The sequence below is a fragment of the Acidiphilium sp. PA genome (genome assembly GCF_026191915.1).
Classification (GTDB): domain Bacteria; phylum Pseudomonadota; class Alphaproteobacteria; order Acetobacterales; family Acetobacteraceae; genus Acidiphilium.
The window spans coordinates 282,475-395,732 of the sequence record NZ_JAIMBY010000001.1 but is presented as its reverse complement, the minus strand read 5'-3'; the positions used below and the strand labels follow the sequence as shown (position 1 = coordinate 395,732).

At 65.9% G+C, this 113,258-nt stretch carries 108 protein-coding genes and 2 tRNA genes (2 of these 110 only partly in view); 53 read left to right on the top strand and 57 right to left on the bottom strand.

Annotated elements, in window-relative coordinates:
- Positions 1 to 551 carry the start of an isocitrate lyase gene (aceA, locus tag AruPA_RS01865; protein WP_265634568.1) on the bottom strand. Its footprint begins 835 nt before the window's first position, so the window shows 551 of its 1,386 coding nt (coding positions 1–551); the start codon lies at positions 549 to 551; the stop codon falls past the left edge of the window.
- 246 nt (positions 552 to 797) lie between these two features.
- Here aceA and AruPA_RS01860 point away from each other — a divergent pair, with 246 nt between their 5' ends.
- Entirely contained in the window at positions 798 to 2,195 is a 1,398-nt protein-coding gene (locus tag AruPA_RS01860; protein ID WP_265634566.1) for a short-chain fatty acyl-CoA regulator family protein, read from the top strand.
- A gap of 141 nt (positions 2,196 to 2,336) precedes the next feature.
- On the opposite strand, the gene AruPA_RS01855 is transcribed toward AruPA_RS01860, so the two are convergent.
- The 5 genes from AruPA_RS01855 to AruPA_RS01835 are packed head-to-tail and all read right to left on the bottom strand — an operon-like array spanning position 2,337 to position 5,009.
- Positions 2,337 to 2,912, bottom strand: coding sequence for a hypothetical protein (locus tag AruPA_RS01855; protein WP_265634564.1), 576 nt, complete (start codon positions 2,910 to 2,912; stop codon positions 2,337 to 2,339).
- A 46-nt stretch (positions 2,913 to 2,958) separates the two neighbouring features.
- The gene (locus tag AruPA_RS01850) at positions 2,959 to 3,492 is read right to left on the bottom strand and encodes a gamma carbonic anhydrase family protein (protein WP_265634562.1); all 534 of its coding nucleotides are present in this window, start codon (positions 3,490 to 3,492) and stop codon (positions 2,959 to 2,961) included.
- Between the two features lies 1 nt (position 3,493).
- Positions 3,494 to 3,973: a DUF1178 family protein gene (locus AruPA_RS01845; protein ID WP_265634561.1), complete on the bottom strand. Its 480-nt coding sequence runs from the start codon at positions 3,971 to 3,973 to the stop codon at positions 3,494 to 3,496.
- 4 nt (positions 3,974 to 3,977) lie between these two features.
- The gene (gene grxC / locus AruPA_RS01840; RefSeq protein ID WP_265634560.1) at positions 3,978 to 4,241 is read right to left on the bottom strand and encodes a glutaredoxin 3; all 264 of its coding nucleotides are present in this window, start codon (positions 4,239 to 4,241) and stop codon (positions 3,978 to 3,980) included.
- 42 nt (positions 4,242 to 4,283) lie between these two features.
- Positions 4,284 to 5,009: a ComF family protein gene (locus AruPA_RS01835; RefSeq protein ID WP_265634558.1), complete on the bottom strand. Its 726-nt coding sequence runs from the start codon at positions 5,007 to 5,009 to the stop codon at positions 4,284 to 4,286.
- A gap of 45 nt (positions 5,010 to 5,054) precedes the next feature.
- Here AruPA_RS01835 and AruPA_RS01830 point away from each other — a divergent pair, with 45 nt between their 5' ends.
- Positions 5,055 to 5,828 (top strand): methyltransferase domain-containing protein, encoded by a 774-nt coding sequence (locus tag AruPA_RS01830; RefSeq protein ID WP_265634556.1) that lies wholly within the window; start codon positions 5,055 to 5,057, stop codon positions 5,826 to 5,828.
- Here AruPA_RS01830 and radC read toward each other — a convergent pair.
- The 4 genes from radC to AruPA_RS01810 all read right to left on the bottom strand — a co-directional run bounded on the left by radC (position 5,823) and on the right by AruPA_RS01810 (position 9,443).
- On the bottom strand, positions 5,823 to 6,536 hold the full coding sequence (radC, locus tag AruPA_RS01825) for a DNA repair protein RadC (protein WP_265635118.1): 714 nt from the start codon (positions 6,534 to 6,536) through the stop codon (positions 5,823 to 5,825). The genes AruPA_RS01830 and radC overlap by 6 nt on opposite strands.
- 82 nt (positions 6,537 to 6,618) lie before the next feature.
- Positions 6,619 to 7,413, bottom strand: a complete 795-nt coding sequence (map, locus tag AruPA_RS01820; RefSeq protein WP_265634555.1) for a type I methionyl aminopeptidase — start codon at positions 7,411 to 7,413, stop codon at positions 6,619 to 6,621.
- 37 nt (positions 7,414 to 7,450) lie between these two features.
- On the bottom strand, positions 7,451 to 8,662 hold the full coding sequence (locus AruPA_RS01815; RefSeq protein WP_265634554.1) for an MFS transporter: 1,212 nt from the start codon (positions 8,660 to 8,662) through the stop codon (positions 7,451 to 7,453).
- A 370-nt stretch (positions 8,663 to 9,032) separates the two neighbouring features.
- Positions 9,033 to 9,443, bottom strand: a complete 411-nt coding sequence (locus AruPA_RS01810) for a rhodanese-like domain-containing protein (protein ID WP_265634552.1) — start codon at positions 9,441 to 9,443, stop codon at positions 9,033 to 9,035.
- A gap of 90 nt (positions 9,444 to 9,533) precedes the next feature.
- On the opposite strand from AruPA_RS01810, the gene AruPA_RS01805 reads away from it, so the two are divergent.
- Positions 9,534 to 10,535, top strand: a complete 1,002-nt coding sequence (locus tag AruPA_RS01805) for a cysteine synthase A (RefSeq protein WP_265634551.1) — start codon at positions 9,534 to 9,536, stop codon at positions 10,533 to 10,535.
- A 344-nt stretch (positions 10,536 to 10,879) separates the two neighbouring features.
- Here the strand turns inward: AruPA_RS01805 and AruPA_RS01800 are convergent, their stop codons facing one another.
- Entirely contained in the window at positions 10,880 to 11,605 is a 726-nt protein-coding gene (locus AruPA_RS01800) for a 2OG-Fe dioxygenase family protein (protein ID WP_265634549.1), read from the bottom strand.
- 53 nt (positions 11,606 to 11,658) lie between these two features.
- Positions 11,659 to 14,049, bottom strand: a complete 2,391-nt coding sequence (locus AruPA_RS01795; RefSeq protein WP_265634548.1) for a mechanosensitive ion channel family protein — start codon at positions 14,047 to 14,049, stop codon at positions 11,659 to 11,661.
- 81 nt (positions 14,050 to 14,130) lie between these two features.
- Between AruPA_RS01795 and AruPA_RS01790 the strand changes: the two genes are divergently transcribed.
- Entirely contained in the window at positions 14,131 to 14,319 is a 189-nt protein-coding gene (locus AruPA_RS01790) for a twin transmembrane helix small protein (RefSeq protein ID WP_265634546.1), read from the top strand.
- Entirely contained in the window at positions 14,316 to 15,029 is a 714-nt protein-coding gene (locus tag AruPA_RS01785) for a haloacid dehalogenase type II (protein WP_265634544.1), read from the top strand. The genes AruPA_RS01790 and AruPA_RS01785 overlap by 4 nt, the downstream gene beginning before the upstream one ends.
- A 5-nt stretch (positions 15,030 to 15,034) precedes the next feature.
- Here AruPA_RS01785 and AruPA_RS01780 read toward each other — a convergent pair whose 3' ends face one another.
- Both AruPA_RS01780 and AruPA_RS01775 read right to left on the bottom strand, forming a co-directional pair.
- Positions 15,035 to 16,000, bottom strand: coding sequence for an NAD(P)H-dependent glycerol-3-phosphate dehydrogenase (locus AruPA_RS01780; RefSeq protein ID WP_265634543.1), 966 nt, complete (start codon positions 15,998 to 16,000; stop codon positions 15,035 to 15,037).
- Entirely contained in the window at positions 15,993 to 16,805 is an 813-nt protein-coding gene (locus tag AruPA_RS01775; protein WP_265634542.1) for a 23S rRNA (adenine(2030)-N(6))-methyltransferase RlmJ, read from the bottom strand. Before AruPA_RS01775 ends, AruPA_RS01780 begins: the two co-directional genes overlap by 8 nt.
- A 110-nt stretch (positions 16,806 to 16,915) precedes the next feature.
- On the opposite strand from AruPA_RS01775, the gene AruPA_RS01770 reads away from it, so the two are divergent.
- Genes AruPA_RS01770 through AruPA_RS01760 form a run of 3 tightly spaced genes read left to right on the top strand, consistent with a single transcriptional unit; the run spans position 16,916 to position 20,825 of the window.
- Positions 16,916 to 18,760, top strand: a complete 1,845-nt coding sequence (locus AruPA_RS01770; protein ID WP_265634540.1) for a M3 family oligoendopeptidase — start codon at positions 16,916 to 16,918, stop codon at positions 18,758 to 18,760.
- A gap of 6 nt (positions 18,761 to 18,766) precedes the next feature.
- Entirely contained in the window at positions 18,767 to 20,125 is a 1,359-nt protein-coding gene (locus AruPA_RS01765; protein WP_265634538.1) for an AarF/ABC1/UbiB kinase family protein, read from the top strand.
- Between the two features lies 1 nt (position 20,126).
- A complete protein-coding gene (locus AruPA_RS01760) occupies positions 20,127 to 20,825 on the top strand; it encodes a class I SAM-dependent methyltransferase (RefSeq protein WP_265634537.1) in 699 nt (232 codons plus the stop codon).
- An 86-nt stretch (positions 20,826 to 20,911) separates the two neighbouring features.
- Here the strand turns inward: AruPA_RS01760 and prfB are convergent.
- Both prfB and AruPA_RS01750 read right to left on the bottom strand, forming a co-directional pair.
- Positions 20,912 to 22,043, bottom strand: a protein-coding gene (gene prfB, locus AruPA_RS01755) for a peptide chain release factor 2 (RefSeq protein ID WP_265634536.1) whose coding sequence is annotated in 2 segments (ribosomal slippage) — positions 20,912 to 21,973 and positions 21,975 to 22,043 — 1,131 coding nt in all. Because the reading frame shifts where the segments join, the coding sequence is not laid out codon by codon here.
- A gap of 33 nt (positions 22,044 to 22,076) precedes the next feature.
- On the bottom strand, positions 22,077 to 24,719 hold the full coding sequence (locus AruPA_RS01750; RefSeq protein ID WP_265634535.1) for a penicillin-binding protein 1A: 2,643 nt from the start codon (positions 24,717 to 24,719) through the stop codon (positions 22,077 to 22,079).
- A gap of 183 nt (positions 24,720 to 24,902) precedes the next feature.
- Between AruPA_RS01750 and AruPA_RS01745 the strand changes: the two genes are divergently transcribed.
- Positions 24,903 to 24,979: transfer RNA gene (locus AruPA_RS01745), tRNA-Pro, on the top strand.
- A gap of 35 nt (positions 24,980 to 25,014) precedes the next feature.
- Here the strand turns inward: AruPA_RS01745 and AruPA_RS01740 are convergent.
- Positions 25,015 to 26,325: an MFS transporter gene (locus AruPA_RS01740; RefSeq protein WP_265634534.1), complete on the bottom strand. Its 1,311-nt coding sequence runs from the start codon at positions 26,323 to 26,325 to the stop codon at positions 25,015 to 25,017.
- A 185-nt stretch (positions 26,326 to 26,510) separates the two neighbouring features.
- Here AruPA_RS01740 and AruPA_RS01735 point away from each other — a divergent pair, with 185 nt between their 5' ends.
- The 23 genes from AruPA_RS01735 (at position 26,511) to rsgA (ending at position 54,267) form a co-directional block, all read left to right on the top strand.
- On the top strand, positions 26,511 to 27,737 hold the full coding sequence (locus tag AruPA_RS01735) for an MFS transporter (protein ID WP_265634533.1): 1,227 nt from the start codon (positions 26,511 to 26,513) through the stop codon (positions 27,735 to 27,737).
- A 208-nt stretch (positions 27,738 to 27,945) separates the two neighbouring features.
- Positions 27,946 to 29,244, top strand: coding sequence for an MFS transporter (locus AruPA_RS01730; protein WP_265634531.1), 1,299 nt, complete (start codon positions 27,946 to 27,948; stop codon positions 29,242 to 29,244).
- Complete coding sequence (locus AruPA_RS01725) at positions 29,241 to 30,314, top strand: tartrate dehydrogenase (RefSeq protein WP_265634529.1); 1,074 nt, start codon at positions 29,241 to 29,243, stop codon at positions 30,312 to 30,314. The genes AruPA_RS01730 and AruPA_RS01725 overlap by 4 nt, the downstream gene beginning before the upstream one ends.
- A 78-nt stretch (positions 30,315 to 30,392) precedes the next feature.
- On the top strand, positions 30,393 to 30,974 hold the full coding sequence (locus AruPA_RS01720; protein ID WP_265634528.1) for a lipocalin family protein: 582 nt from the start codon (positions 30,393 to 30,395) through the stop codon (positions 30,972 to 30,974).
- Positions 30,975 to 31,040: 66 nt separating this feature from the next.
- Positions 31,041 to 32,795, top strand: a complete 1,755-nt coding sequence (locus AruPA_RS01715; RefSeq protein WP_265634527.1) for a S49 family peptidase — start codon at positions 31,041 to 31,043, stop codon at positions 32,793 to 32,795.
- A gap of 311 nt (positions 32,796 to 33,106) precedes the next feature.
- The gene (mraZ, locus tag AruPA_RS01710; RefSeq protein ID WP_265634526.1) at positions 33,107 to 33,565 is read left to right on the top strand and encodes a division/cell wall cluster transcriptional repressor MraZ; all 459 of its coding nucleotides are present in this window, start codon (positions 33,107 to 33,109) and stop codon (positions 33,563 to 33,565) included.
- Between the two features lie 38 nt (positions 33,566 to 33,603).
- On the top strand, positions 33,604 to 34,491 hold the full coding sequence (gene rsmH / locus AruPA_RS01705) for a 16S rRNA (cytosine(1402)-N(4))-methyltransferase RsmH (protein WP_408858566.1): 888 nt from the start codon (positions 33,604 to 33,606) through the stop codon (positions 34,489 to 34,491).
- Positions 34,488 to 35,306: a hypothetical protein gene (locus AruPA_RS01700; protein ID WP_265634524.1), complete on the top strand. Its 819-nt coding sequence runs from the start codon at positions 34,488 to 34,490 to the stop codon at positions 35,304 to 35,306. The genes rsmH and AruPA_RS01700 overlap by 4 nt, the downstream gene beginning before the upstream one ends.
- The gene (locus AruPA_RS01695) at positions 35,303 to 37,393 is read left to right on the top strand and encodes a penicillin-binding protein 2 (protein WP_265634522.1); all 2,091 of its coding nucleotides are present in this window, start codon (positions 35,303 to 35,305) and stop codon (positions 37,391 to 37,393) included. The genes AruPA_RS01700 and AruPA_RS01695 overlap by 4 nt, the downstream gene beginning before the upstream one ends.
- Positions 37,394 to 37,397: 4 nt before the next feature.
- Complete coding sequence (locus tag AruPA_RS01690) at positions 37,398 to 38,834, top strand: UDP-N-acetylmuramoyl-L-alanyl-D-glutamate--2,6-diaminopimelate ligase (RefSeq protein WP_265634520.1); 1,437 nt, start codon at positions 37,398 to 37,400, stop codon at positions 38,832 to 38,834.
- Positions 38,831 to 40,186, top strand: coding sequence for a UDP-N-acetylmuramoyl-tripeptide--D-alanyl-D-alanine ligase (gene murF, locus AruPA_RS01685; RefSeq protein ID WP_265634519.1), 1,356 nt, complete (start codon positions 38,831 to 38,833; stop codon positions 40,184 to 40,186). The genes AruPA_RS01690 and murF overlap by 4 nt, the downstream gene beginning before the upstream one ends.
- Positions 40,186 to 41,274: a phospho-N-acetylmuramoyl-pentapeptide-transferase gene (mraY, locus tag AruPA_RS01680; protein ID WP_265634518.1), complete on the top strand. Its 1,089-nt coding sequence runs from the start codon at positions 40,186 to 40,188 to the stop codon at positions 41,272 to 41,274. Before murF ends, mraY begins: the two co-directional genes overlap by 1 nt.
- Positions 41,271 to 42,659: a UDP-N-acetylmuramoyl-L-alanine--D-glutamate ligase gene (gene murD, locus AruPA_RS01675; RefSeq protein ID WP_265634517.1), complete on the top strand. Its 1,389-nt coding sequence runs from the start codon at positions 41,271 to 41,273 to the stop codon at positions 42,657 to 42,659. Before mraY ends, murD begins: the two co-directional genes overlap by 4 nt.
- Positions 42,659 to 43,822 carry an FtsW/RodA/SpoVE family cell cycle protein gene (locus tag AruPA_RS01670; protein WP_265634515.1) on the top strand — a complete coding sequence of 388 codons (1,164 nt, stop codon included), beginning with the start codon at positions 42,659 to 42,661 and terminating at the stop codon, positions 43,820 to 43,822. The genes murD and AruPA_RS01670 overlap by 1 nt, the downstream gene beginning before the upstream one ends.
- Positions 43,819 to 44,925, top strand: a complete 1,107-nt coding sequence (locus AruPA_RS01665; protein ID WP_265634513.1) for a UDP-N-acetylglucosamine--N-acetylmuramyl-(pentapeptide) pyrophosphoryl-undecaprenol N-acetylglucosamine transferase — start codon at positions 43,819 to 43,821, stop codon at positions 44,923 to 44,925. The genes AruPA_RS01670 and AruPA_RS01665 overlap by 4 nt, the downstream gene beginning before the upstream one ends.
- Complete coding sequence (gene murC, locus AruPA_RS01660) at positions 44,922 to 46,361, top strand: UDP-N-acetylmuramate--L-alanine ligase (RefSeq protein ID WP_265634511.1); 1,440 nt, start codon at positions 44,922 to 44,924, stop codon at positions 46,359 to 46,361. Before AruPA_RS01665 ends, murC begins: the two co-directional genes overlap by 4 nt.
- Positions 46,358 to 47,287, top strand: a complete 930-nt coding sequence (gene murB / locus AruPA_RS01655) for a UDP-N-acetylmuramate dehydrogenase (protein ID WP_265634509.1) — start codon at positions 46,358 to 46,360, stop codon at positions 47,285 to 47,287. Before murC ends, murB begins: the two co-directional genes overlap by 4 nt.
- Positions 47,284 to 48,210, top strand: a complete 927-nt coding sequence (locus tag AruPA_RS01650) for a D-alanine--D-alanine ligase (protein ID WP_265634507.1) — start codon at positions 47,284 to 47,286, stop codon at positions 48,208 to 48,210. The genes murB and AruPA_RS01650 overlap by 4 nt, the downstream gene beginning before the upstream one ends.
- A complete protein-coding gene (locus AruPA_RS01645) occupies positions 48,198 to 49,067 on the top strand; it encodes a cell division protein FtsQ/DivIB (protein WP_265634505.1) in 870 nt (289 codons plus the stop codon). Before AruPA_RS01650 ends, AruPA_RS01645 begins: the two co-directional genes overlap by 13 nt.
- 13 nt (positions 49,068 to 49,080) lie before the next feature.
- Positions 49,081 to 50,388, top strand: coding sequence for a cell division protein FtsA (ftsA, locus tag AruPA_RS01640; protein ID WP_265634503.1), 1,308 nt, complete (start codon positions 49,081 to 49,083; stop codon positions 50,386 to 50,388).
- A gap of 93 nt (positions 50,389 to 50,481) precedes the next feature.
- Positions 50,482 to 52,086, top strand: coding sequence for a cell division protein FtsZ (gene ftsZ / locus AruPA_RS01635; protein WP_265634501.1), 1,605 nt, complete (start codon positions 50,482 to 50,484; stop codon positions 52,084 to 52,086).
- 56 nt (positions 52,087 to 52,142) lie between these two features.
- Positions 52,143 to 52,970 (top strand): ion channel, encoded by an 828-nt coding sequence (locus AruPA_RS01630; protein WP_265634499.1) that lies wholly within the window; start codon positions 52,143 to 52,145, stop codon positions 52,968 to 52,970.
- Between the two features lie 232 nt (positions 52,971 to 53,202).
- Positions 53,203 to 54,267, top strand: coding sequence for a ribosome small subunit-dependent GTPase A (gene rsgA / locus AruPA_RS01625; RefSeq protein WP_265634497.1), 1,065 nt, complete (start codon positions 53,203 to 53,205; stop codon positions 54,265 to 54,267).
- Positions 54,268 to 54,373: 106 nt separating this feature from the next.
- Here rsgA and gltA read toward each other — a convergent pair whose 3' ends face one another.
- Both gltA and AruPA_RS01615 read right to left on the bottom strand, forming a co-directional pair.
- Positions 54,374 to 55,684 carry a citrate synthase gene (gltA, locus tag AruPA_RS01620; RefSeq protein WP_265634494.1) on the bottom strand — a complete coding sequence of 437 codons (1,311 nt, stop codon included), beginning with the start codon at positions 55,682 to 55,684 and terminating at the stop codon, positions 54,374 to 54,376.
- 135 nt (positions 55,685 to 55,819) lie between these two features.
- Positions 55,820 to 56,347, bottom strand: a complete 528-nt coding sequence (locus AruPA_RS01615) for a histidine phosphatase family protein (protein WP_265634492.1) — start codon at positions 56,345 to 56,347, stop codon at positions 55,820 to 55,822.
- A gap of 96 nt (positions 56,348 to 56,443) precedes the next feature.
- Between AruPA_RS01615 and AruPA_RS01610 the strand changes: the two genes are divergently transcribed.
- The 4 genes from AruPA_RS01610 to AruPA_RS01595 are packed head-to-tail and all read left to right on the top strand — an operon-like array spanning position 56,444 to position 60,141.
- On the top strand, positions 56,444 to 57,163 hold the full coding sequence (locus tag AruPA_RS01610; protein ID WP_265634490.1) for an SDR family NAD(P)-dependent oxidoreductase: 720 nt from the start codon (positions 56,444 to 56,446) through the stop codon (positions 57,161 to 57,163).
- A gap of 17 nt (positions 57,164 to 57,180) precedes the next feature.
- A complete protein-coding gene (locus tag AruPA_RS01605) occupies positions 57,181 to 57,816 on the top strand; it encodes a DUF6134 family protein (RefSeq protein WP_265634489.1) in 636 nt (211 codons plus the stop codon).
- A 7-nt stretch (positions 57,817 to 57,823) separates the two neighbouring features.
- Positions 57,824 to 59,377, top strand: a complete 1,554-nt coding sequence (locus AruPA_RS01600; protein WP_408858565.1) for a cryptochrome/photolyase family protein — start codon at positions 57,824 to 57,826, stop codon at positions 59,375 to 59,377.
- Positions 59,374 to 60,141 (top strand): SDR family NAD(P)-dependent oxidoreductase, encoded by a 768-nt coding sequence (locus AruPA_RS01595; protein WP_265634487.1) that lies wholly within the window; start codon positions 59,374 to 59,376, stop codon positions 60,139 to 60,141. The genes AruPA_RS01600 and AruPA_RS01595 overlap by 4 nt, the downstream gene beginning before the upstream one ends.
- A 1-nt stretch (position 60,142) precedes the next feature.
- Here the strand turns inward: AruPA_RS01595 and AruPA_RS01590 are convergent, their stop codons facing one another.
- Genes AruPA_RS01590 through AruPA_RS01575 form a run of 4 tightly spaced genes read right to left on the bottom strand, consistent with a single transcriptional unit; the run spans position 60,143 to position 62,785 of the window.
- The gene (locus AruPA_RS01590) at positions 60,143 to 60,367 is read right to left on the bottom strand and encodes a hypothetical protein (protein WP_265634485.1); all 225 of its coding nucleotides are present in this window, start codon (positions 60,365 to 60,367) and stop codon (positions 60,143 to 60,145) included.
- A gap of 2 nt (positions 60,368 to 60,369) precedes the next feature.
- On the bottom strand, positions 60,370 to 60,834 hold the full coding sequence (dut, locus tag AruPA_RS01585; RefSeq protein ID WP_265634483.1) for a dUTP diphosphatase: 465 nt from the start codon (positions 60,832 to 60,834) through the stop codon (positions 60,370 to 60,372).
- Positions 60,831 to 62,045 carry a bifunctional phosphopantothenoylcysteine decarboxylase/phosphopantothenate--cysteine ligase CoaBC gene (gene coaBC / locus AruPA_RS01580; RefSeq protein WP_265634482.1) on the bottom strand — a complete coding sequence of 405 codons (1,215 nt, stop codon included), beginning with the start codon at positions 62,043 to 62,045 and terminating at the stop codon, positions 60,831 to 60,833. Before coaBC ends, dut begins: the two co-directional genes overlap by 4 nt.
- A complete protein-coding gene (locus AruPA_RS01575) occupies positions 62,033 to 62,785 on the bottom strand; it encodes a class I SAM-dependent methyltransferase (protein WP_265634480.1) in 753 nt (250 codons plus the stop codon). The genes coaBC and AruPA_RS01575 overlap by 13 nt, the downstream gene beginning before the upstream one ends.
- Before the next feature lie 28 nt (positions 62,786 to 62,813).
- Here AruPA_RS01575 and mutM point away from each other — a divergent pair, with 28 nt between their 5' ends.
- Positions 62,814 to 63,641 (top strand): bifunctional DNA-formamidopyrimidine glycosylase/DNA-(apurinic or apyrimidinic site) lyase, encoded by an 828-nt coding sequence (gene mutM, locus AruPA_RS01570; RefSeq protein ID WP_265635116.1) that lies wholly within the window; start codon positions 62,814 to 62,816, stop codon positions 63,639 to 63,641.
- 41 nt (positions 63,642 to 63,682) lie between these two features.
- Here the strand turns inward: mutM and AruPA_RS01565 are convergent, their stop codons facing one another.
- The 12 genes from AruPA_RS01565 to AruPA_RS01510 all read right to left on the bottom strand — a co-directional run bounded on the left by AruPA_RS01565 (position 63,683) and on the right by AruPA_RS01510 (position 70,753).
- The gene (locus AruPA_RS01565; RefSeq protein ID WP_265634478.1) at positions 63,683 to 64,300 is read right to left on the bottom strand and encodes a phosphoribosylanthranilate isomerase; all 618 of its coding nucleotides are present in this window, start codon (positions 64,298 to 64,300) and stop codon (positions 63,683 to 63,685) included.
- Positions 64,300 to 64,989 carry an orotidine-5'-phosphate decarboxylase gene (gene pyrF / locus AruPA_RS01560; protein ID WP_265634476.1) on the bottom strand — a complete coding sequence of 230 codons (690 nt, stop codon included), beginning with the start codon at positions 64,987 to 64,989 and terminating at the stop codon, positions 64,300 to 64,302. Before pyrF ends, AruPA_RS01565 begins: the two co-directional genes overlap by 1 nt.
- A gap of 29 nt (positions 64,990 to 65,018) precedes the next feature.
- Positions 65,019 to 65,303, bottom strand: coding sequence for a lipopolysaccharide assembly protein LapA domain-containing protein (locus AruPA_RS01555; protein WP_265634474.1), 285 nt, complete (start codon positions 65,301 to 65,303; stop codon positions 65,019 to 65,021).
- A 29-nt stretch (positions 65,304 to 65,332) separates the two neighbouring features.
- On the bottom strand, positions 65,333 to 65,671 hold the full coding sequence (locus AruPA_RS01550; protein WP_265634472.1) for an integration host factor subunit beta: 339 nt from the start codon (positions 65,669 to 65,671) through the stop codon (positions 65,333 to 65,335).
- A 109-nt stretch (positions 65,672 to 65,780) separates the two neighbouring features.
- Positions 65,781 to 66,419 (bottom strand): MarC family protein, encoded by a 639-nt coding sequence (locus tag AruPA_RS01545; RefSeq protein WP_265634470.1) that lies wholly within the window; start codon positions 66,417 to 66,419, stop codon positions 65,781 to 65,783.
- On the bottom strand, positions 66,413 to 66,988 hold the full coding sequence (gene mobA, locus AruPA_RS01540; protein WP_265634468.1) for a molybdenum cofactor guanylyltransferase MobA: 576 nt from the start codon (positions 66,986 to 66,988) through the stop codon (positions 66,413 to 66,415). The genes AruPA_RS01545 and mobA overlap by 7 nt, the downstream gene beginning before the upstream one ends.
- A gap of 265 nt (positions 66,989 to 67,253) precedes the next feature.
- Positions 67,254 to 67,329: transfer RNA gene (locus AruPA_RS01535), tRNA-His, on the bottom strand.
- 58 nt (positions 67,330 to 67,387) lie between these two features.
- The gene (locus AruPA_RS01530; protein ID WP_265634466.1) at positions 67,388 to 68,431 is read right to left on the bottom strand and encodes an aspartate-semialdehyde dehydrogenase; all 1,044 of its coding nucleotides are present in this window, start codon (positions 68,429 to 68,431) and stop codon (positions 67,388 to 67,390) included.
- Positions 68,432 to 68,519: 88 nt separating this feature from the next.
- Positions 68,520 to 69,005 carry a metal-dependent hydrolase gene (locus AruPA_RS01525; RefSeq protein WP_265634464.1) on the bottom strand — a complete coding sequence of 162 codons (486 nt, stop codon included), beginning with the start codon at positions 69,003 to 69,005 and terminating at the stop codon, positions 68,520 to 68,522.
- A gap of 85 nt (positions 69,006 to 69,090) precedes the next feature.
- Entirely contained in the window at positions 69,091 to 69,489 is a 399-nt protein-coding gene (locus AruPA_RS01520; protein WP_265634463.1) for a type II toxin-antitoxin system VapC family toxin, read from the bottom strand.
- Positions 69,486 to 69,737 (bottom strand): AbrB/MazE/SpoVT family DNA-binding domain-containing protein, encoded by a 252-nt coding sequence (locus AruPA_RS01515; RefSeq protein ID WP_265634461.1) that lies wholly within the window; start codon positions 69,735 to 69,737, stop codon positions 69,486 to 69,488. Before AruPA_RS01515 ends, AruPA_RS01520 begins: the two co-directional genes overlap by 4 nt.
- Positions 69,738 to 69,814: 77 nt before the next feature.
- Positions 69,815 to 70,753, bottom strand: a complete 939-nt coding sequence (locus AruPA_RS01510) for an isoaspartyl peptidase/L-asparaginase family protein (RefSeq protein WP_265634459.1) — start codon at positions 70,751 to 70,753, stop codon at positions 69,815 to 69,817.
- A 99-nt stretch (positions 70,754 to 70,852) separates the two neighbouring features.
- Between AruPA_RS01510 and AruPA_RS01505 the strand changes: the two genes are divergently transcribed.
- Positions 70,853 to 71,644 carry an enoyl-CoA hydratase-related protein gene (locus AruPA_RS01505; protein ID WP_265634457.1) on the top strand — a complete coding sequence of 264 codons (792 nt, stop codon included), beginning with the start codon at positions 70,853 to 70,855 and terminating at the stop codon, positions 71,642 to 71,644.
- Here AruPA_RS01505 and AruPA_RS01500 read toward each other — a convergent pair.
- The gene (locus AruPA_RS01500) at positions 71,619 to 72,800 is read right to left on the bottom strand and encodes an MFS transporter (RefSeq protein ID WP_265634455.1); all 1,182 of its coding nucleotides are present in this window, start codon (positions 72,798 to 72,800) and stop codon (positions 71,619 to 71,621) included. The genes AruPA_RS01505 and AruPA_RS01500 overlap by 26 nt on opposite strands.
- Positions 72,801 to 73,024: 224 nt before the next feature.
- A complete protein-coding gene (locus AruPA_RS01495) occupies positions 73,025 to 73,315 on the bottom strand; it encodes a BolA family transcriptional regulator (protein WP_265634454.1) in 291 nt (96 codons plus the stop codon).
- A gap of 63 nt (positions 73,316 to 73,378) precedes the next feature.
- On the opposite strand from AruPA_RS01495, the gene AruPA_RS01490 reads away from it, so the two are divergent.
- The 5 genes from AruPA_RS01490 (at position 73,379) to AruPA_RS01470 (ending at position 77,851) form a co-directional block, all read left to right on the top strand.
- Positions 73,379 to 73,960: a DnaJ domain-containing protein gene (locus AruPA_RS01490; protein ID WP_265634452.1), complete on the top strand. Its 582-nt coding sequence runs from the start codon at positions 73,379 to 73,381 to the stop codon at positions 73,958 to 73,960.
- Between the two features lie 327 nt (positions 73,961 to 74,287).
- Positions 74,288 to 75,301: a cobaltochelatase subunit CobS gene (cobS, locus tag AruPA_RS01485; RefSeq protein WP_265634451.1), complete on the top strand. Its 1,014-nt coding sequence runs from the start codon at positions 74,288 to 74,290 to the stop codon at positions 75,299 to 75,301.
- Positions 75,301 to 77,169, top strand: a complete 1,869-nt coding sequence (cobT, locus tag AruPA_RS01480; protein ID WP_265634449.1) for a cobaltochelatase subunit CobT — start codon at positions 75,301 to 75,303, stop codon at positions 77,167 to 77,169. The genes cobS and cobT overlap by 1 nt, the downstream gene beginning before the upstream one ends.
- A 66-nt stretch (positions 77,170 to 77,235) precedes the next feature.
- Positions 77,236 to 77,466 carry an AbrB/MazE/SpoVT family DNA-binding domain-containing protein gene (locus AruPA_RS01475; protein ID WP_265634447.1) on the top strand — a complete coding sequence of 77 codons (231 nt, stop codon included), beginning with the start codon at positions 77,236 to 77,238 and terminating at the stop codon, positions 77,464 to 77,466.
- Positions 77,456 to 77,851, top strand: coding sequence for a PIN domain-containing protein (locus tag AruPA_RS01470; RefSeq protein WP_265634445.1), 396 nt, complete (start codon positions 77,456 to 77,458; stop codon positions 77,849 to 77,851). Before AruPA_RS01475 ends, AruPA_RS01470 begins: the two co-directional genes overlap by 11 nt.
- A gap of 165 nt (positions 77,852 to 78,016) precedes the next feature.
- Here AruPA_RS01470 and AruPA_RS01465 read toward each other — a convergent pair whose 3' ends face one another.
- From AruPA_RS01465 to AruPA_RS01420, 10 genes are all read right to left on the bottom strand, one after another.
- The gene (locus AruPA_RS01465) at positions 78,017 to 78,973 is read right to left on the bottom strand and encodes a peptidoglycan-binding protein (RefSeq protein ID WP_265634444.1); all 957 of its coding nucleotides are present in this window, start codon (positions 78,971 to 78,973) and stop codon (positions 78,017 to 78,019) included.
- Positions 78,974 to 78,976: 3 nt separating this feature from the next.
- A complete protein-coding gene (locus tag AruPA_RS01460; RefSeq protein ID WP_265634443.1) occupies positions 78,977 to 80,107 on the bottom strand; it encodes a flagellar motor protein MotA in 1,131 nt (376 codons plus the stop codon).
- 15 nt (positions 80,108 to 80,122) lie between these two features.
- The gene (locus AruPA_RS01455) at positions 80,123 to 80,707 is read right to left on the bottom strand and encodes a hypothetical protein (protein WP_265634441.1); all 585 of its coding nucleotides are present in this window, start codon (positions 80,705 to 80,707) and stop codon (positions 80,123 to 80,125) included.
- Between the two features lie 201 nt (positions 80,708 to 80,908).
- A complete protein-coding gene (locus tag AruPA_RS01450) occupies positions 80,909 to 81,736 on the bottom strand; it encodes an inositol monophosphatase family protein (RefSeq protein WP_265634439.1) in 828 nt (275 codons plus the stop codon).
- Between the two features lie 216 nt (positions 81,737 to 81,952).
- Positions 81,953 to 82,519 (bottom strand): elongation factor P, encoded by a 567-nt coding sequence (gene efp / locus AruPA_RS01445; protein ID WP_265634437.1) that lies wholly within the window; start codon positions 82,517 to 82,519, stop codon positions 81,953 to 81,955.
- Positions 82,520 to 82,604: 85 nt separating this feature from the next.
- A complete protein-coding gene (locus tag AruPA_RS01440) occupies positions 82,605 to 82,784 on the bottom strand; it encodes a hypothetical protein (protein WP_265634435.1) in 180 nt (59 codons plus the stop codon).
- Positions 82,774 to 83,013: a hypothetical protein gene (locus AruPA_RS01435; protein WP_265634434.1), complete on the bottom strand. Its 240-nt coding sequence runs from the start codon at positions 83,011 to 83,013 to the stop codon at positions 82,774 to 82,776. Before AruPA_RS01435 ends, AruPA_RS01440 begins: the two co-directional genes overlap by 11 nt.
- Positions 83,014 to 83,059: 46 nt before the next feature.
- A complete protein-coding gene (locus AruPA_RS01430; RefSeq protein WP_265634432.1) occupies positions 83,060 to 83,593 on the bottom strand; it encodes a DUF6362 family protein in 534 nt (177 codons plus the stop codon).
- The gene (locus AruPA_RS01425; RefSeq protein ID WP_265634431.1) at positions 83,590 to 83,907 is read right to left on the bottom strand and encodes an AsnC family protein; all 318 of its coding nucleotides are present in this window, start codon (positions 83,905 to 83,907) and stop codon (positions 83,590 to 83,592) included. Before AruPA_RS01425 ends, AruPA_RS01430 begins: the two co-directional genes overlap by 4 nt.
- Before the next feature lie 67 nt (positions 83,908 to 83,974).
- A complete protein-coding gene (locus tag AruPA_RS01420) occupies positions 83,975 to 84,307 on the bottom strand; it encodes a hypothetical protein (protein WP_265634429.1) in 333 nt (110 codons plus the stop codon).
- Positions 84,308 to 84,366: 59 nt separating this feature from the next.
- Between AruPA_RS01420 and metH the strand changes: the two genes are divergently transcribed.
- On the top strand, positions 84,367 to 87,852 hold the full coding sequence (gene metH, locus AruPA_RS01415) for a methionine synthase (RefSeq protein ID WP_265634427.1): 3,486 nt from the start codon (positions 84,367 to 84,369) through the stop codon (positions 87,850 to 87,852).
- Positions 87,853 to 87,904: 52 nt separating this feature from the next.
- Here metH and AruPA_RS01410 read toward each other — a convergent pair whose 3' ends face one another.
- The 4 genes from AruPA_RS01410 to AruPA_RS01395 all read right to left on the bottom strand — a co-directional run bounded on the left by AruPA_RS01410 (position 87,905) and on the right by AruPA_RS01395 (position 92,457).
- Positions 87,905 to 88,303: a hypothetical protein gene (locus AruPA_RS01410; protein ID WP_265634425.1), complete on the bottom strand. Its 399-nt coding sequence runs from the start codon at positions 88,301 to 88,303 to the stop codon at positions 87,905 to 87,907.
- A 307-nt stretch (positions 88,304 to 88,610) separates the two neighbouring features.
- Positions 88,611 to 89,516 (bottom strand): translation elongation factor Ts, encoded by a 906-nt coding sequence (tsf, locus tag AruPA_RS01405; protein WP_265634424.1) that lies wholly within the window; start codon positions 89,514 to 89,516, stop codon positions 88,611 to 88,613.
- 29 nt (positions 89,517 to 89,545) lie between these two features.
- Positions 89,546 to 90,319 (bottom strand): 30S ribosomal protein S2, encoded by a 774-nt coding sequence (rpsB, locus tag AruPA_RS01400; RefSeq protein WP_265634422.1) that lies wholly within the window; start codon positions 90,317 to 90,319, stop codon positions 89,546 to 89,548.
- Between the two features lie 314 nt (positions 90,320 to 90,633).
- Complete coding sequence (locus AruPA_RS01395; RefSeq protein WP_265634420.1) at positions 90,634 to 92,457, bottom strand: chloride channel protein; 1,824 nt, start codon at positions 92,455 to 92,457, stop codon at positions 90,634 to 90,636.
- Between the two features lie 96 nt (positions 92,458 to 92,553).
- Between AruPA_RS01395 and AruPA_RS01390 the strand changes: the two genes are divergently transcribed.
- Complete coding sequence (locus AruPA_RS01390) at positions 92,554 to 92,994, top strand: MarR family winged helix-turn-helix transcriptional regulator (protein WP_265634419.1); 441 nt, start codon at positions 92,554 to 92,556, stop codon at positions 92,992 to 92,994.
- 153 nt (positions 92,995 to 93,147) lie between these two features.
- Positions 93,148 to 93,873: a hypothetical protein gene (locus tag AruPA_RS01385; RefSeq protein ID WP_265634418.1), complete on the top strand. Its 726-nt coding sequence runs from the start codon at positions 93,148 to 93,150 to the stop codon at positions 93,871 to 93,873.
- Between the two features lie 114 nt (positions 93,874 to 93,987).
- Here AruPA_RS01385 and katG read toward each other — a convergent pair whose 3' ends face one another.
- On the bottom strand, positions 93,988 to 96,189 hold the full coding sequence (gene katG, locus AruPA_RS01380) for a catalase/peroxidase HPI (RefSeq protein WP_265634416.1): 2,202 nt from the start codon (positions 96,187 to 96,189) through the stop codon (positions 93,988 to 93,990).
- Between the two features lie 166 nt (positions 96,190 to 96,355).
- Between katG and hemW the strand changes: the two genes are divergently transcribed.
- Positions 96,356 to 97,504, top strand: coding sequence for a radical SAM family heme chaperone HemW (gene hemW / locus AruPA_RS01375; RefSeq protein ID WP_265634414.1), 1,149 nt, complete (start codon positions 96,356 to 96,358; stop codon positions 97,502 to 97,504).
- Positions 97,505 to 97,511: 7 nt separating this feature from the next.
- Positions 97,512 to 100,205 (top strand): hypothetical protein, encoded by a 2,694-nt coding sequence (locus AruPA_RS01370; RefSeq protein ID WP_265634412.1) that lies wholly within the window; start codon positions 97,512 to 97,514, stop codon positions 100,203 to 100,205.
- Here AruPA_RS01370 and AruPA_RS01365 read toward each other — a convergent pair.
- From AruPA_RS01365 to AruPA_RS01345, 5 genes are all read right to left on the bottom strand, one after another.
- Positions 100,150 to 100,845 carry a glutathione binding-like protein gene (locus tag AruPA_RS01365; RefSeq protein WP_265634410.1) on the bottom strand — a complete coding sequence of 232 codons (696 nt, stop codon included), beginning with the start codon at positions 100,843 to 100,845 and terminating at the stop codon, positions 100,150 to 100,152. The genes AruPA_RS01370 and AruPA_RS01365 overlap by 56 nt on opposite strands.
- 16 nt (positions 100,846 to 100,861) lie before the next feature.
- The gene (locus AruPA_RS01360; RefSeq protein WP_265634408.1) at positions 100,862 to 102,112 is read right to left on the bottom strand and encodes a hypothetical protein; all 1,251 of its coding nucleotides are present in this window, start codon (positions 102,110 to 102,112) and stop codon (positions 100,862 to 100,864) included.
- Positions 102,109 to 105,102 carry an AsmA family protein gene (locus AruPA_RS01355; RefSeq protein WP_265634406.1) on the bottom strand — a complete coding sequence of 998 codons (2,994 nt, stop codon included), beginning with the start codon at positions 105,100 to 105,102 and terminating at the stop codon, positions 102,109 to 102,111. The genes AruPA_RS01360 and AruPA_RS01355 overlap by 4 nt, the downstream gene beginning before the upstream one ends.
- 211 nt (positions 105,103 to 105,313) lie before the next feature.
- Positions 105,314 to 105,916, bottom strand: a complete 603-nt coding sequence (gene pncA / locus AruPA_RS01350) for a bifunctional nicotinamidase/pyrazinamidase (RefSeq protein ID WP_265634404.1) — start codon at positions 105,914 to 105,916, stop codon at positions 105,314 to 105,316.
- 2 nt (positions 105,917 to 105,918) lie between these two features.
- Positions 105,919 to 106,833, bottom strand: coding sequence for an SMP-30/gluconolactonase/LRE family protein (locus AruPA_RS01345; protein WP_265634402.1), 915 nt, complete (start codon positions 106,831 to 106,833; stop codon positions 105,919 to 105,921).
- Positions 106,834 to 106,997: 164 nt separating this feature from the next.
- Between AruPA_RS01345 and AruPA_RS01340 the strand changes: the two genes are divergently transcribed.
- The 5 genes from AruPA_RS01340 to AruPA_RS01320 all read left to right on the top strand — a co-directional run.
- On the top strand, positions 106,998 to 107,744 hold the full coding sequence (locus AruPA_RS01340; RefSeq protein WP_265634401.1) for an SDR family oxidoreductase: 747 nt from the start codon (positions 106,998 to 107,000) through the stop codon (positions 107,742 to 107,744).
- A gap of 11 nt (positions 107,745 to 107,755) precedes the next feature.
- On the top strand, positions 107,756 to 109,537 hold the full coding sequence (locus AruPA_RS01335) for an IlvD/Edd family dehydratase (protein WP_265634398.1): 1,782 nt from the start codon (positions 107,756 to 107,758) through the stop codon (positions 109,535 to 109,537).
- Positions 109,538 to 109,834: 297 nt separating this feature from the next.
- A complete protein-coding gene (locus AruPA_RS01330) occupies positions 109,835 to 111,124 on the top strand; it encodes a paraquat-inducible protein A (protein ID WP_265634396.1) in 1,290 nt (429 codons plus the stop codon).
- Complete coding sequence (locus AruPA_RS01325; protein ID WP_265634394.1) at positions 111,121 to 112,698, top strand: intermembrane transport protein PqiB; 1,578 nt, start codon at positions 111,121 to 111,123, stop codon at positions 112,696 to 112,698. Before AruPA_RS01330 ends, AruPA_RS01325 begins: the two co-directional genes overlap by 4 nt.
- Positions 112,698 to 113,258, top strand: partial view of a membrane integrity-associated transporter subunit PqiC gene (locus AruPA_RS01320; RefSeq protein WP_265634391.1) — the 5' portion only. Its footprint extends 27 nt past the window's final position; 561 of the gene's 588 nt are visible here — the first part of the coding sequence; the start codon lies at positions 112,698 to 112,700; its stop codon lies beyond the right edge, outside the window. The genes AruPA_RS01325 and AruPA_RS01320 overlap by 1 nt, the downstream gene beginning before the upstream one ends.

Sequence of the window (113,258 nt, the reverse complement as noted above, 5' to 3'; positions counted from 1 at the left end):
TCTTCGAAATGCACGCCGGCGGCGCCGGCTTCGATCATGGCTTTCATGAGCTCGTAGGCGTTGAGGGCGCCGCCGAAGCCGGCTTCGGCGTCGGCGATGATCGGCGCCATCCAGTAGGTGCTGGTGTCGCCTTCCATGCGGGCGATCTGGTCGGCGCGGCGCAGCGTGGCGTTGATGCGCTTGACCACCTGGGGCACCGAGTTGACCGGGTAGAGCGATTGGTCGGGGTACATTTCGCCGGAATTGTTGGCATCCGCCGCGACCTGCCAGCCGGAGAGGTAGATGGCCTTGAGGCCGGCCTTGACCTGCTGCATGGCCTGGTTGCCGGTGAGGGCGCCGAGCGTGTTGATGTAGGGTTCGTTTTTCAGGAGATTCCAGAGGCGGGTGGCGCCCATTTCCGCGAGGGTGTGGCGGATGCGGAAATTGCCGGAGAGTTTTTCGACATCGGCCGTCGTGTAGTCGCGGCGGATGCCGGCGAAGCGGTCCGGGGCGACGGCGAGGCCGCCGGGCAGACCTTCGGGGGCGTGGGTCGGGGGGGTGAGGTTGGTCATTGTGGTCTCCTGGTGCCGTGCGCGGTTGGGTGCCGTGCGAAATTGGGATGGGCGTTGTCTGCGTTTCGGACGTTGGTGGTTTGTTGCTAGGCCGGCGTGTTCGCCATGTGTGGATTATTTACGCTGCAGGCGCGAAAGTCACGGGGAGATTTGGTATGAAATGACGAAACCAGTGGCGATATTGACTGTAAAGTTTTACGTTGTGTAAATCGTGTTAAGTTTTTCTCGTGAGTCGAGGTGTGTGACGTGGCTAACCCGTTGATCGGCCGGATCGTGCGCCGCCTGCGCATGGAGCAGGGGATGACGCAGCAGAAACTGGCCGAGCGGCTGGGGATTTCGACCTCGTATCTCAACCTGATCGAGCATGATCAGCGCGGCGTGACGGCGACGCTGCTGATCAAGCTGACCGAGATTTTGCAGGTCGATCTGGCGGCGCTTTCGGGGTCCGGGGAGCGGCAGATCGAGCAGGCGTTGCGCGAGGCGTTCGCCGACCCGCTGCTCGGGACCGATCCGGTGCCGGATGCGGATGCGCGGTTGGTGGCGGGGTCGGCGCCGGCGGCGGCGCAGGCGGTTTTGGGGTTGTATCGGGCGTTTCAGGCGGTGCGCGAGGAGACCGGGGCGATCACGCTGCCGTCGGGGCGGAAGATTCTGTTGCCGAACGAGGAGGTGCGGGATTTTTTCCATGAGCACGCCAATTTTTTCCCCGAACTGGAGGAGGCCGCCGAGGCGATGGGGGCGGAATTGCCGGCGGCGACGCTGGGGATGAACCACGCGTTGGCGGAGCGGTTGCGGCACAAGCATGGGCTGGTGGTATCAGTCGCACCCTTGCCGGGGGCGTTGCGGATTTATGATCCGGCGGCGCGGCATCTGCGCCTGTCGGAGACGTTGCCGCGGGAGAGCCGGGGGTTTCAGATGGCGTTTCAGCTCGGGTTGCTGGAGGCGCGCGATCTGATCGAGCCGATCGTGAAGCGGGCGGCGTTGACGACGCGGGATGCGGGGGAATTGCTGCGGATCGGGCTGATCAATTATTTCGCGGGTGCGGTTCTGATGCCGTATGTGCCGTTTCTGGAGGCGGCGCTGGCGTTGCGGCATGACGTCGAGCACCTGGCGATGCGGTTCGGGGTGTCGTTCGAGCAGGCGTGCCACCGGCTTTCGACCTTGCAGCGGAACGGGGCGCGCGGGGTGCCACTGTTTTTTCTGCGGGTCGATCCGGCGGGGAATGTTTCAAAGCGGTTTTCGGCGGCGGGGTTTCCGTTCGCGCGGTTCGGCGGGAATTGCCCGCGCTGGGTGGTGTATTCGGCGTTTGCGGCGCCGGGCAGCGTGCGGGTGCAGGTGGCGCAACTGCCGGATGGGGCGACGTATCTGTGTTTCGCGCGAACGATCGTGGCGGCGCCGGCGCATTGGGGCGAGCCGCCGGCGACGCGGGTGGTGGCGATGGGCTGCGAGATCAACCGGGCGGGGGATTTCGTCTATGCCGATGGGATCGATATCGAACGGGCGGCGGTGGGGATCGGCCTGTCGTGCCGGTTGTGCGACCGGCCGGATTGCCGGTCGCGCGCGTTTCCGCCGCTGGCGCATCGGTTGGCGCTGGATGTTTCGACGACGAGTGCTTCGCCTTATCGGTTCGAGGCGGGGGGGAGATAGGAAGGAAGACTTCTTTTTTGTAAAAAAGAAGCAAAAAACTTTTTTAATCTGGGTCTGTGCCGGTTTCACGGGCAGGGACCAAACTCATAAAGTTTTTTTGCTTCTTTTTGTTCACAAAAAGAAGTCTTTTTACCTTCCCTTCTACTTAAAATTCGGAAACGTCCCCCCGCCCGGATAGAGGTATTGGCTGGCAAAGCTGGTGGCATGATTGGCCAGCGGCACGGCGGGGAAGTGGCCGAGCAGGGCGAGGGTTTCGGCGGGGGGGCGGGTGAAGCCGGGGCTGGCGAGGGCGGTGAGTGCGCCGGGGCGGTTGTTGCGCCGGAGTTGCCGGGCGGCGCCGACCAGCGCGTCGATCACGGTTTGCGAGGCGGTGCCGGGGGCGATGCCGAGGATGCGACGGACGCGGGAGCGGGCCTGGAGCATTTCCTGTTTGGCGAGGGTGTTCATGCCGGCCCAGCGGGCGCCGGTGGCGAACTGGCCGGCCATGGCATCGAGCGATGCGATGGCGATGGCCATGCGGGCGGGGTGACCGATCATCGCATCCGGGTGGGCGAAGGCGTAGGTGGCGGCGTTGGTGGCGGCGATTGCGGGATCTTCGCCGATGATGCTGGCGGCGAAGGTGTCGGCGGGCAGCCGGCCGGTGGATGGCGCGGGCGTTTCGAGCGCGCAGCCGGCGAGGGCGATTGCGGTGAGCGACAGGATGAGCCAGCGGTGCATGTGATCCTCCGCCGGGGATATGGGAAGGCTTCGGCGTTTGGCAGGATCACGAAGCCTGGAGGCCGCGCCGGTAGCGGGCGGCGAGGGCGACGTAGTGCGGGGCGGTGGCGGCGCGGAGGGCTTGTTCGGCGGCGTCCATGACGCGGACCAGGCGGGCGGGCGAGCCCATCCATAATTCATCGGGGCCGATCCGTTTGCCGGGGGGCAGGGTGGAATGGGCGGCGAGCATGCCGCCGGGTTCGATGACCGCACCATCGAGCACGATGGCGCCCATGCCGACGAAGGCGCGGTCGTGCAGGGTGCAGGCGTGGATGATGGCGGCGTGGCCGACCGTGACATCGGCGCCGATGCGTGCGGCAAAGGCGGCGCCGGCGTTGACGTGGATGATGGTGCCGTCCTGGATGTTGGTGCGTTCGCCGATGGTGATGGTGTTGTTGTCGGCGCGCAGGGTGCAGTTGAACCAGATGTTGGCCTGGGCGGCGAGGGTGACGGCGCCGATCAGGACGGCGCCGGGGGCGACCCAGGCTTCGGGGTGGACGTTTGGGCTGATGCCGTCGAGCGTGAAGCGGGAAGGGGTCATGTCAGCTGTCCGCCAGGGGGACCCAGGGGATGCGGCCGACGGTGATGCCGTCCTCGGCGAGGGCTTCGGCCTCGGCCTCGGTCGCTTCGCCGTAGATGCCGCGGGGTTCGGCTTCGCCGTCGTGGATGCGGCGGGCTTCGGCGGCGAATGCGGGGCCGACGTAGTCGCACTTCGCTTCGACCTCGCGGCGGACGCGGGCGAGCAGGGCGCGCATTTCGGCGGGCATCGGGCCGGTGATGGCGGTTGCGGGCGGGGTGGGCGATGGGTGTGCGGCGGGTGGGGTTGGGTCCGGTGGGGTTTCGGCCGGGGCGCGGGATTTGCCGCCGATGCGCGGGGCCATGATGGCGCGTTCGACGGCGTTTGTGCCGCAGCTTGGGCATTCCAGCAGGTGACGGGCGGCCTGACGGTCGAAACTGGCGCTGCTTTTGAACCAGCCATCGAATTCGTGGCCGTTGGCGCATTGCAACTGATAGTGGATCATCAGATCAGCCGGAGGGGACCAGCAGCGGGTCGAGCTTGCCGGCGCGGTCGAGCGCGATCAGATCGTCGCAGCCGCCGATCGGCCGGTCGTCGATGAAGATCTGGGGCATGGTGGTGCCGCCGTTCGAGCGGGCGGTGGCCTCGCGGCGGGCGGCGGAGCCGTGCGGGGCGTCGATTTCGGTGAAGGTGACGCCCTTGTCGCGCAGGAGTTTCACGGCGCGGCTGCAGTAGGGGCAGAACATCTGGGTGTAGATTTCGATCTTGCTCATGGGATGATCACATACGCGCGCGTGATGCGAGTGCAAGTGGAATCAGGTGTCCTCCTCATCGGAAACGCGGGCGAGGGCGAGCACGTCGACCGCGGCGGCGCCGGCCTGGTAGAGGACGGCGGCACAGGTGGAGGCGGTGGCGCCGGAGGTGAGGACATCGTCGATCAGCAGGAGGGTGCGGCCGTGCAGGGCGGCGGCGCGGCCCGGGCGGATGGCGATGGCGCCGTGCAGGGCGACGGCGCGGTCGTGCTGGTCAAGCTCGGCGAGCGGGCGGGTGGCGCGGGTGCGGATGAGGGCATCGATCAGCAGCGGTTTGCCGGTGAGCCTGGCGAGGGCGCGGGCGAGTTCGCCGGCCTGGTTGTAGCCGCGCGCGGCGAGGCGGCGCTTGTGCAGGGGGACCGGAACCAGCAGGTCGGCGCGGGCGAGCAGTTCGGCGCCAGGCTGGAGCAGCAGCCGGGCGAGGCCGCGGGCGGCTTCCGGCCGGTCGGCGTATTTGAACGGCAGGATCAGGCGTTTGGCGGCGGGGCCGTAGCGCAGCGCGGCGCGGGCGGCGCGGAACACCGGCGGGTCCCACTCGCAGGCGGAGCACAGCGGGGCCGGTTCGACCAGCTTCAGGCCGCAGTGGCCGCACAGCGGCGGGGTGAGGAAGGCGGCGTCCGCGAAGCATTTGGCGCATAGCTGGCCTGCGCCGCTCGCGGGTTCGGCGCAGGCCAGGCATTGCGCGGGCAGGATGAGGTCGAGCGTGGCGCGGGCGAGGGATTTCAGCACGGCGCGGGGTTTCCGCGCGGGGTGGGGTGCGCCACAAGTCCCGGCATGAGCGAGATGGTGATTTTCGACCGGGCGGCGGTGGCGGCGCATCGGGATCGGGCGGCGCGACGGTTGGGGCGGGTGCGCCCGGTGCTGGATGATCTGGCGGCACGGGTGCTCGATCGGCTGGATGATACCGGGCGGGTGTTCACGCGGGCGCTGGATATCGGCGGGCGCGGGGCGGTGACGCCGCTGCTGGCGGCGCGCGGGATCGAGGTGGTGGCGACCGATCTGTCGCACCGCATGGTGGCGGCGGGGTATGGCGACGTGGTGGCCGATGAGGAGTTTCTGCCGTTCGGCGCGGCGTGTTTCGATTTGATCGTCGCGCATCTGTCGCTGCACTGGGTCAATGATCTGCCGGGCGCGCTGGTGCAGATCCGCCGTAGTTTGAAGCCGGAGGGGTTGTTTCTGGCGAGCATGCCGCTGCTCGGCACGCTGGGCGGGCTGCGCGCCGCGCTGATCGAGGCGGAGGCGGCGCTCACCGGCGGGGCGGCGCCGCGCGTCTCGCCATTTCCGGAACTCGCGGATTGCGCGGGGTTGTTGCAGCGGGCCGGGTTCGCGCTGCCGATTGCCGAACGCGAGACGATCGATTTCGATTACGCCGATCCGCTCGCCCTGCTGCGGGATCTGCGCGATGCGGGCGAGACCAACGCGACGGTCGCGCGCGCCCGCCGGCCGCCGCCGCGCGATCTGCTGGCGATGGCGCTGGCCGCGTTGAGCGGCGAGGGGCGGCTGGTCGCGCGGCTGGATATGGCCGTGCTGACCGGCTGGGGCTCATAGCAGGCCCAGCCGCTTGAGGCTGACCCATTTGCCGTTGCCGATTATTACATGGTCGTGCAGCACGATCGAGAGCGTGGTCGCCGCCTGCTTGATCTCACGGGTCATCGCGATGTCGGCCTGCGAGGGGCTGGGGTCGCCGCTCGGGTGGTTGTGGACCAGGATGATCGCGGTGGCATGGTGTTCGAGCGCGCGCTTGACCAACTCACGCGGGTAGAGCGGCGTGTGGTTGATGGTGCCCTGGCTCTGGATTTCATCGGCGATCAGGCGGTTGCGATGGTCGAGGAACAGAACGCGCGCCTGTTCCACCCGCTCGCGCGCGAGCACGGCGGTGAGATATTCGATCAGACGGTCCCAATGGTTGAGGATCGGGCGGTAGATCACCTCGGCCTTGACCAGGCGGAGGGCCGCGGCCTGGACGATCTTGAGCGCGGCGGCGCCGGACTCGCCCAGCCCCTCGACCGCCAGCAGATCGCCGACCGGTGCGGCGATCGCCTGCGCATAGGAGCCGAAGCGGGCGACCAAGGCACGCGCGATCGGTTTGGTGTCGCGCCGCGGCAGGGCGAGAAACAGCATCATTTCCAGCACTTCATGATCGGCCAGGGAGTCCGGCCCGGCCTTCAGCAGCCGCGCCCGCAGCCGGGCCCGATGGCCGGCGGCACCATGGGCATCGTTGGTTTCGCATTCGTCCGCCGGGGCCGCGAACGGCAGGACCGGCTCAGACAATCCTGGGGTGGTTTGGCGTTTTGGCACAATCGGAGATTGTCATATCGGTGCGCGTTTGGAAAGCGGATCAGGTCCGCGCGATATGCTCGCCGGCGGCCAGGGTAAAGACCTCGCACCCGGTTTCGGTGATGCCGATCATGTGTTCGAACTGCGCGGAGAGGCTGCGGTCGCGGGTGACCGCGGTCCAGCCGTCATCGAGGATCTTGACCTCGGGGCGGCCGGCGTTGACCATGGGTTCGATCGTGAAGAACATACCGGGCTTGAGCAACGGGCCGTCGCCCTTGCGGCCGAAATGCAGCACGTTCGGCGGTTCGTGGAACTGCCGGCCGATGCCGTGGCCGCAGAAATCGCGCACCACGGTGAAGCGCTGGGCTTCGACATAGGTCTGGATCGCGTGGCCGATATCGCCGAAATGATTGCCGGGCTTCGCCTGCGCAATGCCGCGCAGGAGGGATTCATACGTGACATCGATCAGGCGGCGCACCTTGGTCGAGGCGGTGCCGGCGACATACATGCGGCTGGAATCGCCGTGCCAGCCATCCAGGATCACGGTGATGTCGATGTTCAGCGCATCGCCATCCATCAATACCCGGTCGCCCGGAATGCCGTGGCAGACGACGTGGTTGATCGAAATACAGGTCGATTTCGGAAAGCCGCGATAATTCAACGGCGCCGGGATCGCGCCATGGGCGATGATGTAGTCGTGGCAGATCGCGTCGATCTCGCCGGTGGTGATGCCGGGACGGACATGGGCGCCCACCATGTCGAGCACGGCGGCGGCCAGGGCACCGGCGGCACGCATCGGCGCGAAATCGGCCGGTGTGTGCAGGGTGATGTGGCGCTGTTCGGATCCGCCGTCCATCAGACCGGCTCCCTTTGTGACATGATCGACATGGAGACTAAATGATCTCCGCCGGGCGTAATGGCAAGGTCGCCAGACGCCGCGCCAATCCAAGCCCGGTGACCAGCAGGATCACGATCATGCCGACCACGCCACCCCAGCCCGCGAGACTCCAGGCATAGCCGCCGATCGAGCCCGCCACGCTCGATCCCAGATAATACAGGAACAGATAGAGCGCCGCCGCCTGCGCCCGCGCGCCACGCGCCTGCGCGCCCACCCAGGAACTCGCGACCGAATGGCTCGCGAAAAATCCGAACGTCACCAACGCGATGCCCAGCACGATCACCGGCACCGAACCCGACAAGGTCAGCAGCGCGCCCAGCAGTTCGATCGCGATGCCCGCCGGCAGCATCCGCGCCCGGCCGAACCGGCTGGCCAGATGACCCATCCACGCCGAACTCGCCACCCCCACCAGATAGACCGCGAAAATGAACCCCACACTGGTCTGCGACAGGCTGAACGGCGGCGCCAGCAGACGGAACGTGATGTAATTATACACCGTCACGAAGCCGCCCATGATCAGAAACGCCTCGGCATACAACAACCGCAACGCCGGGTCCGCCAGATGCGCGCGATAACTGCGCAGCAACGAACCGATCGCGAGGCTGCGCCGCTCGAAATGCCGCGATGGCGGCAGGCGGATCACGAAAATCACCCCCGCAACCAGACCGATCGCGCCGATGCCGACGATCGCCCAGCGCCAGCCCAACGCATCCGCCAAAATCCCCGTCAGCAACCGGCCCGCCATGCCGCCGAACCCGCTGCCGCCGACAAACAGACCCATCGCCAGACCGACCGATCGCGGGCCGATCTCCTCCGCCAGAAACCCCATCGCCACCGCCGGCAAACCCGACAACACCACGCCGATCACCGCGCGCATCACCAGAAACCCGCCCCAGTGCGGAATCCCCGCCGAAGCCATCGTCAGCACCGCAGCACCCAGAATCGAACCCGCCATCATGCGCTTGCGACCCCAGACCTCGGATAACGCACTCGCAACCAATAACGACCCCGCCAAAGTGAACGTCGTCAGCGATAACGCCAGACTCGCCACCATGGGACTCACGACAAAATCCCGCGCGAACACCGGTAACAAAGGCTGCACAGAATACATCAACGCAAACGTCGAAAATCCGGCCGCAAACATCGCCAGATTGGTCCGCCGGAACGCAGCACTGCCACGCTCGATATAAATACCCGCCTCGCTCATGCCATCTTCATGACAGGTTCGACACCCGAACCTCCAGAGCCCCCCACGCAAACCAGCATCCACGCCATCGCGGATGAAAGCCGACAACCCTGACCCGGGGCACGAACATAAGCCCGATGGCCGGTGGGGTGGCGTTGGGAGACAGCAAGGCCAGGGGCTCTGCCCCTGGACCCCGTTAAAGGCGGAGCCTTTAAAATCCACTAGTTTTAGGCAAGGGGAGGGCGCTGTCTCGGTGGTTCCGCTGATCTGGCCTGGACAGCCCTCCCCTTGCCTAAAACTAAAGGGTTCTAAGGGCTAAGCCCTTAGTGGGGGTCGAGGGGGCAAAGCCCCCCGCCTTGCTTGCTTCCAGCGCCCCGACCAACCATCGGGCTTATTTTTGGGTCCAGGGCAGGCCGTCGTGTTTCCAGCCGGCGACGTGGCCGCGGTGGCCGCGTTGGTCGTGGGGGCCTTCGAAGCCATCTTTGACGTTGTAGACGTGTTTGAAGCCGGCGTTGCGGGCGCTATCGGCGGCGGCCATGCTGCGGCCGCCGGTGCGGCAGATGAAGTAGAGGTGGTGTTGTTCGGTCAGGCCGGCGTCTTTGACCTGATCGAGGAAGTGGGGGTTGGGTTGCATGGTGGGGAACACCTGCCATTGGATGGGGATGGTGTGTTTGCCGGTCTGGGACAGGTCGGGCATGCCGACGAAGTTCCATTCGGCGGTGGTGCGGACGTCGATGAGGACAGCGTCGGGGTGGGTCATCAGCGCTTCCCAGACCTGTTTTGGCGCGACATCGTCAATCATGGTTTCCTCCATTAGATAAGGCTTGAAGTTTGTTCGATTTGGCCCGTTGGGGCAATCCATTCCAGAACTATGATCTATAGGGACCATGCCATGATGATAGCACCGAAATCGCACCTCGCCGATGGGCTGACCGGCGCGATTGGCGGCACGCCGCTGATCAGGTTGCGGGGTGCCTCGGCGGCGACGGGGTGCACGATTCTGGGCAAGGCGGAGTTCATGAATCCGGGCGGTTCGGTGAAGGATCGGGCGGCGCTGGCGATGATCGATGCGGCGGAGGCTTCGGGCGCGCTCAAGCCGGGCGGCACGATTGTGGAGGGGACCGCGGGCAATACCGGGATCGGGTTGACGCTGGTTGCGAATGCGCGGGGCTATCGGTCCGTGATTGTGATGCCGGAGACCCAGAGCCAGGAGAAGATCGATTTTCTGCGGATGATCGGCGCCGATCTGCGGCTGGTGCCGGCGAAACCGTACAAGGACCCGGGCAATTATGTGCGGGTGTCGCAGCGGATTGCCGAGGAGACCGGCGCGTTCTGGGCCAATCAGTTCGATAATACCGCCAACCGCGAGGGGCATCGGACCACCACCGGGGCGGAGATCTGGCAGCAGACCGGCGGGGTGATCGATGCGTTCACCTGCGCCTGCGGCACCGGGGGCACGCTGGCCGGTGTGGGGATGGCGCTGAAGGCGCGTAAGCCGGATGTGCGGATCGTGCTCGCCGATCCCGATGGCAGCGCGCTGTATGACTGGGTGAAAACCGGGCAGCTCACCTCCAGCGGATCATCGATCAGTGAAGGGATCGGGCAAGGGCGCGTTACCGCCAACCTGGCCGGTGCGCCGATCGATGACGCGGTGCGGGTGCCCGACACCGCAATGCTCGAACAAGTGTTCGACCTGATGATCCACGAAGGACTCTCGATCGGCGGGTCAGCCGGCATCAACGTCGCCGCCGCCATCGCGGTCGCACGCGACCTCGGCCCCGGCCATACCATCGTGACCATCCTGTGCGACGGCGCCGCACGCTACCAGTCCAAACTGTTCAACCCCACATTCCTCGCCAGCAAAAACCTGCCCGCCCCGCCGTGGATGGTGTGAGGTTGGTTGGTGGGGGGTGTTTGAGGCAAGGAAGGCCAGGGGCTCTCCCTCCGGAGCCATTCCAGCGATGAAGAGCATCGCTGGAACCTTCGGCTCCTCCGCCCCTGGACCCCGTTAAAGGCGGAGCCTTTAAAATCCATTAGTTTTAGGTAAGGGGAGGGCGCTGCCTCGGTGGGTCAACTGATCTGGCCTGGGTCGCCCTCCCCTTACCTAAAACTAGCGGGTTCTAAGGGATCGAGGCGACCGTGGCCGAAGGCCGCGTAAGCGCCGAGATGCCCTTAGTGGGGGTCGAGGGGGCAAAGCCCCCCGCCTTGCTTGCCATAAGCGCCCGCCATCAACCGATCTCACACCTTACGGTAGGTCAGGACCAGGACGTCGCGGTGGGCTTGGGTGGCGGGGTTGATGGGGGTGACGGGGGTGACGCCGTGGAAGACGCGGCGGTCGTCGACGAGTGCGGCGTCGCGGGGGTGGGTGAGGGTGAAGCTGCCGAGGGTTGTGCCGTTGAGGTCGTGGATGGTGGTGGTGCCTTGTTCGATATTGGTGCGTTGGACCATGAGGACGAGCACGAAGTCGACGCCGTCGCGGTGCATGCCTTCGGGGGTGGGCTGGCCGGTGCCTTGGGGTCCGGTTTCGATGCGGAACTGGTGGGCTTCGATGTGCCAGGGCACGATGCCGGCTTGTTCTTCGAACAGAGAGCGGGTGAAGCCGAGCAGGGCCTGGAAGCTCAGGCCATCGGCGATGGTGGGGTTGATGGGTTCGAACCAGCGTTCGATGCCGCCGTTCAGGCTGTTGTAGTCGCGGGTCTGGTAGTGGGGCTGGTGGGGGGCGCGGCGGATGATATCGCCGGGTGTGGCGGTGAAGACGCCGAAGCGGCGGCGGCGGTAGCGGCCGCCGTCGGCCATGTAGGTATCGAGGGGCATGCCGTTCCAGCTGGTGGCGAAGCTGTCCCAGGCGGTGGGGGCGATGGCTTCGGGGGGCAGCATGGCGTCGAACGCGGGGCCTTCGAGGAAGGCGAATCCGTTGGTGTGCAGGTGATGGCCGAGGTGGCGGCGTTGATTGATCGCGTCCATGGCGGTTTCATTTAGCAGGTTGGACGGTGGATTGAACTGGGCTGGAGGCGACTTCAGCTATTCGCTGGGCTTGGGGCGGGCGGCGGTTCGCTGGTTCCGGGCGTGTGTGGCGGGGTGCGGGGGGGACCGAAGGCGGCGCGGAATTCGGCGGGGTCGATGGTGATTTTCTGGTAGTTGTAGGGCAGTTCGATGCCTTCGGCGTCGAAGCGCATTTTGATGCGGCGGTTGAATTCGCGGCGCACGGCGTATTGTTTGCCGGCGGGGGTTTTAACGCGGCCGACGATGTTGACGGAGGAGGCGCCGAACTGGTCGAGCCCCCAGAGCTCGAGGTCGTTGCTGATCTGGGCGGCCCAGGTGGGTTCGGCGCGCATGGTTTCGAAGACTTCGGTGATGACGGCCTGGACGTGGTCGATATCTTCGCCGTAGCCGACGCCGATGTTGATGGGGGCGTAGCCGAAGTCGCGCGAGGCGTTGGTGACGGTGGTGACGGAGCTGAACGGGATGATGTTCAGCGAGCCATCGCCGCCGCGGAGCCGGATGGTGCGGATCGATAATTTTTCGACGATACCGGACATGCCGCCGAGGGTGACGTTGTCGCCGACCTGCATGGCGTCTTCGAGCAGGAGGAACAGGCCGGTGATGATGTCCTGCACCAGTTTTTGCGAGCCGAAGCCGACGGCGAGGCCGAAGATGGACAGGCCGCCGAGCAGGAGCGTGACGTTGACGCCGATCGCGCTGAGCACCACCAGGGCGACGATGACGAGGATGATGACCAGCAGGGTCGTGCGCAGCATGGGCAGCAGGGTGCGGTAGCGGGCGGCGCGGCCGGGGCGGCCTTGCTGCACGAGGCGTTCGGCCTGGGCTTCGAGGCCGGCGTTGATGGTTTCCCACGCGATCAGGCCGATCAGGGCGGCGAGGCCGATGGTGATGGCGGCGGCGACGATGCGCTGGCCGATGCGCGTGACGGTGAACCAGGCGAGGACGCCGATGCCCCAGAGCTGCAGGATCACCAGGATCGCCAGGGTTCCGAGGACGATGCTGATGGCCAGTTTGAAGACGGGCAGGTAGAGGCGCAGGCGCATGAACAGGCTGGGGAACTGGGTGCGCCAGGCGACTTCGTCGTCGAACGCGGATTCGAGCCCGTGCGCGAGCCAGGCGGAGATGCTGCGGGCCAGGGCGGCGATGATGGCGAACACCAGCACGATGCGCAGCATGATGAAGAAGGCGTGCGGCACGCCGATGGCCCAGGCGATCCAGAGGGCGATGATGTAGAACAGGGCGAGGACGTGCCACGAGCGGGCGAGACCGGCGCGGGCTGCGGTGATGACGCCGCTGCGGCTGCGGTCGGCCTTGCGGTCGCCGCGGATGATGGCCGCGACGGGCCGGCGCGCCTGGAGCACCATGATGGCGGCCATGATGTGCACGATCAGCGAGACGAGCTTGATCAGGACCTGGCTGGCGGCGTGATAGAGGCCGAACAGTCCGCCGGTTGCGATGGCGGCGTAGCCGAAGGCGATGACGCCGATGATCCGGCGCAGCCAGTTGACCAACCAGCTGGCGCGGCGGTCGGTCGTGCGGATCAGCCGTATGTCGCGCCGGGCGGGGGCGAGCAGGAAGCGTGCGACCTCGAGCGTGAGGCGGCAGGCGAGGTAGGCGTTCAGGACGGCGATGACGACGAGTTTGGCGACGCGTTCGCTGGCGAGACTGCCGGTGAGCCACAGGAAGCCGATCAGGGCGAAGATCAGGATGGGGGCGAGGGCGAGCAGGAAATGCGCGATGGCGAAGGGCAGGCGGCGGAACCAGCGGCGGAGTGAGCGGCGGCGGGGGCGTTGTTCGGTCTCGCCGGCTTCGGCGGCGGCGAGGCCGGCTTCGTCTTCGGCGTGGCGGCTGTCGCGCAGGCGGGCGGCGCGGCGCAGGATGGCGGCGCGCGGGCGGCGGAGCAGGTAGATGACGAGGTATTCGCCGGCGAGGGCGGTGGCGAGGACCATGGCCAGGCGGATGACCGCGTGGAGGACGGTCTGGCGGAGCCAGGCATCGGTCGCGACGAAGACCATCCAGTGCCAGACGAGGCGGACGTCGGTCGAGGCTTTCAGGGCGCTGCCGAGGTCGCCGAGGATCAGGCGGGCCCTGGTTTCAGTCGTCTGGATGAAGCCGATGCCGGTGGTGGGCGATGTCGTCGGCGCGGTGGCGGATTTGGTGGCGGGATGTTTCATCGCTTCGAGCGTGGCGATCAGGGCGTTGCGCTCGGCGGGGTTGTTCAGCGTGGCGATGGCGGCGTCGATCTGGGCGGCATCGAGCGTGGCGGGTGGGGTGGCGGCGGGTTTGGTGGCGGTTTTGCCCGCGAAGGCGGCCAGGGGATTGCCGGCGGCCTGCACGGCGGGTGCGGCGGCGATCAGGATGGTGCAGAGCAGGGCGAGGATGAGACGGGGAGGGGCGACGCGCATGGTCCTTGTGAAAGGGAGCGGGGCGGTGATGTCAACCGCGGCCCCTACCGCAGGTCGGGATTGCGCCCTATAATCGGACGTATGCGTGATGTTCTGATTATCCTTCTCGGGCTCGACATGATTGCCGTGGTCGCGGTGCTGCTGACCGGTGCGGTCGGCATGACCACCGGTGCCGATCCGCGCCGGCAGAACCGGCTGATGCGCTGGCGGGTGGGGCTGCAGGCGGTTGCGGTCGCGCTGGTCGTGGTGCTTATTCTGTACGGGCGATGAGCGTGGCGATGCCGCGGGCGGTGCTGTTCGATGTGTTCGGCACGCTGGTCGATTGGCGGGGCAGCGTGATTGCCGGGCTTTCGGCGTTCGGAGCGTCACGCGGGATTGTCGCGGATTGGGCGGAGATCGCGGATAGCTGGCGGCGGGCGTATCGGCCCTCGATGGACCGGGTGCGGCGCGGGGTGGTGCCGTGGACGTTGCTTGATGATCTGCATCGTGACGCGTTGATGGAGATTACCCGGCGGCACGGGATCGGGCCGCTGGATGATGGCGATTATGAGCAGCTGGTGCGGCTGTGGCACCGGCTGGCGGCGTGGCCGGATGTGGTGGCCGGGCTGCGGCGGCTGAAGGAAGTCGCGGTGATCGGGCCGTTGTCGAACGGTCATCTGGCGTTGCAGGTGGCGCTGGCCCGGCGCAACGGGTTTCCCTGGGATGTGACGTTCGGTTCGGACATGTTCCGTCATTACAAGCCGGATGCCGAGGTTTATCTGGGTGCGTGCGATTTTCTGGGACTGGCGCCGGGTGATGTGATGCTGGCAGCGGCGCACAACGATGATCTGGCGGCGGCGGCGAGTTTCGGGCTGCGGACCGCGTTCATCAGCCGGCCGGCCGAGTTTGGTGCGGCGACGGGGGATCGGGCGCGGGCGTCCGGTGCCTGGGATGTCGTGGTCGATTCCGTGGGGGCGCTGGCCGAGGCGCTGGGCGGCTGAGCGGTTCAGGTTTCGTCGCGCAGGTCGCGGCGCATCAGGCGGGCGATGCAATCGGCCAGGCTGGTGCGCTGGGCCAGCAGGTCGGTGAGGGCGGCGGTGATCGGCATGTCGCAGGCGGTGGCTTCGGCGCGCGCGAGCAGGGCGGGGGCGGTCGCGATGCCTTCGATGACGCCGGCAGCAAGGTCGGGCGGGTCGCCGCGGCCGAGCGCGAGGCCGGCGCGGTAGTTGCGGCTGGCGCCGCCGGTGGCGGTGAGGATGAGATCGCCGAGGCCGGCGAGGCCTGCGATGGTTTCGGCCGCGCCGCCGAGGGCGACGGCGAGGCGGGCGATTTCGGCGAGGCCGCGGGTGATGAGGGCGGCGCGGGCGTTTTCACCGAGGCCGGCGCCGATCACAGCACCGGCGGCGAGGGCGATGACGTTTTTCGCCGCACCGCCGAGTGCCGCGCCGGTGATGTCGGGACTGCCGTAAAGGCGGAGGTGCGGGGTTGCCAGCGCGGCGATCAGGCGGCGGCGGGCGGCGTTGTCCGCCATGGCGAGCACGGCGGCGGCGGGCAGGCCGGCGGCGATTTCATGGGCGAAATTCGGGCCGGTGAGCAGGCCGATCGGGCGGGTTGGGTGACATTGGGCGGCGATTTCGGGGCCGAGCAGGGATGTGCCGCGCTCGACGCCCTTGCAGCAGAGGACCAGGGCGCCGCCGGCCGACGGCAGGCGGGCGAGGGTGGCGCGCAGATGCTGGAACGGCGGGCAGAGCAGGGTGATCGGCGCGGACCGGGGTTCGGACGTGATGATCAGGCCGGCCGGCAGGGTGATGCCGGGCAGGTTGGGGTTGTGGCGCGTGGCGGCGAGGTGGGCGGCGCGGTCCGGCGTGCGGGCGATCAGGGCGACGCGCCGGCCCTGGTGCGCGTAGAGCACGGCGAGGGCGGTGCCCCAGGCGCCGGTGCCGATGATCGAGAGGTCGGCGGCGTCAGGCATCGGCGAGGCGGGTGATGCGGCTGGCGCCGTCCGGTTCCGCGAGGATTGCGCGCAGGGCTTCGAGCACCGGCAGGGCGTTGGATTCAAAGCCGTAGGGCGGATTGACGATCAGTATGCCGCAGCCGTTCAGCCGTGCGGGGTCGAGCGGTTCGCGGAACAGGATTTCGCAGGTGATGACATCGGCAATCGCGCGCGCCTGGATGTCGGCGATGAAATCGCGCACCGGGGCGCGGTGCTTGACCGGGTACCAGGCGGCGTAGACGCCGGTGGGGAATTTGCGGTGGGCGGCCTTGAGCGCGGCGGCGAGGGTGGCGAATTCATCGACCCGTTCGAACGGCGGGTCGATCAGCACCAGCGCGCGGCGTTCGGGCGGCGGCAGCAGGGCGGTCAGCGCCTCGTACCCATCGCGCCGGTGGACATGGACCTGCGGATCGCGGGCGAAGCGGCGTTTCAGCGTCGCGGCGTCATCGGGGTGCAGTTCGCACAGGGCGAGGCGGTCCTGCGGGCGGAGCAGGGCGCGGGCGATTGCGGGCGAGCCGGGATAGTGGTCGCCGGTGCCGGTGAGCGCGATGAAATCGGCGAGGGCGGGGGGCGGTGCGTGCCGCAGCCGGCCGATGCCGGCGCGCCATTCGCCGGTCTTGCCGGCTTCGGTACCGGCGAGGTCGTAGGCGCCGATGCCGGCATGGGTGTCGAGCACGAACAGGGGTTTGGGTTTGGCGGTGAGCGCGCGCAGCAGCAGCACGAGCAGCGCGTGCTTGACGCAATCGGCCGGGTTGCCGGCATGATAGGCGTGTCGGTAGTTCATCGTGAGCGACCTGATAGACACAGGCCGGGGTGTGCGCCAGACCGGCTGGCCGCGATCGTCATTTGACGTTGCGGCATTCCGGCCTATTTGATGAGAGCAAGGAGACACGCATGACGAGGCCGAGGCCGCTGGCCGAACCTGATGATCTGGCGGGACCGTTCGAGCCGTTTGTCGCCGGGTCCCAGCGGGGCGCTCCGCCGGAATGGAATCTGACGGATCTGTATTTCGGCACCGCCGATCCCGCGATCGACGAGGATTTCGCGCAGCTGGAACGCCAGAGTGCCGCGTTTCATGCCGCGTTCAAGGATCGGGTCGCGACCCTCGATGCGATGGCGCTGGCCGGCGCGATCGAGCGCTATGAGACGATCGAGCAGCGTCTCGCGCGGCTGCACGCCTTCGCGCAGTTGAATTTCAGCGCCGATGCGACGCTTGCGGCATCCGGGCAATTCTATCAATCGGTCACCGAGCGGGCGAGCGACATCGCCGCGCCGCTGCTGTTTTTCACGCTCGAGCTGAACCGGATCGAGGATGCGGCATTCGAGACTCTGCTCGCGGATGCGGCACTCGCCCGGTACACGCCGTGGCTGCGCGATCTGCGGGTGCTGCGGGCGCATCAACTCGCCGATGATCTGGAGAAACTGCTGCATGACAAGGATGTGACCGGGCATTCGGCCTGGTCGCGCCTGTTCGATGAGACGCTGGCGGGACTCCGGGTGCGGGTGGCGGGGGAGGAGCTCAGTTTCAGCGCCGCGCTCAATCGGCTGTCCGACGCCGATCGGGCGATGCGCGAGGCCGCGGGCCGCGCAATCGGGGCGACGCTGCAGCAGAACGCCCGATTGTTCACGCTGATTACCAATACGCTCGCCAAGGACAAGGCGATCGAGGATGGCTGGCGCCACTATCCGACACCGGTTTCGGCGCGCAACCGGTCCAACCGGGTGGCCGATGAGGAGGTGGCGGCGTTGGTCGAGGCGGTCGAGCGGTCGTATCCGCGGCTGTCGCACCGGTATTATGCGATGAAGGCGCGCTGGCTCGGGCTCGACCGGCTGGAGCATTGGGATCGCAATGCGCCGTTGCCGGGGGATGATGATCCGGTGATCGGCTGGGGGGAGGCCGAGGCGCATGTGCTGGCGGCGTATCGCCGGTTCAGCCCGGCGCTGGCCGAGATCGGGCAGCGGTTTTTCGATCGTCCCTGGATCGATGCGGTGCCGCGGCCGGGCAAATCGGGCGGCGCGTTCGCGCATCCGACAGTGCCGGATGTGCACCCGTATATTCTGCTCAACTATCATGGCCGGGCGCGCGATGTGATGACGCTGGCCCATGAGCTGGGCCATGGGATTCATCAGACACTGGCCGCCGGGCAGGGCTATCTGATGGCGCGCACGCCGCTGACGCTCGCCGAGACCGCCAGCGTGTTCGGCGAGATGCTGACGTTTCGCAGTCTGCTCGACGCCGAGACCGACACGGCGCGCCGGCGGCTGATGCTGGCGCGCAAGATCGAGGATATGCTGAACACGGTGGTCCGCCAGATCGCGTTTTTCAAATTCGAGCAGCGGTTGCACGACCGGCGCCGGGCGGGCGAGCTGCTGGCCGAGGAGATCGGGCAGATCTGGCTCGATGTGCAGCGTGACAGCCTTGGGCCTGCCTTCAATTTTACCGATGAGTACCGGATGTTCTGGGCTTATGTGCCGCATTTCATCCACTCGCCGTTCTATGTGTATGCCTATGCGTTCGGCGATTGTCTGGTGAACGCGTTGTACGGGGTTTACCGCGATGAACTGGCGGCGGGGCGTGGCGAGGATTTCGTGGAGCGCTATACCGCGCTGCTGCGGGCGGGCGGCACCGCGCGTCATGGTGCGTTGCTGGCGCCGTTCGGCATCGATACTGCCGATCCGGCGTTCTGGCAGCGCGGGCTCGATGTGATTGCCGGATTTATCGATGAACTGGAAGATTGAGGCAGAATGGTGAACGAAGCGGATCAGGGTGGGACGTTGTTCGGTGAGTTCAAGCGATTTGCGCGCACGTCCGGTGCGGTTTCGGGCATTGCGGCGCGGGTGGCGGGCGAGCGGATGTTCGGCATCAAGACCGATCGGTCGCGCCATGCCGAGGATCTGAAAACCATTCTCGGCGGCCTGAAGGGGCCGATGATGAAGGTCGCGCAGATACTTACGACAATTCCCGATGCGCTGCCCGAGGAATACGCGAGGGAGCTCGCGCAGTTGCAGGCCAATGCGCCGGCGATGGGCTGGGTGTTCGTGCGCCGGCGGATGGCGGCGGAGCTCGGTGCTGACTGGGAGAGCAAATTCAAGTCGTTCGGCCGCGAGGCGGCGGCGGCGGCGAGCCTGGGGCAGGTGCACCGCGCGACCCTGCCGGATGGCAGGGATGTTGCGTGCAAGCTGCAATACCCGGACATGCCCAGCACGGTCGAAGCCGATCTGCGCCAGTTGAAGCTGGCGATGGCGGTGTACAAGCGGATGGATAATGCGATCCATCAGGACGATATCTATGTCGAACTTGCGACGCGGTTGCGCGAGGAACTCGATTATGAGCGCGAGGCGGCGCAGACGCGGCTGTATACCGTGATGCTCGACGGGCAGCCCGACATCGTGATTCCGACGCCGATTCCCGATTATTCCACCAAGCGGCTGCTGACGATGAACTGGCTGACCGGCACGGGCATGCAGGCGTGGCTCGATACCGACCCCGATCAGGAGAGCCGCAACCGGATCGCCAAGGCGCTGTTCCGGGCGTGGTATGTGCCGTTTTACCGGTTCGGCGTGATCCATGGCGATCCGCATCTGGGCAATTATCAGGTCAATCCGGCGGGCGGGATCAATCTGCTCGATTTCGGCGCGATCCGGGTGTTCCGGTCGAACTTCGTGGCGGGTGTGATCGAATTGTTCGAGGCGATCCGCAACAACGACGACGAGCATGCGTATCATGCCTACAAGATCTGGGGGTTTACCGACATCACCAAGGAGAAGCTCGACGTCTTGAACGATTGGGCCCGCTTCCTCTATGAGCCGCTGATGCAGGACCGCGTGCGACCGATCCAGGAGACCAACGATGTCACCTATGGCCGCAGCGTGGCCGAGCGGGTGCATGAGGGGCTGAAGCGCACCGGTGGTGTGCGGCCGCCGCGCGAGTTCGTGCTGATGGATCGCTCGGCGATCGGGCTCGGCAGCGTGTTTCTGCGCCTGCGGGCGGAACTCAACTGGCAGCAATTGTTCCACGAGACGGTGGCGGATTTCGACGAGGCTTCGCTCGATGCGCGCCAGGGCGAAGCACTGGCCACGGCCGGCGTGCCGAAGCCGCTCTGACATGGCTGTTCTGCAGCGGGGCCTGCGCGGCGGGCTGATGGCGCGGGCGTATCGCAAGATACTGCACTCGTGGTATCTGAACGACCTTGCGTTCGACGTGCGGCTGCATGCGAAACGTGAAGCTGTGGCCTACATCATCGAGCACATGCAGGCGGCGATGATGTTGCGTGACCGCTTCGCGCTGCTGCGGTTCGCGCTGGCACGGGCACCGGCGGAGGGGCTGGTGCTGGAATTTGGCGTGGAGAAGGGATTGTCGATCACGTGCCTCGCGAATGCGACGCCGCGCGTGGTGCACGGGTTCGATAGTTTCCAGGGCCTGCCTGACGATTGGTCCGGCACGGCGGCGCCGCGCGGCACGTTCGACCGCCAGGGCGCGCCGCCGAAGGTGCCGGGCAATGTGCATTTGCACATCGGCTGGTTCGATGCGACGATTCCGCCGTTTCTGGCGGGTTCGGATGCGACGGTCGCGCTGTTGCACATCGACTGCGATATCTATTCCTCGACGAAAACGATTTTCACGCTGCTGGGGCCGCGGATCGTGCCGGGCACGGTGATCGTGTTCGATGAGTATTTCAATTATCCGGGGTGGCGCCAGCATGAATACAAGGCGTTTCAGGAGTTCTGCGCCGAAACCGGCCGGAGCTACCGGTATTGCGGCTACGCCGGTGAGAAGGGGCATGTCGCCGTCGTGATGGAATAGGGCCGGCGCATCGGCGCCGCCGCGGCCCGGACCCCGATAAACAAAAGTTTTTTGCTTCTTTTTTAAAAAAAAGAAGTCATTCCCGCCTAACCCGCCTGTGCCGAAGCCTCGCTGCGGGTCGCACCGACGCGGGCGGCGAGGGAGGCGGCCATGAATTCGTCGAGATTGCCGTTCAGCACCGATTCGGGGTTGCCGCTTTCCCAGTTGGTGCGAAGGTCCTTGACGAGCTGGTAGGGGGCGAGGACGTAGGAGCGGATCTGGTGGCCCCAGCCGATGTCGCGTTTGCTGGATTCGGTGGCGGCGCTGGCGGCTTCGCGGCGCTGGAGTTCGGCCTCGTACATCCGGGCTTTCAGCATGGCCATGGCGGTGGCGCGGTTGCGGTGCTGGGAGCGGTCGGTCTGGCAGGCCACGATGATCCCCGACGGGATGTGGGTGATGCGGATGGCGCTTTCGGTCTTGTTGACGTGCTGGCCGCCGGCGCCGGAGGCACGATAGGTATCGATCTTGAGATCGGACGGGTCGATTTCGATTTCGATCGTGTCGTCGATCACGGGATAGACCCAGACGCTGGCGAAACTGGTCTGGCGGCGGGCGTTGGCGTCGAATGGGGAGATGCGCACCAGACGGTGGACGCCGGCTTCGGTTTTCAGCCAGCCGTAGGCGTTGGCGCCGGTGATCTGCAGGGTGACGGATTTGATGCCGGCCTGTTCGCCTTCGGACTGGTCGAGCATGGCGACCTTGTAGCCATGCTGTTCGGCCCAGCGGGTGTACATGCGCATGAGCATTTCGGCCCAATCCTGCGCTTCGGTGCCGCCGGCACCGGCGTTGATTTCCATATAGGCGTCGTTGGCATCGGCCTCGCCAGAGAGCAGGCTTTCGATTTCGCGGCGCTTTGCGTCCTCGGCGAGGCGTTTGAGGGCGGCTTCGGCTTCGGCCACGAGGGCTTGATCGCCCTCGGCTTCCGCGAGTTCGGCCAGCATGACGGCATCTTCGGTGTCACGCTCGATCGCGCGCACCGCATCGGTCTGGGTGGCGAGGCGGGTACGTTCGCGCAGCACGGCCTGGGCTGCCGCGGCGTCGTTCCAGAGTTGCGGGTCTTCGGCCTGGGAGTTCAGACGGTCGAGTTTGTCGAGTGCGGCATCCCAGTCAAAGATGCCTCCTCAGCAGGGCCACGCTTTGCGTGATCTGCTCGGCAAGGGCGAGGGTTTCGGCGGACATTGATTTTTGGTTCCAGAATTGCGGAAGCTGCGGCTAATACAGCCCGCCCAGGGATTTGTCGACACTGGCGGGGGCGGCGGGCGCGCCGGCCGGCGCCGGGGTGGCCGCATTGGCGCCGGCCGTGCTGCCATCGGCGGCCGGGTTGAAATCGTGTTGCGCGGACTGGCCGGCGCTGTTGGCCAGCGGGCCGCCGAGGCCGAGCGGATTGTCGGCGACGAGGCCGAGATTCGACTGGCTGCCCGGAACCTGGCCGGGTTTGAACGCTTCGGTGACGGTCTGACTGCCGAACGAGACGCGCGCGAGCGTCATGCCCGGCGGGGTGGGAAAATCGATCACCGGCTGGCCCTTGAGGGCGACTTTCATGAACTGGTTCCAGGCCGGGCCGCAGACATTGCCGCCGGTCTGGTTGGGGCCGAGGTCGCGCGGCGTGTCGTAGCCGATCCAGCAGCCGGTGACCATTTGCGGCACGAAGCCGAGGAACCAGGCATCGTTGAAATTGTTGGTCGTGCCGGTCTTGCCGGCGATCGGGCGGTTGAGGCCGGCGACGGCGGGGACGCCGGTGCCGTGTTCGACCACGTTCCGCATCATCATGATGACCTGATAGACGCTGTCGGGGTTGGCGAGCCGCGCGCCGGGGCGGTTCAGGACCGGCAACTGGCTCGCCGAGCCATCCATGCAGTTGGCGCAGGACTGGTCGGGCGCCTGGTAGAGGATGTGGCCGTCAGGGGCGGTGACGCTGTCGATCAAAGAGGGTTCGACCTGCCGGCCGTATTCATCGAGGGCCGCGTAGCCGCGCACCATGCGCCAGAGCGTGGTATCGAGCGCGCCGATCGCGGCCGGGTAGATCAGCGGCATGTGGTGGACGATGCGGAATTTCTCGAAATTCGCGGCGACGTTGGCAAGGCCGACGCGGCGGACCAGATGCAGGGTGGCGAGGTTGAGCGATTGCTCGATCGCGTAGAACACCGGCACCGGGCCGAGGAAGCTCATTTCGTAATTGCCGGGCCGGTACAATTGACCATCGGCGAGGCGCTGGGTGAAGGGCGCATCGAGTATGGTGGCGTCCGGCTGGATGCCGGCCTGCATGGCGGTGAGATAGTCGAACGGTTTGACGCTGGAGCCGGGCTGGCGGTGCGCCTGGGTGGCCCGGTTGTATGGGCTCATCCGGTTGCTCCAGCCGCCGACCATGATGCTGACGCGGCCGGTTTCGGGGTCCATGCTCAGCATCGATCCCTCGACCACGGGGATTTGTTCGAGCGAGACGGTGCCGCCCTTGGCCGGTTTGTGCGGGTCGATCATGATGACGTCGCCGGGTTTGAGCATCTGGCCGACCGAGCGGAGCAGCGGGCCGGGGTGGCCGTTGACCAGCGGGCGACCCCATTGCAGGGCGGCGAGGGTGAGGGTGCCGGTGTGGGTGGCGGCGGCGTTGTCAGCCGTGATCCAGCCGATATGGGCGACGGCAGGGGTTTCGCTGACGACGACGCCGAGGCGCCAGCGGCGGCGCAGCCCGGCCGGGGTGGTCTGTTTGGCGAGGGCCGCGGCCCAATCGTTCGACAGGTCCGTCGTGTTCAGCCGGGTGACGGGGCCGTGGTAGAAGCCGAATTCGTGGTCGTAGGCTTCCAGCCGGTCGCGCATCGCATCCATCGCGGTGGTCTGCAGGCGGGGATCGAGGCTGGTGCGGACGATCAATCCGCCTTCCATCGTGGTCTTTTCGCCGAACATCTGGACCAGCTGGGCCTCGACGGCGTTGATGAAATAGCCCGCGCCGGGCACCGGGCGGGTGCCGGCGGCGGCTTTCGGCAGCAAGGGCGAGGCGATCGCGGCCTGGGCTTCGGCGCTGGTGATCACGCCGTCGTCGCGCATGCGCCCGATCACCCAGTTGCGCCGGTTGAGCGCGCGCCTGGGGTGCAGGAAGGGGTTGTAGTTGGTCGGCGCCTTGGGCAGGCCGCCCAACGTTGCGGCTTCGGCGATGGTGAGTTTGGACAGGGGCTTGTCGAAATAGGCTTCGGCCGCGGCGGCGACGCCCCAGGCGTTCTGGCCGAGATAGATTTCGTTGAGATAGAGGGTCAGGATGCGTTTTTTGCTCATGGCGCGGTTGACGCGCAGGGCGAGGATGGCTTCCTTGATCTTGCGGGCGAAATCGATCCGGTTGTCGAGCAGCATGTTCTTGACCACCTGCATCGTGATGGTCGAGGCGCCCAGGGGCCGTTCGTGGCTGCCGATGCGCGTCATGTCGACCAGGCCGGCGCGGACGATGGCCAGCGGGTCGATGCCGGGTTCGGTCCAGAAATTGCGGTCCTCGGCGGAGATGAAGGCGCGCGAGACGAGTTGCGGGATGCGGTCGTAAGGCACGTAGATGCGGTGCTGGGTGCCGAGGGCGGCGATCAGGCGGAGATTGTCGGCGTAGATGCGGGTTTCGAGGGGCGGTTCGTAGTGGCGCAGCTTGGCGACGCTCGGCAGGCCATTGCTGAAATAGAGGAAGACGCCGCCGCCGAGCACTACGGCGGCGACGATGCCCACGAGCGCGAGGCGGTAGATGCCGCGCGCGAGAACGCCGCCCGCGACGCGCGCGAGTCCGGGCCGCTGCTTGCGCGGGCGTTTCGGCGCCGGGGCACCTTTGGTGCGCGGCGTTTTGTCCTTGGCCAGGCGATCGCCGGCTTTCAATGGTCCAGGCATGGCGCGCTCCTTAGCACCCTCTATGTAAGGGTGCGAGCATCACTATGAACCATCAAACGGTTAAATATCGGCAACCAGAAGCCACTGCCGGCCATGCTGGCGCGCCGTGCGAGGCCGGCGGGACCATTCGACCGCGCGCGGCGCCTTGCGGAACCGGGTCCCCTTGGTTATACGCCTCCCCAACGGAGTATAGCTCAGCCTGGTAGAGCACTGTGTTCGGGACGCAGGGGCCGGAGGTTCGAATCCTCTTACTCCGACCATCGCATGGTCGACTGGTTTCAATGCGGATGGGTGATCAACGTCGTCCCGCAGGGGCGTTGACCGCCGGCGGCAGCCGGGCTTTGGCGAAGGTGATCGCCGCAATCGTGATGATCGAGGCCAGGGCGAGGTAGAGACCCGGGCTGCGGGGATCGCCGGTCTGCGCGATCAGCCAGGTGTTGATGAACGGGGCGAAGCCGCCGAACAGCGCGATGCCGATGGCATACCCCACCGACAGACCGATGCCGCGATGCCTGATGGGGAAGACCATGCCCATGAAGCCGGTCAGGGGCGCGTTGTAGGGCAGGCCGATGATTGTGAAGGTCAGCGGGATCAGGAACAGCGCAATCGCGCCCGGCCAGATGCCGAGCAGGATGAAGGCGGGATATCCTGCCGCCATCATCGCGATGCAGGATATGATCATGTCGCGGCTGCGGTGCGACGTGTCGAACCGGCGGGCGATCAGCAGGCGCAGCGGCACGATGGCCAGGGTTGCGATATAGAGCAGCACGATCGCGCCGAGCGCCTTGCCCTGGGTCATGTGCAGCTGGGTTGCGGCATAGGTGGGCAGATAGACGATCAGATAGGTCTGGGCGGTGCCGATCGCGACCATGCCGGCCGCGATGGCGATGCCGCCGGCGGTGGAGGGTTCGCGCACGGGGGGCTCGGCCGGGTCGTGCTGCTGGGCGATGAAGCCGGGCGCATCGACCAGCCGGCGGCGCAGCACGATCGCGACCGGTCCGGCCAGCGTGCCGAGGGCGAAGGCGATGCGAAAGCCCCAATGCGCGAACGCGGCGTTCGACAGGGCGAGGCTCAACCCGTAGGCGACCGCGGCGGCGCACAGGCCCGCGACATTCTGGCTGGTGCCCTGCCAGCTTGCGGCGTGGCTCTCGCGGCCGGGTGAATGCTCGATCATCAGCGCGGTTGCGCTGCCGAACTCGCCGCCGAGCGCGAAGCCCTGGATCAGGCGGGCCAGCAGGATGCCGAGCGGGGCCAACAGGCCGATGGTGGCGCGCGGCGGCATCACGGTGATCAGCGCGCTGGCCAGGGTCATCAACGAGACGGCGAGGATCATGCAGGCGGTGCGGCCGCGCCGGTCGGCGAACGCGCCGAGGATGACGGCACCGACCGGGCGGGCGAGGAACGATACGCCGAAAGTGCCGAAGGTGAGCAGGAGTTTGGTCGTGGCGTCGTGACCGGGAAAGAACGCCGTGGCGAGATCGGTCGCGAAGAAGCCGTAGATGAAGAAATCGTAGAACTCGAGCGCGTTGCCGATCGAGGCGCCGAGGATCATGACGGTGCGGCTCACGGTCGGCGCTGCGGTGGGGTTTGACGATGCGACATCCATGGGCGCGTCCTTCGGGTGCGGGGCGGTGCCAGCATGCCCGGTATTGCCGTGGTTTGCCAATGCGATAGGGCGTGGCGATCGGGGCCTGGCGTCTGCCGCGGAGGTGGGGTTGCCGCCTTGTCATTTTTCGGTAGAAGGCGCGAAGCAGGGCAGGGTGGCTGCCGCAGCGCATCAGGGGGAAGATGATGTCCGACACACGCGGGTCCATGACCGAGCCCGATATCGCGACCGCGCGCAAGGTGGTGATCGCGGCATTTCTGGGCTGGACGCTCGATGCGTTCGATTTTTTCATTCTGATCTTCACGTTCGGCGCGGTTGCCAAGACGTTCCATGTCGGCATCACGGCGGTGACCGTCGCGATCACGCTGACGCTCGCGATGCGGCCGGTGGGCGCGCTGTTGTTCGGCCGCCTCGCGGATCGGTACGGGCGGCGGCCGATGCTGATGGTCAACATCGTGGCGTTTTCACTGTTCGAACTGGCGACCGGCTTCGCGCCGAGCCTGATCGCCTTCATGATCCTGCGCGCGCTGTATGGCATTGCGATGGGGGGTGAATGGGGGATCGGCTCGTCGCTGACCATGGAGAGCATTCCGGCGCGCTGGCGGGGCTGGGTGTCCGGCCTGCTGCAATCGGGGTATCCGGCGGGGTATTTTCTGGCGACCGTGCTGTTCGGGTTTGCGTTTCCCTATGTCGGGTGGCGGGGGATGTTCATCATCGGGGCGTTTCCGGCGCTGCTGGTGCTGTATATCCGCTCCTCGGTGCCGGAGAGTCCGGTCTGGCGCGAGATGGCGCGCCAGCCGCGGGTGCCGGTATCCACCGTGTTGCGCAAGCATCTGGGTCTGACCGTCTATGCGGTGATCCTGATGATGGCGTTCAACTTCTTTTCGCATGGTTCGCAGGATCTGTATCCGAGCGCGTTCCTGGGCAAGCAGCATCATTTCAGCCACGCAACCATTACCACGATCGCGCTGATCTATAATCTGGGCGCGATGATCGGCGGCATCGCCTTCGGCCTGCTGTCGCAGAAGATCGGGCGGCGCCTGACGATTGGCATTGCGGCCGGGCTTGCGATTCCGTTGATCCCGCTCTGGGCGTTCTCGATGACGCCGGTGATGCTCGGTCTCGGCGCGTTTTTGATGCAGATCTGCGTGCAGGGTGCCTGGGGCGTGATTCCGGTGCATCTGAACGAATTGTCGCCCAAGGAAATTCGCGCGACCTTCCCGGGCTTTGTGTATCAGCTTGGCAATTTCCTCGCTTCGTACAACGCGACGTTGCAGGCGAGTTTTGCGGCCTCGCACGGGCATAATTATGGATTGGCAATGGCCTGGGTGATCGGCATCGTGGCCGTGGTGATCGTGGTGCTGATGCTGTTCGGCCCGGAATCCAAGGATGTTTCGATGGCCCATAGTTAGCGGTATGGTCTGGCGGCGGGCGACGCCAGTGATTGCCGTTTTCACCCCGGTGGTTTATCGATAATCCTCCGGGGTGCTTCCGAACGGTACTCAGGGGATATGATAGCGCTATCATGATGCGAAGGCCGGTTGACCGTCCAGCAACCGGTTGGTGATGAGAAAAGACTGTCCGCCGGTAACGGCTGAACGAGCAACGGAGGAAACGACAATGAGTGCGACCAGCATGGCCGGCCCGATCGGCAATTCCCGATGGTTTCGACTGATCCCGATCGCGATGATCGTTTATATCATTTCGTTCATGGACCGAACCAATATCGCCTACGCCTTCGCGGGCATCGGGCATGATTTCCATACCACCAAGGCGCAGGAAGGCACTGCCGGCGGTATTTTCTTCGTGGGCTACGTGTTGCTGCAGATTCCCGGCGGCTGGCTCGCCGAACGGTGGTCGGCGAAGAAATTCGTCGCCATCATGATCTGTTTCTGGGGGCTGATGGCGCTCGCCTGCGGGTTTGCCGAGAACTTCACCCAACTGGTCATCGCGCGCTTCTTCCTCGGGGTTGCCGAAGGCGGCATCTGGCCGGCGACGCTGGTGCTGCTGAGCCACTGGTTCCCGGTGCAGGAGCGCGCCCGCGCCTATGGGTTCTGGATCGCCAATCTCGCGATTTCCTCGATCATCACCCAGCCGCTGTCGGGCTACATCATCTCGATGTCGGACTGGCGGACGCTGTTTTTCGTGGAAGGCGCGCTGCCCTTCATCATTGCGCTGCCGCTCTGGCTGATCTTCATCAAGGATCGTCCGGAAGATGCCTCGTGGTGCCTGCCGCCGGAGCGTGACTACATCAACCGCTCGATCGCGCAGGACCGGGCGAACGAGCCGGTGCCGGGCCCGTTCTCGAGCATTTTCAAATCCGCGACCGTCTGGCGCCTGGTTGCGGTGTATTTCCTGGTGCAGATCGGTTTTTACGGGCTGAACATGTGGATGCCGACCCTGCTGAAAACCCTGACCCATGCCGGGTTCGGCGCGGTCGGGTTGATTGCCATGCTGCCCTATATCGTCGCCGCGATCATGCTGTTCGCGAACGGCTGGTGGGCCGATCGCGACCGGCGGTATTCGTGGCATGTGTTCCTGCCGATGATGCTCGCCTCGATCAGCCTGATCCTGTCGGTCACGATCGGCAGTTCGATGATCGTGCTGTCGATCGTGTTTCTGTGCCTCTCGATGGGCGGGGCGTTGTCATACGACGGTCCGTTCTGGGCCGCGGCGTCGCGCACCCTGCCGGTTGCCCTGGTGGGTGGTGCGATGGGGTTGATCAACGCGCTCGGGAATCTGGGTGGGTATCTGGGTCCGTTCCTTGGCGGGTATCTGCAGGATGTGACGGGTAATTTCTATGCCACCGCCATTCTGTTCGCGCTGTCGCTGTTCGCGGCGGGGCTGCTGATGCTCACGATCAATGTGCGCGATGTGGCACCCCGCGTGCGGATGCCGATGGGCAAGCCCGCAGAATGAAGCACTACACCATCGCCAGCGTGCCTGGCGACGGCATCGGCCCCGAGGTGATCGGGGCCGGTGTCGCGGTGTTGCAGGCCCTGGCGCAGCACAGCAACCGTTTCAGCCTCGATGTCACGCCGTTCGATTACGGATCGGACCATTACCGCAAACATGGCGTCATGATGCCGGCGGATGCGCTCGATCGGTTGCGCGGGTTCGATGCGATCTATTTCGGTGCGGTCGGCGCGCCGGACATTCCTGATCACATCACGCTGTGGGGGTTGCGCCTCGCGATCTGTCAGGGGTTCGATCAATACGCCAATGTCCGTCCGACGCGGATTTTGCGGGGTCTGCGCTCGCCGCTGCGCGATTGCACCCCCGCCGACCTCGACTGGGTGATCGTGCGCGAGAACAGCGAGGGCGAATATGCCGGGCAGGGCGGGCGTTCACATCGCGGCCATCCCGAGGAGGTCGCGACCGAGGTTTCGATTTTCACGCGTGCCGGTGTCGCGCGGATCATGCGGTTCGCGTTTGAACTGGCACGGTCGCGACCGCGCAAGCATATCACGGTGGTGACCAAATCCAACGCGCAGCGCCACGGCATGGTGCTGTGGGATGAGATCGCTTCCAGCACCGCCGCCGAATATCCTGACGTGACGTGGGACAGGATGCTGGTCGATGCCATGACGGTGCGGATGGTGCATGACCCTGCCAGCCTCGATGTCATCGTCGCGACCAATCTGCACGCGGATATCTTGTCCGATCTGGCGGCGGCGCTGGCCGGTTCGATCGGCATTGCGCCCACCGCCAATCTCAACCCGGACCGGACCTATCCTTCGATGTTCGAGCCGATCCATGGTTCGGCGTTCGACATCACCGGCAAGGGCATTGCCAATCCGGTCGGTGCGTTCTGGACCGCGGCACAGATGCTCGAGCATCTGGGTGAGGCGGATGCCGCCGCCCGGTTGATGGACGCGGTCGAACAGGTGACCGCGGACGGTGTGCGCACCCGCGATCTGGGTGGTGAGGCGACCACGATCGCGGTGACGCGGGCGGTGATCGCCGCGATCGAGGCCGGGCACACCTGACGGGTTGCGCCGGGCACCCCACATCCAAGTCAGGATATCGGTCGTATCGACGATAGAGAGATGAAGGGGACGCATTCGATGATGAAACTCGGTCGCCGTACCGTGCTGGCCGCGACGCCGGCCCTGCTCGCCGGTTGTACGCTCGATACCAGTTCCTACCCGTACCCGCCGTTGCGGCATGCCTCGGTCGATCTCGGCCGGTTCATGGGCAGGTGGTACATCATTGGCCACATCCCGTATTTCGCCGAGCGGAACTACGTCGGCTCCTATGCGGTCTATACCGAGCGGGGGGCTGGCGCGATCGATGACCAGTATAACGCCTATCCGAAATCGTTCGATGCGAAATTGTTCCAGTTCACCTCGATCGATCACGTCGAGCCGGGGACCGACAACGGGGTGTGGCGGGTGACGGCGCTGGGCGGTTCGATCGGTGTGCCCTATGTGATCATGCATATCGAGCCGGATTATTCCGCCTTCATGGCGGGGTTTCCCAACCGCTCGCTGGGCTGGATTTTCGCGCGGGGCAAACGCATGAACCCTGCGGTGTATCGGTCCATGCTCGAGCGGTTCTATCATCAGGGTTACGACGCACGGCAGTTCCGGCTTGTGGCGCAATTTCCTTCGGACATCGGCAAGCCCGGGTTCGAAAAAGTGACGTAGCCGGCGCGAGGCTTGCCTGACCGGGGCGGTTGCCTCCATAAACGCCGCAACATTTCGAGGCGTCTGATGAGCGAAGCCCAACCACCGCGTTCCATTGCCGGCCGTATCGCGTTGCTGCTGTGGCGGCTGGTCAAGATCGTGGTGTTCACCCTCGGCGTGATCCTGCTGCTGGTCATTCTCGTCTCGGGTGCTGCGGTGCGGCATTTCGAGGCGAGCCGGGTCAAGCCGCTGCCGGGACAATTTGCGCTGGTGCTGGATTTGACGCATCCGCCGGCCGATGCGCCGCGCGAGCCGGCGTGGATGAATTTCGACGGCACCGCCCGGCCCAATCTGGTCGAGACGGTCGAGGCGATCGACCGCGCCGGGCATGATGATCGGGTCAGCGGGATCGACATCGAACTCGGCAGCGCGTGCTGTTCGCTGACCACCGCCGAGGAGCTGCACAATGCGCTGGCACGGTTCCGCAGCGAGACCGGCAAGCCGGTGGTCGCGCGGGCCATGTCGCTCGATGGGGCTGCCGGGCTTGGCGCCTATGTGGTGGCGAGCGCGGCGAGCCGGATCGAGCTTTCGGCGGCCGGTGATTTCGGGGTGACCGGGCTTGCGCTGCAGACGCCGTTCGCCGCGGATCTGTTGAAGACGGTCGGGGTGTCCGCCCAGTTCGCCCATATCGGGAAATACAAGACCTATCCGCAGATGTATACGCGCTCGGCACCGTCGCGGGCGAACAGCGCGATGCTCGATAGCCTGGCCGGATCGCTGTATCGGTCGGCGATCGCGCCGATTGCGGCACGGCTGCACCAGAGCCCGGATCAGGTGAAGGCGCTGATCGATCAGGCGCCGCTCAGCCCGGATCAGGCGAAGGCGGATCATCTGATCGATGCGGTGCTGCCGCTCGATGCGCGGATCGACCATTTCAAGGGGCGCACGGCGAGTCTCGCGCGCTATGTGGCCGATGCGCCGAAACCGGCGGTGGGTGCGACCAAGGTGGCGCTGATCGTGGCCAGCGGCGATATCGAGGCGCCTTCGGCCAGCGGGGATTCCGACAAGATCGATCCGCGCCGGCTTGCCGATGAAATCAGCGATGCGCTGGGTAATCAGTCGATCAAGGCGATCGTGCTGCGGCTGAACACGCCGGGCGGCACGGTGACCGGTTCCGCGCTGATCGGAGCGGAGGTGGCGCGCGCGCAGGCGGTGCACAAGCCGCTGATCGTCTCGATGGGCGCGCTCGATGCCTCGGGCGGCTATTGGGTTTCGAGCCATGGCAGCGTGCTGATCGCCGACCCGGCGACGCTGACCGGCTCGATCGGCGTGCTCGGCGGCAAGCTGAGTTTCGGCGGTCTGCTCGGCAAGATCGGGGTGACGGTCGCGGGGGCGTCGCGCGGGGCGAATGCGTTGTTCGACAGCCCGACCACGGCGTGGACACCGGCGCAGCTGGCCAATCTGCAGGGCATGCTCAAGCTCGACTACCAGCAATTCGTCGGCTGGGTGGCATCCGGGCGGCACATGACGCCGGCGCAGATCGATGCGATCGGCCAGGGGCGCGTCTGGACCGGGGTGCAGGCCAAGCAGCGCGGGCTGGTCGATCAGATCGGCGGGTATCATACCGCCTTCGATGCGGTGCGCGCCGCGCTCCGCCTGCCGGTGCACGCGCCGCTCGACATTACCGACGGCAACGCCCGGCCGGGTCTTCATGCGCTGCTGGCGCGCGCCTTGCAGCGGGCGAACCCGCTGGCGCTCGCCGCACTGCCGCCGCAATTGCGCGCCATCGTTGCGATGACGCGGCTGCACCGGCTGTCGATGCTGCCGATTACGATCCGCTGACGGCGGATCGACGGCGCTGCGGCGCCGGGTGCGAAGCGCGACAATCAACCGCTCGCGCTTGTCTATAGGAACAAAACAGAAACATAGTCGAGCGCGCGGTTTATCTGTTTATCATTCATTAACGATTCGGATTTGTTGCCGATAATGCCGACGTTTATTGTGATTCTCGGCATAAAACCCTTTGACGCCCATATTTGCCCATGATATCCCATGTTCACCCACGGCGAATCGGGTGCGATGGTTGATTCCTGGCATTCGACCGCTTGCAGCGAGGCATAACAGGCGAGACGAAAGGGCTTTGAAGAAGCCGCATGAGCCAATTTCTCGGCACCCACCAGAACCGGCTCGACGCGAAGGGACGGGTTTCGATCCCCGCCGCGTTCCGGGCCGAACTGCGCGGTGACGCCGAGCCGATCAAGCTGGTGTTTCGTCCCTCGCACAAACACGCCTGCATCGAGGCGTGGCCCGAGCCGATGTTCAAGACGCTGGCGGCGAAGCTCGACAATCTGCAGATTTTCAGCGACCAGCACGACGATCTCGCCGAGTTGATCTATGGCGATGCCTATAAGCTCGATGCCGACAAGGAGGGCAGGGTGCTGCTGCCCGAAAAACTGGTCCGCCATGCCGGACTGACCGATTCCGTGGTGTTCAAGGGTGTCGGTTCGACGTTTCAGATCTGGGAGCCCGCCGCCGCCGAGCGGCGCAGTGCCGCGGTGCGCGACCCGAGCCGGGCCGCGGGCATGACCTTGCCGTCCGGGATGGCGCTGTGAGCGGCCATGTTCCCGTCCTGCGCGACGAGGCGGTGGCGATGCTGGCCCCGCGCGACGGCGGCATCTATCTCGATGGCACGTTCGGGGGTGGCGGCTACAGCGCGGCCCTGCTGGAGGCGGCGCACTGCACCATCTGGGCGATCGATCGTGATCCGGCGGCGATCGTGCGGGGGGCGGCGCTGGCGGCCCGGTATCCCGACCGGCTGCATCTGATCGAGGGGCGGTTCGGCGATCTGCTCGATCTGCTGAAGGCGGCCGGTGTTGCGGCACTCGATGGCGCGGTGTTCGATTTCGGCGTGTCGTCCTATCAGATCGATGATCCGGCGCGCGGCTTTTCGTTCCGGGGCGATGGTCCGCTCGACATGCGCATGGGAGCGGCCGGGGAGACCGCGGCACAGATCGTCAATACCCGCAGTGAGGCCGAGCTTGCGGATATTCTGTATCAGTTCGGCGAGGAGCGCGCCTCGCGCCGGATTGCCGCGGCGATCGTGGCGCGGCGCGCGACGCAGGCGTTCGAAACCACCGCCGATCTTGCCGCGCTGATCCGCACCGTGGTCCGCCCGGATAAATCCGGCATCCATCCCGCCACGCGCAGCTTTCAGGCGTTGCGGATCGAGGTCAATCAGGAACTCGCCGAGATCGAGCGCGGGCTCGCGCAGGCGGCCTCGCTTCTGGCACCCGGCGGCCGCCTGGTTGCGGTTTCGTTTCATTCCCTGGAGGATCGCATGGTCAAGCGCTTCATGCAGGCCGCGTCCGGCCGCACCGCCGGGCCATCGCGCCATGATCCGTCCAGCATCCTGCCGACCGCGCTTGCCGCTTTCAAGCCGGTGACCAAGGGCGTGATCACGCCGGGTGAGGCCGAGGTCGCCGCCAACCCGCGGGCGCGGTCCGCCCGGCTGCGCGCGATCGAACGGGTGGCGGCATGATCCGCCCCGTCACCTTCGTGACCACGCTGATGGCGCTTTCGTCGGGGGCGTGGATGTTCGTGGTCAAGCATCAGGCTGAACAGCTCGATCGCCAGATCGGCGGTGTGACCAGCCAGATCCGCGCTTCCGAGCAGCGCATCCGGGTGTTGCGCGCCGAATGGGCGCTCGAGACCGATCCCAACCGCCTGACGCGGCTTGCCGCGATGTTCCTGCCCGAACTCAAGCCGATGGCGCCGGACCAGTTGGTGACGTGGTCGGAACTCGCCGACCGGTTGCCGCCGCCGGGTGCGACCGTGCCGCATCTGCCGCTGCCGCCGCCGCTGCCCGGCCAGTTGCCCGATGCGACCGCGGCATCCGGCCCGATCGCCTCGATCGCGCCGCCCTCGGCGGTGGTGCTGCCGCCGAACGCGGTTCCGGTCGCAACGCCCGCGCGGCCACAACCCGGCAATCGCGCGCCGGCCAGCGCTCCGACGCGCCTCGCCGCGGCGCGGCCGGTGACGCCGGCGCCGCAGCACCCGATCGTTCACCGGGTCGTGCTGCCGGTGGTGCATCATGCGCTGCCGAAAGCGGCGCATCCGGCATGGTCGCACCCGATTCCACTCGGCCAGTCGGTGCTGGCGCCGGTGCGCACGGTGCGCCCGATGGGCGCGCAGGTGATGACGATCAACGCGCAAGCCGCACCCATCGCCCCGCCGGTGCCGCAGCGCGTGTTCCACCCGGCGCGGCACCCGGCATCCGGCACTTCGACCTCGGTATTCGGGGGTTATGCCGCCGATCTGGCACCGCCCCGCCCGGTTGGCAGTACCGCGCCATGACCAAGGCGCCGCCCCCGGACCAGAGGCCGCCGCATGTTCCCCGGCGGTCGGGCGCGTGGAATACGGCGCGCAACCCGGGCGCGCCGGAGCAGGGCGCGACGCCGCGCATCGAGCATGTGCGCATCACCACGCCGGATCTGGCGCGCCGGGCCGCGCTGGGGGTGCTGCAGAAGCGCATGGTGTTCGGCCTGGTGGGGTTTCTGCTGATTTACGGTATTCTCGCGGGGCGACTGATCGATGTCTCGGTGATCAACCCGACCAGGCCGGACGCCGCGGCGATCGCCGCCGAGCTGCCGCGGACCAATATTTTGCTGCCGCCGCCCGCGCGGGCTGAAATCACCGATCGCAACGGGGTTATTCTCGCGGTCTCGCTGCCGGGTGCGGCGCTCTATGCCAACCCCAAGCAGATCGGCGACCCCGGTGAGGTCGCGCGCCAGATTGCCGCGGTGATCCCCGCGCTCGATCCCGGCTGGCTGGAGTCGCGCCTCGCGGATCGCAAGCGCGACTTCGTCTATCTCGATCGCGGCCTGACCGCTGCGCAGGAACTCGCGGTCAACCAGCTTGGCATTCCCGGCGTGTATTTCGAGGATATCGAGCATCGGCACTATCCGGAAGGCGATCTGGCCGCGCATATCCTGGGGGGTGTGACGCCGGATCAGCGCGGCATTGCCGGGGTCGAGCAGTATTTCAACAAATCCCTGACCGACGATCCGGCCGCGCCGCTGCGCCTGTCGATCGATATCGGCGCGGAGAGCATTGTGCGGCAGGAGACCCTGCAGGCGATGACCGATTACGATGGCATCGGCGCCTGCGGCATCGTGATTTCGGCGCGGACCGGGCGGGTGCTCGCGATGGCGAGCCTGCCCGACTACAGCGCCGGCGATCTGGGTTCGGCGCCCGCCAATGACCGGTTCAACCGCTGCGTCTCCGGCGATTACGAACCCGGTTCGGTGTTCAAGCTGATGACGCTGTCGATGGCGATCAACTCCGGCATGATCCATTACTGGGACCGGTTCGATACGACGCATCCGCTGCACGTCGGCCGCTTCACCGTGACCGATTTCGAGCCTGCTCACATCTGGATGGCGGTGCCGCATATTCTTGAAGTGTCGTCCAACATCGGTGCCTCGCGCATCGCGACGATCCTGGGGCCGGACATCCAGCGCGCCTGGCTCAAAAAGCTCGGCTTTTTCGGCAAGCCGCCGATCCAGCTGCCCGAGGCGCAGCCGGCGATGTATCACCCGAAATCGAGCTGGAAACTGCTCACCACCATGACCGTGAGCTTCGGCAACGGCATCGCGATGTCGCCGTTGCAACTGATTTCGGCGGTGGTACCGGTGGTCAATGGCGGGATTTACTACAAACCCTCGCTCGACGATGCCGGGCCGCCGCCCGCCGGTGTGCGCGTGATGAGTGCGAAAACCTCGCTGATCATGCGCAAGATGATGCGCAATGTCGTGGTGGCGCCGAACGGCACCGGTGTGTTTGCCCGCGTGCCGGGTTATCTGGTGGGGGGCAAGACCGGGACGGCGCAGGTGGTCGGGCCGGGCGGGCGCTACATGAAGCATCTGAACAACGCGTCGTTCATGGCGGCGTTTCCGATGACCAACCCGCGCTATGTGGTGTACGTGGTCGTGCTGCAGCCGCATGCGACCAAGAAGATGATGCCGTTCTGCCATGGCTTCACCACCGGCGGCTATGTCGCGGCGCCGGCGGTGGCCAAGATCATTGCCCGGATCGGTCCGATGCTCGGCATCATGCCGCGTTCGGGTGCGGCGCTTGCCAGCGCGCAGGCTGCCCTGTCGATCCCGGTCGATCCGGCCGCGCCGCCCGGCCGCCCGGCACTCGGGCCGGGGCATATGTTCCCGCCCGGGGCGAGCAAATACGCGTATATTCTGGCCGGTGAAAAACCGCCCGCGACGATCGATGAGGCGGCGCATGATGCGGCACTCGCCCGCACCGAAATGTGGCAGCCGCTGGGTGCCACGGCGGAGACCATCAGCGCGCCATCCGCCCCGATCATCGGCGGTGCCGTCTCGCACCAGACCATGAACGCCACCCCGCCGTTCACCCATGCGGGGGGATGAGCTGATGAGCCGGCTGGCCCGCATCTCGCACACGACGCCCGATTGGATCATCGGCGCCGATCGGGTGATCACCGGCATTACCGCCGACAGCCGCGCGGTGCAGCCCGGCATGATCTTTGCCGCCCTGCCCGGCACCAGGCTCGACGGGGCGCGCTTCATTGCGGATGCAGTAGCGCGCGGCGCCGCCGCCGTGCTGGCGCCCCCCGGCACAGTCTGGCCGGCCGGCACCCCGCCGCGCCCGTTGCTGGCCGAAGACAATCCGCGCCGTCGCCTCGCCGAGCTTGCCGTGGCACTCGCGGGCCCGCTGCCGTGCCGGATTGCCGCGATCACCGGTACCAACGGCAAGACCTCGACCGTCGATTTCCTGCGCCAGATCATCGCGGCGTCGGGCCGGAGCGCCGCCTCGCTCGGCACGCTCGGCCTGATCGCGCCCGGGTTTGCGCCGGGCGAAAGCCTGACCACGCCTGACCCGGTGACGCTGGCGACCACGCTCGCGCAATTGAAACAGGCCGGGATCGATGATGTGGCGCTCGAAGCCTCCTCGCACGGGCTCGACCAGTACCGGCTCGATGGGCTGCCGCTCGCCGCCGCGGGATTCACCAATCTGACGCGAGATCATCTCGATTACCACGGCGATCTGGCCGCCTATCGCGCCGCCAAGCTGCGCCTGTTCACCGAATGCCTGCCGCGCGATGCGCCCGCGCTGGCGATGGCGGATCTTGATCCCGCCACGCTGGCGCTGCTGCGCGGCCATCGCCCCGATCTGGGCACGGTGGGTGAGGGCGGGTCCGTGATCGATTTGCTTGGCGCCACGCCGTTGCCGGAAGGCCAGGAACTGGTGATCCGTAGCGCCGGTGCGACGCGCAGGCTCGTCCTGCCGCTGCCCGGGCGGTTTCAGGCGGATAACGCCTTGCTCGCCGCCGGGCTTACCCGCGCGCTGGGGATTGGGGACGCGCTCGATCACCTCGCCACGCTCGCCCCGGTGCGGGGGCGGCTGGAACGCGCCGGCATTCTGGCCAATGGCGCGGCCGCCTATGTCGATTACGCCCATACACCGGATGCGCTCGATCGCCTGCTTGCCGCTCTGCGTCCGCACGCGACCGGCCGGTTGATCCTGGTGTTCGGCGCCGGTGGCGATCGCGATCGCGGCAAGCGCCCGCTGATGGGCGCGGTCGCGGCGCGCCGCGCCGATATCGCCATCGTGACCGACGATAATCCGCGCAGCGAAAATCCCGATGCGATCCGCGCGGCCATTCTGGCCTCCTGCCCCGAGGCGCATGACATCGGCGATCGCCGCACCGCGATTGCCACCGGGCTTGGCATGCTGCGCGCGGGCGATGTGCTCGCGGTGGCCGGCAAGGGGCATGAGCAGGGCCAGATCATCGGCGCCACCACGCTGCCGTTCGACGATGCCGCCATCATCCGGGCGTTGCTGGCATGACGATATTATGGTCCGCCGACGAGCTTGCGATTGCGACCGGTGGCGCGTTTCCGCGTGCGCGGTTCGCGGCATCGGGCGTTGCGATCGACAGCCGTGGTCTTGCTGCGGGCGATCTGTTCGTCGCTTTGCACGATGCGCGCGACGGGCATGAGTTCGTGCCCGATGCCTTGCGGCAGGGTGCCGCCGGTGCGCTGGTCTCGCAGGATGCGGGCACGGGGCCGGCTTTGCTGGTCGAGGATACGCAGGACGCGCTGAACCGGCTCGGCGCATTCGGCCGCGCCCGCAGCACCGCACGGGTTGCCGCGGTGACGGGCAGTGTCGGCAAATCCACCACCAAGGAGATGCTGCGCCGCATTTTCATGGGTTTCGGTGCGACGCACGCCGCCGAAGCCTCGTTCAACAACCATATCGGCGTGCCGCTGACCCTGGCACGCCTGCCGGCCGATGCGGATTACGCGGTGGTTGAAATCGGCATGAATCATCCCGGCGAGATTGCCCCGCTCGCGGCAATCGCGCGGCCGCATGTGGCAATCGTGACCAGCATCGCGGCATCGCACATCGGCCTGATGGGCTCGATCGAGGCGATCGCCGATGAAAAAGCCGAATTGCTGCGCGGGCTGCTGCCCGGTGGCACGGCGGTGCTGCCGCGGGGCCCGCACCTGGCACGCCTCGCCCGCCGCGCACCGGATGGCGCCATGATCATTTCGTTCGGCACGCAGGAGCTTGCCGAAGCCCGGCTGATCGAAGCCGACAGCGATGCCGGCGGCGTTTCGATCACCGCCAGCATTCTCAACCGCATCGTGCGCCTGCGCCTTGCCGCGCCCGGCACCCACATGGCGATGAACGCGGTTGCCGCACTCGCGGCCGCCACCGCGCTCGGGCTCGATGCCGAAGCGGCGGCCGCCGCGCTCGATGGGTTTGCGCCGCTGGCCGGGCGCGGTGCGCAGCGCAGCCTGCGGATCGGCGATGCCACGATCACCCTGCTCGATGAGAGCTACAATGCCTCCGGCGCCTCGATCCGCGCGGCACTCGATGTGCTGGCGCTGCATGCCGGCCGGCATGTCGTCGTGCTCGGCGACATGCTGGAGCTTGGCGACTATGCCGATGACGAGCATCGCGATCTTGCAGCGCCGGTTGCCGCGGTCGCCGACCTCGTGTTCGTCTGCGGCGAGAAGATGCGCCTGCTGGCCGATGATCTGCCGGCCGCCTGCGCGAGCCACTGGGCACCCACATCCGCCGACCTCGCACCTTTGGTGCGCGGTGCGCTGCGCGACGGCGACGTCGTGTTGGTGAAGGGCAGCCTCGGGTCGCGCATGCGCACGATTATCACTTTTCTTGAAGACGCCGCCTGATGCTTTATGCACTCCTCCTGCCGCACAGTGCTGCGTTTCACGTGCTGAACCTGATCCGCTACATCACCTTCCGCGCCGGGGGGGCGTGCATCACCTCGTTGATCGTGAGTTTCCTGCTTGGTCCGCGCCTGATCCGCTGGCTGAAATCGCTCCAGCGGCAGGGCCAGCCGATCCGCCTCGATGGGCCGGAGCGGCATCTGATCGAGAAAAAAGGCACGCCCACCATGGGCGGTTTTCTGATCCTGATTGCGATGAGCATATCCACCCTGCTCTGGGCCGATCTGGAAAACGGCTATGTCTGGGCGGTGCTGATGGTCACGATCGGCTACGGCGCGATCGGGTTTGCCGATGATTTCCTGAAACTGACCAAGCGCAACACCAAGGGCGTGCCCGGCCGGGTCAAGCTGGTGTTCCAGGCGCTGATCGGCCTGATCGCGGCGATCTGGATCACGCAATTGATGCCGCGCGGCATAGCGGACGATCTGGCGGTGCCGGTGTTCAAATCGCTGCTGATCCCGTTCGGGCTCGCGTTTCCGCTGATCGCGATGTTCGTCATGATGGGCGCCTCGAACGCGGTGAACCTGACCGATGGGCTGGATGGTCTGGCGATCGTGCCGACGATCATTGCCGCCGGCGTGTTCGCGCTGATCGCCTATCTGGTCGGCAACCGCATTTTTGCCCATTACCTGCAGATCAATTTCGTACCCGGCACCGGTGAGCTTGCGGTGTTCTGCTCGGCGCTGATCGGCTCGGGCATGGGGTTTCTGTGGTATAACGCACCGCCCGCCGCGGTGTTCATGGGCGATACCGGGTCGCTCGCGCTGGGGGGCGCGCTTGGTTCGGTCGCGGTTGCGACCAAGAACGAGATCGTGCTCGCGATCGTCGGTGGTTTGTTCGTTGTCGAAACGGTTTCGGTGATCGTGCAGGTGTTCTGGTACAAGCGCACCGGCCGGCGGGTGTTTCTGATGGCGCCGTTGCATCATCATTTCGAAAAGAAGGGTCTGGCGGAACCGACGATCGTGATCCGGTTCTGGATCGTCGCGATGATTCTGGGCTTGGCAGGGTTGGCAACCCTGAAGATCCGATGAGCGCCCCCATCACCCCCTGGCCGCGCGTGTTCGAGGGCCAGCGTTTCGCCGTGCTCGGGCTCGGCCAGAACGGTCTGCCGGCTGCCGTCACGCTGCGGATCATGGGGGCCGCCGTGGTCGCCTGGGACGATGATGCGGCGCGGCGCGATGCGGCGGCGGCGGCGGGTGTTCCGCTCGCGAGGCCAAGCGAGACCGATCGGCTGGACGCGCTGATCCTGTCGCCGGGGATTCCGCACGATCGTCCCGCACCGCACCCCGAGGCGGCGGCGATGCGCGGGCGGGGCGTGCCTATTCTGTCGGATGCCGAATTGTTGTTCCGTGCCGTGCGCGCTGCCGGCAGCGCCGCACGGTTCGCCGGCATCACCGGCACCAACGGCAAATCGACCACGACGGCGCTGCTCGCCCATACGCTGGCCGCGGCGGGCGTGCCGGTCGCCGCCGGGGGTAATCTGGGACCGGCGTCGCTCGCGTTGCCGCTGCTGCCCGATGACGGCGTTTATGTGCTGGAAATGTCGAGTTACATGTTGGAGCGAATCGCGACGATGCGCTTCGATGCAGCCATAATGCTGAACCTTACTCACGACCACCTCGACCGCCATGGCAGCATGGCCGGATACATCGCTGCAAAGGCAGCGATTTTTGCGCGTCAAACCGATGCCGATACGGCGGTGATCGGGATCGATGACGAACCGTCGCGCACGCTCGCCGGCGACATTGCGGCGCGTCCTGCCCGGTTGATCAGGATTTCCGGCAATCGCCATGCGGATTTTTTTGCCGAGCATCGCATCCTGCGCGACGGGTTTGGCCCGATCGCTGATCTGTCGACCGCGCCCGCGTTGCGCGGCACGCACAATGCGCAGAACGCCGCCGCCGCGGCGGCCGTGGCGCTGGCGCTGGGGATCGAGCGCGGCCGCATCGGACCCGCGTTTGCAAGTTTTGCCGGATTGCCGCACCGCCAGCAGCGTGTCGCCACGATCGCCGACGTCGACTTCATCGATGACAGCAAGGCGACCAATGCGGATGCCGCCGCGCGCGCGCTCGATAGTTTCGATCGGGTGGTGTGGATTGCCGGTGGCATCGGCAAGGATGGCGGCATCGCTGGCCTCGCGCCCTGGTTCGACCGGATCGATCATGCCGTGCTGATCGGCCGCGATGCGCCGATATTCGCGGCGACCCTGGCTGCGCACGGCGTCTCGCACGAAATCGCCGGCACGCTCGACCGTGCGGTGCCGCTCGCTTTCGATCGCGCGCACCGGCGCGGCATCGCTGCCGTGCTGCTCGCACCGGCGGCGGCGAGCTTCGATCAGTTCGCCAATTACGCCGAGCGCGGCTTGCGATTTGCCGCCCTGGCGCGTTCGGTCCCTCTGCCGGCGGCGTGTTCCTGATGCCGATGCTGTCACGCGCGGATACCTCGGTCGTCGGGCGCTGGTGGTGGAGCATCGATCGCGTCATGCTCACCGCGCTGATCCTGCTGGTCGGCATCGGTTATGTGCTCGCGCTCGCGGCGACGCCGGCCACCAATATCGCTTTGTCCGACCCGCGCACGATGGTGATGATCAAGCAGATCGTCTACCTCGCGGTGGGTGCTTTCGTGATGATCGCGACCTCGATGCTCGACCTCAAGCAGGTCAAGCTCGCGGCGCTGGGTGTGGGCATCATCTTTCTGATCCTGACCGCCTTTACTCTGGTCCACGGTGTCGTGATCGATGGCGGGCGGCGCTGGATCGCGCTGCCCGGCTTTACGATCCAGCCCTCCGAATTTCTCAAGCCCGCGTTGATCATCGCCACCGCCTGGCTGCTCGCCGAGCGCCGCCGCACGCCGGGCTTTCCCGGCATGATGGCCGCACTCGGCCTGAATGGTCTGGTGCTGCTGATGCTGCTGCGCCAGCCCGATGTCGGCTCGACCGCGCTGGTCGCCTCGACCTTCCTGGTCCAGTTGTTTCTCGACGGGCTCAATGTGTACTGGGTCGGCATCGCGGTCGCCGGGTTCGGCGCCGCCGGGTTTGCCGCGTTCGAATTCATTGCGCATGTGCACATGCGCGTGATGCTGTTTCTGCACCCGACCAAGGACAAGGCGTATCAGGCGATCACCGCACTCTCCGCGTTCGGCAACGGCGGCCTGTGGGGGCGCGGGCCCGGCGAAGGCCAGGTGAAACATTATCTGCCGGACGCGCGTGCCGATTTCGTGTTCGCCGTGGCCGGCGAGGAATTCGGGCTGATCGTCTGCCTCGGCATTATTCTGATCTTCGCGGTCATCGTGCTGCGCGGCCTCGCGCGCATCCTGCGCGAGACCGATCTGTTCGTGGCCCTGGCGGCGTCGGGCCTGCTGGTCAGTTTCGGGCTGCAGGCGTTCATCAACATGGCCTCGTCGCTGTCGCTGATCCCGACCAAGGGGATGACGCTGCCGTTCATTTCCTACGGCGGGTCGGCGGTGCTCGCGGTCGGGCTGCACATGGGATTCCTGCTGGCGCTGACCCGCAAGCGCAACCACGCGGAACGCGCCGCCGAACGCGGCGCCGGCGTGACCATGCAGGACCGGGTGGCATGAGAGGCACGATGCTCAAACCCATCATCATCGCCGCCGGGGGCACCGGCGGTCATCTGTTTCCCGCCGAAGCCGTGGCCGATGTGTTGATGCAACGGGGCGAGCGCGTCGTGCTGATGACCGATGCGCGCTCCGGCGCCGGTCAGTCCGCGGTGTTTGCCGGGTGCGAGCAACATGTGATCGAAGGGGCCGGCCTCGCCGGTCGCAGCCCCGCGCGCGTCGCCGCCGGCCTCAGGCAGCTCGCCCGCGGCACGAAATCGGCCCGCACGCTGCTCACCACGCTCGATGCCGCGGCGGTGATCGGGTTCGGCGGCTATCCCTCGGTGCCGCCGATCGTGGCGACGCTGGGCCTGCGCCGCCGGCCTCATGTCATTCTGCACGACCAGAACGCCATTCTCGGCGGTGCCAACCGCATGCTTGCGCGGATCGCGGATCAGCTGGCCACCAGTTTTCCAAAGACCGAAGCGGTGCCACGGCGGATCAAGGTTACGCTGACCGGCAACCCGGTGCGCCCGGCGGTGGCGAAGCTGATTGCCGCGCCCTATCGGACGCCGTCGGCCACGATCGATCTGCTGGTGCTGGGCGGCTCGCTCGGTGCGCGCATCTTCGCCAGCCTGATCCCGGCCGCGCTCGCGACCCTGCCCGAACCCCTGCGCCGGCGGATCCGCCTGACCATGCAATGCCCGCAACCCGAAATCACGGCTGCGCGCGCGCTGCTCGATGCCGCCGGCATCACCAACGAGCTGGCGCCGTTTTTCAGTGATGTCGCACCCCGCATCGCCGCGGCGCATCTGGTCATCGCCCGCGCCGGCGGCTCGACGGTTGCCGAACTCGCGGTGATCGGCCGGCCGGCGATTTTCATCCCGCTCGCGATCAATGCCGATCAACGCCACAACGCCGATGCGATCGCGCGCAAGGGCGGCGCCATCCGGCTTGATCAGGCGGGTCTCACCCCGCCCGTGCTGGCGCGCGCGGTGGAAACGCTGCTGGCCGAACCCGGCCGGCTGGCGGCAATGGCCCAGGCGGCGGCTTCCTGCGGCATCGCCGATGCCAGCACGCGGCTCGCCGATCTGGTGCAATCCTGCGTCGCGGGGCGCGTATCATGAGGGCCATGCCGCTCGGGATCGGGATGATCCATTTCGTCGGTATCGGTGGTATCGGCATGTCCGGCATCGCCGAGGTGCTGCATAATCTGGGCTACGCCGTGCAGGGCTCCGACATTGCGGAAAACGCCAATGTCGCCCGCCTGCGCGCTGCCGGCATCCAGGTCGCGATCGGCCATACAGCCGCCAATCTGGGTGCGGCGCAGGTCGTCGTGATCTCGACCGCGGTGCCGCGCGACAATCCCGAGGTTCAGGCCGCGCGCAGCAAGCTGATCCCGGTGGTGCGCCGGGCTGAAATGTTGGCCGAACTGATGCGCCTGCGCTGGTCGATCGCGATCGGGGGCACCCACGGCAAGACCACCACCACCAGCATCGTCGCCGCCGTGCTCGAAGGTGCCGGGTTCGATCCCACGGTGATCAACGGCGGCATCATCAACGCCTACGGCACCAACGCGCGCCTCGGCACCGGCGACTGGATGGTGGTCGAGGCCGATGAAAGCGACGGCAGCTTTCTTCGCCTGCCCTCGGTGATCGCGGTCGTCACCAACATGGACCCCGAACATCTCGACCATTGGGGCACCCGCGAGGCGATGGAGGCGGGCTATCGGCAGTTCGTCTCGAACATCCCGTTCTACGGGTTCGCGGTGCTGTGCATCGATCATCCGGCGGTGCAGCAGATGATCCCCGATCTGTCGGATCATCGGCTGATCACCTACGGGTTTTCGCCGCAGGCCGATGTCCGTGCCGAGCGCATCATGTCCGACCGCAATGGCGCGACCTTCGAGGTGCGGCTGTCCGACCGCATCGGCGGCAAGGCGCGCCGGATGGGGCCGTTCCGCCTGCCGATGCTCGGCAACCATAACGTCTCGAACGCGCTCGCGGCCATCACCATCGGGCTCGAGATGGACGTGCCCGAGATCGATCTGCGCAACGCCCTCGCGGGGTTCGCCGGCGTCAAGCGCCGCTTCACCAAAACCGGCGAGGTCGGCGGCATCACCATCATCGACGATTACGGCCATCACCCGGTCGAGATCGCGGCGGTGCTGAAGGCGGCGCGCCAGGCCGGCGCGCGCGAGGTGATTGCCGTCGTCCAGCCGCACCGGTTCTCGCGCCTGGCTTCGCTGTTCGATGATTTCTGCACCTGCATGAACGATGCCGATACCGTCATCGTCGCTGATGTGTACGCCGCCGGCGAAGAGCCGATCGAGGGCGTTGATCGCGATGCCTTGATCGATGGCCTGCGCTCCCGCCAGCATCGTGCCGTGGTGCCGCTGGCCAGCCCCGATCATCTGGCCGAAATGGTCAACGCGATCGCCCGACCCGGCGATTTCGTGGTCTGTCTCGGTGCCGGCACCATCACCCAATGGGCGCAGGCGCTGCCGGCGCAGTTGCAGGCGCTGACCGATCAAAACCGCCGCGGCCAGGGTGGCCTGCGATGATGGCCGCACGCATCGAGGCCGACTGGCGCGACAGCCTGCCGACGCCGCGCGGCCGGGTGGCGTTCGATGCGCCGCTGGGGGCGGCCACCTGGTTTCGGGTGGGCGGCGAGGCGGCGTATCTGCTGCGCCCGCAGGACGCCGATGATCTGGCGGCGTTCATGCAGGCGGTGCCGCCGGAACTGCCGGTTACCATCATCGGGGCGGCCTCGAACCTGATCATTCGCGATGGCGGGATTCCCGGCATCGTCGTCAAACTCGCGCGTGGCTTCAGCGAGATTGCGATCGAGCCCGATGGCGTGATCGCGGGTGCGGCGGCACTCGACATGACGATTGCCGAAACCGCTGCCGCCGCCGGTCTTGCCGGTCTCGAATTCCTGTCCGGCATTCCCGGCTCGCTTGGCGGCGCCGTCGCGATGAACGCCGGCGCCTACGGCAGCGAGATCCGCGACGTGCTTGATTGGGCCGAGATCATCGGCCGTGACGGCACCATCGCCCGCTACACGGCCGCCGATCTCGCGCTGTCCTACCGCCATGCCAGCCTGCCGCCGGGCGGTATCGTCGTGCGCGCCCGGCTGATCGGGCGTGGTGATCAGCCTGAAGCGATCGCCGCCCGGATGGCGGATATCCGCACCAATCGCGAGGCGAGCCAGCCGATTCGCGCGCGCACCGGCGGCTCGACGTTCCGTAATCCGGAGGGTCACAAGGCCTGGCAGTTGATCGATCAGGCCGGCTGCCGCGGCATGGTGATCGGCGATGCCCAGGTTTCCGAAAAACACTGCAATTTCCTGATCAATCGCGGCGCCGCCACCGCTGCCGACCTCGAAGCTCTGGGCGATGCGGTGCGTGCCCGCGTGCTCGCCGAAACCGGCATTGCGCTGCTGTGGGAAATCAAGCGCATCGGCGTCGCCCAAGGGGGGCCGTCATGAACGCTGGGTCGTCCGGCATCAAGCGCGTCGCCGTGCTGTTCGGCGGCATCTCGGCGGAGCGCGAGGTCAGCCTCGCCACCGGCCGCCAGGTGATCGCCGCGCTGCGCACCACCGGTTACGACGTGCTCGCCATCGAGGTCGGTGCCGATCTCGGTGCGGTGATCGCCGCCCTCACGCCGGCACCGGATGCGGTGTTCAACGCCTTGCACGGCCGCTTCGGCGAGGATGGCACGATCCAGGGCGTGCTCGACTACATGGGCATCCCCTACACCCATTCCGGGGTGCGCGCTTCCGCCATGGCGATGGACAAATCCGTCGCCAAGGCCGCCTTCGCCGCCGCCGGTCTGCCGCTGGCGCAGCACCGCATCGTGCCGCGCGACGAACTCGCCGAGGCCGACCCGCTGCCGCGCCCCTACGTGCTGAAGCCGGTCAACGAAGGCTCCTCGGTTGGCGTGCATATCATCCGCCACGGCGACAATCGCCGCGCCGACATCGCGCGCGACTGGCCGTTCGGCGACACCGTGATGGCCGAGGAATATATCCCGGGCCGTGAACTCACCGTCGCCGTGCTCGATGGCCGGGCGCTGGCGGTTACCGAAATTCGCGCGGAAGGGTTCTACGACTACACGGCCAAATATGCCGCGGGCGGCTCCCGCCACGATGTGCCGGCCGGCGTGACGCAGGAGGTGACCGCGCGAGCCAAGGATGTCGCGGTCGCGGCGCATCACGCGCTCGGCTGCCGCGGAGCCTCGCGCGCCGATTTTCGATACGATGATGAAACGGATCGTCTGGTGCTGCTCGAGGTCAATACCCAGCCCGGCCTGACGCCCACCTCGCTGGTGCCCGAGCAGGCGGCGTATTGTGGCATCGATTTCCCGGCGCTGTGCGCCTGGATGGTGGAGCACGCCGCATGCCGCGTGTAAAATCCAAATCCCGTAAGCCGGTCGTGCAGGATCGTCCCAGCGCGCGGACCCTGCTGCTGCGCCGGCTGCGCAAATCGCGCAAGCCGATTGTGTTCGGCATCGCCATCGTGTCCGCCCTGGTCATCGTGCCGTTCGGTTTGCGCGGGGTCGATGCGCTGCTCCGCCCGGTGCGCACTGCCGCCGCCGGCGTGCTGGCGGATGGCGGGTTTCGGGTCCGCCACATCGAGATCTCCGGTGCGTCGACCACGCCCCGCGCCGCGGTCGAGAAGGCTCTTGGCATCACCAGGGGGATGCCGATCCTCGGATTTTCACCCGCCCAGGCTTCCGCGCGGATCGCGGCACTTGGCGCGGTGCGGAGCGCGACCGTCGAACGTCTGCTGCCCGATACCGTGCGCGTCGACGTGGTCGAACGCCGCCCGATCGCGATCTGGCAGCAGCCCGACAACCGCTTCGCCCTGATCGGGCCGGACGGCACCGTGCTGCTCGGCCATGATGCCGCCGCCGCGCGCGCGCGCGACCCTGGCCTGCCGCTGCTGGTCGGCGCCGGGGTGCCGCAGCACGCAAAGGCGCTGCTCGCCCTGCTGAAGCAATATCCCTCGATCGCCAGGCACGTCGTGGCCGCCGAGCGGATCGATAATCTGCGCTGGAATCTGCTGTTGCGCGACCACACCACGGTCAAGCTGCCGGACCAGCATGAAGCGACCGCGATGGCCCGGCTGATGCAGGCGGACGACCGGATCAACCTGCTGGAGCGCCCGGTCCTGACCATCGATCTGCGGCTCGCGGATCGTCTGGTGGTGCGCCCCTATCCAAAGGGGTTTCTCTCGGAAGCCGCCGCACCGGGGCATCAATCATGAAAAGGACCGCGCCATGAACGACATGTCGAGGCGTGCCGCACTGGCGTCGCCAAAAGGCGAGGGGCGGCCTGACAACGCCAGGCCGAGACCCGCGCGATCCGGCCCGTTCGGCGTGCTCGATATCGGTTCGACCAAAATCGCCTGCCTGATCGGCCGTGCGGAATCCGATGGCCGGCTGCGCGCGCTGGGGTTCGGCTGGCAGAAGGGCAGCGGCATCAAGGCGGGCGGCATCGTCGATCTCGATGAGGCCGAGCGCAGCATCCGGGCCGCGGTCGGTGCGGCCGAAGATCAGGCCGACATGCGGTTGAAATCGGTCGTGGTCAATCTGTCCTGCGGCCAGCCGCAGTCACGGCTGTTCAACGTGCAATGGCCGATCGATGGGCGCGCCGTCACCGGCGACGATATCCGCCGCGTCGTCCGCGAAGCGCGCGCCCGCGCTTCGACCGAGGGGCGCGGCACCATCCATGTGCTGCCGTTGAACTTCGCAAGCGATGAGACCGGCGGCGTCGCCGATCCGCGCGGCCTGTATTGCGACACGCTGACCGCCCAGCTTCACGTGGTCGATGCCGCCTCCACCGCGATCAGGACGATGACCGCCTGCCTCGAGCGGTGCGAGCTTGAGATATCGGCGATGGTTTCAGCGCCTTTCGCCGCCGGCCTCGCCACGCTGGTGGAGGACGAACGCGAGCTCGGCGCCACCGTGATCGACATGGGCGGGGGCACGACGACGATTTCGGTATTCGCCGAAGGTCATCTGCTGCATACCGCGCAGCTGCCGATCGGCGGCATCCACGTCACCAATGACGTCGCGCGCCTGCTGTCCACCCAGGTCGCCCATGCCGAGCGGTTGAAAACCCTGTTCGGCAGCTGCCAGGAAAGCCCGGACGATGTGCGCGAACTGCTGCACGTGCCGCTGGTGGGTGAGGCGGAATATCAGCTCGCCAAGGTGCCGCGCAGCGCGCTGGTTTCGATCATCCGCCCGCGACTCGAAGAGATTTTTGAACTCGCGCGCGACCGGATCGAAACCTCCGGCCTCGGCCGCGCTGCCGGTGGGCGCGTCGTGCTGACCGGCGGTGCCGCACAGCTGGTCGGCGCGCGTGAACTCGCCGCGCATATCCTCAACCGACAGGTCAGGCTCGGTCGGCCGTTCGGCGTGATCGGCCTGCCCGATGCCGCGACGGGTCCCAATTTCGCCACACTGATCGGGCTCCTGGCATTTGCAACCGGTGATGGCCAGACCATGCACGATCTCGATTTCACCGCCGAGGCGCCGAGCGGCGCCATTGGCCGCATCCTCAATTTCCTCAAGCGGCGCCTCTGACATGATGCACCGCCCCCACGCCCCGACCCTTCGTTCACCCGTTCATCGCGCGATCGCAAAACGCACAGCGCCCGCCTGCCAGGAGATGCAGCCATGACCCTCAACCTCACCATCCAGAAGACCAGCCACACCGATTTCACCCCCCGCATCACAGTCATCGGCGTCGGCGGCGGCGGCACCAATGCGGTCAACAACATGATCGCGCTCAATCTACCCGGCGTCGATTTCGTGGTCGCCAACACCGATGCGCAACAGTTGCTGCTTTCGCGCGCCGAGCGCCGCATCCAACTCGGTCCGCATATCACCCAGGGCAACGGCGCCGGCGGCCGGCCGGAGGTTGGTAAAGCCTCGGCCGAGGAAGCCGCCGATGATCTCGCCCGCCATCTCGACGGCGCGCACATGGTGTTCATCACCGCCGGCATGGGCGGCGGCACCGGCACCGGCGCGGCACCGGTGATCGCCCGGATGGCGCGCGAACGCGGCATTCTCACCGTGGGCGTCGTCACCAAGCCATTCTCCTTCGAAGGCAAGCGCCGCCTGAAATCGGCCGATGAAGGCATCACCGAACTGCAGAACTACGTCGATACGCTGATTGTCATTCCCAACCAGAACCTGTTCAAGGTCGCCAATGAGCGCACCGGCTGGAAGGAAGCGTTCGAAATGGCCGACCATGTGCTCTACATGGGCGTGCGCGGCGTGACCGACCTGATGGTGGTGCCCGGTATGGTCAATCTCGATTACGCCGACATCCGGTCGGTGATGTCGGAAATGGGCAAGGCCATGATGGGCACCGGCGAGGCCGAGGGCGAAGACCGCGCCATCCGCGCCGCCGAGGCCGCCATTTCCAACCCGCTGCTCGAAGACACCAACATGAAGGGCGCGCGCGGCCTGCTGATCAACATCACCGGCGGCTCCGACCTCACGTTGTTCGAGCTCGATCAGGCGGCCAATCGCATCCGCGAGGAAGTCGATGAAGATGCCAACATCATGGTCGGTATGGCGCTCGATGAAAACCTCGGCGGCCGGGTCCGCATTTCGGTGGTCGCCACCGGCATCGATTCCGCTGCCCCCGCGCAGTCCGAGCGGCCGAAACTGGTCGCCATGGGCGGTGGTGGCGCGGTGATGACCGATGCGGTCGCCAACGCCAGCACCGGTCAGCACCAGCAGCCGCATCTGAACGTGGTGCCCTCCGGCCCGATGCAGCATGCACCGCAACAGGCACCGATGGCACCAACCCAGGCGGCACACGCCCAGGTGGCTCACGTCGCGGCCGCACATGCCCAGGCACCGCACACCCAGGCGATGCACGCACAACCGATGACGCAGAGCGAACCGCCGATGCGTGCCCCGATCTCGGCACCCGCCGCCTATCGCGATGCGCCGCGTGCCGCCGAACCGGCGCGCAGGGCGAGCCTGTTCAGCCGCATGACCAACGGTTTCCGCGGTGCCGCCGCCCCGCAGCCGATGCCCGCCGAAGCGCCCCGCCAGGAACCGCAGCAGCACGCCTACGTGATGCCGCAGGAAGCGGCGCCGCAACACTACCAGGCGCCGGCCGCGCAGCAGCACCAGCCGGCGCCGGCCCCGCATGCCACTGTGGCACCGGTGCCGCAGAGCGAACCGCGCCCGGCCGTCCGCCTCGCCCATAACGAGGAAATCGGGATCGACATCCCCGCCTTCCTCCGCCGTCAGCAGTCCTGACGCTCCGACCGCCCAAGCGGCGCCCGCGCAAACCGCCGGCGCCGTTCTCGGCGGAAATGCTCCGCCGGATCGAACGGCGCGGCCTCGGCCGCGTCGGCTTTTCCGATCTGTTCCACGCGCTGATGACCATGCGGCTGGCCGCCCTCGTCGGCCTGCTGGCGCTCGGCATTGTGGCGATGAATTTTCTGTTCGGCACGATCTACTGGCTGACCGGCGGCATCGGCGGTGCCCGGCCGGGCAGCTATGGCGATGCCGTGTTCTTCTCGGTGCAGACCTTCTCGACCACCGGCTATGGCGTGCTCTACCCCAAGACCATTCTGGCCAATTCGGTCGCGAGCGTCGAAATCATCACCGGCCTGCTCTCCACCGCACTCGCCACCGGCCTGCTGTTCGCCCGCCTCTCGCGGCCGCAGGCGCGCGTGATGTTTTCGAAAATCGCCGTCATTCACCCGGTCAACGGCGTTCCCACGCTGATGTTCCGCGCCGCCAACCGCCGCCGCAACGCCCTGACCAACGCGGAAATGACGGTCGCGATGACCCGTGATGAAATCGACCCCGAAGGCAACAATCTGCGGCGCCTGCTCGATCTCACTTTGGTGCGCGACCGCTCACCCGCCTTTGCGCTGTCATGGTCCGTCATGCACCGCATCACGGAGTCCAGCCCGCTCTACGGGCTCGATGCCGAAGCGCTGGCACGCGAGCACTGCGTCTTCATCTGTGTCCTCACCGGACTCGACGATACGCTGCTCTCAACCGTCGCGACCCGCCATATCTACAACTTCACCGACATTAAATTCGGCGCCCGCTTCGTCGATATTTTCGACCGCGCGGCCGATGGCAGTTTCGCGATCGACTACACCCGGTTTCATGATCTGGAGGAATAACGGCGGACCGCCTCGGGCCCGGTGAAAAGAAACCCGCCGGCCTGACCTTTATGCTCGACATCCGCCGCCAAACGGTCCATCTGAAGCAGGGACCAACCCAGGCAACAGGAGGGCAGCATGACAGTCATTGTGAACCGCCCCGACGCTCTGCGCGTCGCCCGCCCCCGCGCCTGAAGAGCACCGACCGGTCTTTCAGGCCCGCCTGCCGCTATTCTCATGGAGCCTGATCGAAATGACCGATCTCGACCATCTCGGATGGAGCGAAACCTTCGCCCGATCCTTCTCTGACATCGCCGAACCCACCCACATCGCCGGCCGCATCATCGCGCATCACCGCGGCCATTACGAACTCGCCTACGCCGGCGGCACCATCCGCGCCCAATGCGCCGGACGCATGCGCCATCGCGACACCGACCTCGGCCTGCCCGTGGTCGGCGATTTCGTCGCCGCCCGCCTCGAAGGCGGCGGTGCGACGATCGATGCCGTGCTGCCCCGCCGCACCAAATTCGCCCGCGCGGTCGGCGATCTGACCCGTCACGACGTCGCCAAAGGCGAACAGATCATCGCCGCCAATATCGACTACGTCTTCATCGTGACCGGCGCCGATGCCGATTTCTCGACCCGCCGCCTCGAACGCCTGCTTGGCGCCGCCTATGGCTCCGGCGCCATCCCGATGATCGTGCTGACCAAAATCGACCTCGGACTCGCCCCACCGATGATCGACCAACTCGCCATCGAAGCCCCGGGTGTCGCCGTCCACCTGGTCTCCAACGCAACCGGCGAAGGCATCGCCGCCCTGCGCGCCCTGATCCGCCCCGGCAAAACCGCCCTGCTGGTCGGCTCCTCCGGCGTCGGCAAATCCAGCCTGGTCAACCGCCTGCTCGGCACCAACCGCCAGGCCACCTCCATCACCGATGAAAACGGCCGCGGCCGCCACACCACCACCAGCCGCGACCTGTTCTCCCTCGCCGGCGGCGGCCTCATCCTCGATACCCCCGGCATCCGCGCCATCACCCAATGGCAGACCGAAGGGCTCGACGACGCCTTCGCCGACATCACCACAATCGCCGCCCGCTGCCGGTTCTCCGATTGCCGGCACGAAGCCGAACCCGGCTGCGCCGTCCAGGCCGCCATCGCGGACGGCACGCTCGAGCCACACCGCCTGACCGATTACGCCAAACTCGATCGCGAAATGGCCCACCTCGCACGCCGCGGCGATAAACGCGCCGAAGCCGCCCAACGACGCAAATGGGCCAAAACAACCCGCCAGCGGCGCGCAGGCGACGTCGCGCCCTGATGGCGATGGGTGGGGTGATGCTGGGAGAGGGCAAGGCGGAGGGAGAGCCCCTGGCCTTACTCGCTCCGAGCGCCACCCCAGCAGTCGGCACCAGGGCGCCGCGCGGCTACGCTCGCGCGGCGATGGCGACGTAGTCGCGTTGTGGGGCGCCGGTGTAAAGCTGGCGCGGGCGGCCGATGCGTTGCTGGGGATCTTCGATCATTTCCATCCATTGGCTGATCCAGCCGGTGGTGCGGGCGAGGGCGAACAGCGGGGTGAACATGGTGGTCGGAAAGCCCATCGCCTTGAGGATGATGCCCGAGTAGAAATCGACATTCGGGTACAGTTTGCGGCTGACGAAATAATCGTCGTCGAGCGCGATTTTTTCGAGTTCCATGGCGAGGTCGAGCAGCGGATCGTTCTTGATGCCGAGTTCACCGAGCACTTCGTAGCAGGTCTGCTGCATGATTTTCGCGCGCGGGTCGAAATTTTTATACACCCGATGGCCGAAACCCATGAGTTTGGTATGGCTGCTCTTGTCTTTCACTTCGGCGATGAATGCCGGGATGTTCTTTTTATCACCGATTTCGCCGAGCATTTTCAGCACCGCCTCGTTCGCTCCACCGTGAGCCGGGCCCCACAGGGCAGCGATGCCGGCGGCGATGCAGGCGAAGGGGTTTGCACCGGTCGATCCGGCCAACCGCACGGTCGAGGTCGAGGCGTTTTGTTCATGATCGGCATGCAGGATCAGGATCCGGTCCATCGCCCGTTCGAGGATCGGGTTTTTCCGGTATGATTCCGCCGGCACGGCGTTCATCATGTACAGAAAATTCTCCGCGTACGACAAATCGTTCCGCGGATACATGAAGGGCTGACCGATCGAATATTTATACGCCCAGGCGGTAATGGTCGGCAGTTTGGCAATCAGGCGAAATGCGCTGATCTCGCGTTCGCGCGCATCGTTGATGTTCACGCTATCGGGATAGAACGCCGACATGGCGCCCACCACGCCACACAGCACCGCCATCGGGTGGGCGTCGCGTCGGAAGCCTTCCCAGAAGCGGCGGATCTGTTCATGCAGCATGGTGTGCATGGTCACCCCATGCTCGAATTCCTTGAACTGCGCCTCATTCGGCAGCTCGCCATACATCAGCAGATACGCGACTTCCAGAAATGTCGATTTTTCAGCCAGTTGCGCGATCGGGTAGCCCCGATAGAGCAGCACGCCCTCATCGCCATCGATATACGTGATCTTGCTTTCGCACGACGCCGTCTCGCCGTAGCCGGGGTCGAAGGTGAAGATCCCGGCCTGAGATTGCAGCTTGCGGATATCGGCGACCTGCGGCCCCAATGTGCCGGACAGCAGCGGCAATACCGCCGTCGTGTTGCTGCCTTCGATTGTGATGGTGGCTTGGCTCGGTTTGGCGCTGGCGCTCATTGGCATGGTCCCTTGGGGCGATCGGGACTGTGCGGTCTGTCCCGTCGCGCGTTTGATCAAACGATACCGGCTAAAACTTAAGCGAGTGTAAATCGAACCCGCCTCATCGCGCAACCTTCGCGCATGCAGCATAAATCATCGCTGGGCAGGGGGATCGATCACCCGTTGCAACCGCACGGCCGCCGCCCGCAGGTCGCGCCAGGGTGTCAGCACCAGGAAATCCGCCATTCGCGCGGTCGGAAATCCCTCGCTCAACGCAATGTGCGCCGCCGAGGGCGCAGCCCTTGCCCCCGGCGCGCCGGCCGCAAGTTCCAGCGCCAGATCGTGCAATCCCGGATTATGCCCGATGATCATCACGCTGCGCACGGTCTCACGCAGCCCTTGCAGAATTCCCTGCAGGCGGGCCGGCGGCGCCATGTAGAGCGCGTCCAGCGTTTCGATGTTCGGTTGATCGTCCCAGAACGCAACGCAATCCAGCGTCTCGCGGGTGCGCCGTGCCGAGGACACCAGAACAACGTCCGGTTCCAGACCCAGGCTGCGGGCCAGTCCGCGCAGCCGCAACGCAGCATCGCGGCCGGCGGCGCTCAGCGCCCGCGCATGGTCGGGTTCATCGTCGCCGGCACGCTCGGCCTTGGCGTGGCGCATCAGAATCAGCTGGTGCATGAAGCTCTTTCGCGAATTTTACCGTAGCTATGTTTATGAGCCTGTGTGACCTCGCGATAAAGGGCGGCCACCCCATTTATATCGGTGGAGGTACGCATGTCTGATCCAATCGTTATTCTCGGCGCCACCGGCGGCGTCGGTGCCGCGCTCGCGCGCACGCTGGCGGCGCGCGGTGCCGCTCTGCATCTCGTCGGGCGCGATGGCGCGGCGCTTGCGGCGCTCGCAACCGAGCTCGGCGCGCGCCACGCAATGGCCGATGTCACCGATGATGCAGCCCTCACCGCCGCGATCGCCGCTGCGGGACCGCGTATCGCGGGTCTTGCCTATTGCGTCGGCTCGATCGTGATGAAGCCGCTGAAACGCGCGACCGTGGCCGATTTCGCCGATACCTATGCGCTCAACGTCATCGGCGCGGCCCGCGCGGTCGCTGCGGCCGAGGCCGGGCTGCGTGCCACCGGTGGCGCCGTCGTGTTATTCTCCTCGGTTGCCGCGCGCGCCGGATTTCCCAACCACACGGTCATCGGCAGCGCCAAGGCGGCGGTCGAGGGCCTGGCCGTCGCGCTGGCCGCCGAACTCGCACCGGTGCGGGTCAACTGCATCGCGCCCAGCCTGTCGCGCACCAAAATGGCCGCCGGGCTGACAGGCAACGAGGCGATGGCGAAAGCCATCGCCGCACAGCACCCGATTCCCCGCCTCGGCGAGGCCGGCGACAGTGCCGCCCTCGCGGCTTTTCTGCTCTCGCCCGACGCCGGCTGGATCACCGGCCAGGTGATCGGCGTCGATGGCGGGCGCGGCATCCTGCGCACCAGAACCTGAGGGAAAGGGCCCATCGCATGCAACCATCGATCGATCGCCGCAGTTTCATCGCCATGGCCGCCGCCGTGGCGATTCCGTTGCCACAGGGCAACCGGCTCTCGTTCGATGTGTTCCGCAACGGCAGCAAGGTGGGCGAGCAACACCTGCGCTTCATCGATGCCGGCGATATGCTGACGGTCGATAATCACGTCGAGTTGAAGGTGGGATTGCTGGCGATCCCGCTGTTTCGCTACACCGCGCATATCGTCGAGCATTGGCGCGATGAACAATTCGTCTCGGCCACCAGCGCCATCAACGACAACGGCACCCCGTATCAATTATTCGTCGAACGCCAGTCCAGCGGCGTCGTCATCCAGGGTAATCGCACGCCACGCTACGTCGCGCCCGCCAATGCGCTGCCGCTCACCTACTGGAACAAGGCCATGCTCCGGGGGCCCATGATCAATATGCAGACCGGCCATACCGATACACCCCGCATCGCGAAGCTGGGCTGGTTCAAACTGCCTGCGCTGCCCAGCGGAACCGTTACGGCTGAGCAATACAAACTCACCGGACCGATCCGCCTTTCAGTCTATTACGATCAGAAAAATATCTGGTCCAGCCTCGCATTCGACCACAAGGGCCATATCACGTACAAGCCCGTCCGTGGCTGAGCGCGCCATGCCGCACCGCCGCACCGCCGCCTTACGGGTTATTCTGGGCGATCAAGTATCGCGCGACATCGCGAGCCTCACGGATATCGATCCGCAGGCCGATGTCGTCTTGATGGCCGAGGTGATGGGGGAATGCACCTACGTGCCGCACCATCCCCGGAAAATCGCCATGATCCTGGCCGCGATGCGCCATTTCGCCAAGGCTCTGACCGCCCGCGGCATCCAGGTGCGCTATGTATCGCTCGACGATCCGGATAACACCGGTACCTTGTCCGGCGAGGTCGCGCGCGCCGTCCATGCCCTGCGCCCAACCCGCATCATCGCGACCGAGCCCGGCGAGTACCGCGTGCGCGAGGCGATGCGCAACTGGTCCGATGAAACCGATGTGCCGTGCGAGAACCGCGAGGATACCCGCTTCCTCGCCAGCGCCGATGAATTCGCCCGATGGGCGGAAGATCGCAAGCAACTGCGCATGGAGTTCTTCTACCGGGTGATGCGCCGCAAACACCGCATCCTGATGGAGGGCGACGAACCGGTCGGCGGCCGCTGGAACTTCGATAGTGAAAACCGCAAATCCCTGCCTGAAACCATCGAAATCCCCACCCCGCTCCGCTTTGCCCCCAGCGCCGAAACCACCGCCGTGATCGATCTGGTCGCGGCGCGCTTCGCGGGCCATTACGGCACGCTGGAGCGGTTTGATTACCCGGTCACCGCTCAGGATGCCGAGGCCGGCTTCGCCGATTTCCTGTCGCACCGCCTGCCCCAATTCGGCGACTGGCAGGATGCGATGGCTGCAGGTACGCCCTATATGTTTCACGCCCTGGTCTCCGCCCCGCTCAATCTCGGCCTGCTCGACCCGCTCGATCTCTGCCGCCGGGCCGAGGCGGAATACAATGCCGGCCGTGCGCCGTTGAACGCGGTAGAAGGCTTCATCCGCCAGATCCTCGGCTGGCGGGAGTTCGTGCGCGGCGTCTACTGGCTTCATATGCCCGACTACGCAACGAAAAACGCGCTCGACGCCACCCTGGACTTGCCCGAGTTCTACTGGACTGGTGACACCGCGATGCGCTGTATGGCCGATACCATCGCCCAGACAATGCGCCACGCTTACGCCCATCACATCCAGCGGCTGATGGTCACCGGCAATTTCGCCCTGCTCGCAGGCATCCACCCCGATGCGGTCGATCAATGGTACCTCGCCGTCTACGCCGATGCCTATGAATGGGTCGAAATGCCCAACACCCGCGGCATGGCGCTGCACGCCGATGGCGGCATCGTCGGCTCGAAACCCTATGCCGCGTCAGGCGCCTATATCAACCGGATGAGCGATTACTGCGCCAAATGCAGCTACGATGTGAAGGACGCAACCGGCCCCCGCGCCTGCCCGTTCAACGCGCTGTATTGGGATTTCATCGACCGCCATCAGGAACGCTTCGCCAACAACCCCCGCATGGCGATGCCGGTGCGCAGCTGGCGGGGCATGGCGGAGGCGAAACGCGCGGCCTTGCAGGCGCGCGCGGCACATCTCCGTAAATCTCTTGCAAAAGGCATCAGAGTTTGAAAACCCCGAAACCCGCCGACGGCATCGTATGGATCACCGGCGCCTCCAGCGGCATCGGCCTCGCTTTGGCGGGAGCGCATCTGGCACGCGGCTGGACCGTCGCGGTCACCGCCCGGCGCGCAGACCCGCTACAGGCCCTGGCGGCACGGTTTCCCGGCCGGGTCATCGTGCAACCGGCCGACATCACCGATGCCGATGCGATCAACGCAGCCGTCGCCGCAATCGAGGCCGAGCACAAAATCGCCCGCGCCATTCTGAATGCCGGCACCTACGAGCGCGATACCGCCGAAACCTTCAGCGCCGCACGGTTCCGCCGCCAGGTCGACCTCAATCTGACCGGCACGGCCATCTGCCTCGAGGCGATCATGCCACGCATGATCGCGCGTAGCGCCGGCCAGATCGGTTTGGTCGCCTCGCTCGCCGGTCTCGCCGGCCTGCCAGGCTCCGGCTCCTATTCGGCGACCAAGGCCGGGCTGATCGCGCTGGCGGAATCGCTCAAATTCGATCTGGACAAGCGCGGCGTCGCAATATCGGCGATCTGCCCCGGCTTCGTGAAATCGCCGCTGACCGCGAAAAACACCTTCCCGATGCCGTTCCTGATGGAGGCGGATGCCGCCGCCACCACCATCATCAAAGGGCTCGACGCCAACACATTCATGATCGCGTTTCCCGAAGGACTGGCCCGGCCGCTGCGGATTCTGCGCAGCCTGCCGTACGGCGTGTTCTTCCCCCTGATTGCGCGCGGCACCAAGGGGCAGGACTAGATCACAGCGTAAACCGATCCTCGGCAATGTCTTCGCTTTCGCCGAATCGCCGTTCGGCGGCATCGAGTGCCGCGCGGATCGCGGTGAAAATCCGGGTGATCTGCTCGGGCGAGAAGCTGTAATTGTTGCGGTTCGACAAATTGCCGATCTTGCGAATCGCATCCAATGCCTCGTTGGTGCGGTTTTCGGCAAGCCGCTTGAATGCGTCGGATTTATCCCGTGCCATGATCAACCTCCTGTCAAAATATTCGTGCCGGTACTGCCAAAACCTTGGGCATCGCGCGGCGTCCGGTCCAGATCGTCGGTCTCGCGCCAAGCAATCCGGCTCACCGGCGCCAGCACCGCCTGGGCAATCCGCATGCCGCGCGTGACCGTAAAGGCGGCATCACCGGCATTGAAAAGTATGATCTGGATCTCGCCCCGGTAATCCGCATCGATCGTGCCCGGGCTGTTCGCGATCATGATGCCCTGCTTGAGCGCCAGCCCTGAACGCGGGCGGATCTGCAATTCAAAATCAGGCGGCAAGGCGATCGCCAGACCGGTCGGCACCAGCGCGCGGGCGAGGGGGGCAATCACCATCGGTTCGGCATTGGCCGCCAGCAGATCAATCCCGGCCGCGCCGGCCGTGGCATAGTCAGGCAACGGCAGATCGGCGCCGTGGGGCAGGCGCTTGACCGAAACAACCACACTCATGAAAAAACCTCGATCATCCGAAAGACCAGCCGATCCGCGATTGCGGCCTTCGAAGCCCGCGCCCAGTGCTCTGCCCCATTTTTATCGACCAGCACAACCTCGTTGGCCTCGCCGCCCATCACGTCCGAACCCGCCCCGACATCGTTGGCGATGATCCAGTCACATCCTTTGCGCGCAAGCTTCGCCGTCGCGTTGTCGAGCAGATGCTCCGTCTCGGCGGCAAAACCGATCACCAACGCCGGCCGACCCTCGGTGCGGTGTGCAATGTCGCTCAGAATATCGGGATTCTCGACGAACGAAAACTGCGGCGGCACGCCGGATTTCTTGATTTTCTGTTCCGAGGGCACAACACGCCAATCCGCCACCGCCGCACAGAACACCGCAATGTCGGCCGGCAGCGCTGCGTTGACCGCCGCATGCATCGCGCGCGCCGATTCGACATGCACACAGGTCACGCCAGGCGGATCGGCCAATGAAACCGGCCCGGTCACCAGGGTCACGCGCGCCCCTGCGGCCGCCAGCGCCCGCGCAATCGCGTGGCCCTGCCGGCCGGAACTGCGATTGGCAATATACCGCACCGGATCGATCGCCTCATGCGTCGGCCCGCTGGTGACGATCGCGTGCCGCCCCGCCAGCGCACCCGTATCGGCAAGATGGGCCGCAATCGCCGCGAAAATCGCCTCGGGTTCAGCTAGCCGCCCCGGTCCGAATTCGCCGCACGCCATCGCCCCGTCATCCGGCCCGATCACGGTCACACCGCGCGCCTTCAGTGACGCGATGTTAGCGGTGGTCGCCGCGTGCTGCCACATCCGCACATTCATCGCCGGCGCCACCAGGACCGGCTTGTCCGTCGCGAGCAGCACCGTCGTTGCCAGGTCGTCGGCCATCCCGGCCGCCATCCGTGCCAGAAGATCCGCCGAAGCGGGTGCCACGACCAGCAGATCGGCACTGCGTGAGAGCTGAATATGCCCCATCTCGCTCTCATCGGTCAGCGAGAACAGATCAGTGAACACCCGATCCTCGCAAAGCGCCTGCAGAGACAGCGGCGTGACGAATGCCGCACCGCCCCGCGTCAGGACCACGCGGACGCCGATTGCGGCCTTGCGCAGCAACCGGATCAATTCGAGCGATTTATAGGCAGCGATCCCGCCACTGACGATCAGCAGAACCCGCTTGCCCGCCGCTGCGTCGCCTGCACTCAAATCCGCCATCCCGTATGGATCGCGGCAATCCCGCCCGTCAGATTCCGGTAGGTCACCCGCGCAAATCCCGCCGCCCGCATCATCCCCGCCAGCGTCTCCTGATCGGGAAACATCCGGATGCTCTCAGCGAGATATTGATAAGACTCCCGGTCCCCCGCAACCCGCGCGCCGATCGCGGGCAGCGCCGCAAACGACCACCGCTCATACAATGGAGCCGCGACCGCGACCTGCAATTTCGAAAACTCGAGGCAGAAAAACCGCCCGCCCGGCTTGAGCACCCGCAGCGCCTCGCTCAGCACCCGATCCTTGTTGGTGCAGTTGCGCAAGCCAAACGCCATCGAAACCCGGTCCACCGTGCCATCCGCCATCGGCAGCGCTTCGGCATCGGCCACCGCGAATGCAATCCCGCCGATCAGGCCGCGCTGCTCCGCGCGCTCGCGCCCAACGCCGAGCATCTGCTCGTTGATGTCGGTCAACAACACCGGCCCGCCCCCGCGCCGCCGCCACTGAAACGAGATGTCGCCGGTGCCGCCCGCAAGGTCGAGCAATGTCCGGTTCGGCCGCGGGTCCATCAGCGTGACGAAATCACGCTTCCAAAGCCGATGCACCCCCAGCGACATCAGATCGTTCATCACGTCGTATCGCCGTGCGACACTGTTGAACACCGCCCGCACACGCTGGCTTTTCGCACTGCGCTCGACGGTGGAAAACCCGAAATCGACGGTATCGCTGCTGCTGGTATCGGCCATGGCATCAGGCTATAGCGACAAACGCATCATGCCGGAACTCCCCGAAGTTGAAACCGTCATGCGCGGCCTCGCAGCGAGTCTGCAAGGCAGGCGTATCACAGCGGCCCGCCTCGCGCGCGGCGATCTGCGCTGGGCCGTGCCGGATGGCTTCGTGCAAGCGATCGTCGGCGCGCGGGTCGATGCGTTTCGCCGGCGCGGCAAATACATGTTCATGCAACTCGATCGCGACATCTCGGTGCTCATCCACCTCGGCATGTCCGGCCGCATGACGATCGACCGCGACCCGCTGCCCCACCAGCACCTCACCCTCACCACCGATCAGGGCGGTGTCGTCGGCTTCGTCGATCCCCGCCGGTTCGGCGCGCTCGATCTGGTCGCCACCGCCGCGGAAGACAGCCACCGCCTGATCCTCGGCCTCGGCCCCGAACCCCTCCTGCCGGACTTCACCGCCCGCGTGCTCGGCGCCGCCCTCGCCGGCAAGGCAACCCCGATCAAATCCGCCCTGCTCGACCAATCCATCATCGCCGGCCTCGGCAACATCTATGTCAGCGAAGCCCTGTTCCGCGCCAAAATCAGCCCGTTCCGCCTCGCCGGCACACTCACCCCCGCCGAGATCCGAAACCTCGTCAAAGCCATTCGCGCCACCCTGACCGAAGCGATCGCCGCCGGCGGCTCATCCCTGCGCGACTACGTCCAGCCGTCAGGCGAACTCGGCTACTTCCAGCACGCCTGGAAAGTCTACGGCCGCACCGGCCAACCCTGCGAACGCTGCCCCGGCCCACCCCACTGCACAGGCATCGAACGCGCCACCCAAGCCAACCGCTCCACCTTCTGGTGCCGCCGCACGCAGGCCTGACACACGATCCCGGCCCACCCCACACCTCAGGCCGGCCGGGATCACGCGCCGCGCGCTGCGCGCACGAACTGCCGCATCAGGTCGGCCGATTTCACGCCCGGTGCGGTTTCGACACCGGATGACACATCGACGGCTGTTGCGCCGCTGCGCGTGATGGCTTCGGCCACGTTGTCGGGCGTCAAGCCGCCGGCGAGCAGCCAGGGGGCGGGGGCTTGCCAGGCTTGCGTCACCGTCCAGTCCAGTGCCACGGCGTTGCCGCCGGGGCGATCGGCGCCGGCGGGGGGTTTTGACTCGATGATGAACCCGTCCAACCCTTCGTCATCGTCTGGCAGGTCAGCCGCCGCCGCCACGCCCACGGCGCGCCACACCGGCAGGCCGAACGCCGCCCGCAGCGCGCGGCAGGTTGCCGCGTCGGTGTATAGTTGCAGGACATCCAGCGACGTTGCTGCAAGCACGGTGGCGATCATTGCGGCATCGGGCGCGACAAACAGCCCCACCCGCGTCACCGTGCCATCCGCCCCCAATGCGGCGGCCTCAGGGCCGGTGATGTAGCGCGGCGAACGCGGATAGAAGTTCAACCCGACCCAGTCCGCCCCGGCATCGACCGCCGCGCGATAGGCCGCCGGCGTGTTGATGCCGCAAATCTTGCTGCGCGCCATCAGACGATCGAGGCGGCGATCGCGGCCGCCGCCGCCGCCGGATCGGCGGCCTGGGTGATCGGCCGGCCCACCACGATGTAGCTCGCCCCCGCCGCCACGGCCTGCTGGGGCGTCGCCACCCGGGCCTGGTCGCCGTGCCCGGCCCCCGCCGGCCGAATGCCCGGCACCACCAGAACCGGCGCTTCACCGAAGGCGTCGCGCAGGACCGAAATTTCGGCCGCGCTGCAGACCAGCCCATCCGCCCCGGCGTTCAACGCGAGGCGCCCCAGGCGCAACACCTGCTGGCGCGGGCCGCCGGCCACGCCGGTCTGTGATAATGCGCCGGCCGAAAGACTGGTCAGAACCGTGACCGCCAGCAGCAGGGGTCTTGCATCGCCCGCAGCGTCCGCCGCCTCACGCGCCGCGGCGATCATCGCAGCACCGCCCGCGGCATGGATCGTCAGCATCGCCGGGCGGCACGGCAGCAACGCCCGCACCGCGCCGGCCACGGTGTTGGGAATATCGTGCAGCTTGACATCGAGAAACACCGGATAGCCACCGCTCGCGCCAAACACCGCCGGCCCCAGCGCGCTGAACGCTTCGAGCCCCAGCTTGATCAGGCCGCAATGCGGCCCGACCGAAGCGGCCAGCGCGCGCACGCGCGCGGCATCCCCCGTATCGATCGCGGTGATCAGGCGCTTATGCGGCAAATCCGTGGGTCGGGGCGGCACAACCGGCGTCAACGCGCCGGCGGCAAGGAAAGCGGCGCTGTCGTGTTGGTCATGACCGGCGGCACCGGTTGGGCGGCCTGCATCGCGGCGACCTGCTTTTCCGCCCGCCGCGCCCTGCGATGCGCGCGAATGCGGTGCGGCACCAACAGCAGCATGCCGATCAGCACGCCCAGCGCGAACGCGACCAGCACGATCGCGCCGACCGGCGCCACCCCCAGCGTACCGAACGGCCAGAACCCGACGATCGCGGCGCTGCGGTTCGACAGCAGAAACACCACGAGCACCAGCAGCACCAGACAGGCGACGAAATACCGGAGGAGTTTCAGCGTTTGGTCCCTTTCCGCTTCGGCGCGGCGGTTGCCGCAACCTCGGCCACGGCCATGCCAGCATTGATCATTTCACGCAATTCCCGCCCCGCCCGGAAAAACGGCACGGTCTTTTCCGTCACATCGACCGTCTCGCCGGTGCGCGGGTTGCGCCCGGCGCGGGCCTGGCGCCGCTTGACCGAAAACGCCCCGAAACCGCGCAGCTCCACCCGGTCGCCCCGCGCCAGACTCGCGGTCATTTCATCGAACAAGGCAGAGACAATGCGCTCCACATCGGCCAGGGTCAGATGTGGATGATCCGCCGCCAATGCGGTGATCAGTTCGGATCTCGTCATAAACCCCCGCCTCCCGTTTTCGCGAGCCTGCCAGAGAGACGCTGCCGGGTCAACCGGATTTCGGGTAGATTATTGAAAACAAGCGGATTTTTCGGCTCGAGACCGGCGCTCACCCCAGATGCAGCGCGGTCTGCAATCCCTCCAGAATGAATTGCGCCGCCAGCGCCGCGACCAGAATGCCCAGCACGCGCCCGACCACGCTCGCCCCCGTCGTTCCCATCAGCCGCGCGAGGGCACGGGCCGACAGCATCGCCAACAAGGTCGCCAGGATCAACGCCGCCAGACCCAGGCTGATCGCGACAATCGCGCCCGGCGCACCATTCGCCCTGGCATGCAGCAGCACCATCGTGGTCATCGCACCCGGCCCGGCAATCAACGGGATTGCCAGGGGAAACACACTGATGTCCTCCGTCGTGTTGCTCGCCGCCGCCTTTTCCTGGTCGCTCGCGCGCAACTCGCCCTTCGCCGTCACCATGTCCTTGGCCGATAGAAACAGCAGCGCCCCACCGGCGATCTGCAACGCCGGAATCCCGATGCCGAGCAGCCGCAACAGCTTCTCACCCGCCAGGCCGAAAATCAGCAGCACCACGAAACTGATCACCGACGCCCGCTTCGCGATGCCGCGCCGCTTCGCCGCATCGTCGTGCATGGTCAGCCCGGCAAACACGATCGCGGTGCCGACCGGATCGATGATGACGAACAACGCCACCACCGCATAGAGGAACTCGCCGGTGAATTGACTCAGCATCGCACCCCCTCGGCCAGCGCCAGATCGTCCGGCGTGTTGATATTCATGAACGGATCACGCCCGTCGGCAAACGCAACCACCCGCATCCCCAGCCCGCGCGCGAAATCCGACACACGGTACGGCCCATCCGAACATAAAAACCCCTCCAGCGCGCCCGCCGCCGCCACCGGCCACCGCGCCACCAGATGATGCACCCGCCCCCCATGCGCCGCGACCGCCGGCCCATCGCCAAGCCTGGCCACCAGATCGAGCGGTACGAACGGCGTATCGACCGGCACACTCACCACCCAATCGCCACCCCGCGCCGCCGCCCAGCGCAACCCCGCCAATACCCCCGCCAACGGCCCCTTGCCGCGATGCACACCATCCCCCACCACAGGCAATCCCACCCCGTCGAACCGCGACACATCGCCCGCCGCACTGATCACCAGCCCGCCCGCCTGATTGGCCAGGCGCTCAACCACATGCGCCACCAAAGGCCGCCCCCGTAAACCCACAAACGCTTTGTCCACCCCCCCCAACCGCCGCCCCGCCCCGCCGGCCAGGATCAATCCGTACACCGCCGTCATGGCGGGTCGGCCGGAGTGTTCGGGGGGACAGAAGGCCAGGAGGCTTTGCCCCCTGGACCCCCACAAAGGGCGGAGACCTTAGAACCCGTTAGTTTTAATCGGGGAAGGGCGATCCACGCATATGCCGCGGAAAGGCACGGGCATCGCCCTTCCCCGACTGAAACCAGTGGATTCCAAAGGCTCCGCCTTTGGCGGGGTCCAGGGGCAGAGCCCCTGGCCTTGTCCCGCCGAGAGCTCCGGCCCAACCGACATGATGGGGGAAAAATGGGGCGAACGATGGGTTTCGAACCCACGACATCCAAGACCACAACCTGGCGCTCTACCAACTGAGCTACGTCCGCCACCGGGGTGCGGTTTAGGCTGACAAGGGCGTGGTCGTCAATTCCGTGTGGCGGGCGGTCATGCTGCTTTCTGTCCCATCAGGTCGCGGGCGATCATCGTTTCGGCGATTTGCACGGCATTGAGGGCGGCGCCTTTGCGCAGATTATCGGAGACGCACCAGAAGGCGAGCCCGTGTGGCACGGTGGCATCGACGCGCAGGCGCGACACGTAGACGGCGTCTTCTCCCTGTGATTCGAACGGGGTGATGTAGCCGCCGTCGTCGCGTTCATCGAACACGATGATGCCGGGGGCGCCGCGCAGGGCGGCGCGGGCCTTATCGAGCGGGGCGGCGTTGGCGAATTCGACGTGTACGGCTTCGGCGTGACCGATGAACACCGGCACCCGCACGCAGGTGGCGATGACGGCGATATCGGGGTCGAGGATCTTGCGGGTTTCGACCGCCATTTTCCATTCTTCCTTGGTCGCGCCGTCGGCCATGAAGCGGTCGATGTGCGGGATGACGTTGAAGGCGATGGGTTTGGTGAAGATCTCGGGGGGGCCGTAGTCGTTGACGTAGGTGGCTTTGGTCGCGCGTTCGAGTTCGTCCATGCCTTCCTTGCCGGCGCCCGACACCGATTGATAGGTCGAGACGACGACGCGCCGTACCGTGAATTTGTCGTGCAGGGGTTTGAGGGCCACGACCATCTGGATGGTCGAGCAGTTCGGATTGGCGATGATCCGGCGCCAATCCTTGCGGGCCGCGAATTTATCCAGCGCCTGCGGGTTCACTTCCGGCACGACCAGCGGCACGTCCGGGTCCATCCGGAACTGGCTGGTGTTGTCGATCACGATACACCCGGCATCGCCCGCGCGCGGCGCGTGGATCGCGGAGATCTCCGCACCCGGCGAAAAAAACCCGAAATCCGTGCCCTGAAAATCATAGGTTTCCAGGTTGCGCACGGTCAGCACGCGGTCTTCGCCGAAGCTGACCTGCTGGCCCGCCGAGCGGGGCGAGGCGAGGGCGACGACGTCGGTAATCGGAAAGTCGCGTTCCGCCAGCGTCTTGAGCATCTCACGCCCGACCGCACCGGTGGCACCGACAACCGCAACCTTGTAACCCATCACAATATTCCCCAAACAAAACCGTAGTTTCAGGTAGCTTTCCCGTGGGATCGGCGCAAGCATATTGCGTGCATGGGCGTGCCGCGTGTCATGAACCGATCCGCAGGATATGATCGGAAACCACCCACCACGCGAGCCCGCAGACCAGCCCGAACACGATCAGCGCCTCCGCCGGCGACCCGGTGCGGCAGAGTGGAAAGCCCCAGCTTCGCCGCAGCGGCCATGCGAGGCGTAACCCGCGCGGGGTCAGCATATCCGCCGCCAGATGGGACAAATAGCCGATGGCGAGCGCAGTGACCGCATCGCGGCGTTGCCCTGCCCATAGCAAGGCGGCGACCAGCCCGCCCACCGCGATTGCCGAATGGGTGATGCCGCGATGCCCGAGGCTTCGCGCGATCACCGTCGAAACCGGACGCGTCCGCCGCCCGACCCAGGATTGCGGGTGGTCGATATCCGGCAGCAGCGAACCCGCGATCGCGAGGCCAAGGTCGATCGGGTCGAGCGGCGCGCGATGCAGCAGGGGTGCGGCAACGAACCACGCTGCGATCCCGACCACCACGTGCGACTTGGCCATCATCCGAGTCTTATCAAAATGGTCATGCATTCATCATCCAGCGACCTGTTGCCAGGTTCTGGCCTTTGACGATCGGTGTGGTTGATCATTCCAGAAGCCGAGCCGACGAACCGTGCCCCGCCAACAACGAAACCGCCTTCTTATCGAACGAAACGAAATTTTCGCCACCAAGCCAGCGTCCCTGGTAGGCGATCAGGCCATCGGCGAAGTCACCACCCGCATCCAGCACAGCCAGCCCCGCATCGACAGCCGGCCGATCGACCAGCACATTGCCGGCGGCAAGCAACGCAGTGATTGCCGCCGAAATCTCGCTCTGCCCGAACCCGTAAACCCGACGCAGCACCCACACGAACTCGCACAGGCAGGACCCGGCAACCGCGATGATTTCTGCCGATTTCAAGAGATCCACGGCCAATTTCGCCTGTCTCTTGTCGTCCTGCACCACCGCCCGCACCAGGACATTGGTATCGACCGTAATTTTCACGGATCGCCCGCCCAGCCTGCTGCCATGGCCTCGTTCATCTCCTCGATCGTGGCGATTTTTGTGGTTTTACCCGCCAGCAAACCGACGAACCCATCGATCGATCCTGCCGGACGCGCGGCCCGCAGCGCCACCGTCCCGTTCGGCAGCTTGTCCACCTCGATCATGTCGCCCGGCCGGATGCCGAGGTGTCGCAGCACATCCTTGCGGAACGTAACTTGTCCCCGAGCGGTAACGGTCAGCACGGTCATGATGTTTCTCCAAAACCGAACGCAATAATAATGCAATTTTACATTATCTACAAGGAGAATCGCTTCCCGTCATGCGATCAGCCGTACCGAAACGCCTCCCGATGAATCGCCGTACACAGCCGCCCCTCGGCGTCGACATACCCGCGATACATGCCCGATGAATTGAACGGCAGCGCCGGTTCTCCAGCCCGCCCCAGCGCAATCAACCCGCCATCCCCACCATGCCCGGCCAGTTCCTCCACCACATCGCCCGCCGCCTGCCCGATCGCCTCACCCTTATAGCGTATCCGCGCCGCAATCTCCGCCGCCGCCGTATACCGAATGAACACCTCGCCGGTGCCCGTGCAACTCACCGCGCACACATCATCCGCATAGGTCCCGGCGCCGATCACCGGCGTATCACCCACCCGACCCGACCGCTTGCCGGTCATCCCGCCGGTCGAAGTCGCCGCCGCCAAATGCCCCCCGGCATCCCGCGCCACCGCACCCACCGTGCCATGCCGATCCGCGTCGGACCGCGTATCCGGCGCCCCCGCCGCCCGCCGTGCCATCTCGCGCTCCAGCGCCGCCCGCCGGTTCGGCGTCTCGAAATACGCGTCCGGCATGAACATCAACCCGGCATCGCGCGCCACGGCGTGCGCGCCCGCGCCGATCATGAGCAGATGCGGGGTGGTCTCCATCACCGCGCGCGCCGCCAGCACCGGGTTGCGCGGCCCGCAAATGCCGGCGACGGCGCCGGCGCGGCGATCCGCGCCGTTCATGATCCCGGCATCCATCTCGATCGTGCCGGCATCGGTCAGCACCGCGCCGTGGCCGGCATTGAACAGCGGATCATCCTCGAGCGCGCAGACCGCGGCACTCACCGCATCCAGCGCCGCGCCGCCGGCGGCGAGCACGGCCCAGCCCGCCCGCAGTGCCGCGCGCAGGCCGGCGTGCCGGGCGTCGGTCATTGCCGGGGTCATGTCCGCCGCCCGCATCGTGCCCGCGCCGCCGTGAATCGCGATCGAAATACTCATGTGAAACCTCGTTTCCGAAACCGGCGTTGTTGAGCCATGATTGCCGTATGCGGCACGCTGCGCCACAATGCGCACCGGAAATCAATAGGGGGATGCAACATGGCTGAAGACCTGCTCGTCACCACGCAGGGCGCGGTGCGGATTCTCACCCTCAACCGCCCGGAAAAACTCAACGCGCTGAACCCGGCCGTCCACGAAGCGCTGGCCGGGGCTTTCACGGCGATCGAAGCCGACGATACCATCCGCGCCGTTCTGCTGACCGGCGCCGGGCGCGGGTTTTGTTCCGGGGCGGATCTGATGCAGAACCTCGGCGGCCCGCAGCGCGACCTGGGTGCCGCGATCGACAAACATTACAATCCGCTGGTCCGCCGGATGCGCGCGCTGCCCAAACCCATCGTCGCCGCGGTCAACGGCGTCGCGGCCGGGGCAGGGGCCAATCTCGCCCTTGCCGCCGATATCGTCATCGCCTGCGAGAGTGCGAATTTCACCCAGGCGTTCATCCGCATCGGGCTGTTGCCGGATGCGGGCGGGACGTTTTTTCTGCCGCATCTGGTGGGCGATGCCCGCGCCCGCGGCCTTGCCATGCTGGGTGAGACCATCACCGCGACCGAGGCCGCGGCCATGGGGTTGATCTGGCGCTGCCTGCCCGATGCCGGTTTCGCCGAGGCCGCCCTCGCCCTCGCCACCAGCCTCGCCGCCAAACCCACCCAGGCGATCGCCGCGATGAAACACGCCTTCAACGCCGCCGCCACCAACGGGCTCGATGCCCAGCTCGACCTCGAACGCGATCTGCAACAACAGATGGGCCGCACGCCCGACTTCGCGGAAGGCGTGCGCGCCTTCGCCGAAAAACGGCCTGCAATATTTACCGGTGCAGCAACGGCAGCATGACGAGGGCGATCGCGCCGAGTCCGGCAAAAATCGGCCGCACCCCGATGCCGAAATGCAGCAGGATGCTTAACACCAGACTGGCCGCCACCATCGCGGCGGCTGACAAAATATTGGTGCCCGCCACCGCGCGCGCGCGGGCGCCGGGGTCGGACCACGCCTGAACCGCCGCGAAACTCGGCACCGCAATCTGGCCGCCGCCGCCCGCCATGATGAACAGCGCGGTCAGGACAAAACCGAAATGGCCGGGGCGCGCGATCGCGGCCACCAGAAACGCCCCGAATGCCAGCAAAATCGTGCCGCTCCGCGCCGGCGCCAGCGAAATCCGCCCCCGCATCTGCCGTGCCGCGGCAAAACTGCCGACGCCGACGCCCAGCGAAAACATCGTCAGCGCCACCGTCACCGCGTTCGGCCCGCGATGAAACACCGTCTTGGTCATCACCGGCAGCAAGGTCAGCCCCACAATGCCGGCGAACCAGAACCAGGTGTTCACCAACGCCGCCCGCCATAATGTCGCCGGCTGGCGCAACGAGCGCAGCAGATCGCGCGACGCCGCCAGCGGATTGCCCCGCAGCACCAAATCCGGCCGCGCCGCGCCCGGCCGCGGAATCAACCGCGCCGCACCAAACGCCAGCACCGAAAACCCCATCACCAACACCGCCAACACCAGCGGATCGCGCGCCCCCAGCAACCCGCCCAGCGCCGTGCCCAGCAAAATCGCCAGAAACGTCGCGAAATCCACCAGCGCATTCGCGAACGGCAGCCGCGCCGTCTCCAACAAATCCGGCAACAACCCATACTTCACCGGCCCGAACAACGCCGCCAGCACCCCGAACGCCAGCAATGCCACAAACAACACCGGCACCGACTGGGTCAGAAACCCCGCCACCGCCAATCCCGCCGCCGCAATCTCGATGCCCTTGATCCGCGTCGCCAACACCGCCTTGTCGAACCGGTCCGCCATTTCCCCGGCGATCCCCGAAACCAGCAGAAACGGCAGAATGAACACCGCACCCGCCAGCGCCACCAACGCCGATTGCCCATGCGCCCGGTACAAGATCAGTACCGCCAGCGCCGTCTTCAAAAAATTATCGTTGAACGCCGCAAACGCCTGGCACCAGAACAGCGCCGCAAACCGCCGGTCGAGTAGAAGGGTCATGGGCGCTTAAGTAAAAAGGCCAGGGGCTCCGCCCCTGGACCCCGCTGGGGCCTTAGGCCCCAGACCCCGACAGTTTAAGAATGGAGGGGGCAGTCTTGGCGTTTCAATGGTACCGGACTTGATGCCCCCTCCATTCTTAAACTGATGAGGTCCAGGAACTAAGTTCCTGGCGGGGGTCCAGGGGGCAGAGCCCCATGGCCTTCTGACTTGACCGCCAACACCCATCACTCGCCCGGCGCCTTCAAATCCAGCGCCAGCGCATGCAGGCCGGATTTGAACTCCGCATCGAGCGCCTCATGCACGGCGCGCGAGCGCGCCACCCGGTTGAGCCCGGCAAATTTCGCTGAAATCATCGCCAGCCGATAATGCGTCTCGCCACCGCCCGGTGCATGACCCGGCTCGCTCATGCGGTGCGCATGGTTCGCATGTTTCGCGCTGTCGTCTTTCAACTCCAGCAGCTCGGGCGCGAACGCCGATGTCAGCGTGGCACGGATTCGATCGGTACGGTTTGTCATAGGTGGATTGTGCGCTGGCTTTCAACGGTTGCCAAGTTGCGCACAAAGGGCAAATTACCATCCATGCCCGTGCCGCCCTTCTCCCGCTCGACCCGCCGCGTCCGCGCCTTCGCGCCCGATCCCGATGCGCCGGGCCGCGAATGCGACATCCCCGATTGCCATAACGCCGGCGATTACCGCGCCCCCAAATCGCGCGAATCGCTGCGCGAATACTACTGGTTCTGCCTCGAACACGTCCGCGCCTACAACGCGGGCTGGGATTACTACAAAGGCATGAGCCCCGGTGAAATCGAATCCAACCTCCGCAACGATACCGGCTGGCAACGCCCCACCTGGCCGCTCGGGCGCAACGGCGGCATCAGCGACGCACTCGAGGCCGAACTCGCCGCCTTCGCCGGCATCGGCCGCGCCCGCGCCACAGCGCCGGCCGAACGCGCACCGCCGGAAATCCGCGAAGCCCTCGCCATCCTGGGACTCGATTGGCCAACCTCACGCGAAGCCGCCCACAGCCGCTACAAAACCCTCGCCAAACTGCACCACCCCGACGCCAACGGCGGCGATAAAGCCGCCGAAGAACGCCTCAAAACCATCAACCTCGCCTACGCCGCCATCCGTACCCATCTGCCGGTGGGGGTGGGTGCGTGAGACGGCAAGAAGATCAGGGGGGCTTTGCCCGCCCGAACCGCCCACTAAGGGCATCTCGGCGCTTGCGCGGCCTTCGGCCACGGTCGCCTCGATCCCTTAGAACCCGCGAGCTTTAGGCAAGGGGAGGGCGCTGCCAGGGACGATCCGTCGATCTGGCCTGGACAGCCCTCCCCTTGCCCGAAGCGAATGGATTTTAAAGGCTCTGCCTTTAACGGGCTCCGGAGGGAGAGCCCTGGCCTTCCTGCCGTCCTCACGCACCGACCCCGCCCTTGCAGACTGCGCCGTGGCGAGTAGTTTAACAATTCCGGACAAAAGGAAGCTCTATCGATGACCAATCTTGCTGCTTTACCTGAGGCTCGTGGTGTGCCGACATCGGCGATCAATCTGCCGGACCGTCGTGTTTCCGCGCGTGAGGTGTTCGGCATCGATTGCGGGTTCGAGCTGCCTGCGTTTTCCGAGCGGACCGAGCATGTGCCCGAGATCGACGACACCTATAAGTTCGACCGCGAGACCACCATCGCGATTCTGGCGGGTTTCGCGCTCAACCGCCGCGTGATGATCCAGGGTTATCACGGGACCGGCAAATCGACGCATATCGAGCAGGTGGCGGCGCGGTTGAACTGGCCGTGCATCCGCGTCAACCTCGACAGTCACATCAGCCGGATCGATCTGATCGGCAAGGATGCGATCGTGTTGAAGGACGGCAAGCAGATCACCGAATTCCGTGAGGGTCTGCTGCCCTGGGCGTTGCAGCACCCCTGTGCGCTGGTGTTCGATGAGTACGATGCCGGCCGGCCCGACGTGATGTTCGTGATCCAGCGCGTGCTCGAGGTCGAGGGCAAGCTGACGCTGCTCGATCAGAACCGCGTGATCCGCCCGCATCCGGCATTCCGCCTGTTCGCGACGGCCAACACGGTGGGTCTGGGAGACACGACGGGTCTGTATCATGGCACGCAGCAGATCAACCAGGGCCAGATGGACCGCTGGAACATCGTCGCGACGCTGAACTATCTGCCCCATGCGCAGGAGGTTTCGATCGTGATGGCCAAGCTCGGTGTCGAGGCATCGAGCCCTGCGGAGAAAAAGAAGATCGAAAGCATGGTTGCCCTGGCCGATCTGACGCGCGCGGGCTTCATCAATGGCGACATCTCCACCGTCATGTCGCCGCGCACCGTGATCACCTGGGCGGAAAACGCGAAAATCTTCAACGACACCGCGTTTGCCTTCCGCCTCACGTTCCTGAACAAATGTGACGAGGCGGAGCGCAGCACGGTCGCGGAATATTACCAGCGCTGTTTCAATGCCGAGGTCGAAACCGGCGTGCATCCGCGCAAGATCTGATGGCCGGCGAGCAATCCCGCAGCGAGGATTTCAAGCGCGCCACGGCAGGCGCGGTGCGTGCCATCGCCGGCAGCGATGAGGTGCAGGTGGCCTACCAGCCTGGCGCCGCCGGGCTGGCCGGCAAGCGCGCGCGCCTGCCATCGCCCACCCGCGCGCTGCCCGCCGCCGAGGTGGCGCGGCTGCGCGGCATCGCCGATTCCATGGCGCTGCGCCTGCGCCATCACGACGATGCGGTCCACGCCAACCGGGCTCCGGTCGCCCGCGAGGCGCGTGATGCCTACGATGCCCTGGAACAGGCGCGGGTCGAAATCGTCGGTGCCGCGTTCATGGATGGTGTTGCCGCCAATCTGCACCGCAAACTGCAGGAGGATTCCGAAGCGGACGGTCTCGACCGCATGAGCCGGCGCGAGCAGCTGCCCACCGCCCAGGCGCTGGCCCTGCTGGTGCGCGACCGCATGGACCCTGCCTCGGTGCCGGACGCCGCGCGTCACATCCTTGACCTCTGGCGCGGCACCTTGCCGGAGGGCGCGGAATCCGCGCTCGATGAACTCGCCGCCGAGCGCGCCGATCAGGACAGTTTCGCCCGCGCCGCCCGCCGCCTGCTCGCCGCCATGGACCTTGCCGAGGCCGAAACCGCCTCCGAGGAGGGCGATGACAGCGAAGACGCCGGCGACCAGGGCGAGCAATCGCTCCAGCAGGACAATGCCGGCGAGGGCGAGACCGAATCCCAGCAGGACCAGGATCAGCCGATGTCCGAAGCGCCGGACTCGATGGAAGCGGAGTCCAGCGAAGCCGAAGCCGACCAGGAAACCGAGGAAGACAACGCCGCCGCCGCCGATGAGGCCCCCGCCGGCCCGCAGCAGCGCCGCAAACCCGTCGCCGAAGACCCCCACACCGCCTACCGCGCCTTCACCCGTGCCTTCGATGAGGAAATCGCCGCCGACGAATTATGCGATGCCGAGGAACTCGCCCGGCTGCGCCAGCAGCTCGACCAGCAACTCCAACATCTGCACGGCGTCGTCTCCAAACTCGCCAACCGGCTGCAGCGCCGGTTGCTGGCGCAACAGCAGCGCGCGTGGGAGTTCGACCTCGAGGATGGCTTGCTCGATGTCGGCCGCCTCGCCCGCGTCGTGGTCGATCCTTTGCTGCCCCTGTCGTTCAAGCGCGAACGCGACACCGAATTTCGCGACACCGTGGTAACCCTGCTGATCGACAATTCCGGCTCGATGCGCGGCAGACCCATTTCAGTCGCCGCCATGTGCGGCGATATCCTGGCCCGCACGCTGGAACGCTGCGCCGTGAAGGTGGAAATCCTCGGCTTCACCACCCGCGCCTGGAAGGGCGGCCAGAGCCGCGAAAAATGGGTCGGCGAAGGCAAACCCCGCAACCCCGGCCGGCTCAACGACCTCCGCCACATCATCTACAAGGCCGCCGACCAACCCTGGCGCCGGGCGCGGCGCAACCTCGGCCTGATGCTGCGCGAAGGGCTGCTCAAGGAAAACATCGACGGCGAGGCCCTCGCCTGGGCCTACCGCCGCCTGCTCGCGCGCCCCGAGCACCGCCGCATCCTGATGGTCATTTCCGATGGCGCGCCGGTCGATGACAGCACCCTCTCGGTCAACCAGGGCAACTACCTCGAACGCCACCTGCGTGACGTCATCCGCGAAATCGAAAGCCGCGACCTCGTCGAACTCACCGCCATCGGCATCGGCCACGACGTCACCCGCTACTACCGCCGCGCCGTAACCCTGGTCGACGCCGAAGAACTCGGCGGCACCATGATGAAGAAACTCGCCGAATTGTTCGATGAAGACGTCGCCGAAAGCTGGGCCCGTGCCGCCGCGTTACGGGCACCGCTGGTCGCATAATCGACCCCCGCTTGCCCTCCGACCTTCCTTGATATACATTCCATCGTGTATATCAAGGAAGGTCTCATGCAGGTCGCAAAATGGGGCAACAGCCTCGCCGTTCGTCTGCCGTCCGCCATCGTCGAACTTCTTCAGTTGCGGGAAGGGGACGATATCGAGATCGAAGTCGCTGATCCGCGCACCTTCGCCATCGCCCGCAAGCCAGGCCGCGCTGAGCTGTTGGTAAGGCTTCGGGATTTTCGCGGGCGCCTGCCGCCCGATTTCAAATTCGATCGCGACGAGGCCAATGCCCGCTAGTTTCATCGACACCAACGTGCTGATCTACCTGGCATCAAGCGACACGATAAAAGCGGATCGAGCAGAACAGACCGTCGCCGCCGGCGGCATCATCAGCGTGCAGGTCCTGAACGAATTGGCTAACGTGGCCCGCCGCAAATTGCGTCTCCCGTGGCAACAGACGCGGGAGTTCCTTTCAACGATCAGAAGCCTGCTGGAGGTGCGGCCGGTGACGGCGGATGTCCATCAAGCCGGCCTCGCGGTCGCGGAGCGCTACGGTCTTTCGATCTACGATGCGATGATCGTGGCGGCAGCGCTCGATGCGGGCTGCACGACGCTGTGGTCGGAGGACATGCAGGACGGGCTGCTGATCGAGGGTCAACTCCGCGTGGCCAACCCGTTCTGACCGGCTTTTGCCAGGTATCCACGCTCCACCACCAAATTTAAAAAAGTTTTTTGTTTCTTTTTTTCAAAAAAGACATGCTTCCTTCGCGCCGGTGATCCCGACTCGCCCAGCAAAGACATACGCGGTAAGCCCCCCTAGGCCATCACCAAGATGTTGCCGGGCTGCTCAATCCGCCGACGTCAACCGAAACTCGATCCGCCGGTTCTTCGCCAGATCCCCCGCAGCATCCCCGGTCGCAATCGGATGCGCCGCCCCATACCCCGTGGCAATCACCCGATTCTTCGCGACCCCATCGGCGATCAACAGATGCAGCACCGAAAGCGCGCGCGCGGCCGAAAGGTCGAAATTATCCTTGTACTTCCCACCCTTCACCGCTTCCTTGTCGGCATAGCCGCCGACGCTCAGCACCCAGTTCAGATGCGGCGGAATTTTCGGCGCAATCTTTTCGATCGCCGCGGCGACATCGGCGATCTCCTGCCGGCCCGCGGCCGACAAGCGCGCGGAATCCGAAGGAAACAGCACATCGCTTTCGAACACAAAACGATCGCCGACGATCTTGATATTCTTCTGCCCGGCCAGCGCCTTGCGCAGATCGCCGAAGAACGCGCTGCGATACTGCTGCAAACGCGCCACCTTGCGCGCGAGCGCCTCGTTCAACTGCTTGCCGAGGTCGGCGATCTGCACGTGATCGGCCGCATCCCGCGCCGCCGCCGCATCGAGCGCGGCCGCCAGGCTCGCCAGTTGCAGCCGCAACGCCGCAATCTGCTGATCGAGCAGCGCCACCGTCGCCACTTCCCGCGCGTTCAGTTTCACCTGCCCCGCCAGCGCCGCCGCACTCGCCGCCTGCTTCGCCTTCATCAGCGACGCCATGCTCGCCAGTTCATCCTGCAAGGATGCGGTCTTCGATTTCTCCAGCGCCAGCACGTTCGATAACTGCGCGATCTCGCCGCGCAACGTTGCAATCGTCTTGTTGCTGCCGTTCAGCGCCACCGATAAAAACGCCTCCGCCAGCACGAACACCAGCAGGACGAAAATCGTCACCATCAGCAGGGTGGACAACGCATCGACATAGCCCGGCCAGATATCCAGCCCGTTGCCCCGGCTCCGGTGCAGCCGCGCCATCGCTCAGCCTCTCACATCATCGAGCCGCGCAGCGACCGTCCGCGTCAGAATTTTCAGGTCGTGCCGCAAATCGGCCATTGCCTGCATCCGGCCCTGTTCGGATTCCGCAATCATCCGCGCCAGCAGCAACTCGATATTCCGCAGATGCGCGCGCGATATTTCATCATTGCCCTGGTCCGCCTGCTCCGCCATCCGCGCCAGTGCCGCCTGACCCTCGCCGATTTTCAGCATGATGCGATGCGAATTATGGATCGCCTCGGTCAGCGTGTTCATCCGCTCGGTCAGCGTCTGGGTCGCCTGCGCGGTCTGCGCCCGGCTCTCCTCGTTGCGCAGCAGCACCCGCTGCAGGGCTTCGATGTTCTCGGCACTCTGCTCCAGCAGCGCCTGCACATAAGCGGGCATCGAGGCTTCGCCCTCGATCGCCAGCGCCCCGCTCGAAACCCGCGTCAGGCCGGCCAGCCATTCTTCCAGCTCGTTGAAGAACCGGTTCATCGCCTGGCCCGCGGTCAGATCAAGAAACCCCAGGATCAAAGCCCCGGACAGGCCGAACATCGAGGATGAAAACGCCGTGCCCATGCCCGCCAGCGGCCCGGCGAGCCCGGCTTTTAACTGGTTGAACATCGCATTCACATCGCCGCCCGAAACACTCATGCCGCCGATCACCCCGGCCACCGCATGCACCGTTTTCAGCAACCCCCAGAACGTGCCGAGCAGGCCAAGAAAAATCATCACGCCGGTCACGTAGCGCGAGGTTTCGCGGCTCTCGTCCAACCGGCTGGCAATGCCATCCAGCATCGTCCGCATGCTCGCGACCGACAGGCTCATCCGCTTGTTATCGTCGCTGCGCGCCCCGAACATCCGCGCCATCGGCAACAGCAGACGCGGCTTCGGCCCCTGCTCGATCGAGGCGCGCGAACGCTGAAACCGCTCCACCCAATCAACCTCGGGGCGCAACCGCAGCACCTGGCGCAGATTCCAGCCGATCCCGAAAATCTCGACCAGCACGATCACCGAATTGACCACCGGGTTCGCCATGTAAAACTTCGCCAGCGTCGGCGCGATGATCGCCGCCAGCCCATACACCAGGACCAGAAACACCAGCATGCGAATGAGGTAGCGGTTCGGGCGCGTCATGATGGCAAAAAATCCCTACGGTATTTCCGTCAGCGTAACATGATTGGGCACGATTCCGGGCGGATTGCCCAGCGCCTGAACAATGATATGGTCGGACGCAACGCCCGCCCGCCGCAACACCGCCCGCACCGCCAGCCCGCGATTGAGCGCCATCCGCCGCGCCACCGAAGGATCGCCCGCAACGCCCGGCGCGGTTGCCTGCACAATGTAATGCGCCCGCGCATCCGCCTTCGCGCCGATGAAATGCGATAATTGGCGCGCAGCCCCGCCCGGCAACGCGACATCCACGCTCGGAAACACCAGCGTCACCGCGCGCGGGCCGGCCGGCTTGGGCGGCGGCGGCACGGCGGCGACCACCGGCACCGAAACCGGCGGCGGCGGTGGCGGCAAGGGCAGGGGGCGCATCACCACCGGGCGCCGCACAACCGGCCGCCGCACGATCGGCCGATACGGCCGGCGCACCACCGGCCGCTGCGGCGCCACCGGCTTGCCGGATAATTGCTGCAAGGCCTGCTGGTTCACCACGACCTGCGCCGACGCCGCACCGGCGCCGGACAGCGCCGCCAGTCCCAGCAGGATCGTTGCAAAAACCTGTCTCATCGGGCGGGAGTCTAGCGTAGAACGCCGGTTGCGCTCAATGGCCGCTTGAAAAAGGCAAAGGCCGGGGAAGAGCCTTCTTTTTTGCGAACAAAAAAGAAGCAAAAAAAACGTCTCTGATTTAAGCCCGTGCCGGTTTCAGCGCCCGTGCCCCCGGGTCAGAAAGTTTTTTGCTTCTTTTTTTTCAAAAAGAAGCCTTCCTTCCTACCCCTTTGGTCCCTCGAGCGCCTCCGCCACCAACTCCCGCAGGCGCGGCTGAATATGCGGATTCCCCGCCACGACATCTCCCGTAACATGCTCATGCCCGGCCGGATCGGTCGCATACCCGCCCGCCTCGCGCACCAGCAGCACCCCCGCCATCACATCCCAGGCATGGGTGCCCAGTTCCCAATAGGCGTCATACCGGCCCGCCGCCGTCCACGCGAGATCGAGCGAGGCCGCGCCAACCCGCCGCACCCCGGCCGTCTCCGGCATCAACGCGCCCAGCACCCGCGCGAACGCCAGCCGGTTCTTCGGCGCCGTCTTCGCAAACGGAATCCCCGTCGCGAACAGACAGGCCGACCAGTCTCGCCGCGCGGAAACCCGCAGCCGCTTGTCGTTCAGATAAGCCCCGCCACCCTTTTCGGCCCAGTAGATCTCATCCAGCGCCGGCGCAAACACCAACCCCGCCACGACCTCGGACCCGCCATCCGGCAGCCGCTTCTCGAGCGCGATGGAAATCGCCCAGTTCGGAATCGCATGCAGAAAATTGGTCGTCCCATCCAGCGGATCGATCACCCACCGCCACGCCCAGTTGTCCGAACCGCGCGGCCCACCCTCCTCACCGAGAAACGCATACCCCGGCCGCGCACGCTCCAACTCCTCGATCAGCGTCTGCTCCGATCGCACATCCGCCTGGCTGACGAAATCCGAAGGCCCCTTCACGGAAACCTGCAAATGCTCAACCTCGTTGAAATCCCGGATCAACCGCTTCGCCGCCTTCTGCGCCGCAGCAACCATGATCGTCATATGCGCCGAACGACGGGGAACCATGTGAAACACTCCAAAAGGGTTAAGAAGGCCAAGGGGCTCCGCCCCCTGGACCCCCGCCAGGAACTTAGTTCCTGGACCTCATTAGTTTCAGATGAGAGGGGGCTGACTTACTGTTTCAAAGAGTACGGACTTGATGCCCCCTCTCATCTGAAACGAGCGGGGTCTGGGGCCTAAGGCCCCAGCGGGGGTCCAGGGGGCAGCGCCCCTTGGCCTTACCTACCCTTTGGCGCGTTCCACATAGCTCGCGTCTTCCGTGCGCACGACCACGCGTTCGCCGGCTTCGACGAAGGGTGGCACCATGGTTTTCACGCCGTTGGCGAGTTTGGCGGGTTTGTAGGACGATGATGCGGTCTGGCCTTTCACCACGGGGTCGGCCTCGACGATTTCGAGAGTCACGGTGGCGGGCAGGTGGATGCCGACGGGATCGCCTTCGACCAGATCGACCACGACGGGCATGTTATCCTGCAGGAATGGCAGCATATCGCCGAGCAGATCGGCGGGTACAAGAAACTGCTCGAAGGTTTCGCCGTCCATCAGCACGAGGTTGTCACCATCGGTGTAGGAATAGGTGTAATCGCGGTTATCGGTCATCAACCGCTCGACGGTATCGGCGGTGCGCCAGCGTTCGTTGGTCTTGTTGCCGGTCTTGAGGTTGCGCATTTCCACCTGGATGAATGCGCCGCCCTTGCCTGGTGTGATGATCTGCTGCTTGAGCACGGTCCAGCGGTTGCCGTCATGTTCAATGACCTGGCCAGCGCGGATAAGGTTCGCCTGCTGCTTCATGAAAATACACTCGATCTGCGATAAGGATGCGGCGGCTTAGCCCGATGTGCGCCATTGGGCAAGGCGGGACGGCATCGCGGCGATTTCAGTCGGGTTTGGCCGGCTCGATTCGCGCCCGCACGAACCAGCCGATCGCGCCGACCGAGGGCACGCCGACCAGCGCGAGCGCAACCGGCGTGTTATGATGCAACAGCGCGACGGCCGCCGCCGGATCGGATATTATGTCGTCGTCGGGGTCTGCGCCGCTATCCGGCTCAGCGCTCACGATGCTTCATCGCGGCCGCCAGATCGTCGCCGACGGCCCGCCAATCCGCCGCGATCCCGCCGCGCTGCCTGGCGGCGGGCAGCCTGGTCGGGCCGGCAAAGAAAATCGCCGCCGACCCAAGCCCGGCCAGCACCCGATCGATCCGTGACCGCCGCGCCCGCGGTGGTTTGGCCGAACGCACGCCCATCGTGGTCGATAAACCCTTCAAATCCCTCAACCGGTCATCCAACGGACCAAACGCAGCGGTATCAAGCGCAGCGCCGCACGCCATATCCTCACGTTCTAACCATTCCCCCAAGCCCCGTCAAAATAATCCCCAGCCCGTCCTTATGCCAGCGCTGCACCGATTTATGATCAGCCCCCAGCACGCTCCCCAGCCGCCGCCAGGGAAACAGATACCGCCCGGTCAGCGGGTGCGTCAGCGCCCGCGCCCCCACGATCCGCCGCAGCACGAACCGGTCTTCCGGAATGAGCGCGAGCCACCCCAGCGTCTCGTCCATCCGGTCGATCGCCGCACCGGAGGGATGCGGCTGGCGCACCTGTGCCGGTTGCCAGCCATAGGCATCCAGCGCGCTGTGCACCACCTCGTAGCGCATCATCCGCAGATGCGGCGAATAGCCTGAATTCGGCATTGCCAGCAGCGTCGAGCCGGCATCCTCCAGCCGCGCCAGCAGCGCCGCCGCCGGATCGGGCGAACCCGTCACGGCCGGGCAGGGGCGAATGCCGACGCGTGGTGCCACACCCGAGCCGAGCACCGCGCCCGGTTGCGCGCGCACCGATACGGGCGAAGCCATCCCCCGCGCGCTCATCGCCGCGCCTCCCGCCGCCCGGCGCCGAGCGGCACGAACAGCGTGCCCTCCAGGATCGTGCCCGCGGTTAATACATCCCACGCCACCGGATGCCCGGCATGCAGCGGTGCGCGGTTGGGTTCATCCTCCGGCCGCCGTTCCGCCTTGCGCGGCGGCACCGGCCCGCCCGGTGCGTGGATTCGCCGCCCCCGTTCGATGATGGTGTTGCGCGATAATCCCAGCACATCCCCGATCGCCGCCCAGGTCGCCCCGGCGGCCCGCATCTGGCGGATCGTGTTATCGGCGGTTTCAGTCCAATCGCGACGTCCCGGCATGGTGAGCCTCCCTGGTTACAGGGAGAACGATACGGGAACACTATCGCTATGTCAATATAACTAACATTCAGTCAGACGATATCTCCACCCCGCGAAACCGCGCCCGCGTCACCGCATCCCCCGCGAGCGCAGCCCGCACCAGCGCCACGCCATCGGCGCCCGCCAGCACCACCACCCGCGTAAACAGCGCCACCTCGCCGCGCGCCCGCGCCAGAAACAACCGCGACAATGCCTCGCTCGCCGGCCCGCGCGGCGCGCAGCACGCACACCCCACGCCATGCAGCGGATTATCCGGCACCACGAACCGCGCCACCGCCGCGGCCGCCGGTGCCGGTGCATCCCCCTCGATCAGCACCGCATCCCCCGGCGCCACCGAACCGCCGAACACCACTTCGATCATTGCACCCCCGTTGCATCAAACATTGGAATCACCCGGTCCGTGCTATATCGTGAGACATCATGAGCAAACCACATCTTCTCGACGCCCTGCGCCACCACGTGCTCCTCTGCGACGGCGGCATGGGTGCGCGCGTCCAGGCCCTGACCCTCGATATCGAGCGCGACTATTGGGACAAGGAAAACTGCACCGAAATCCTCAACCTGTCGCGCCCCGACCTGATCCGTGAAATCCACCGCGGCTATTTCGAAGCCGGCGCCGACATGGTGGAAACCAACAGTTTCGGCGGCTCGCCGATCACGCTCGAAGAGTTCCAACTCGGCAACCGCGCGCGCGAGATCAACCGCATCGCCGCCGAGCTTGCCCGCGAAGCCGCCGAAACCTTCGCCGACGGCCGCGACCGCTACGTGCTCGGCAGCGTCGGCCCAGGCACCAAACTGCCCAGCCTCGGCAACATCGCCTACGACCCGCTGGAAGCCGGCCTCGCCGAGCAATGCCGCGGCCTGATCGAAGGCGGCGTCGATGCCATCCTGATCGAAACCTGCCAGGACACCCTGCAGATCAAGGCCGCCGTCAACGGCGCCAAGCGCGCGCGCGCCGAACTCAAGCGCGACATCCCCATTTTCGTGCAGGTCACCGTCGAGACCACCGGCACATTGCTGGTCGGGCCGGATATCGCCGCCGCCGCCACCGTCATCCACGCGCTGGATATCCCGCTGATCGGCCTGAACTGCGCCACCGGCCCGCAGGAAATGGCCGAGCACGTGCGCTACCTCGCGCAGAACTGGCCCGGCCTGATCTCGGTCCAGCCCAACGCCGGCCTGCCCGAACTGGTCGACGGCGCCACCCACTATCCGCTCGGTGCCGCCGAACTCGCCTCCTGGATGGAACGCTTCGTCCGCGAGGACGGCATCAATTTGGTCGGCGGCTGCTGCGGCACCTCCATCCCCCACATCGAAGCCCTCAACGCCATGCTGACCAAATTGGGCAACCCGCGCCCCACCCCGGTCGCACGCAAATCACACTGGGTGCCCTCGGTCGCCAGCCTCTACGGTGCCACACCGCTGCGCCAGGAAAATTCCTATTTCTCGATCGGCGAGCGCTGCAACGCCAACGGCTCGAAAAAATGGCGCGAGCTTCAGGAAAGTGCCGATTGGGACGGCTGCGTCGCCATGGGTCGCGAACAGGTCGCCGAAGCCTCCAACGCGCTCGACATCTGCACCGCCTTCGTCGGCCGCGACGAGCTGGCCGAAATGAACGAGGTCATCACGAGATTCACATCTTCGGTAAACGCCCCGTTAGTGATCGACTCCACCGAAACCCCCGTCATCGAAGCGGCGCTCAAACGCCACGGCGGCAAACCCATCATCAATTCGATCAATTTCGAGGACGGCGAACACATCGCCCGCGAACGCCTGACGCTCGCCAAAAAATTCGGCGCCGCCGTCATCGCGCTCACCATCGATGAAGTCGGCATGGCCAAGGAACCGCAGCAGAAACTCGAAATCGCCCGCCGCCTGGTCGATGTCGCCTGCAACCAGTACGGCCTGCCCCAGTCCGACCTGCTGATCGACCCGCTCACCCTTACCATCGCCACCGGCAACGAGGATGATCGCAAACTGGGCCAATGGACGCTCGAGGGCATCAAGCTCATCCGCGACGAATTCCCCGATATCCAGATCATCCTCGGCCTGTCCAACATCTCCTTCGGCCTCAACCCCGCCGCCCGCGCCGTCCTCAACTCGGTCTTCCTCGACCTCGCGGTCAAGGCCGGCATGACCGGCGCCATCGTCCACGTCAGTAAAATCCGCCCGCTGCACCTGATTTCGCCCGAAGAAATCGAAGTGATGGAAGATCTCATCTACGATCGCCGCCGCGAAGACTACGATCCGCTGCAAAAAGTCCTCGCCATGTTCGCCGACCGCAAGGCCGCCCAGGCGACCAAGAAAACCCGCGCCGACACCGTCGAAGGCCGTCTCAAGGACCGCATCATCGATGGCGACCGCAAAGGCCTGACCGACGAACTCGACGAGGCGCTCAAGCACCACAAACCGCTCGACATCATCAACAACATCCTGCTCGACGGCATGAAAGTCGTGGGCGAACTGTTCGGCGCCGGCAAGATGCAACTCCCCTTCGTCCTGCAATCGGCCGAAACCATGAAAGCCTCGGTCGCCTATCTCGAACCGAAAATGGAACGCGTCGCCGGCCAGGAAAAAGGCACCATCGTGCTCGCCACCGTCAAAGGCGACGTGCACGACATCGGCAAGAACCTGGTCGACATCATCCTGACCAACAACGGCTACCGCGTCGTCAACCTCGGCATCAAAGTCCCCCTCGCGGACATGGTCGCCGCCGCGAAGGAACACCGCGCCCACGCCATCGGCATGTCCGGATTGTTAGTCAAATCCACCGTCGTGATGCGCGAAAACCTCGAGGAAATGGCCCGCCAGGGCCTCGAAATCCCCGTCCTGCTCGGCGGCGCCGCGCTCACCCGCAACTATGTCGAGGATGATTGCGTCGCCGCCTACGCCGGCGGCCGCGTCGCCTACGCGCGCGATGCCTTCGATGGCCTGCACCTGATGGACAAAGTCACCGGCAACGCGTTCGATGACTATCTCGCCGCCCTGCAGGCCAAGCGCAAAGGCAAATCGCGCAACACCAGGCGCAAACTCGGCGAGGCCGACACCCGCGGCTTCGCCCCGGTCGATGTCAACGCAGCCCAAGCCCGCCGCCGCCGCCTGACCGAAAACCTCGCCGTACCCACCCCGCCGTTCTGGGGTCCCCGCGTCATCGAAACCCCGGCCAAGGCCCTCGTCCCCTTCATCAACGAGCGCTCGCTGTTCCAGTTCCAATGGGGCTTCCGCAAACAGGGCAAAACCCTAGAGGAATTCCTCGGCTGGGCCCGCCAGGAACTCCGCCCGATCATGAAGCGCATGCTCGCCCTCTGCGAAGCCGAGGACATCCTCAAGCCCCAGGCGATCTACGGCTACTGGAAAGCCGCCGGCCAGGGCAACGACCTCATCCTGTTCGAACCGGACGGCACCACCGAGGTCGCCCGCTTCACCCTGCCGCGCCAACCCCGCGACGATGGCGACTGCATCGCCGATTTCTTCCGCGACATCGAAGATGCCGAACGCGACATCATCGCCCTCCAGGTCGTCACCATGGGCCAGAAATCCTCCGAAATCGCGCGCGAGTGGTTCGAAGACAACCGCTACCAGGATTACCTGTATTTGCACGGCCTCTCAGTCGAAATGGCCGAAGCCATGGCCGAACACACCCACAAACGCATCCGCGCCGAATGCGGTTTCGCCGCCGAAGACGACCGCGACATCGAAAAAATGCTCGCCCAATCCTACCGCGGCTCGCGCTACAGCTTCGGCTACCCCGCCTGCCCGAAACTGGAAGACCAGACCCAACTCCTGCGCCTGCTCGACGCGGAACGCATCGGCGTCTCCCTCTCCGACGAATTCCAACTCCACCCCGAACAATCGACCAGCGCGATCGTGGTGCTGAACCCGAAGGCGAAGTATTTTTCAGTGTAACCGTTACGCAGCAAGCGCAGGTTGGGCCGAGCCCCAGCGAAGCCCGACAATCTCACCCGGGCTGCGGCGGATTGACGCACCGGAAATAACTCGTCGTCGCATCCCGCGCCATTGTCAGGTTGATCGTGCCAAGATCGGTCTCATTCGGAATGATCAGCGCCACATAATTGATGCCCGCCTGCGGCCGCTGCTCGACCGAGGCGACCGCGGCATCCTTCAATACCTGGCGCCCCCCGCCAAGCTTGATCTGCCCCTCGGTCTGCGCCAGCGACCAGTTGCGCTTGGTTTGATTGACTAACTGACACGACGCAGCCGCATCCGGCAGCTTGTACCCCACATAAAGCGTCTTGCCGTTGTTCAGCGGCACCGCCTGCACCACGTTCGCCATCGTCGCATTCTGGTTCAAAGTATAACTGCATCCCGCAAGCAACGGCATCAGTGCGGCAACCACGCAAAAACGCCCCCGCGAACGCTTCAATGAAAATGACATTTTGCCAAATTCCTCAATGAGATTGTGATCGGGCCAACCATAACAACGGTGCGGCGCATCCGCACCGCGACCGTTAACGTTACTACATCGAACCGGAACAACCCGCAATCACCCCCGCGCCCCCGGCCCGATCACGTCTCCGCGCTAACCCGCGCCCAACAATCCACCCAACCCCCAACCCAAAAAAAACCGGCGACGTGAAACCCCACGACGCCGGCCCAACAATCAAAAACGCCGAAGTCTTCCGCTTACGGAAAAACCCCCAACCTCAAACCCCCGCCGCCGCCGCAACTTCGGCCGCGAAATCGGTGGTCTCCTTCTCAATCCCCTCACCAAGCGTGAACCGCACAAACCGCGTCACCTCGGCGCCGGCATTGTGCACAATCTTCTGCACCTTGCTCTCGCCGTCATGCACCCACACCTGCTCGAGCAGCACCACATCCGCGAAATACTTGCGAACCCGTCCCTCGACCATCTTTTCGATAATCGCATCCGGCTTGCCCTCGGCCCGCGCCTGGTCGGCGAAAATCGCCCGCTCGCGCGCAACCGCCGCCGGGTCCACATCCGCCGCGCTGATCGCATCCGGCCGCGTCGCCGCAATATGCATGCCAATCTGCCGCCCGAGCGCGAACAATGCGTCCTCGGCATTGCCCTCCAGCGCCACCAGCACGCCAATCTTGCCCAGGCCCGGCTTCAGCGCGCCATGCACATACGAAGCCGCCGCACCCTTGGAAACCTCGATCACGGCAACCCGCCGGATCGTCATGTTCTCGCCCACCGTCGCAATCAGATGCGTCAGCTCCTCGGCCACCGAATGCGAAGTCCCCGGATACGCCGCCGCCTTCAACGCCTCGACATCCTCGCCCACGCTCAGCGCCAGCCTGGCCACCGTCTCGACGAACGCCTGAAACGCATCATTGCGCGCAACGAAATCGGTCTCGGCATTCACCTCGACCATCGCGGCCCTGTTGCCCTCATGCGCAACACCAACCAGGCCCTCGGCCGCAACCCGGCCCGATTTCTTCGCCGCCGCCGCCAGACCCTTCTTGCGCAGCCAGTCCACCGCGGCTTCCATGTCGCCGCCCGCCTCAACCAGCGCCTTCTTGCAATCCATCATCCCCGCGCCCGTCTTGTCGCGCAGATCCTTCACCATCGCGCCAGTAACTTCGGCCATGGTCATTCTCCTCAATTGATCAAAAAAACTCAGGCGTGAACGGCGGCATCCTCATCGGCGCCCGCATCCGGCGGCAACTCTTCCAACGCCCCGATATCCGCGCCCGAAGCCGCCATCTCCGCGCTGATGCCATCGAGCACCGCACCGGCAATCAGATCGCAATACAGCGTGATCGCGCGGATCGCATCGTCATTGCCCGGAATCGGAAACGTCACACCCTCGGGGTCCGAATTCGAATCCAGCACCGCAACCACCGGAATTCCGAGCTTGTTCGCCTCCTCGACCGCCAGCTTCTCCTTGTTGGTGTCGATGATGAACAGAATATCCGGCAGCCCGCCCATCTCCTTGATGCCGCCCAGCGCGCGCTCCAGCTTTTCCTTCTCGCGCGACAGGTTCAGAATTTCCTTCTTGGTCAGGCCCTGCGCCTCACCGCTCACCGTGTCCTCCATCTGCCGCAGCTTGCGAATGGAATTGGTGATCGTCTTCCAGTTGGTCAGCATGCCGCCCAACCAACGATGATTGACATAATACTGCCCGCACCGCTGCGCCGCCTCGGCCACATGGTCCGCCGCCGCCCGCTTGGTGCCGACAAACAACACACGCCCGCCACCCGCCGTCACATTACGCACCTCGCGCAACGCCCGCTCCAGCATCGGCACCGTCTGCTGCAGATCGATGATATGAACCTGATTCCGCACGCCAAACAAATACGGCGCCATCCGCGGATTCCACCGCCGCGTGTTGTGCCCGAAATGCACACCCGACTCGAGCAACTGACGCAACGAAACCTCTGGCATAGCCATGAGCAACATCCTTTCTATGACCGCCCCGCGGCGATCGTCCGGTTAAAACCTCCACAGAGCCATGCCTCGCGACACCGGACCCCAAAACAGGGGAAGGCGCTCCATGTGCGAATTATCAGCCCGAAGCTGACGCGCGCGGTATGACGCAGATGAGCGGGGAAGGCAAGGAAGCGGTTCTTTTTTGTAAAAAAGAACCAAAAAACTTTTTATATCAGGCGCAAACCGCCGCGCGGCTTCGTTGAGTCCCGGGCGCGTTATCAGGCTGTCGAATATGAGCGCGTCTGGGTCCGAAATGAACCGTGGCGGAAATCGTCTCACATGCGCGCATCTGTGAAGGCGGGGTCGCGCGCGTTTTTGGCCCGGCGCATGAAAAAGCGGTCGCGTCTGGTTTCGGACGCGACGATGCGATGATGCACCCTGAGCAGATCGGCGCGGGAGACGATGCCGCACAGGCGGCCGGCATCGTCGATCACGGGAATGCGCGGCGCATCGTCCCCGATCATGCGCGCGGCCACCGTGATCGCCATTTCACCGGTCCACGCGGTCACCAGGGGGCGGGTTGCGGTCGCCGTGGCAAGCAGCATGTCGCGCGGCGCGCCGCCGCCGATCCAGGTCAGAATATCGGCGCGCGACACCAGGCCAACCGGCCGACCCGCTTCGTCGGTCACCGGGTAGGCGCGGTGCCGCGCCTCCATGCTCAGGAAGAAATCGATGGCGGCACCAACCGTCAGGTCCGAGGCCAGGGTCTCGGCGGGCGAAGCCATGATATCGCCCACCCGCGCCACCGCCAGCGGGTCGATACTGTACTCGCGTGTCAAATGATGGCCACGCCGGGCGATTTTTTCGGTCAGGATCGAGCGTTTCATCAGCAGCACGGTCACGGCCATGCTGGCCATGCTGGCCGTGATGACGGGCAGAAGAATGAGATGGCTGCCCGTCAGTTCGACGGCAAACAATGTGGATGTCAGGGGCGCGCGCATCGTGCCACCCATCATGGCCGCCATGCCGGCCACGGCCCAGAAGCCGGGTGCGGCATGCGGCAGGACCGGCGCGGCGACCGCACCCAGCGCACCGCCCATGATCAGCAGCGGCGCCAGCACACCGCCCGATGTACCCGAACCCAGCGCGATCGCCCAGATCACCGCCTTGACCAGAAGGAGCCGCACCGCCGCCGCGCCCATCAACGTGCCGGCCAGCAGACGGGCGATATCAGGATAGCCGACGCCGAGCGCCGCGGGGTCGATCATGCCGCCGATGCCGACCACGATGCCGCCAAGCACGGGCCACCACATCCAATGGATCGGCAATTTTTCAAAATGATCCTCCGCGCCGTACACCATGCTGGTCAGCAGCGCCGAACCGAGGCCGGCCGCCAGTCCCAGCCCGACCCAGCCGAGCGCGTGCAGCGGATCGATCGTGACGGACCCCGTGTAGGGAAACAGCGGTGCCGGGGTAAGAATGAAACGGCGCTCGATCGCAGCGGTAATGCACGCGACCGACACCGGCACCACGCTGCGCGGCTTGAGCTCGAACAGCAGCAGCTCGATCGCGAGCAGGATTGCTGCCACAGGGGTTCCGAACACCGCCGTCATGCCCGCGCAGGCGCCGGCGACCAGCAGGGTCTTGCGCTCGGCGTCGGTCAGGGAAAAGCATTGAGCCATCAGCGAGGCGGCGGCCCCGCCCGTCATGATGATCGGGCCCTCGGCACCAAACGGACCGCCGGTGCCGATCGAAATGGCCGAGGAAACCGGTTTGAGGATCGCGACCTTGAGGTCGAGTTTCGAACCGCCGAGCATGATCGCCTCGATCGCTTCGGGGATGCCATGACCGCGGATTTTCTCTGACCCATAGCGCGCCATGATGCCGATGATCACCGCACCGCCGGCCGGAATCAGGATCGTCCACGCCGCCGGATGACCGTGGTGCAGCATCCCGCCCGCCGGCAGCATCCTGGTCGACCAGACGCCGTAATAGACCAGATCGTTGATCAGCCCGATCATCCGCAGCAGGACCCAGCCGGCCAGAACGCCGAACGTACCGGCCAACAGCGCGAGCGCGGACAGGGGAAACAACCGGCAGTCGGTCGTGAAATCGCCCAGGGCCTTGATGCCGGCGGGCGGTCTGACGGTGGTTTTCATGCGGCGCGAATCTCGATCAGGGCGTGAGTTGTGCGGCCCTATATATCGGATCACGATATATTTCAACGGTGTTCTCCGATGCGCTAAGACACAGCCATGCCCGAGCCGCATTTGACCGATCAGGACTATCAAACCCTTGCGGCGTTCCGCTTCGCACTGCGCCAGTTTCTGACTTTCAGCGAAACCGCCGCGCGGGACGCGGGGCTTACGCCGCGCCAGCATCAAGCGTTGCTGGGTATCAAGACGGCACAAAACACCGGGGGCGCCAGCATTGCCGATCTGGCGGGCTTTTTGATCCTCCATCACAACAGCACGGTGGAGCTGGTGGATCGCCTGGTGCGCGCGGGGTATGTCACGCGCGGGGACGACACGGCCGATCGCCGGCGTGTCCGGTTGAGCCTGACAGAGCAGGGCGAAGCCCGCCTGGCGGTCTTATCCAGCATCCATCTGGCGGAAATCGAGCGGATCGGTCCCGAATTGAAAAATCTTCTGTCGATGATGGAAGCCGCCAGCGCGAAACAGGTCGATCTCCCGTAACACCGACCAATCCCGCCCAACGCCCCCGCACGCCCTGAAAAACCAACAAAAGTTTTTTGCTTCTTTTTTACAAAAAAGAAGCGCTTCCTTTCTTCCTTCCTTCCCTGACTTTTTCCTTTCTCACCCCCCACCGACCATGGTTTACACTTACCCATGATCGCAAACGCGCCGTTCATGCCTGCCGACCCGACCGAGCGCTTTGCGGTGATCTTCCGTGCCCTGCAGCGCTCGGTTGCCGACAACGGCTACCGCCTCAAAATCCACGGCCCGCTCATCGTCCTGATCTGGAACTACCTCGCCCGCCAGATCGCCCGCTTCGCCCGCATCGCATCCCGCCCGCCCCAATCCCCCCGCACCCGTGCTCCCAGACCGGTCGAGCGCGAACCCGCCACCGCCAAACCCAAACCACCCCTCACCCTGCCGCGCGGCTTCGCCTGGCTGATCCGCCTGCTGCCCAACGGCCCCGCCACCGTCGTCGCCGGTGCCGCCGCCCGCGCCGATCTCCAGCTTTTCATGGAAGACCCCATCGTGCTGGAGCTGCTGGCCACCCACCCCAGCCTCGGCCGCATCCTCCGCCCCCTCCACACCATGCTCGGCCTGCGTCCCCCCCAAATCATCAAACGCCCCAGAAAACCCCGGAGCGAACCCACAAACGCCCCCACAGGCGCACCCACCCCCCGCCCCAAACGCCCCCGCCCCAGGCGCCAGCCCGACTTCATGGCCCAATACAAAGTCAACCCCGACGGCAGCATCGACTTCACCCCCGAACAACTCCGCGACATCCTCGGCCCACCCCCACCGCCCGTCCCACCCTGGCACCACCCCTTCGTGCCCTCGTTCGACGCCAAAAAAATGTGGCGCAAAGGCCCGCGAGGCTGATGCACGCCTAAATCGTTACGATATCATAACGAAATAGACAAACCAGACCCCGGAATCAGTGCGGCGGCGTCACTGACGCCGCCGCACCTCAGCCGATCTTCGCAGTCAGACCAATCAGGCCAGGTCGAACCGATCGAGGTTCATCACCTTGTCCCACACCCGGACGAAATCCTTCACGAACAGCTCCTGCGAGTCAGAGCACGCGAACAATTCCGCGATCGCCCGCAGCTGCGAGTTCGAGCCGAACACCAGGTCAACCCGGCTGCCGGTCCATTTCACCGCGCCGGTCCGCCGGTCGCGGCCTTCGAACACCTCGTCCGACACCGCGGATTTCTGCCAGACGATATCCATATCCAGCAGGTTGACAAAGAAATCCGTGGTCAGCCGCTCGGGCTGATGGGTGAACACGCCCACCCCCTTCTGCCCGGACGTCACGTTGAGCACCCGCAGACCGCCGAGCAGCACGGTCATTTCCGGCGCCGTCAGCGTCAGCAACTGGGCCCGATCGACCAGCAATTCCTCCGGCGAGCGGCGATGGCCGCCGGCGAAATAATTGCGGAACCCATCGGCCTTGGGCTCCAGCACCGCGAACGAGTCCACATCGGTCTGGTCCTGCGACGCATCGGTCCGCCCCGGCGTGAACGGCACTTCGATCGTGTGCCCCGCCGCCTTCGCCGCCTGTTCGACCCCGGCGCACCCGCCGAGTACGATCAGATCGGCGAGCGAAACCGCCTTGCCGTCGGTCCGCGCCGCATTGAACGCCGACCGGATGCCTTCCAGCGTTTGCAGCACATGGGCCAATACCGCCGGCTGGTTGACCTCCCAATCCTTCTGCGGTGCCAGCCGGATGCGCGCACCATTCGCCCCCCCGCGCTTATCCGAGCCCCGGAATGTCGAGGCGGAGGCAAACGCGGTCGAGACCAGCTGCGCAACCGACAGGCCGGAGGCCAGAACCCGCGCCTTCAAATCCGCAATCTCAGCCGGCCCGATCAGCGCATGGGTCACCGGCGGCACCGGGTCCTGCCAGATCTGCGGTACGGCCGGCACTTCAGGCCCGAGGCCACGAACATACGGCCCCATATCGCGATGGGTCAGCTTGAACCACGCCTTCGCAAAGGCTTCGGCGAACTGGTCCGGGTTCTCGTGGAACCGCTTGGCGATCGGCCCGTACTGCGGGTCGACCTTCAGCGCGAGGTCGGTGGTCAGCATCATCGGCGCATGGCGCTTGCCCGGATCATGCGCGTCCGGCACGGTGCCCTGCGCCGCCGGATCAGCCGGGGTCCATTGATGCGCGCCGGCCGGGCTCTTGGTCAGCACCCATTCGTAGTTGAACAGATTGTCGAGATAATTGTTGTCCCATTTGGTCGGATTGTGGCTCCACGCCCCTTCAAGACCGCTGGTGATGGTATGCGCGCCTTTGCCGGTGCCGTAGGTGTTCTTCCACCCCAGCCCCTGCTCCTCGATCGCCGCCCCTTCGGGCTCACGTCCGACATACCGGCCCGGGTCCGCCGCGCCATGGGTCTTGCCGAACGTATGGCCGCCCGCGATCAGCGCCACCGTCTCTTCATCGTTCATCGCCATCCGCGCGAAGGTCTCGCGAATGTCACGCGCCGAGGCGAGCGGATCGGGCTTGCCGTTCGGCCCTTCGGGATTGACGTAGATCAGCCCCATCTGCACCGCACCGAGCGGATTTTCGAGGTGCCGATCGCCGGTGTAGCGCTGATCGCCGAGCCAGGTATCCTCCGGGCCCCAGTAGATATCCTCTTCCGGCTCCCAGACATCCTCACGCCCGCCGGCGAAGCCGAACGTCTTGAACCCCATCGATTCCAGCGCGCAATTGCCGGCCAGAATGAGCAGATCGGCCCAGGACAATTTGCGACCATACTTCTGCTTGATCGGCCACAGCAGCCGGCGCGCCTTGTCGAGATTGGCGTTGTCGGGCCAGCTGTTGAGCGGCGCGAACCGCTGCGTGCCCGCCCCCGCGCCACCACGCCCGTCGCCGATCCGGTAGGTCCCCGCGCTGTGCCATGCCATGCGGATGAAGAACGGCCCGTAATGGCCATAATCCGCCGGCCACCAATCCTGCGAATCGGTCATCAGCGCGAACAGATCCGCCTTCACCGCCGCCAGATCGAGGCTCTTGAACTCCTCGGCATAGTTGAAACTCTCGCCCAGCGGATCGGACAACGATCCGTTCTGATGCAGGATTTTGAGATTGAGCTGATTGGGCCACCACGTCTGGTTCGACATGGCGGAAAGCACCGTCCGCCTGTCAGCCCCGCCGCCCGCAACCGGGCATTTGCTATCGCCGTCCATTGTGTCTCCGTTGGGTTGTTGATTGATTGAGATCCACGCTGCCGCCCTTAGAGCACCTCACGACGTTATAGGTGAAGTCGATTCTCCATATCTCATTCATCGGGCAAACCTATGCCTTGCGAGCGGCCGATCTTGCTTGTTTCGCCAGATCGGACACAACCACGCCATGCAGCCCATCGCCCTTTATATCCATTGGCCGTTCTGCCTGTCGAAATGCCCCTATTGCGACTTCAATTCCCACGTCCGCGCGGCGATCCCCGAGGCGCGCATCATCGCCGCCCTGCGCACCGAGCTTGCCTTCGAAGCCACCCGCCTCGGCCCGCGCCGGCTTGCCTCGATCTTTTTCGGCGGCGGCACACCGAGCCTGATGGCACCTGAAAGCGTCGCGGCGCTGATCGCCGATGCGACCGCGCTCTTCACCCCGGCGCCCGATCTTGAAATCACCCTCGAAGCCAATCCCACCAGCATCGAGGCCGGCCGCTTCCGCGCCTATCGCGCAGCCGGCGTCAACCGTATCTCGATCGGCGTGCAGAGCCTCGACGATGCGGCGCTCACCTTCCTCGGCCGCAACCACTCCGCCGCCCAGGCGATGGCGGCGGTCGAAATCGGCCGCGATATTTTCCCCCGCGCCAGTTTCGACCTGATCTACGCCCGCCCCGGCCAGACCCTCGCCGCCTGGCGCGCCGAACTCGCCGCCGCGCTCGCCGTCGGGCTCGATCATCTATCGCTCTACCAGCTCACCATCGAGCCCGGCACGCAATTCGCGACCCTTTACGGCCGCGCCGCCTTCACCCTGCCGGACGATGAGGAGGCCGCCGCGTTATATGACGCCACCGCCGACGTCGCCGCCCAATTCGGCCTCGCGCCGTATGAGATTTCGAACTACGCGAAACCGGGCCAGGAATCCCGCCACAACCTCGCCTACTGGCGCTATCAGGATTACGCAGGCATCGGCGCCGGCGCGCATGGCCGGATCACCCTCGGCGATCAATTGATCGCGACACGCCGGCACCGCGCGCCGGAGGCATGGGCCCGGCGCGTCGAGGCGCGCGGCCACGGCAGCGTCGAGGAGACCGAGGTCACTGCGGATGAACGCGCCCGCGAAGCTTTGCTGATGGGCCTGCGCCTTGCCGAAGGCATCGACACCAAAGCCTATGCCGCCCGCACCGGCCGGGCGCTGATCGACACGCTCGACCCCGGCATCCTCGATCAGGCCCTGCTCGCCGGCTACATCGAAGCGACGCCCGGGCGCCTGACCGCCACCGCCGAAGGCCGCAAGCGGCTGAACTCCCTGCTGGCCGCGCTGGTTCGATAAACCGTCGATGCTCAACCGGCTGCGCCCGCATCTCTGGCCGATCGCCGCCCTCATCCTGCTGCCGGTCGCGGCCAGCGCTTTGTTCGTGCTGGGCCTGCGCAGCAACAACCCCGCCGACGTCTGGAGTTCGTTGACCACGCCCGGCTCGCCCACGCTGCTCGGTGGCCCGCCGGGGTATTGGGACGCCTCGATCGGCCTGCTGACCCAACCCCTGGCCCGGCTCAGCGCGTCGGACTGGCTGCGCGGCATCGTCCCCTGGTGGAACCCCTATACCGGAATCGGCATGCCGCTCGCCGCCGAGATGCAGACAATGTCGTTCTTCCTGCCCTTCGTGCTGATCATGAAATATTGGCAGGGCTGGTTCGTCGTGAAGCTGCTGATGCAGGTCATCGCGGGGCTCGGCACCTATGCGCTGATGCTCCAGCTCGGCTGCCGCCGTACGCCTGGCCTGGTCAGCGCCGGCCTGTTTGCCTTGAACGGCGCATTCCTGATGGAACCGCACGCGATGGGCTCGCTCGCGTTCCTGCCGCTGATCCTGCTCGGCATCGAGCGCAGCGCCACCGCCGCGCGCTCCGGTGCGGCGCAGGGCTGGCACTGGATCGTGTTCGGCCTCGCTTATTCGCTGTACGGCGGCTATCCGGAGGTCGCCTATCTCGACGGATTGCTGGCCGCGGCCTGGACGTTGGCGCGCTTTGCCACGCTCGGTGCCGCGCGGTGGCGCTTCGCCGGCAAGATCATGCTGGCGTTGATCATCGGCCTCGGTCTGGCGCTGCCGCTGGTGGTGCCGTTCCTGAATTACGCCGCTCATAGTTTTCTGGGCGCGCACAAGGCGGCCTACGCGGTCGATCGCCTGCCGCCGACGTTGATGCCGCTCGCGCTGTTTCCAATGATCTACGGCCCGACCGGCATTCATGCATCGGCCGGGTGGGTTGCCGCCCACCTGCCGAAGCTTGCCCTGGTCAAACTTGGCGGCTGGCTCGGCGTTACCGCGGTAGTCCCGGCCATGGCTGCGCTGCTCCGCGCGCGGACCGATCCGGCGCGCGGCCTGATCATCGGCCTCGGCATATTCCTCGGCGTCGGTCTTGCGCGCTGCTACGGGATTCCCGGTGTCGCCGCCGTGCTGAACGCCATCATCCCTGATCTCCATCTGGTCAATACCGCGCGATTCCTGTGGCCGGCCCTGTCGATGGCAACCTTCGTGCTCGCCGGCATCGGGCTCGATCGCTGCGCCGCGCGCCCGCTGAGCCTGCGGCGGGCTGCCCTGATCGGTGCCCTGCTCATGGCGGTGATCGCCGGCGTCGTCCTGCCGGACCGGGCCATCATCACCGGCTGGTACCATTTCGCGAGTCCGCCGGTGCGCGTGACGATCGTGCTGGGCACGGGGTTCGAGGCTCTGGCTGGATTGATCATTCTGGCGGCGCTGGCCGGGCTGAACCCTGCGGCCCGGCGCGCCCGCATGATCGCGGCGGCGATGCTGCTCGATGCCTTCGTGGTCGCAGCCCTGCCACAACTGTCGGCACCGCGCCCTTATCGGTACTACACCGGCGGCATCGCCTATCTCAGGGCGCATCTCGGCCGCGCACGGGTCTATTCGCTCCGCCCGTTCGGCCCGGACTATCCGGCCGGCTACCGCCTCGCCTCGATCGATGACAGCCAATTGCCGGTGTCGCAGGCGTGGAGCGACTATATCAGGCACCATCTCGATCCGTATGACACGGGCATGATGTTCGTGGGATGGTGGAAAGCACCGCCTGGCAGCGGCCAGGGGCGTACCATTCTGTTCGATCACGTGCGCGACTATGCCGCGGTCGGCGTCAAATATGTCATCACCAGCCCCGGCCAGACCAGCCCGTTCCTGCGCACCGTTACGCTGCCGCGGGCAGACATCTTTGCAGGTGCCGCAGCTCTGGGTGCCGGCGCATCGCTCGACACCGCGTTTGACGCGCGGCAGGTCGCGGCCGTGACGGCCGGCCTGACCAGGATCGATCACGTCGCCGTCCTGATCGGCACCTACGACGGCAGTTCGACCGGCATCCTGTCCGCCCGCCTCTGCGCGGGCGCGCTGTGCGCCGCCGGCACCGCGCCGCTCGCCACCGCGCAGGACGATGCCTGGCTGAACATCCCCCTGCATCCGGCCATCGACCTGACCGCGGGTGCGGCACTGCATCTGCGCCTGACCCATGTGATCGGCGCGCATCCCGTGGCAGTCTGGCTGCGCCGGTCCGCCGCCGGGACGACGATGCCGGATCTGCGCCTCGGCCAGACCCTGCCGGGAGGCTCGGTCATGCCGGTCTATCAGGATGCGGTCATGTCGATCTTTCGCATCCGGGCCTATCATCGCTATTTCAGTGCAGATCCCGCCTGCCGCCTGACCGTGCGGGGTCGAAACGACCTCACTGCGGATTGTCCGGCACCGGCGATCCTGGTCCGTCAGGAAGCCTGGTTCCCCGGCTGGCGGGCGCGGCTGAATGGGCGCGCCCTACCGGTTGCGCGCCACGGCACCCTGTTTCAATCGGTCGTGCTGCCGGCCGGGCACGATGTCGTCACATTCAGCTATCGCCCGCGTGGCACGCGGCGATCGGTCACGCTGGCGGGCTTGGCCCTTGCACTCTGGGTTGGATGCGCACTGTGGCCCCGTGCCGCGCTCAGACGACGTGCTTTGCCGTCTGGCCGAACAGGATCTTCTTCGACTCTTCATTGACCGTCGCCTGCTGGGAAATCGCTTTCGCCTTTTCGTAGGCGCGCACGGTGGCCGGGCGGTCCTTGATCGCGTGGAACCAGCGTTTCAGATGCGGAAAATCATCGAGGTTCTGGCCCTGCCGCTCATACGGGACGATCCACGGATAGCTCGCCATGTCCGCGATCGAGTAATCCCCCGCCATGAACTCGCGGTCCGCGAGACGCTTGTTGAGCACGCCATACAGCCGGTTGGTCTCGTTGACATAACGGTTGATCGCATAGTCGAGTTTTTCCGGGGCATACTGGCTGAAATGATGGTTCTGCCCGAGCATCGGGCCCAACCCGCCCATCTGCCAGAACAACCACTGCATCACCTCGGTCCGGCCCCGCTGGTCGGCCGGCATGAACATTCCGGTCTTTTCCGCCAGGTACTGCAGGATCGCACCTGATTCGAAAACGCTGATCGGCGCACCGCCATCCCCCGGCGCGGTATCGACGATCGCGGGGATGCGGTTGTTCGGCGAGATCCTGAGGAACTTGGGGCTGAATTGATCGCCCGCGCCGATATTGATGGCATGGATGTTATACGGCGTAGCGGCCTCTTCGAGAAACATCGTGATCTTGTGGCCGTTCGGCGTCGTCCAGTAGTAGAGCTCGATCATCATCCATCTCCACGGTTCATTTCGATATAGGGCGCGCCACGATGGGTTGAAACCCGCCGATGCCGGACCCGCGCAGCACCAGCGCCGCCCCCGCCAGCCCGCATCCGGCGAGCCCGAGCGTGGCCGCCGGCGGCAGAAACACCAGCAATCCCGTCGCCAGGGACGCCACGATGACCCAGACGCCGGTCGATAGCTGCGATTGCAGCGCGCTGGCCGCCGCCGTCTCGCCCGCGGGAAACTCGGTCTGCACGCCATAGAACACGGCGCCCGCCACCACATTGCTGAGCAGATGCGCGCAGAACACCAGGGCGAACACCAGCGGCAGCGACGGCACCAGAAACGCGAGCGCGTACAGGATGAAAAATCCGATCATCGGCACCAGCGCCGCCCCACGCCGTGCGACCATCAGCCGGAGGAGGCATTCCGGCGCCAGCAGCCGCCCGGCCAGCATGCCGGTGCGCCGCCCGGCCAGCACGATGATGGGTGCCGCGACCAGCCCGATCACCGGCAGTGCGCCGTAATGCCGCTCGGCGGCGGCGGCCGGCAGGCCGACCATCAGCGGCACGATCACCATGTTCAACGAGGGTTGCAGCATCAGGCTGCGCCATTTGGTCTCGGCCCGGCGCATCGCCCGCAGCGTGGCGGCCCAGCGCGCCGGCACTTCCGGCCCGGCGTAGTCGCGCAGCACGCCGGGGAAGAACAGGGTGCTGACATGGATCATCCCCGCCAGCGCGAAACAGCCGGTCGCGAGGGGAAAGAACACTGCCAGCCCCTCGCGATCGAACCAGATTGTGCCAAAACCGACACCCGCGACCATGCCCACCGCCATGAAGATCGCATCGAGCTTCAATGCCAGCACGGCACCTTTGCCCGCGCCGAACACATCGCGGATGAAGCGCGACAGGGCCGGCAGGATCGCGCTGAACACGATGCCGAGCAGGAATGCGACAATCAGCAGGCACAGCGGAATCCGGTACAGCCCGGTCAGAAACAACACCAGGAACCCGGCAGTCGCGATCGTGTAGCCCAGCCCGATCACCGCGCGCACGCCGAACCGCCGGTTGAGCAGATGCGCGAGCCAGCCGCCGAGCAGCATCGGCACGCTGACCATCACGAAATCCAGCGCGAACAGATAGGACGCCACGTGCTCGCGCGCGAAATACCCGTAGGTCGCGACATCGAACAGGCCCATCGCGGTGTCGAAAAAGAAGAACCCGCCGTTGAGCAATAAATAGGCCGCGAGCTGCCAGCGCCGGTCCCGCGTCATGGCGGCGCCGCCCCGCGGTGCGCGGCGATGCGCGGATGATCGAGCGAGCCGGATAGTTTGATGGGCAGCGCCGGCGCCGCGATCGGGCCATCGATGTGCGGCCGCAGGATCGCGGTCAGGGCCAGCCGGTCGTGTGCGAAATCCACCGTGCCGCCGAGCCCGATCGATCCCGCCGCGCCGGTGAGGCTGGACTGATCCAGCGTCATCACGCCGCCCGCCACGGCGCCTTGCAGGGTGGTGGTATCAAATACCGTCGTGCCAGGCTGCAGGGCGGCCCGCACCGCCATGCGCAGCATCGCATCGCCCGGGTGCGCCGGTTGCCGTGCCAGCGCCTGCGCCAGCGCGTTGGCGGCCGCGGCGAGATCGATCCCGCGGATCGCGAGCGCGCTGCCGAGCGCCGTGACATGACCGGCGAGCGTCGTGCGCCAGTCCGCCGGTGAGGCGCCCTGCGCCGTCAGATCAACGGTCAGACCCAGCGTACCGGCATCGACCGGCACGGCGATACCGCTGTCCTGCGCCAGTGTCGCGGCATCGGCGTTCTGCAGGTGCGCCTTGATCGTGATGCCGGCGGCGGGGCCATCGGTGAGCGTCGCGTCGCCCCCCAGCACGCCGCCTGCGACCTCCGCCCGGTCGATGCTGAGTGTTGCCGCGGCATCGCCAACGCCGAGACTGCCGGCTACATGCCGGGCAACAACCGTCTGCGCATCCGCGATGCGCGCGGCGGTGATGCGTGGCAGCGCGATCCGCAGCGTGCCGGCCATCGCAGCACCGGCCAGATGCAGCACTGTGTCCGGCGTCGGGATCATCAGCGTATCGGCGGCGATGGTGCCGGCGATCGCGGGCCGGTGACCCAGCCGCAGGCTCAACGAGCCGCTGGTGGTCAGCGCGCCGAGCGAGAGCACGAAATCGGGCAGGCCGAGCCGGTCATCGCTCAGAAACGCCGACGCCCGCAGGCTGACCGAGCCCGCGCCTGGCCAGTCCAGCCCGTTGCGCGCACCAAGCGCCCCCGCGCCGCCGAGATCGCGGATCACGGCTACCGCATTCGGCGCATGCAGCGTCACCGCCCCGGTCGCGGTGCCGCCGGCCAGATCGATCACCGGCAACGCCGCCGCCCTTATCGCGCCGAGATGCAGCGTGAGCCCGGTATGCAGCGCCCGCATCGGCCCGGCCGCGACCAAGGCGGCCGCGAAGCGGTGATGCCACACCGGCAAGCCGAACCACGCCGGCGGCTTGCCGCCCGATCCGTGCGTGATCGCCGCCAGCGTCGCCGCCGCATCCGGCCCGGTGATCAGCCAGCGCGCCGCCATGATGCCGCCATCGCTCCGGCGCGCGCCATGCCCGACCACCAGCGTCTGGCCGATCCGCAGCGTCGCCAGCGACAGCGCGACACCACCGCCCGAGGCCGCATCGCGCAGCGCACCGTCGATCAGCAGATGCGCGCCGGTGAACAGCGGCGGCGCGCCCCTGGTTTGCGTCACGATATCGAACGTGCGCGCCCGCAGGGCGATCGGCCCGGCGATGGTCGGGGTCTTGTCCAGCAGCGCCGCGCGCAGCGCGCGGAGGGCCACCGGCGTCAGGCGCAGGTGGTCGAATGCGAGATCGGCGGCGATCGCGGCACCGCGGCGGCCCGGGCGCAGCATCAATCCGCCGGTGAAGCGCGAACGCGGCCAGGTCTTGCCGCCGATCGCCCCCTCGAGCCGCGCCAGGTCGATCGCCCCATCCGCCCCGAGCCGCAAATGTCCCGCAAGCAAGAGCGCGCCCAGCCCATCCGGCCAGTCTGGCAGCCAGGCATAGCGGGCGCGCAGCGCCGCAATGGTGCGCGCCGGATCGGGAGCGGCAATCCGCACCCGGTCCGCGCCGCCGGAGGGGGTGGACCGGGCCAGCGTCAGCGATCCCGCGCCCGGCAGGCTCATCGCCAGCGCCTGAACTTGCGTCCCCGCCGCATCGCTCGTCAGATCGGCGTGGATCGATTTGACGGTGAGGGGGTTGACCCGGCTATCGGTCAGGTCGAGCCGCGCCGCGATCGGCAGCACCGCCGCGATGTGCCGCAGCAGGGTCTGCCCGGCGCCGATCCGCCAGCGCGCTCCGGTCAGATCGAGCCGCAGCAGCGGTGCCGGGCGCAGTGCGATCGTGGCGCTGCCGCGCGTATGGCTGGCATCGCCGATCCTGGGGTTGGTCACGCGCGCATCGATATTGTTCAGCGTCACGACCGCGCCATCGGCGGCGAGGCCAGCCTTGAACTGCACCGGGCCGGATGTGCCGGATGCGCCACCCAGCCCCGCCAACGTGCCGCCGAGGGTGCCGCGCAGCACGCTCGCGCGGTCGAGCGTGCCTTTGAAATCCATCCGCCCGGCCTTGCCGTCGAGCCGGATCGTGCTCTGCACCGGCGCGGGCGCGGCACCGCCGGTGTTGTCGATATCCAGCGTCACCGAGGCCGGCACGCCATCGATCGCCAGCGTGCCGGATGCCGCCAGCACCGCGTTCGGCCCGCCGGTGAAGATCGACAGATCGACATGATCGAACGTCAGCGATCCCAGCCGGAACACGCCATCGACGATGGTGGCATGCAACGAGGCCAGCCAGAGCGGCGGTGCCACGGCGGCGGCACCGCCCGGCAGCGGCCAGGGCAGCGCCACATCGGGTTTGCGCAGCGTCAGCCTGGTCGCGCGCAGCCGACCCAGCAGCAAGGGCAGGGGGGCAAGGTCGAGCTTCAGCGTCGCCGCGGTGATCAACCCGCCCTTCGGACTGCCGATGGTGATGGTATCGGCGCGCAACTGCGGATCGGGCAGCAGCGATAATTCGATCGGCCCGGCAATGCTCACCCGCCGCCCCAGCGCATCGCTCGCCAGCCGCTCGATCGCCGCACGATGGTAATTGCCCGAGGCGATGCGCGGCAGATAGACGATCGCGACGGCGGCCAGCCCGATCACCGCCAGCACGGCGATGATCCGCCGTGCAACCCTGGTCCGATGATCCGCCGCGTCGCTCATGCGCGCGCTGGTATCAGACCGGGCGGTTCTGTGCGACCCCTGGGGCGGGAACTTCGGAGAAAGGGAGAGGAGGGAAGAGTCTTCTTTTTTGTGAACAAAAAAGAAGCAAAAAAAACTTTGTTAATTTGGGCCAGTGCCGGTGAAAACGCCCGTGCCTCAGAGTCAGAAAGTTTTTTGCTTCTTTTTTTCAAAAAAGAAGCCTTCCCTTCTCTCAACCCCGCACAACACCCGCACCCCCCATCGCCGCCCACGCCGCCGCCAGCGATCCATCGAGGTCGATCGCGCGGCACGCCGGTTCGATCACCCGTGCCGCGAACCCGAAGTGCCGCGCGTCCTGCGCCGACCAGGACACGCAGTAATCGGTCGCGAGCCCGCACAGATCGACGGCGGTGATGCCGCGCGCGGCCAGATAGCCATCGAGCCCGGTGCGGCTGGTCCGGTCGGCTTCGAGAAAGGCCGAATAGGAATCGATGCCCCGGTTCGACCCTTTACGCAGGATCAGTGTCGCGTGCGGGATCGTGAGGCCGGGATGCAGCGCGGCCCCTGGGCTGCCCATCACGCAATGATCCGGCCAGAGCACCTGGGTTCCGTAGCCGAGCGTGATGGTCTCGAACGCCGCCCGCCCGGGATGCGTGCTGGCGAAGGAGACGTGCCCCGCCGGATGCCAGTCCTGCGTGATCACTACGGTTTCGTAGTGCACTGCCAGCGCGTTGATCACCGGCACCACGGCATCGCCATCCGGCACCGCGAGCGCGCCGCCGGCGCAGAAATCGCGCTGCACATCGATCACGAGAAGGGCGGTGTTGCGGTTCATCGTTATAAAACAGGATGGCCGCGCACGCCGAGGTAGAGCGAATAGACCGACGTCGTCGCGGTGATGAACAGGCGGTTGCGCTTCGGCCCGCCGAAGCAGAGGTTGCTGACCATTTCGGGGATATCGATCTTGCCGAGCGGTGTGCCGTCCGGCGCGAAGGCGGCGACCGCATTACCCGAACCGCAACTGGTCCAGATGTTGCCGTGCTCATCGAGCCGGAACCCGTCGGCGAAGCCGGGTTCGATCACGGTGAACACCCGTCCCGCGCCGAGGCGCGTCCCGTCGATCACCTCGTGCACCCTGATGTGATGCGGCCCGCCTTCGCGATGGGTGAAACCGGTATCGGCCACGTAGAGGAACCGCTCGTCCGGGCTGAAGGCAATGCCGTTCGGCCGCTCGTAATCATCGGCGACGACCGTGAGCGCACCGCTCGCCGGGTCGAACCGGTAGACGCGGCAGGCCCCGATTTCGCTTTCCGCGCGGTGGCCCTCGTAATCGGACATGATGCCGTAGTCGGGGTCGGTGAACCAGATCGAGCCGTCCGATTTCACCACCACATCGTTGGGTGAGTTGAGTTTTCTGCCCTCGAACCGGTCGACCAGCACGGTCACGCTGCCGTCGTATTCGGTGCGGCTGACGCAGCGCCCGCCGTGCTCGCAGCTGATCAGCCGGCCCTGGCGGTCGCGGGTGTGGCCGTTGGTGAAACGGGCCGGGGCGCGATAGACATCCATCTCCCCGGTCGGCCACCAGCGCATGATCCGGTCGTTGGGAATGTCTGACCACAGCAGGCAGTTCGCGTCGCCGAACCAGACCGGACCTTCCGCCCAGCGAAATCCGGTCGCGATCCGCTCGACTGCCGCGTTCATCAGCAGCATCGGCCGCATCCGCGGATCATAGATATGGTAACCTTCGCTCATTGTCGGTGTTCCCCCCTCTTGCTTTCTGCGCACGTTGGTCTGCCTGCGGCGCTGGTTGGTCTGCTTGCGGTGCGTGTTGGTTATTGGTAATCGTCATCTATCAACCGCACCAGTTTCGGTCCAGTCGGCCCCGCTGGCAAGCAACAAGATGATGAGGAACGACTATGTCGAACACAGGACGCGTCGCCGGCAAAACCGCTTTCGTTACGGCCGCGGGGCAGGGGATTGGCCGCGCGATTGCTGAAACCCTGATGCGCGAAGGCGCCAGGGTGATCGCGACGGACCGCGATGCCGGCCTGCTCGCCGGAATCGAGGGCGCGATGGCGCTCGATGTGACCGATGCCGCCGCGATCGCGGCGATCGCGCAGTCGGTCGGGCCGGTCGATATTCTGGTCAACGCGGCCGGCTACGTCGCGCACGGCGCGGTGCTCGATTGCGCCGAACGGGACTGGCAGTTCTCGTTCGATCTCAACGTGACATCGATGTTCCATACGATCCGCGCGTTTCTGCCGGGCATGCTGGAAAGGCGTGGCGGCTCGATCATCAACATCGCTTCCACGGTCGGGTCGATCAAGGGCACGGTCAACCGTTTCGCGTATGGCGCCTCGAAGGCGGCCGTGGTGGGGCTGACCAAATCGGTCGCGGCCGACTACGTCACCAAAGGGGTGCGCTGCAACGCGATCTGCCCCGGGACGGTGGAAAGCCCGTCGCTGCGCGGCCGCATTGCCGCCCTGGCCGCTGCCCGCAACACCGACACCGCGACGATCGAGGCGGAGTTCGTTGGCCGCCAGCCGATGGGAAGGCTTGGCACGCCCGAAGAAATGGCCATGCTCGCCTTGTATCTCGCCTCCGACGAATCCCGCTTCACCACCGGCGTCGCTCATGTGATTGACGGCGGCTGGTCGAACTGAAAGCAACACCGATGAGCAATACCCCGACCAAGCTGCGTTCGGCCCAATGGTTCGACAATCCCGGCAATCCCGGCATGACCGCGCTCTATTTGGAGCGCTACCTGAATTACGGGCTGACCCGTGAGGAATTGCAGTCCGGCAAGCCGATCATCGGGATCGCGCAGACCGGCAGTGATCTGTCGCCGTGCAACCGCCATCACATCGAACTGGCCAAGCGGGTGGCCGATGGCATTCGCGCCGCCGGCGGCGTGCCGATCGAGTTTCCGGTCCACCCGATTCAGGAAACCGGCAAGCGCCCGACCGCAGCACTCGACCGCAACCTGACCTACCTTGGCCTGGTCGAAGTGCTGTTCGGCTATCCGCTCGACGGCGTGGTGCTGACCACCGGCTGCGATAAAACCACGCCCGCGATGATCATGGGTGCCGCCACCGTCGATATCCCGGCCATCGTGCTGTCCGGCGGCCCGATGCTCGATGGCTGGTTCGAAGGTGAACTGGTCGGTTCCGGCACCGTGGTATGGGAAGCCCGCCGCCGGCTCGCCGCCGGTGAAATCGCCTATGACAAATTCATCGACATGGTGGCCGGCTCGGCCCCCAGCGTCGGCCATTGCAACACCATGGGCACCGCGAGCTCCATGAACGCGATGGCCGAAGCGCTGGGGATGTCGCTGCCCGGCTGCGCCGCCATTCCCGGCCCGTACCGCGAGCGCGCGCAGATCGCCTATGAAACCGGCAAGCGCATCGTCGACATGGTGCATGAGGATTTGCGCCCGTCGCGCATCCTGACGCGCGAAGCCTTCGAGAACGCCATCGTCTGCGCCTCGGCGATCGGTGCTTCGACCAATTGCCCGCCGCATGTGATCGCGATCGCGCGGCACATCGGCGTCGAACTCGACATCGCGGATTGGGACAGGATCGGCTACGAAATTCCGCTGCTGGTCAACATGATGCCGGCCGGCAAATATCTCGGCGAGCGGTTCCACCGCGCCGGCGGCCTGCCCGCCGTGATCGGCGAGCTGATGCGCCATGGCAAGATCCGCGAAGGGGCGCTGACCGTCTCCGGCCGGACCATGGGCGAGGAAAACCGCGGCAAGCGCAGCATCGATCCCGAAATGATCACCGATTATACGACCCCGCTGCACGAACACGCCGGGTTTGCCGTGCTGACCGGCAATCTGTTCCACAGCGCGATCATGAAAACCTCGGTGATCTCGCCCGAGTTCCGCGACCGCTTCATGCGCAAGCCCGGCGATCATGATGCATTCGAAGGCCGCGCCATCGTGTTCGAGGGGCCGGAGGACTATCACGACCGGATCAACGACGCCTCGCTCGGCATCGATGCCGACTGCATCCTGGTGATCCGCAATTGCGGCCCGATCGGTTATCCCGGCTCGGCCGAGGTGGTGAACATGCTGCCGCCGGATGCGCTGGTGAAACAGGGCGTCAACCAGCTGCCCTGCATCGGCGACGGGCGGCAGAGCGGCACCTCGGGCAGCCCCTCGATCCTGAACGCATCGCCGGAATCAGCGGTCGGCGGCGGCCTGCTGCTGCTGAAAACCGGCGATCGCATCCGGGTCGATCTCAAGACCCGCACCGCCAATATCCTGATCGACGAAGCCGAACTGACCCGCCGGCGCGAGGCGATGGAACTGCCCGAACTGCTCAACCAGACCCCCTGGCAGGAAATCCACCGCCGCTTTACCGGCCAGCTGGAAACCGGCGCGGTAATGGAACACGCGGTCGGCTATCAGCGGATCGCGGAACGCTTCGGCGTGCCGCGCGATAATCATTGAGGCTTGGGTTTTTCGGCGGCGGGCTGTAACGGCAAAAAGCAAGGGAAGGTCTTCTTTTTTGTGAACAAAAAAGAAGCAAAAGAAACTTTGTTAATTTGGGTCTGTGCCGGTTTCAGCGCCCGTGCCCCAGGGTCGGAAAGTTTTTTGCTTCTTTTTTTCAAAAAAGAAGCCCTTCCTTTACCTAGTGTATCCCCACATTGCGCCGGTTGCCTCGCATCCCCACTATAACCGTCATGACGGTTGCCGAACCCGCCCTGCGCCAGCCTGCCCGGATCTTCGGATCGGAGTCCGCCTCGCTTGGCGAGTGACGTTTCGCATCCCGTCGCCCTGCGCGACTGCCCATACTGCGGCCTGATCTCGACGGTGCCGCACAATGTGCGCGGTGTCGCGGCCAGCTGCCCGCAATGCACCAGCGGTCTCGGGCGCATCTGGCACCCCGACATGCGCATCCCGCGCGGCTGGGCGCTTGCCGCCGGCTTGTTTTACGTATTCGCGCTGGTCGGCCCGTTCGTGCAGATCTCGATCTATGGCCGATTGCAACTCGCGGATATCGCGACCGGTCCGCTGCAACTCTCGGTCCAGGGGTTCGATCTGGTCGGGCTGCTGGTGTTGGCGGTTACCATCATTTTTCCAGGGATCAAGCTGGGCATCCTGCTGCTCACCCTGTTCGGCATCCGCCTGCAGCACCCGCCGACCCGCTTTCTCAAGGCGATCTTCCGCTGGTATCCGGTGATCGGGCCGTGGGCGATGGTCGATGTCTATCTGCTCGGCTTCCTGGTCGCCTATACGCGCCTGACCGCGATGGCGACCGTGCATCTCGACCTGTCGCTGTTCGCCCTGGTCGGCCTGATGATCTCGATGGCCGCACTCGATGGCTCGCTCGATACCGGCGCCGTCTGGAATGCGCTCGATACCGGCCCCACGCCACGCCCGATCGATGCCGGTCACTGTGGCGGCCATCTGATCGGCTGCCATTGTTGTTTCCTGATCAACCGCGCCGAACCAGGCATGGCATGCACGCGGTGCGACACGGTCCTGCGCGACCGCAAGCCCGACAGCATCGCCCGCAGCTGGGCCTTCGTGATCGCGGCGATGGCACTTTACGTTCCGGCCAATCTCTTTCCGGTGATGCTGATCACCCAGCTGGCCCGCACCACGCCCTTCACCATCATGGGCGGCATCGTGGAATTGTTCGCGGCCGGCCTCTGGCCGCTCGGCCTGCTCGTGCTGCTCGCGAGCATCGCCATCCCGCTGATCAAGCTGTTGTCGATGGCCTGCATGCTGATCGAGGCGCAGCGCCCGAGCGGGCGGCATCTGCTCGGCCTGACGCGAACCTATCGTTTTGTCGATTTCATCGGCCGCTGGTCGATGATCGATGTTTTCATGATCTCGATCCTGGTCGCACTGTTGAGGTTCGGCCAGTTTGCCAACGTGCGGGCCTCAACCGGTGCTGCGTGCTTCGCGGGCGTCGTGGTGCTGACCATGTTCGCCGTCGAGGCATTCGACCCACGCCTGATGTGGGACGGAGCTGATCATACCGCACCGGCATCCAAACCCGACCGCACGCTGATCGCGGAGTCCTCATGACCGAACCGCCCGCTCTGAAGCCGGCCCAGCTGAAACGCAAACGCTTCTCCTTCGTCTGGCTGGTGCCGCTGATCGCGATCGGGATTGCGGCCTATCTCGGCTTGCGCACGCTAGCCCAGCAAGGCCCGCTGCTGACCTTGCAATTCGATACCGCGCAGGGCCTGGTCGCCGGACAGACCCAGGTCAAATACAAGGCAATGACGCTGGGTACGCTCGAAACCATCGATCTCAGCCGTAACAATCGCCACGTCATCGCGCATGTGCGGATGAACAATATCGGCGCGCGCTTCCTGACCAGCCATGCGCGGTTCTGGGTGGTGCGGCCGCATTTCTCGTTCAAGGACCCATCCGGCCTTGATACGCTGGTGTCCGGCGCGTTCATCGGCGTCGATCCCGGTGCACCGGGCGGCAAGCCGCAATCGCATTTCGTCGGCCTCGAACAACCGCCGGGCGTCCGCTCGGATGTCGCCGGCCGTACCTTCGTGCTGCGCGCCAAGGATATCGGCTCGCTCAACACCGGCTCACCGGTGTTCTACCGCGACGTTCAGGTGGGCGAGGTGCTCGGCTATGATCTGGGCAACGGCCTCGGCCCGGCGAAAATCAGGATTTTCGTGCGCGCGCCGTTCGACAATCTGGTCAAGCCGGCAAGTCTGTTCTGGAACTCGTCCGGCATCACCGCGGGCATTATCGGCGGCGCGTTTCATATCGAGGTACAGTCCATTCAGGCGTTGGTGACCGGCGGCGTCACCTTCGCGCTGCCACCACGTGCCGACAACGACAAACCCAGCCCCAGCGAAGCGGTGTTCCCGCTCTACCCGACCCACGAAGCCGCCGAGACCGCAGGCTATCAGACGCAATTGCCGGTCGTTTCGTACTTCACATCCTCGGTCAGCGGCCTGACCGAGGGCGCGCCGGTGATGTTTCTCGGCATACAGGTCGGCGTGGTCTCCAAGCTGAAACTCGTGGTCGATCTGCACTCCGCACTCATCCGGGCCAAGGTCGAAATGCGCCTGCAGCCCGGCCGGATTTTTCCAAATCCGCAGGCGCTGCAATCGATCAACGAAATCACCGAATTCCAGAAACTGGTCGATCGGGGCATGCGCGTCGAAATCGCGACCGGCAACATCGTCACCGGCCAGAAGATCATTGCCTTCACCATGGTGCCGCACGCCAAACCGGCCTCAGTCACGCATGAGCACAATATGATGGTGCTGCCCAGCCAGCCCGGCGGGCTCGACGCCATCATGCAATCGCTCGCCAGCGTTTCAGCCAAGCTCGACAAACTGCCAATCCAGCAGATCGGCGATAACATGAACAAACTGATCGTCACCGCCAACCGCACGCTGGAGCATGCGCCGATCGACCATACCCTGAACGCGGTATCGCAGACTGCGCAATCGACCAATCAACTGCTGAAATCGCTGAACCGCAGCTATGGCCCCGATTCCGATTTCGAGATCAACCTCGAACGGTTGATCAGCCAGAGCAACCAGACCCTGCAATCGGTCCAGCAATTGACCAACTACCTGTCGCAGCACCCGCAAGCGGTTCTGTTCGGAAGGAGCAAGCGTTGATGCCGACCCGCCGCACCACCCTGATTGCCGGCGCCGCCGCCCTCTGCGCCCCGCTGGCCGGGTGCGGCACCGCCGTCGTCACACAATATTACCGCATCGCGCCAATCCCAGGCGCCGTCGATCGCACGGTGCACGCCAATATCGCCCTGCGGCCGATCATCATCCCGTCCTATCTGAACCAGAGCGGCCTGCCCAAACCCAGCAGCCGCACCAGCTTCGCCACCTTCGATGACAATCAATGGGCCGGCTCCCTCACCGACCTGCTGCGCACCAGCATGGTCCAGAACCTGGCCCAGCGCCTGCCCGACGCCACCGTGATCGGCGGCGGCGGCGCCATCGACCTGCCCGATAGCCTGATCATCGAAATCAACATCCTGACCTTCGACCCCGATGCTACCGGCCAAATCACCCTCGAGGCCGATGTCTCGGTCAAACCCCAAACCAGCCAACACCGCCAAACCCGCCTCATCCACCTGCGCTCGCCCACCAACGGCACTACGCCCACCCAAATCGCCGCCGCCATGTCCGCAGTGTGGGGCGACTTCGCCACCCAGATCGCC

Bases quoted from the DNA above. Each gene is read 5' to 3' on its own strand.
- murB (WP_265634509.1), top strand. From the start codon at position 46,358: ATGATGGCCGCACGCATCGAGGCCGACTGGCGCGACAGCCTGCCGACG.
- AruPA_RS01465 (WP_265634444.1), bottom strand. From the start codon at position 78,973: ATGGCGCGGCTGCACCGGAGCCGGGGCAACGGGCTGGATATCTGGCCG.
- AruPA_RS01600 (WP_408858565.1), top strand. From the start codon at position 57,824: ATGCCGCACCGCCGCACCGCCGCCTTACGGGTTATTCTGGGCGATCAA.
- AruPA_RS01335 (WP_265634398.1), top strand. From the start codon at position 107,756: ATGAGCAATACCCCGACCAAGCTGCGTTCGGCCCAATGGTTCGACAAT.
- AruPA_RS01385 (WP_265634418.1), top strand. From the start codon at position 93,148: ATGATCGCAAACGCGCCGTTCATGCCTGCCGACCCGACCGAGCGCTTT.
- AruPA_RS01525 (WP_265634464.1), bottom strand. From the start codon at position 69,005: ATGGCCAAGTCGCACGTGGTGGTCGGGATCGCAGCGTGGTTCGTTGCC.
- AruPA_RS01365 (WP_265634410.1), bottom strand. From the start codon at position 100,845: ATGATCGAGCTCTACTACTGGACGACGCCGAACGGCCACAAGATCACG.
- AruPA_RS01425 (WP_265634431.1), bottom strand. From the start codon at position 83,907: ATGCCGGGACGTCGCGATTGGACTGAAACCGCCGATAACACGATCCGC.
- AruPA_RS01760 (WP_265634537.1), top strand. From the start codon at position 20,127: ATGGCTGTTCTGCAGCGGGGCCTGCGCGGCGGGCTGATGGCGCGGGCG.
- AruPA_RS01420 (WP_265634429.1), bottom strand. From the start codon at position 84,307: ATGATCGAAGTGGTGTTCGGCGGTTCGGTGGCGCCGGGGGATGCGGTG.
- AruPA_RS01805 (WP_265634551.1), top strand. From the start codon at position 9,534: ATGATGATAGCACCGAAATCGCACCTCGCCGATGGGCTGACCGGCGCG.
- AruPA_RS01545 (WP_265634470.1), bottom strand. From the start codon at position 66,419: ATGCTGAGTCAATTCACCGGCGAGTTCCTCTATGCGGTGGTGGCGTTG.
- AruPA_RS01715 (WP_265634527.1), top strand. From the start codon at position 31,041: ATGAGCGAAGCCCAACCACCGCGTTCCATTGCCGGCCGTATCGCGTTG.
- AruPA_RS01430 (WP_265634432.1), bottom strand. From the start codon at position 83,593: ATGAGCGCGCGGGGGATGGCTTCGCCCGTATCGGTGCGCGCGCAACCG.
- metH (WP_265634427.1), top strand. From the start codon at position 84,367: ATGAGCAAACCACATCTTCTCGACGCCCTGCGCCACCACGTGCTCCTC.
- AruPA_RS01450 (WP_265634439.1), bottom strand. From the start codon at position 81,736: ATGGTTCCCCGTCGTTCGGCGCATATGACGATCATGGTTGCTGCGGCG.
- map (WP_265634555.1), bottom strand. From the start codon at position 7,413: ATGGACGGCGGATCCGAACAGCGCCACATCACCCTGCACACACCGGCC.
- murC (WP_265634511.1), top strand. From the start codon at position 44,922: ATGAGGGCCATGCCGCTCGGGATCGGGATGATCCATTTCGTCGGTATC.
- AruPA_RS01790 (WP_265634546.1), top strand. From the start codon at position 14,131: ATGCGTGATGTTCTGATTATCCTTCTCGGGCTCGACATGATTGCCGTG.
- AruPA_RS01855 (WP_265634564.1), bottom strand. From the start codon at position 2,912: ATGCACCGCTGGCTCATCCTGTCGCTCACCGCAATCGCCCTCGCCGGC.
- AruPA_RS01670 (WP_265634515.1), top strand. From the start codon at position 42,659: ATGCCGATGCTGTCACGCGCGGATACCTCGGTCGTCGGGCGCTGGTGG.
- AruPA_RS01500 (WP_265634455.1), bottom strand. From the start codon at position 72,800: ATGACCCTTCTACTCGACCGGCGGTTTGCGGCGCTGTTCTGGTGCCAG.
- AruPA_RS01780 (WP_265634543.1), bottom strand. From the start codon at position 16,000: ATGCCTGACGCCGCCGACCTCTCGATCATCGGCACCGGCGCCTGGGGC.
- mutM (WP_265635116.1), top strand. From the start codon at position 62,814: ATGCCGGAACTCCCCGAAGTTGAAACCGTCATGCGCGGCCTCGCAGCG.
- AruPA_RS01460 (WP_265634443.1), bottom strand. From the start codon at position 80,107: ATGACGCGCCCGAACCGCTACCTCATTCGCATGCTGGTGTTTCTGGTC.
- mraY (WP_265634518.1), top strand. From the start codon at position 40,186: ATGCTTTATGCACTCCTCCTGCCGCACAGTGCTGCGTTTCACGTGCTG.
- pncA (WP_265634404.1), bottom strand. From the start codon at position 105,916: ATGAACCGCAACACCGCCCTTCTCGTGATCGATGTGCAGCGCGATTTC.
- rpsB (WP_265634422.1), bottom strand. From the start codon at position 90,319: ATGGCTATGCCAGAGGTTTCGTTGCGTCAGTTGCTCGAGTCGGGTGTG.
- AruPA_RS01800 (WP_265634549.1), bottom strand. From the start codon at position 11,605: ATGGACGCGATCAATCAACGCCGCCACCTCGGCCATCACCTGCACACC.
- coaBC (WP_265634482.1), bottom strand. From the start codon at position 62,045: ATGGCGGATTTGAGTGCAGGCGACGCAGCGGCGGGCAAGCGGGTTCTG.
- AruPA_RS01700 (WP_265634524.1), top strand. From the start codon at position 34,488: ATGATCCGCCCCGTCACCTTCGTGACCACGCTGATGGCGCTTTCGTCG.
- AruPA_RS01590 (WP_265634485.1), bottom strand. From the start codon at position 60,367: ATGGCACGGGATAAATCCGACGCATTCAAGCGGCTTGCCGAAAACCGC.
- murF (WP_265634519.1), top strand. From the start codon at position 38,831: ATGACGATATTATGGTCCGCCGACGAGCTTGCGATTGCGACCGGTGGC.
- AruPA_RS01665 (WP_265634513.1), top strand. From the start codon at position 43,819: ATGAGAGGCACGATGCTCAAACCCATCATCATCGCCGCCGGGGGCACC.
- AruPA_RS01475 (WP_265634447.1), top strand. From the start codon at position 77,236: ATGCAGGTCGCAAAATGGGGCAACAGCCTCGCCGTTCGTCTGCCGTCC.
- AruPA_RS01740 (WP_265634534.1), bottom strand. From the start codon at position 26,325: ATGGATGTCGCATCGTCAAACCCCACCGCAGCGCCGACCGTGAGCCGC.
- AruPA_RS01565 (WP_265634478.1), bottom strand. From the start codon at position 64,300: ATGGCGCGCAGCAAGATTTGCGGCATCAACACGCCGGCGGCCTATCGC.
- ftsA (WP_265634503.1), top strand. From the start codon at position 49,081: ATGAACGACATGTCGAGGCGTGCCGCACTGGCGTCGCCAAAAGGCGAG.
- AruPA_RS01775 (WP_265634542.1), bottom strand. From the start codon at position 16,805: ATGAACTACCGACACGCCTATCATGCCGGCAACCCGGCCGATTGCGTC.
- mobA (WP_265634468.1), bottom strand. From the start codon at position 66,988: ATGACGGCGGTGTACGGATTGATCCTGGCCGGCGGGGCGGGGCGGCGG.
- AruPA_RS01815 (WP_265634554.1), bottom strand. From the start codon at position 8,662: ATGAGCGAGGCGGGTATTTATATCGAGCGTGGCAGTGCTGCGTTCCGG.
- AruPA_RS01605 (WP_265634489.1), top strand. From the start codon at position 57,181: ATGCAACCATCGATCGATCGCCGCAGTTTCATCGCCATGGCCGCCGCC.
- AruPA_RS01850 (WP_265634562.1), bottom strand. From the start codon at position 3,492: ATGACCCCTTCCCGCTTCACGCTCGACGGCATCAGCCCAAACGTCCAC.
- AruPA_RS01770 (WP_265634540.1), top strand. From the start codon at position 16,916: ATGACGAGGCCGAGGCCGCTGGCCGAACCTGATGATCTGGCGGGACCG.
- AruPA_RS01765 (WP_265634538.1), top strand. From the start codon at position 18,767: ATGGTGAACGAAGCGGATCAGGGTGGGACGTTGTTCGGTGAGTTCAAG.
- AruPA_RS01495 (WP_265634454.1), bottom strand. From the start codon at position 73,315: ATGACAAACCGTACCGATCGAATCCGTGCCACGCTGACATCGGCGTTC.
- grxC (WP_265634560.1), bottom strand. From the start codon at position 4,241: ATGAGCAAGATCGAAATCTACACCCAGATGTTCTGCCCCTACTGCAGC.
- AruPA_RS01720 (WP_265634528.1), top strand. From the start codon at position 30,393: ATGATGAAACTCGGTCGCCGTACCGTGCTGGCCGCGACGCCGGCCCTG.
- AruPA_RS01340 (WP_265634401.1), top strand. From the start codon at position 106,998: ATGTCGAACACAGGACGCGTCGCCGGCAAAACCGCTTTCGTTACGGCC.
- efp (WP_265634437.1), bottom strand. From the start codon at position 82,519: ATGAAGCAGCAGGCGAACCTTATCCGCGCTGGCCAGGTCATTGAACAT.
- tsf (WP_265634424.1), bottom strand. From the start codon at position 89,516: ATGGCCGAAGTTACTGGCGCGATGGTGAAGGATCTGCGCGACAAGACG.
- AruPA_RS01610 (WP_265634490.1), top strand. From the start codon at position 56,444: ATGTCTGATCCAATCGTTATTCTCGGCGCCACCGGCGGCGTCGGTGCC.
- gltA (WP_265634494.1), bottom strand. From the start codon at position 55,684: ATGAGCGCCAGCGCCAAACCGAGCCAAGCCACCATCACAATCGAAGGC.
- AruPA_RS01785 (WP_265634544.1), top strand. From the start codon at position 14,316: ATGAGCGTGGCGATGCCGCGGGCGGTGCTGTTCGATGTGTTCGGCACG.
- AruPA_RS01630 (WP_265634499.1), top strand. From the start codon at position 52,143: ATGCTCCGCCGGATCGAACGGCGCGGCCTCGGCCGCGTCGGCTTTTCC.
- AruPA_RS01510 (WP_265634459.1), bottom strand. From the start codon at position 70,753: ATGAGTATTTCGATCGCGATTCACGGCGGCGCGGGCACGATGCGGGCG.
- hemW (WP_265634414.1), top strand. From the start codon at position 96,356: ATGCAGCCCATCGCCCTTTATATCCATTGGCCGTTCTGCCTGTCGAAA.
- AruPA_RS01395 (WP_265634420.1), bottom strand. From the start codon at position 92,457: ATGAAAACCACCGTCAGACCGCCCGCCGGCATCAAGGCCCTGGGCGAT.
- murD (WP_265634517.1), top strand. From the start codon at position 41,271: ATGAGCGCCCCCATCACCCCCTGGCCGCGCGTGTTCGAGGGCCAGCGT.
- cobT (WP_265634449.1), top strand. From the start codon at position 75,301: ATGGCCGGCGAGCAATCCCGCAGCGAGGATTTCAAGCGCGCCACGGCA.
- dut (WP_265634483.1), bottom strand. From the start codon at position 60,834: ATGAGTGTGGTTGTTTCGGTCAAGCGCCTGCCCCACGGCGCCGATCTG.
- rsmH (WP_408858566.1), top strand. From the start codon at position 33,604: ATGCTGGCCCCGCGCGACGGCGGCATCTATCTCGATGGCACGTTCGGG.
- AruPA_RS01690 (WP_265634520.1), top strand. From the start codon at position 37,398: ATGAGCCGGCTGGCCCGCATCTCGCACACGACGCCCGATTGGATCATC.
- AruPA_RS01575 (WP_265634480.1), bottom strand. From the start codon at position 62,785: ATGGCCGATACCAGCAGCAGCGATACCGTCGATTTCGGGTTTTCCACC.
- AruPA_RS01490 (WP_265634452.1), top strand. From the start codon at position 73,379: ATGCCCGTGCCGCCCTTCTCCCGCTCGACCCGCCGCGTCCGCGCCTTC.
- AruPA_RS01750 (WP_265634535.1), bottom strand. From the start codon at position 24,719: ATGCCTGGACCATTGAAAGCCGGCGATCGCCTGGCCAAGGACAAAACG.
- AruPA_RS01470 (WP_265634445.1), top strand. From the start codon at position 77,456: ATGCCCGCTAGTTTCATCGACACCAACGTGCTGATCTACCTGGCATCA.
- AruPA_RS01455 (WP_265634441.1), bottom strand. From the start codon at position 80,707: ATGAGACAGGTTTTTGCAACGATCCTGCTGGGACTGGCGGCGCTGTCC.
- katG (WP_265634416.1), bottom strand. From the start codon at position 96,189: ATGGACGGCGATAGCAAATGCCCGGTTGCGGGCGGCGGGGCTGACAGG.
- AruPA_RS01345 (WP_265634402.1), bottom strand. From the start codon at position 106,833: ATGAGCGAAGGTTACCATATCTATGATCCGCGGATGCGGCCGATGCTG.
- AruPA_RS01795 (WP_265634548.1), bottom strand. From the start codon at position 14,049: ATGCGCGTCGCCCCTCCCCGTCTCATCCTCGCCCTGCTCTGCACCATC.
- AruPA_RS01830 (WP_265634556.1), top strand. From the start codon at position 5,055: ATGAGCGAGATGGTGATTTTCGACCGGGCGGCGGTGGCGGCGCATCGG.
- AruPA_RS01735 (WP_265634533.1), top strand. From the start codon at position 26,511: ATGTCCGACACACGCGGGTCCATGACCGAGCCCGATATCGCGACCGCG.
- AruPA_RS01730 (WP_265634531.1), top strand. From the start codon at position 27,946: ATGAGTGCGACCAGCATGGCCGGCCCGATCGGCAATTCCCGATGGTTT.
- AruPA_RS01695 (WP_265634522.1), top strand. From the start codon at position 35,303: ATGACCAAGGCGCCGCCCCCGGACCAGAGGCCGCCGCATGTTCCCCGG.
- AruPA_RS01725 (WP_265634529.1), top strand. From the start codon at position 29,241: ATGAAGCACTACACCATCGCCAGCGTGCCTGGCGACGGCATCGGCCCC.
- AruPA_RS01550 (WP_265634472.1), bottom strand. From the start codon at position 65,671: ATGACGAGATCCGAACTGATCACCGCATTGGCGGCGGATCATCCACAT.
- AruPA_RS01390 (WP_265634419.1), top strand. From the start codon at position 92,554: ATGCCCGAGCCGCATTTGACCGATCAGGACTATCAAACCCTTGCGGCG.
- AruPA_RS01645 (WP_265634505.1), top strand. From the start codon at position 48,198: ATGCCGCGTGTAAAATCCAAATCCCGTAAGCCGGTCGTGCAGGATCGT.
- AruPA_RS01325 (WP_265634394.1), top strand. From the start codon at position 111,121: ATGACCGAACCGCCCGCTCTGAAGCCGGCCCAGCTGAAACGCAAACGC.
- AruPA_RS01505 (WP_265634457.1), top strand. From the start codon at position 70,853: ATGGCTGAAGACCTGCTCGTCACCACGCAGGGCGCGGTGCGGATTCTC.
- cobS (WP_265634451.1), top strand. From the start codon at position 74,288: ATGACCAATCTTGCTGCTTTACCTGAGGCTCGTGGTGTGCCGACATCG.
- rsgA (WP_265634497.1), top strand. From the start codon at position 53,203: ATGACCGATCTCGACCATCTCGGATGGAGCGAAACCTTCGCCCGATCC.
- AruPA_RS01530 (WP_265634466.1), bottom strand. From the start codon at position 68,431: ATGGGTTACAAGGTTGCGGTTGTCGGTGCCACCGGTGCGGTCGGGCGT.
- mraZ (WP_265634526.1), top strand. From the start codon at position 33,107: ATGAGCCAATTTCTCGGCACCCACCAGAACCGGCTCGACGCGAAGGGA.
- AruPA_RS01370 (WP_265634412.1), top strand. From the start codon at position 97,512: ATGCTCAACCGGCTGCGCCCGCATCTCTGGCCGATCGCCGCCCTCATC.
- AruPA_RS01360 (WP_265634408.1), bottom strand. From the start codon at position 102,112: ATGACGCGGGACCGGCGCTGGCAGCTCGCGGCCTATTTATTGCTCAAC.
- AruPA_RS01845 (WP_265634561.1), bottom strand. From the start codon at position 3,973: ATGATCCACTATCAGTTGCAATGCGCCAACGGCCACGAATTCGATGGC.
- AruPA_RS01650 (WP_265634507.1), top strand. From the start codon at position 47,284: ATGAACGCTGGGTCGTCCGGCATCAAGCGCGTCGCCGTGCTGTTCGGC.
- AruPA_RS01515 (WP_265634461.1), bottom strand. From the start codon at position 69,737: ATGACCGTGCTGACCGTTACCGCTCGGGGACAAGTTACGTTCCGCAAG.
- AruPA_RS01355 (WP_265634406.1), bottom strand. From the start codon at position 105,102: ATGAGCGACGCGGCGGATCATCGGACCAGGGTTGCACGGCGGATCATC.
- AruPA_RS01810 (WP_265634552.1), bottom strand. From the start codon at position 9,443: ATGATTGACGATGTCGCGCCAAAACAGGTCTGGGAAGCGCTGATGACC.
- ftsZ (WP_265634501.1), top strand. From the start codon at position 50,482: ATGACCCTCAACCTCACCATCCAGAAGACCAGCCACACCGATTTCACC.
- AruPA_RS01615 (WP_265634492.1), bottom strand. From the start codon at position 56,347: ATGCACCAGCTGATTCTGATGCGCCACGCCAAGGCCGAGCGTGCCGGC.